Source organism: Planosporangium spinosum (genome assembly GCF_049999945.1).
Classification (GTDB): domain Bacteria; phylum Actinomycetota; class Actinomycetes; order Mycobacteriales; family Micromonosporaceae; genus Planosporangium; species Planosporangium spinosum.
In genome coordinates this window covers 1-113,582 of sequence record NZ_JBLYUB010000003.1, presented here as the reverse complement: position 1 = coordinate 113,582, position 113,582 = coordinate 1, and the positions used below count along the sequence as shown (strand labels likewise).

The window sequence follows — 113,582 nt, the reverse complement described above, 5'->3', positions numbered from 1 at the left end:
GGTCGAGGGCACGTTCGACATCTACGCCGGCGGCATTCCGCGCCGTACCAGCGGCCGCACGCTGGGGATCGTCGGATTCGGCCGGATCGGCCGGGCGGTGGCCCGCAAGCTGGGCGTCCACTACGGACGGACCCTGGTGTACGACCCGTACCTCGGTCGTGATCTCCCGGCGGGGTACGGGGCGCAGGCCGTCGACACCCTCCCCGAGTTGCTCGCCGCCGCGGACCTCGTGACGCTGCACTGCCCGCTCAACCCGGAGACCGACCGGATGTTCGACCGGGCGGCCTTCGCTCAGATGCGCACCGGCTCGTACCTGGTCAACGCGGCGCGCGGCCGGCTGGTCGACCCGGTGGCGCTGGCGGAGGCGCTGGAGAGCGGGCGCATCGCAGGCGCGGGACTCGACGTGTTCGCCCCGGAGAACCCGCACGACGACCCCGCCTGGCATCCGGTCCTCAAGCACCCGGACGTGGTCGTGAGCAGCCACCGTGCGTTCCTGTCCGCCGATGCCGAGGCGAGCAGTCGTCGCCGCGTCGCCGAACTGGCCCGCGACGTGCTCGCCGGCAGGACGCGGCTGGTCGGGCGGGTGCTGCCGTGACCCAGCTGTCACCCACCTCGCGCGTCGGTATCGCCGCCGATGTCTGCGTGCTGTCCACCGGCGACGTCCGGGTGCCGGTCTTCACCGACTCCCCTGCCGTCCGGCCCCGCCCGGTCGACCAGGCGTATCCGGCCGCCGCCGGCGCCACCGACCTGCGGGCGGCCATCGCCGGTCCGCTCCCCGCCGAGCAGGTGCTGGTGGCGCCGGGCGGCCGGCTGGCCATCCTGTCGGTCCTGGCCACCGCGCTCGGTGACCGCCCCGAGGTGCTGCTGCCCGTGCCGTACTGGGCGAGCTACCCCACCCTGATCCGCGCCGCGGGTGGCGTCCCGGTGACGGTGCCGGGCGCGGAGCCGGCCAGGTCGGGGGCGGCCGGGCTGGAGGTGGCCCGGCTGGAGGCCGCCCGGACGCGGCGGACGGGCGCGGTCGTGATCAACTCCCCGCGCAATCCGGACGGCGCGGTACTCCCCCTGGACACTCTGCGCGAGGTCGCCGGCTGGGCGGACCGGCACGGCGTGCTCGTGCTGTTCGACCAGATCTACCGAGGGGTACCGCTCGGCCCGGTCGCCGCACCGACGATCCTGGACCTCGGCGCGGACCTGCCGGAGCGCTACGCCGTCATCGACGGCCTGACCAAGAGCCACGCCCTCGCCGGCATCCGGCTGGGCTGGGCGCTCGCGCCGAAGGACATCATCGGGGCCGCCACCGCCCACGCCTCGCACGTCGTCGGTGGCACCTCGTCAGTAACCCAGGACCTGGCGCTCGCCGCCCTCCGTGACTCGGCCGCGATCCAGGACAGGCTGCGCCCCCTGCTGCGGTCCAACCTGACCTCCGTGCGTGACGCGCTCGGCGACGTCGCCGGCGTCGACTGTCCGATCCCGGACGCGGGCATCTTCTGCTTCCCGGACCTTCGCCGCTGGCGTGACCGGCTGGCGCCGGCCGAGGCCCGCGACAACCCGGTCGCCTGGTTGCGCGACGTGCACCGGGTCGCGGTGGTGGACGGCGCCGCGTTCGGCGCGCCCGGTCACGTCCGCTTCTCGTTCGCGCTGCCCGCCGACGAGTTGCGGGTGGGTGTGGGCCGGCTGCGTGCCGCGCTGACGGTCGGGGCCGGATGACCATGCCGCTGACCATTCGGGTGGTGCACACCGCCGCCGACCTGCCGGCGACGGTCGACCGGCTGGCACCGAGCCTCTACTACACCCGCCAGTTCCTCCGCGCGTACGAGCGGCACCCGGTCCAGCACGTCGTCGACCGCCGTTACCTGCTGGTCGAGGACGCGGGCGTGCCGGTCGGGTTCGCTCCCTGCTACGTGCAGGGCGACCCGCTGGACTGCCTCGACCTCGGTCCGGACGGGCGGGCGCTGGTGTCCCACCTGTGGCACTGTCCGGACGGCCGCCTCGTCGGCACCTCGTCGCGGGTGGCGACGCTACTGGCGGCCACCATGCGCGAGGTCGCCGACGATCTCGGGCTGGCCCGGGCGGCGTTCGTCAACGTCGAGGTCGGCTCGCCGAGCGCGCGGACCCTGGAGGCGGCCGGTCACCCCGGCGTGGCGATCGACACCCGCTACCGGCTCGACCTGACCGGGGTGTCCACCGAGGACGGCTATCTCGCCAGGCTGAAGATCGGGCCCCGGCACGAGTACCGGCGACAGCTGAACCGCGCCGTGGAGGCCGGGGTCAAGATGACGATCCGCCCGGCCGAACCGGACGAGCCCGCCGACAAGCTGCGCCTGCTCGAACGCAGCGCCGCCCGCCTCGGCTCACCCGGCTACTACGACGCCCGGCGGATCGTCGGCCTTCTCGGTGAGCTCGCCGGGCCGGCGCGCATCAACGAGATCTGGCTCGGCGACGACCTGCTGGCGATCGGCATCCTGTTCGTCGACGCCCAGCCTGGCGCCGAGCCGCGGTTGCACGCCTGGGCAGCGGGCTACGAGCGGGAGCGTCGGCTGCCGTTCAGTCCGTACTATCTGCTGCATGCCTGCGCCGTCCGGTACGCCCTCGAACTGGGGCTGCCGACGATCGAGGGCGGCCGCCGCAACGACGAGTTCAAGATGCGCTACGGCATGACGCCGACGCCGCTCGGCGCGCATGTCGTGAACCGCCAGAGAGGTTGACCCCGTGGCCCTGCACCTCACCGTCACCGCCGGCGTTCCCGCGGACTGGCCGGTCATCGCCGCCGACGCCCCGGCACCGGCCGCCCGCCGCTGGATCGAGCTGGGGTTCGACTGGCTGCCGGGCGAGTTCCACTCGTTCGTGCTGCGCGACGACTCGGGCCGGGGGGTAGCCGCGATCGGTGGCGCGGTCGTCGAATCGGCCGGGTCGCGGGCCCGGTTGAACCCGCATCTGGTGCTCTCCGGCGGCACCGCCGACATCGGCCTGGCCGTCGACGGGCCGCATCCCTGGCAGGGCGTCGAGGCCACCGAGGTCTTTCCCACACTGCTGCTCAACTACCCGAACTACGCCAGCTTCCCGGTCGGTCCGGGACGCGACGACCCGGCCGTGCTCAAGGAGCTGGTCGGGCAGATCCTCCACTGGGCGGCCGAGCGGGGGATCAACTCGGTGACCTCGCTGTTCCTGTACGCCTCGGCCGGCGCCTTCATCGACGAGCTGGCCTCGGCCGGCTTCGCGCTGGTGAAGCTGACCGACACCTGCGACCTCGCGGTGACCTGGGCCTCGTTCGACGGGTACCTGCAGAGCCTGGGCAGCAAGCGTCGCATCGAGGTCAACCGGGAGCTGCGAACCCTGCGGGAGCGTGGGGTCGGGTTCACCGCCCGCCGGCTGCTCGCCGACGAACCGGAGATCCTCGACCTGCGCTGCCAGCTCGCCGAGAAGTACGACGGTACCTCGGATCCGCAGCGTGAGCGGCGCATCCTGCAGCGCCTGCGCGACCACGTCGACCCGGCCGACATCACGGTCTTCACCGCCGACAAGGACGGCGAGATGCTGGGCTTCGGGCTCTTCGTCAAGGACGGCAGCGAATGGACCGCGGCCATCGCCGGCACCAACTACCGACGCCCGGATTCGGAGTTCACCTACTTCGCCAACCTCTACTACCAACCCGCGGCTGCCGCTCCCGAAGCTGGGGTCACCACGATCGGGTACGGCCCCGGGTCGTGGGACGCCAAGCGTCGCCGGGGTTGTCACCTGTCGCCGCTCTACGCCGCCGGCGTCCTGGGTCTGCGGTGACCGGCGGCGGACAGTGGTGGCCGGGCCGCGCGGTCGCCTGGTGTGGATCCGCCGGCCCGGTACGCCGCCGCAGTATCGTGTCCACCGGCGGACACTGTCGAGGTCAGGGGGTCGTCACGTCCAGGCAGACCGGTCGCACGCTCATCGCCTCGAACAGGAAGGCGCGGCACGACTACACGATCCTCAAGACGTACGAGGCCGGCATCAAGCTGCTCGGCACGGAGGTCAAGTCGCTGCGTGCGGGCCGGGTGTCGCTGGTCGACGCGTTCGCGCAGGAGCGCGAGGGCGAGATCATGCTGTACGGGCTGCACATCGCCGAGTACAGCTACGGCACCTGGACCAACCACCAGCCGCGCCGCACCCGCAAGCTGCTCCTGCACCGCGTGGAGATCGACCGGATCCTCGAGAGGGTACGGGAGGGCGGGGTGACGCTCGTCCCGCTGTCGATGTACTTCGCGGACGGCTGGGCGAAGGTCGAACTCGCTCTCGCCCGCGGCAAGAGATCGTGGGACAAGCGGCAGACCCTGGCCGAACGGGACGCCAACCGGGAGATCGCCCGCGAGATGAGCCGCCACCTCAAGGGGATCACCGGCCGGAGCCGCCGCGCGGGCTGACCGGTCAGGGAGCGGTACCCACCGTACGCCATGAGCGCGCGTCCTCCGGTGACGCGCGAGGCGACGCAGGACCGCCGCGCGGTGCTGTGCCAGGGTGACAGCGGTCGCGTCACCCCGGTTGCGGTACGCTCCCGGACCGCTCGGCGATGTCGAGTTCCGCGTACCGGGTCGTGCCGTCGGCACACGCCTGGAACACCTCGGCGAGCAGGCGCGACTGCCAGCCGGCCAGCATCGTCCGGCTCTCCGCTTCGGTGACGAAGGCGAACCCGTGCAGCTCACGCCGATCCAGCGTGATCGCGGCCTGCCGCGCGCGGTCCAGGACCCCGCCGTCGAAGACGAAGAACAGCTTGCCGTCCCCGGTCGCGGAGGTCCACGCGACCACGCGCAGCGGGCCGATCACCGGCGACAGGCCCAGTTCCTCGCGTACCTCCCGGGCACAGGCGGCGCGGGGCGTCTCCCCGGCGTCGACTCCCCCACCCGGTAGGTTCCAGTGATCCTTGTACGTGGGGTTGACGAGCAGGACGCGCCCCTCGGCGTCGAAGAAGACCGCGCCCGACGAGACCCAGGGGCGAGCGGCGGGCACACGGTCGCCGCTGAACTGGACCGCCATCACGACCTCGCCCTTCGACAGGTGTCGGTACCGGTCTCGGCATCCTCGCAAACCGCGTGCTGGCCGCGACCGCCCGGGTACCGGTCCTCGCCGCCTCACCGCCTCGCCGGACCCGGACACCCCACCTGCGGGGGCCTGGACGCCCCACCGGCAGCGAGCTTCCCCGGACGGCGTGCGTGCACGCCGTCCGGGGTCAGTCCGGGGACGGCGGAACGGCCTTCGGGTCAGCCCCGGGTCGCCCAGGCGGCCGGCGTGTGCGCGGTGGGGACGGTCTCGTCCGGCCTCGGCGGGGGCGGCGGCGTGCCGTCGCCGAAGGGCCGCCCGCCGAGCGCCTCCCGGCCGTGCGGGGTGAGCCATCCCGACAGGTCCGGGCCGACGGGTACGATGCCGGTCGGGTTGATGTCGCGGTGCACCTCGTAGTAGTGCCGCTTGATGTGGTCGAAGTCGATGGTGTCGCCGAAGCCGGGGGTGGCGAACAGGTCGCGGGCGTACGCCCACAGCACCGGCATCTCGGTCAGCGTGTTCCGGTTGCACTTGAAGTGGCCGTGGTAAACGGCGTCGAAGCGCACCAGGGTGGTGAACAGCCGGACATCGGCTTCGGTGATGGTGTCGCCGACCAGGTATCGCTGGCCCGCCAGGCGCTCCGACAACCAGTCGAGCCGGTCGAACAGGCGGTGGAAGGCCTTCTCGTACGCCTCCTGGGTGCCGGCGAAGCCGCACCGGTACACGCCGTTGTTGACGTCGGCGAACACGACGCGGTTGACCTCGTCGATCTCGTCGCGGAGCGGTTCGGGGTACAGGTCCGGCGCGCCGGGCCGGTGGTACGCCCGCCACTCGGTGGACAGGTCCAGGGTGATCTGCGCGTAGTCGTTGGTGACGACCTGACCGGATCCGACGTCGACGATCGCCGGTACGGTGATGCCCCGGTCGTAGCCGGGGAACCGGGCGAAGTAGGCGTCCTGGATCCGCTCGATCCCCAGTACCGGGTCACGGCCGCCGGGGTCGAGGTCGAACGTCCAGCTCCGCGCGTCGTGGGTCGGCCCGGCCACGGCAAGAGACAGCGCGTCCTCCAGGCCGAGCAGGCGGCGGACGATGATGGTCCGGTTCGCCCACGGGCACGCCCGGCTCACCACCAGGCGGTACCGTCCGGGCTCCACCGGGTAGCCGTCGCGCCCGTCGGCCGTAATGCGGGTGGTGATGTATCGCTGATCGCGGCTGAACTCGCCGGTCGGGTTGACGTAGCTGCCGGTGGTGGTCTCGACCATGTATCTCATTGTGCCCGGTGGTGCCACCGGGTATGCGTGGGCACCCGATCTCGGGGGCGGCGGTTGTCAGGGACGGCGGGCCACCGCGGCCCGGCCGGCGAACGTGGCGGCTCCCGCGCGGGAGACGTCGTCGCCCGGTTCCGGCCGCCACGCCGGGAGTCGGACCACCCCCGGCGGGAGGACCTCCCAGCCGCCGAGCAGGGCGGCCACCTCGTCGCGGGAGCGCATGGTCATCGGCGTGGCGGTCCGCGCGTACAGGGCCTGATGGGTCTCGGCCCGCTCCTCCTGCCCGTCCGGCGTGGCGTGCGACAGCGCCAGGTAGCTGCCGGGCGCGACGGTATCGCGGTAGGCGGCGACGATCCCGGCGGGGTCGTCGCTGTCGGGCACGAAGTGCAGCACCGCGACCATCAGGACCGCCACCGGCTGGTCCAGGTCGAGCAGTGCCCGCAACTGCGGGTCGGCCAGCACCTGGGCCGGGCGGCGCAGGTCGGCGTGGATGGCGGTGGCCCGCTCGTTGCCAGCGAGCATCAGTTGGCTGTCGGTGACGGCGACCGGGTCGATGTCGACGTAGACCACCCGGGCGTCGGGCGCCGCGGCCTGGGCGATCTCGTGCACGTTGCCGACGGTCGGGATGCCGGAGCCGAGGTCGAGGAACTGGCGTACCCCCTGGTCGACCAGGAACCGCACGGCCCGGCGCAGGAACGCCCGGTTGGCCCTGATGGTGGCCGGCAGCTCCGGCCACAGCGCGATGGCCTGCTCGGCCATGGCCCGGTCGACCGCGAAGTTGTGCGCGCCGCCGAGGTAGTAGTCGTACACCCGGGCGGCGCTGGGCCGATCCAGGTCGAGTCCGTCCGGCCCGCCACCCGATCGCTGCACCGCCACGCTCCCCTACCTCGACCCGGACCGGCACCGGCGTCACCGCGGATGCCAGGCATCGACGGTCTATGATCACACGGCCGACGCTCACTCGGCACCCAACCCGTCGTTGTCGCGCCAGTGCCCACCGACCGGCGCGGTGTCGAACCGGACCGCCCCGACCGCGTTGCCCTCCAGGTCGTTGCCTTCGACCCAGCCGGACACGCAGGTACCGCACTCGGTGATCCACAGTCCGTCGGTCTGGGTCTTGCGCGGCTGGCTGTCCCAGATCCGGTTGCCGCGGATCGTGGGGCGCTCGGTGGGGCAGGACAGGGTGACACCGGCGCGGGGTGCCGGGGCGCCCGGCAACCGGTACGGGGTGCCCGCGGCGGGGGTCCCGGCAGCCCAGGCGGTCGTCGCTCCGGGCCGGCGCGGGGCCAGGTACAGCTCGGTGGCGCTGTTGCCGGTCACGACCGCGCGCTGCGCGCCGACCGTCAACCACTTGCCCCGGTGGCCGTCGGGCAGCCAGCCAGCCCGCCTGTCCACGATGGACATGTCGGTGTACGCCACGGCGGTCCCCGCACCGGACGCGGCCGGCGCGGCCCGCCGGCCGTTGTTGCGGATCCGGTTGTCGACCAGCGTGACGTCGACGGTCGGCGCGTCGGTACGCACACCGTCGAGGGCATTGTCGACGATCTCGTTGCCGTCGAGCACGATCAGGTCGGCCGGCCACTGGTCGCCTGCCGGGACGCTGTACTCCCAGTACCCGTAGCAGCCGTTGGCGCTGATCCGGTTGCCGCGGAAGGTGTACTGACCGGGGGTGTTGCCGACGATCACGCCGGTGTGCACGTTGCGGTCGATGACACAGTCGGCCACCAGGCCGTTGCGGCCACCGACGCCCGTCGTGCCGTGCGCGGAGACGTCGTACCCGGCGACGTGGTTGCCGGTCATCGTGCAGCCGGACACGATCAGGCCGTCGGCACCCCAGTCCGAGATGCCGTAGTGGTTGTCCTCGGCGTGGCAGCCGAGGACGCGGATGCCACGGGGCGGAGTCCAGGTCCGCTTCTGCAGTTCGAAGAAGATCCCGTTGGTACCGTTGCCGACGGCGCCGCAGTCGGCGATCGTGAGCCGCTCGACCGGCCCCCAGCCACCGATGCCGATGCCGAACCCCGCCCCGCCGATGCCGGTCCCGCTGTTGAGCCGGCCGCAGCGCGTCGCCACGACGCCGTCGATCATCGTGTCCTGCAGGAAGTCGCAGCCCAGCCCGGTGGCGGCGGTGTCGTGGATATACAGGTCCTGGAAGTGGCCGCGCAGCACGTACTGCAACCCCAGGCCCTTGGCCAGCACGTTGTACCGGTCGAACGAGACTCCCGAGCCGTCGATCTCGAACCGGGCGAAGGTGCAGTCGGCCACGTGGTTGTCGCGGCCGGCCCCGTGTTCCCGGGTGGTGAAGAAGGCCAGCGGCGTCGGGTCGGCCCGGTTGCCGGCGTTCGACAGCACGAACCGGGTCGCGCCCGGTCCGGCGCCGACCAGCGACACCCCGCTGCGCCAGACGGTACCGGCGTCGCGGATCGCGTACACGCCGGGCGGGCAGTAGATGACGCGCCCGACCCCGTCGGCGGCGTACCCCGCGCCGAGCCGGTCGACCAGCGCCTGCAGCGCCGGCTGGTCGTTGGTGACCCCGTCGCCGGCCAGGCCGCAGTCCCGGGCGTCGTACGCCAGCGATCCCGGCACCCGCGCCGGCCCACTGCGGGACCGGCCAGACCGGCCAGACCGGTCAGCGCCGTCGAGCCGGCCGAGCCGGTCAGCACCGTCAATCCGGCCGAACCGGCCGGTGGCGACTGCGGCCACCGCCGCGCCCGCTATGGCCAGCAGACGCCGCCGGGTCAGCGGCTGCCCGGTCAGTGACTGCCGGGTCAGTGACTGCCGGGGGAAGCGTTGCCGGGGCAGAGGTTGCCGGGCCACGGGCCGTCCGCCGACCGGCGGGATGGCGGGCATGGTGCTCTCTCCTGTCGGCGCCGTGGCTGGGATGTGACGGCGGACAGCGACAGCGGATCTGCGGGCCGGAGGCGTCTGTGCCCGCCGTACGCGACCCAGCCGGTAGTCGATACGTCCGGTCTGTCCTTCCCCGGTTCCCACCCACCAAACGGCAACTCCCGTGATCATGAAAACCATACGGGACGACAGGGGACCGTAATGCATCCCCACCACAGCCGGCGGCTAGTGGTCTCGCAGGTTGCCCGCGTTGTCGTAGGCGCTATAGACCTTGGCGTTCAAAAACTAAGGCAGCCGCTCGGCAGTTCACCCCACCCTCCTGAGCAAATGATCGACTCGCAGCACGACGTAGGCGACCCGTTCAGATACGTCGAGGCCGGCTGGCACTTCCAGCAGCGAGACGCCGGCCTCGGCGCACGCGGTACGCACGGCCGCCGCTGTCTGGGCTTACAGGTGGACCACCTTGGCACGCATCGGGTCGGCGGGGTCGGCGTAGGCGTCGGGCAGGAAGAACACCATGTCGTAGGTGGGCGCCCACGCGCGGCAGAACACCGCCATCGCGTCCAGAACGGCCGCCTCGTGGCTGCCTGGCGGTGCGGTGAGGACGAGACGGGCGTAGGCGAGGACGTTCATGACCGTCTCGTCGCAGACCAGCAGGTCGTGGTGGCGGGCGGTGCGCAGCGTGGTCGACAGTTACGCGCCGAACAGGTCAATCTCGGTGGCGAGGTCGAACGTGCCCTTGCCGTGGATCACCGTCTCCTCGATGAACGGGCTCGTGTGGGCCGGTTCCGGGTTGCAGGCGACCAGTACGCCACGCGCCCGGTAGTGCGCGGTCAGCGCGTGAACCAGGGTGGTCTTGCCGCTGGCGTGGGTACCTTCGATGCCGACGACGACGCAAGTCCGCATAGTCATCGCGCCCGCCTCGTCCGCTGGACCAGTGCCTGGAAGGTCGGGTGCTCCAGCCAGCCGACCCGACCGGCGAGCGCGGTGGCGATCATCGCGTTGACGTTGACTGGTTTCGGCCAGGTCAGGTGGCCGGCCGCGCGCAGCCCGACCAGCGCGGTGGACAGGCCGTGCCGCAGGTTGAGCACGGTCACCCGCTCCCTCGCCTCGACGTCGCCTCGGATGAGCCAGTCACTGTGCAGCGCGGTCATGGACTTGCGGGCGAGTTCGGGTTGGGTCACGTCAAGGTCGAGTTCACCGCACACGTCGACCAGCCGCCGCGACGGCTGGGACAGCACATGATCGGCATCGAAGCGAGTATCGAGCACCTGCCGCGCCGGATCGGTGCGCCGTTCGCGCCAGGCACGGCGCGCCGCGACGAGAGCGGCCGGGGGCTGTGGGCCGGCGTTGGCGGCCAGCACCGCAAGGTCGCTGCATAGTTGGTGGCCGACGATCAACGCCGCCGTCTCGGTGGCCGCGCCGATGTCGGCCGCCGCCGCCTCCACCAGTTCCGGGCGTTCGGAGTCGCGGTCAAGGTAGACGCTGGTCACCCAGAGCGGCAGCGCCTCATCGAGGACCACTGCTCGATCGGAGGACGGTATGGCAAGCCAGGTGATCGAGTAGCAGAACGCGCGGTTGCCGTCCCTGATCCGGTAGTTCTTTGACCACTCCACGTCGATCGAGGCGACTAACCGGCGCCCCGGCTCGCAATCGGGGACCCCGCCCGGCCCGCCGAGATCGCTGATCATATGCACAGACCCGATCCCTTCCAACGGTTTCCGTGGTCGCGCTGTGGTCGTCGCCCGCGCCGCAGCGTGGGCGACGACCACGAGGCTAGCGGTGGTCACTTCGCCGCATGGGCAACTTCTCGTCGGGTCAGGCTGTGCCGGTGGTCGGCGCTGCCGGTGTCCGCGTCGGCGGACAAGACGTCCCACGCGGCCCGGTCGACCGCGTCGCCGAGGCGAAAGGTGCCCTCCCAGCGGTAGCGACCGGCGTGCACTGCCGCCGTTAGCCCGGTCGCCAGGCAGCGTGCCAGCACGCGGCGGGCCACCCAGGCGGCGCAGGCTGGGCAGTCCGGAACCAGTTCGGGAACGGGATCGAGTGACATGTCCAGGTCCGTGCCGGTGTCGCGGGCCTCGGCCGCGGTGTCGACCATGAGTGCCACGCCGCGCTCCTTCACCCTGCGGTGCGCCCATGCGGCGAGCACCCCGGCCGTGCCACGCAGTGGCACGGCGGACAGAGACGCCATACGGGTCAGGTCATCGTCGAGGCGGTGGCCGGCCAGGATCGTGGCGTGCCGGCGGGCGCGGGTCAACGCCCGGTCGGTCAGCACGAGCAAGTGCGGCACCTCGGCTGGGTCCTCGATGACCGTGGCGCGGAACCCGATCGACAGGCTCTCCTCGCCCACCGTGTAGACGGTGCCGTGCCGGCGTACCCGGAGGTAGACGGTGGCCGCCGCGACCGGCAGCCGCCCGGCGTCGGACGGGGCGGTCCAGTCCAGCGCGAACGCGGTCAGCATGTCGCGCTGGTGGCCGAACGGGCGCTGGTCGGCGCCGAACGGCGCCTCCGGCCATTGCAGGTTGGTGTAGTCACGCACGGGCGTGCCCTCCCGACCCGGTGACGGTGCCGGCGTTGCCCACGGTGCGGATGCTCGCGCCGAGGTACTTGGCGAAGTGGTTGCGCTTGAACCGGTACCGCTTCCAGATCTCGGTGATCGGCTCCTTCAGGAGATTGCCGAGCGGTTCGAGCAGGTCCGGGGCGTCGTAGACCGGCCACGCGCTGGCCTTGCCGGTCACCTCCACCAGGATCATGTGGCCCTCGGTCTCCGGCGTCCAGGTTGTCATCCGCAGCGCTGGCCGCCAGTCGTGCACCGCCCGCGCTTCGAGGAGCCGGTCGAACGTCTGCCCGGCCTCGTCCAGGTTGATGAACTCGTGCTCCTCCAGGTCCAGGGCGTTGCCCTTGCGCAGCGGCAGAATCAGCTTGAGCTTGCCGGCCCCGATTACGTCAGCAATCTGGTAGGTAAACGGCAGCGCGGGCAGCGTGGAGCGGTACACGACCGCCGACAACGATAGCGGCAACCCGTGCTCCATGAACGCGCGGATACCGGCCATCACCTGGTCGTAGTCCCCGCGTACCCGGTTGGTCGTCGCGCGCGGCCCCTCCAAGCCGACGTTGACGAACGCCACCTTGCCCACCATTGAGCTGGCGTGCTGCAGACCCCGGGTGGCGTTGGTGGGAATGCCGACGATGAACTGGCCGGCATACATGTCCACGATGTCGCCGAAGTCCTTACGCAGCAACGGTTCCCCGCCGGACAGGAACACCCGATTCGTGCCGGACAGGTTCGCGCGGATGGTGTCCAACTCGGCCAGCGTCGGGTCGGGAAGTTGCAGCGTCTCTGAGCAGAACGAGCAGTCGAAGTTGCATCGTTTCGTGATCTGCAAGATGACCGAAAGCGGCACCGTCGCGGCCTCGGCCAGCTCATCAACCGTTGCCGTACCGCTAACGGTGAAGTGATGTCCGGCGGTGAACGTTACCGGCCCGGCGGCCTGTTGGATCGCAGGTTTCGGGGCCGCAGGCATTCCGAGCATGGTCATTGCGTCTTCTCCTTCGGGTTGGTCGGGCGACGCCCGGCAGAACGAGGGGTCGGTACGTGCTGGTGAGCCCGGTCCGTCGCGCCCCGGAGGCCCGCGCGCCCGTCCGGCCCGCGACGCTGACGTGCCCGTCACGGCGTCTCCGGTGGCTCTGCCGTGCCGTAACGGTTCATGACCGCTGCCGCCCAGCGCGCCTGTTCACAGGGGTACGGCGCCAACCGCGCCCACTCTGCGAGGCAGCCCTTGCACATGCCTTCTTGATCGATGTGTGTTCGCAATACCGCGAGCGCTCGGTCGAGCAGCCGACGCATCCCGTCGGCGTCGTCCGGCAGACGCGGCGGCTCCGCACTCATCGTGGCCAGTCCACCCGCCGGCACCGTCAACTTGCCCGCTCGAACCAGCTCAGCTCACCTGATCGGCGAACTCCGATCAGGTGCGGTTGCGTCACACCGGGCACTCGCCGAGGCAACCGAAGCGCCAGCGCGAAGGCCCTCGCCGCTCGCTCGTATGCAGCGCACGGCCCCGGCACGCCGCACGCAAGGCACAGCCCGCTCGCGCTGGATACCGCGTGCTGCTCCAACGTGGCCTGTGCGTCGACGATCTGCTGGCCGCCGTGGTACGTCGTCATGCCACCCCCAAACCTTTGAGGTAGGTGGGCGCACCACCGCCGACACCATGAGGGAGCCGCACGATCCGAACGGTGGTGCGCCCAACCTGTCACCGGTCGCCACGGAGATCGCATCGCGTAGCGATCGGGAGTCATAAATCCCTGGTACACACGGACCGTAGGGAAAAGGACACAATGGAGCTACTACAGCGGTAGCAGTCTGGGCGCTATCGTTGCCGGCATGGATGGACGTGAGCCCACCTTGCTGCGTGGCATCGGCGCGAACATCGCCGCCCATCGACGCGCAGCGGGCGTTACCCAGTCCGATCTCGCCGCGCGGATCGGTAAGTCGGTGCAGTGGGTCTCCGCTGTTGAGCAGGGACGACGGCACGCCGACCGCCTCAGCGATCTCTTGCGGATCGCGGTGGTCGCCGGCTGCACCGTTGAGGATCTGATCGGGCGACCGGTCGACACGCTCGCACCCGGCGGACGCCCGCGAGGCGAGGCAGTCGCAGCCGTCCGCGAGGTGATCATGCGGGTCGCAGGGCCCGCATCGTTGCCCGATCCGGCACCGGATCTCGATGAGGTCAGCACGCGAGTGGCCGAGGCGTGGACAATCTGGCACGGCTCGCCGACGGCGCACGCCATCCTCGGTGGCGTCCTTCCCGGGCTTCTCCACGACGCTAACGCCGCGTACCTGGCCGCTTCCGAGCGCAAGCTGGCCGCACGCAACCTCGCCGGGGCGTACCAGGTCACCCGCCAGTGGCTGCATCACATTCCGGACGGCGAGTTGGCATGGGTGGCCGCTGAGCGCGCGATGAACGCCGCTCGCGAGGCCGACGACCCGCACCTCATCGCGCTCGGCGCGTGGGCACTATCCGCGTCGTACCGACGAGCCGGCCAGCAGGAAGAGGCCACCCGGCTGTGCCTGGCCGCCGCTGACGAGCTGAAGGCACGTATCAACCCCGATAACCCGCAAAAGGATCTCCTGGCCGACTACGGGATGTTGCACCTGGCAGCCGCCGTCAGCGCCGCACAGTCTGACGAGGACGGGAGGGCGTGGGCGCTGCACCGGGTCGCCGACGACGCCGCACGGGCACTCGGAGCCCACTACGACCCGTGGACCGCGTTCGGACGAGGCAACGTCGACATCCACGGGCTGGCTATCAGCGCCGAGCTCGGGCACGCGGACGCCGTGGTGGACTACGCGTCCCGGCTAGACATCGACAACGTCCCCAGCGTCGAACGCCGCGCGGCGGCACTCATCAACACCGCTCGTGGCTTCGTCCGACGCGGGGAGGACGAGGCCGCCGCCCTCGTACTCCTCGACGCGGAGCAGGTCTCCCAGGACGAGGTACACGATTCCACCCTGGTGCGCGAGTTGCTGCGCGAACTTCTCCACCGCGACCGTGCCCGAGCCCGGACCCATGTTCGTGGCCTCGCCCAGCGGTGCGGTCTCATCGCGGCGTAGCGCCCGCTGTAGCCCGAAGCCGGGCACCAGCCCTTGCTCCCGGCGCCCGGCTTCGGAACGAGTCAACGACGGTTGGCGGACAACCGCCGACGCGGCCGACCACCGCTTTGTGCTTCGCTGAGCAGGCGCAACAGGTCCGCGACCGTGGCAGGGGTCGCCTCCGCGATCTGGCCTGCGCTGATCGGGCCGCCACCGGAGGCCCGGGCGCCAGCCAGGCCGTGAACCAGCGCGGACATCGCGCCCGCGTCCATCGCGCCCACACCCGATGCCATGAGCGCACCCGCGATGCCCGCGAGGACATCACCTGAGCCTGCGGTCGCCAGCCAGGACGGGCCGTCGTTCTGGCTGAACAGCCATCCAGACGGGCTCGCGATCAACGTGGTCGGACCCTTCAGCAGCACCGTGGCGTCCACCTCCCGGGCGAGCCAGAGCGCGTGGAACATCGGCCGGGTCTCGACATCGCCGCGCGTCACCTCGTGGCCCAGCAGGTCCAGCATCCTGGCCAGCTCCCCGGCGTGGGGAGTCATCAGCACGCCGTCGGCGCCGATCGACCGGGCGCCCGCTGCGCGGCGCTTGACGCACTCCTCCAGCGCACCCGCGTCGACCACGCACGGTAGGCCCGAGTCGAGTGCCTGCCCGATGGCCTCGTCCTGGTCCGGGTCGGACTCGACCCCGGAGCCGAGCAGCCATGCCTGTACCCTGCCGAAGCCCGGGACAGCTTCCGGCGCCGCCATCAGCACATGGTCGGTGACGCGCGGCGGTCCGATATACCGCACGATGCCCACACCCGCGCGCACTGCACCCAATGCGGCGAGCACGGCCGCGCCGGGATAGGTGTCCGAGCCGGCGATCACCCCGAGCACCCCGCGGGTGTACTTGTGCTCGGTCCGCGCCGGGACCGGCCAGCGAGCCGCCGCGCCGGCCCTCGTCAAACGCCGGACGAGAGGCTGGGCAGGTAACTCGTCCGTCAAGCCAACGTCAACGAACTCCAGCCGACCGGCCGCATGGGACGCGGGCGGAAGGAACAGGCACGGCTTGAACGAGCCGAAGGTGACCGTCACGTCAGCATGAACGTGCGGGCCGGAGATCTCTCCGGTGTCGGGATCAACACCGCTCGGCAGGTCAACCGCGACGACCGGAACGCCCACCGGAATGGCCGCCACCAGCTCATCAGCCGGGCTTCGCAGCCCGCCCGCACCTCGATCACCCACGATGCCGTCCACCACCAGATCGGCCGCGGCGAGCGCCGAGAGCGCCGCCGTCCGCCCCTCGCCGGACCGGGCATCAACCGTGATGCCGTGGCCCGCGTTCAGCGCGGCCAGGCCCGGCCGATAAGCCTCCCCGCCAACAAGCAGGGCCTCAACCCTCGCTCCCCACGAGCGCAGGTGAACCCCGGCAAGCAGCGCGTCCGCGCCGTTGTTGCCGGTGCCCACCAGCAGCACGACGCGGCGGCCGTTGACGCCTCCGCGCCGCTCCCGCAGTACGTCTGCGCATACGACCGCCAGGCCGGCTGCTGCCCTCCGGATCAACGTGTCATCCGAGCGAGAACACGCGAGCAACCGAGCCACCGCGCCCTGCACATCCTCACTTCGATGTGCCGACAGAACCTCCGCAGAATCCACCCGCACAGGCTTCCACATCCCCACCAGCGTGTCTCACCCGTCGAGGCGCGCACGGTTTGACGCCTTACGCCGCTTCATCGCCCGCCACGAACGGTTCAGCGGCAAGCGCCTTCATCGCCACCGAGACGCGCCGACGAGGATGCTCCGCCTCCGCCACCGCTGCCACCAGGAATCCGACGTAGGCGGAGGGCTGGAGTTGACGTGTGACGTGCTGTTGCTGCCGCTCGAGGCGTGCGTGTTCACAACCTGGACGACGTTACGTTCGCCGGTAATTGCGACGTGAAGGGCGTGATCGACTGTCTCCGGGTTGGCTTCGTCTGGCCCGGAAGACTAGCGCGCAATTCGGCTACCAGTTATGTGCATGTCGTCCATACCTGGTGGAGAACCCCTCGCCGGGCAGACCGGCTGATCGCCCAGTCCACGCTGATCGGGAACGCGGTAGGCTTCCATCCCAGTTGACCGTGCTCGGCTGCGAGCGCCGCCATGTGCGCGAACGAAATCGCGCCCGCGGCCCCGGCCAGCCCGGCAACGGTGAGCCTGATTGCCATCTTGAGTCAACCGGACGGCCCATGTCATCGACGCGGCAGCCCGGGACCGGTCCGTAACGGTCCGGGACACCCTGCTAGGCGTCGTCGCGGCGGTCATCGCGCACCCGCGCCAGACGGCTTACCCGCGCCATATCCTGGCTTGGGAAGATCAAGGGTAGCCTCGATGATCAGCGTGGCCGGGGTGAGCGAGTGTGGGGATCCGTTGCTGTCCCCCATAACGACACAAGATCTTCACGATCATGGGTAGGGTTGGTCCGTGTTCGACGAGCCAACGCTGTTTGACCTGCCCACGGCGCCCGCGCCGGCACCCACCCTGACGGCACCGGCACCCGGCCGGCCGGCGGCACCGGCACCCGCGCCGGTGGCGGTCGTCGGTGCGCCGGTCGTGGCGGCCACCGACGGCTCGTGCGAGCCGAACCCCGGCACGGCGGCCGGCGCCTGGTACGTGTCCCCGACCTGTTACGGGGTCGTCCCCATCGACGGGACGGGTACGAACAACATCGGCGAACTGGCGGCGATCAGGGCCCTGCTCCGGGCGGTCCCGGCGGACCGGCCGCTGGAGATCGTCTACGACAGCGAGTACGCCCGGAAGTGCCTGACCGAGTGGATCGGCGGCTGGAGCCGAGGTGGCACGCTGCCGCCGAGCGCGTGGCGACGCGGGCGCACCGGGGAGCCGGTGAAGAACGCCGAGCTCATCGCGGAGACGCACGCACTCCTGGCCGGCCGGACGGTCATCTGGACCAAGGCGAAGGCACACGTCTCCGTCCGCTCCGGCGGCCACGCGCTCAACCACGAGGCGGACCGGCTCGCCGGTGCGGCGGTGGCCACGATGCGGCAGGGGGAGGTCCCTGACCGGGGCCCCGGCTGGGGCGAATAGCCGCCGGGCCACCACACCGACGGCAACGGCGGCCCGGCTACGGCCGGCGGCGGTCCCGCCAGGCCCGGACCGCCTCGTCGGCGTCCACCGTGGACAGGACGACCGGCGGCCCATCGACGAGACCACGCCGGGCCCGCAGGATCCGCTCGTTGAGGTCGGCGACGTAGCGGCGCACCGACGACTCGGTCTTCTTCCTCGCCACGGTCTCCGCCAGATCCTCGACCTCCTTACGCAGCGCCAGTGAGGCGGGCACGACACCGGTGACGTTCTCCCGCCGGACCAGATCCTTGATCCACCAGTCCGGGTCGTACTCGTCGCCGCGGTCCGGCAGCGGCTTGCCGGCACCGGGCAGGTTGTCGAACTCGCCGCGCTCCTGCGCCTCGCGGATCTGGCGGTCGATCAGCGACTCGTACCAACTCGTCATCGGTGCACCACCCGCCCCGCCACGGAAGACAGTAGCGTCCAGAGTACCGGCCACACGATGCCCGGGGGCCGGCCCCGGTGCGGTGCCGGGGCCGGCCCCTGAACGGCCGGTACAGGTCAGCCGGGCCGATGTCGGGTCACGGGTAGCTGACGATGGTGCTCGTGCCGTACGAGCCCACGACCGGGGTACCCGCCTCGTTGATCGTGCGTTCGATGCCGCCACTGCCGTTGAGGAACACCGTGACCAGGTCGTGGAAGCGCACGCCCGGCGCCTTCGGTACCTCGACGGCCCGGTCGGCGCGGATGTCCACCCCCTGGTTGAAGTACGAGTAGACGCCCAGCCCCCACGCCTCGTGGCTGCGCACCCACGGGGCGACCTTGTACGACGCCCAGCCCTTGCCGGTCGGGCTGGTCCATGCCCGCTGGCTCGGCGGGTCATAGGGCAGTTCGCTCTGGTAGAACACCGTCCGGCCGCGCTCGCCGGTCCAGATCGTCTGGTAGCGCTGGTAGTGCTCGACGAACAGGCCGTACGCCGTGACGTCGGCGCCGTTCACCACGACGCCGGTGTCGGCGGTGTTGCTGGTCCAGCCGACCCCGTTGCCGTGGTCGGCCCGCCAGGCCCAGATGTTGTCGATGATCGTGTCGTCGCTGTTGACCACGAGGCTCGTGCGCGCCCGGCCGACCCACGGCCCGCCGATCCGGAAGAACACGTCCTGCAACGAGATCGGGTTCCGGGCGTGGTCGCGGTGGCTGGCGGCCCCGCCGACCTCGACGAGCGCCGCGGACTCGCGCGCTCCGGCGTCGACGAGCACCCCGGCGACCCGTACGCCGTCGACGTCGTCGACCCGCAGGGCGGCGTCGCCGGTGTCGGGGGCGAGGCTCGGCATGCCCAGCCCGAGGACGACGGTGTTCTTGTTCCGGACGCGCAGCGCCTCGCTGAGGTGGTACACGCCGGGGGTGAGTAGCAGGTGACGACCCCGGGCCAGTTCACGGTTGATCGTGCGCGCGCTGTCGGTCGGTTTGGCGATGAAGAAGTCGTCGATCGACAGCGACGAGCCTTCCTGCTGGCGCCCCGCGCCCCAGGTCGTGCCGGAGGTGTCGTGGCGCAGGGCCGGGACGAAGACCCGGTAGCGGCCCGCCTCGTCGAGGTACAGGAAGGGCTTCTCCCTGGTCACCGGGCTGGTGGGCAGCGTCGTGTACGGCGGGTTCGGGAAACCCTGCGTAGGCGCACCGACCACACCGGCGAAGACCTGGTTCCACACGCCGTTGGTCCACGCGTCGCCGAGTTCGCTGTCGCGGGTGAGCCACTGCTGCTGGGAACCGTTGATCGTGATTCCGTCCACCTTGGTGTCGGCGAGGTACCCGCCACTGGAGTAGCCGCCGTTGCCGGGTTCGAGCCAGAGGATGCCGCGGACGTGTACCCGGCGCATCGGCGACGCCTGCGACACCGCCCACTGGTTGGACCAGTCGGTCGGCGTCACCGACAGGTTCTCCGCCGAGCGCCAGAAGTTCGTCAGGGCGGAGATGCCGGCCGGGGAGTTCGGGTCGGGCTGGCCGACGACCCGGACCGCGCCGTGGATGTCGACGTCGTCGGGTGACCGGCCGAGCCCGGCCACGGTCGTGTAGTAGCCGAGCTTCGCGTCGACGTCGTAGCGGCCGGGCTTGAACAGGACGGCGTACCGCTCGGCGCCCATCTCGTTGTGCTCCTGCCGGGCGAAGATCCCGTCGAGCGTGGCCTGGATCTGGGCGGCCGGCGTGGCGGGGTCGTACACGAGGACGTTCGGCCCGAAGTCGGGAGTACCGCCCCGGGCCGCCGATCCGGCCGCGGTGGCCGGGACCGCCGCGGGCAGCAGTCCGGCGGCGGCGAGCGACGCCGCCGAGACGGTGAGCGTGAGGAGCCGGCGTAAGGAGGGGCGGTTGCGGGTGGGCGAATCCGCCCGCGCACCTCGATCGCGGTTGGTTGTCATCGACCTGCCTATCGGAGGAGGACCTGGGGGGTGTGGGTCGGCCGGAACCGGGGGGCCGGCCGGTGCCGCCGGATCACCCGGAAGAGAGCGCTCTCTTCCGGTGAACAGCTTTAGTTGAGCCGTGAAGAAAGGGATCGGACTGTTTCTACCTGTCCCCGACGCCCCGCGCCAGACCCGCGCGCGACTTTCCTCCGCGCGGCTGTACACCACTGCAGGTCCCCGGCGATCGTGGGGCCCCTGTGCCGGTTATCACCGGCAGAGGTGTCCACGATCGCCCGCGCCACGTGCGCGCCACACCAGACACGCCGGGCATGCCGTACCTGCCGGCACGGTCGACACTGGACGACGCGGGTACACCGGGCAGCGGCCCGTGGTCGCGACGGGCGGCGCGGGTGACCGGCCCGTTCACCGGTACGTCGGTACGTGAGGCCGGTCACTGCGGGGCTGCCGATACCATTCAGCGTCCCCAATGGAATTGGTGACCAGGAGGGTATGTCTTGGCGCTGACGAGCTTCCGGGTGGCGTTGCTGTCCTATCGCAGCAAGCCGCACTGTGGAGGCCAGGGCGTGTACGTCCGGCACCTGTCCCGGGAACTGGTCGGCCTGGGCCACCAGGTGGAGGTGTTCTCCGGCCCTCCCCTGCCCGAACTGGACCCCGGCGTGCGCCTGACCACCCTGCCCAGCCTCGACCTGTACCGCGAGCCCGACCCGTTCCGGACCCCGCGGCTCAGCGAGTTCCGGACGCCCGCCGACGTCCTCGAATTCGGGCTCATGCGTACCGGGTCGTTCCCGGAGCCGCTGACGTTCTCGCTGCGGGCCCGGGCGCATCTGCGCCGGCGGCTGGACGAGTTCGACGTCGTCCATGACAACCAGAGCCTCGGGTACGGGCTGCTCGGCCTGCCCCGGTCCGGACCGCCGGTGGTGGCGACGATCCATCATCCGATCACCGTCGACCGGGACCTGGAGCTGGCCGCGGCCGACCGTTGGCAGCGCCGGCTGTCGCTGCGGCGGTGGTACGCGTTCACCCGGATGCAGGGCCGGGTCGCCCGCCGGCTGCCCTGGCTGACCACCGTCTCCGAGTCGTCGCACCGGGACATCGTCGGGGCGTTCGGCGTCGACCCGGACCGGTTGCGGGTGATCGGCGTCGGCGTGGACGAAACGATCTTCCATCCGGCCGAGCCCGCCCCGGCCGGCTCAGCCGACTCGACCGGCGGAGCCGGTTCAGCCGGGCCAGCCGGGTCAGCCGGCGGCGTCGCCCGTATCGTCACGGTCACCAGCGCGGACGTCCCCCTCAAGGGGCTCGACGACCTCATCGAGGCCGTGGCCAAGATCCGCACGGAGCGACCGGTCGAACTGGTCGTGGTCGGCTCGGCCCGGCCGGGTGGCCGCACCGACCAGACCATCAACCGGCTGGGTCTGACCGACGCGGTGCGATTCGTCAGCGGACTGTCCGACACCGAACTGGCCGACCTGTTCCGCTCCGCGACCGTCGCCGTGGTGCCGTCGCGGTACGAGGGCTTCTCGCTGCCGGCGGTCGAGGCGATGGCCTGCGGCGTGCCGCTGGTCACCACGACCGCCGGCGCCATACCCGAGGTGGTCGGCCCGGACGGACTCGCCGCGCTGCACGTACCACCGGCCGACCCGGGCGCCCTCGCGGCGGCCATCGGCCGACTGCTCGACGACCCCGGGCTGCGGCGGCGGCTCGGTACCGCCGGCCGGCGGCGGGTCGTCGAACGCTTCACCTGGCGGCACACCGCGCAGCAGACCGCGGCCTGGTACGCCGAGGCCATCGCCGCGCACGCGGCACGACACGACACCCGACCGGGAGGGCGCCCCGCATGCTGACCGTCGACTATGACCGGTTGGCGGTACGCCCCGGCATGCGCCTGCTCGACCTCGGCTGCGGTGAGGGTCGGCACGCCTTCGAGGCCTACCGGCGCGGCGCGGACGTGGTCGCCGTCGACCTCGACACCGCCGGCCTGCGCACCACCCGCGAGTGGTGCGCCGCGATGGCCGAGGCCGGCGAGGCATCCGCGGACACCATGGCCACCGCGATCCGGGCCGACCTGCGCCGGCTGCCGTTCCCGGATGCCAGCTTCGACCGGATCATCGCGTCCGAGGTCCTCGAGCACATCCCCGACGACGCCGCCGCGATCGCCGAGATCGCCCGGGTGCTGCGCCCCGGCGGGCTCGCGGCGGTCACCGTGCCGCGCTGGCTGCCCGAGCGCATCTGCTGGGCGCTGTCGGACGAGTACCACGCCAACGACGGCGGCCACGTACGCATCTACCGGGCCGACGAGCTGGGCCGGAAACTGGAGGCGGTCGGGCTCACCGTCACCGGGCACGGCTACGTCCACGCCCTGCACAGCCCGTACTGGTGGCTCAAGTGCGCCGCGGGGGTGAACCGCGACGCGGCGGTCGTACGGGCGTACCACCGGTTGCTGGTCTGGGACATCATGGCCCGGCCCCGGCTGACCCGGGTGGCGGAGCGGGCGCTCAACCCGCTGATCGGCAAGAGCGTCGTCATCTACCTGCGGCGGCCGGAGGTGGCCGGTGTCGCCGCCTGAGCGGTCGGTACCCGAGCTGGCCGTGCCTGATCTGGTCGTACCCGACCTGCCCGGGTCCGATCCCGGCGTGCCCGACCTGCCCGGCGTGCTCACCGCCGACGACGTGCTGGCCACCGCCGCGAGCATCGCCGCCGCGCAGGAACCGTCGGGGGCGATCCCGTGGTTTCCCGGCGGCGAGACCGACCCGTGGGACCACGTCGAGGCGGCGATGGCGCTCGACGTCGGCGGCCGGCACCGGGAGGCACGGCTGGCCTACGAGTGGCTGCGCGACACCCAGCACCCCGGTGGCGGCTGGGCGTCCCGCTACCGGCTCGGCGCGGTCACCAGCCCGATCGAGGAGACCCACCACAGCGCGTACGTCGCCGTCGGTGTCCGGCACCACTGGCTGTCCACGGGCGACGACGCGTTCCTGGCCCGGATGTGGCCGACCGTGCGCCGGGCCCTCGACTTCGCCGTGGCCCAGCAGGCGCCGTCGGGACAGGTCTGGTGGGCGGTCGACCCGCACGGCGGCGCCGACGAGCAGGCCCTGGTCACCGGCGGCAGCAGTGTGTACCAGGGCCTGCGGGCCGGGATCGCGCTGGCCGAACAGGTCGGCGCACCGCAGCCGGCGTGGGAGCTGGCGGCCGGGCACCTGGCCCACGCGCTGCGCCGGCACCCGGACGCCTTCGCCGACAAGCGCCGCTTCTCCATGGACTGGTACTACCCCGTGCTCGCCGGCGTGGTCGGCGGCCCGTCCGGCCACCGGCATCTGCGCGAGCGCTGGGACGAGTTCGTCGTCGCGGGCCTCGGCGCCCGCTGCGTGTCCGACCGGCCCTGGGTGACCGGCGCCGAGACGTGCGAGCTGGCCCTCGCCTCGCATGCGGTGGGCGACGACGCGGCCGCGGCCGAACTGGTCGCGGCGATGCAGCACCTGCGCCACGACGACGGCTCGTACTGGACCGGCCTGGTCTTCACCGACGGCAAGCGGTGGCCGGTGGAGTGCAGTACCTGGACCGGTGCCGCGGTCGTCCTCGCCGTCGACGCGTTGCACGGTGCCCACCCCCGGAGCCGGGCGTTGTCCGGGCTGGACCTGCCGGCGACCGCGGAGTTCAGCGCCGGCTGCCCCGAGACCGCCGCCTGCGCGGTGGCCGGTACCTGACGGCCGGTCGGCGGGGTCGGGCCGACCCGGATACGAGGGTCAGGCCGACCCGGGCACGGCCGGCGGTCGGTCACGGCGCAGCAGCCGCAGCGAGCCGCACCCCGGCACCTCCGTGTACTCACCCGACTCGAGCGCCCGCCGGTAGATCCGGTACGGCGCCTGGCCACCGTCGGCGGGGTCGGGGAACACGTCGTGGATCGCCAGCAGGCCACCGACCGCCACGTGGGGTGACCAGCACCGGTAGTCACGGCCGGCGGATTCGTCGGTGTGGCTGCCGTCGAGGAACACGAACGCGGCCTGCCGATCCCAGAGCGCCGCGAGGGTCTCCGAGCGGGCCACCACGGCGACGACGACGTCCTCGACGCCCGCGGAGGCGATCGCACGGCGGAAGCCGGGCAGCGTGTCGAGCCGGCCGGTAGTCGGGTCGACCAGGCCCGGGTCGTGGTACTCCCAGCCGGGCTGGTGCTCCTCCGAACCCCGGTGATGGTCGACGGTCACCACCACGCCGCCGCGCGCCCGGGCCGCCGCAGCCAGGTAGAGCGTCGACCTGCCGAGGTAGCTGCCCACCTCGACGAGCGGACCGGGTACCGGTACCGACAGCGCCGCGTCGTGCAGGGCCATGCCCTCGTCGTCGGGCATGAAGCCCACCGCGGACCGGGCCGCCCGCAACACCGCCTCAGACATCTACCTGCGCCTCCGTGTCAACCCATGCCCGCTGCGTGAACCCATGCTCCCGGCCGACCGCTGTTCCACGTGGACCGCTTTCCCATCGATCGCTGTCCCCACCTCGACCGTCCGCCACCGCGGCCGCCCGTACCTGCGCACACCGCGGGCCGGCCGGGTCCGCCGCGACGCGATGACGATCAGCGTAAAGGTCCGGCGGTTGCGGCCCGACGGCCGGTGGCGACACAGAGAACAGTGGCGACACGGAGAACGGTGGTTACACGTACCGGCCAAGGATGAACCTCGCGGCCCCGCGCGGGTACACGCCGATCCGCCGTGACGACGGACAGGCTCTCCCTGCCCTGCTCCGCAGGAGTTGGCGTTTCCCCTGCCGGCTGAAGGCGGGAGTATCCACGGAAGGGATCTGATGAATCCCAGGCGACCGCCCGGGATAAATGCCGAGGATGTGGGAAAGGCCGCTCCTCGTGAACGATTCGACGGCCAGGTCGGCGGCCGTGCCGCGCGATGTCCGGTCCCCGTACCCGCTCGTGGACGCGCCGCCTGCCGTGGTGAAACCGCGACGCAGATCCCCGTACCGGCTCGCCTTCGACCTGGTCATGCTGGTCGCTCTCCTCGCCGTCAACGTAACCGGAATCGTCATGGCCGGCCGCGTCATCACCTCGGCCCCGGTACCCGTCTCGCACCGCCGCCCGGCCGACGCCACGGGACCGCGCGAAAAGATCGTTCCCACGGTGCGCCCGGTGGACAACCAGGCACCGGGTGCGGCCTCATCCGGCAGGACGGCGGTGCCGCCGGCCGGCGGTGCCGCTCCGTCCGGGTCGGCCACGCCCGATCCCAAGCCACTGCTCGTGTCCCGCCCGGTGAACCTCGACGTCGACGGCTTCCTCTCCTGGGCGTTGCTGGACCGCCGCACCGGTACGGTCACCGGCTCCGCCAACCACACCAGTGCCACCAGTAGCACCGAGTCGATGATCAAGGTTTGGATCTCCGCCGACTACCTGCGGTTACAGGCCGCGAAGGGCGCCACGCCGAGCAAGCAGCGACTCGACGAACTCACCGACATGATCGTCGACAGCGACAACGAGGCCGCCAGCGACATCTATCAACTCGACGGCGGAAATGCCGTGGTCAACCGCATGATCGCCATCTGCGGCCTGACCGGCACCACCGTGGTCAGCGGCTGGTGGAGCAAGACACAGGTCACCGCTCGCGACGCCACCCGCCTCGGCCTGTGCGTCGCCGACGGCCGCGCCGCCGGTCCGGTGTGGACCTCGTGGATCCTCGACCGGATGCGCCAGGTACGCGGCGAGGGGCGGTTCGGCATCGTGGACGCCCTGCCCGCCGACGTGGCCGCCACCACCGCCATCAAGAACGGCTGGACGCCCATCTACGACGAGGGCAACTGGCACATCGCCTGCCTGGCCGTCCGGGACGACTGGATTCTCGCCGTACTGACCCGCTACGAAGAGTCCCGGGGCCTGTCCTACGGCGCGGACGTCTGCGCGGAGGTCACCCGACAGTTGATGGCCGGCACTCGTCCCTGACCGTCGTCGGCGCCGGCCACCGCGCCACCGCGCCACCGCGCCACCGCGCCACCGGCACCATCTGCCACTGCGCGGTCGCCGCGGCCCCTTGTTACGCTGCGTCCATGGTCAACTCGCCCGCGCCGGCGCGCCTGGACTTCGATCCGTCCGGCCTGGCCGTGTTGACGATCGAAGCCGGGCCGCTGAACCTGTACACGCTCGAACTGCACGATCACCTCGACGCCGCGGTGGACCGGCTGACCGGCGACGTCCGGGCGCTGCTGATCCGCGCCGAGGGCAAGGTCGTCAGCGGCGGCGTCGACGTCCGACTGTTCGACGCGCAGGAGACGCCGGAGCAGGCGAAGGTGCTGTTCGATCGGATGCTCGCCCTGCCCGAGCGGATCGCACGGTTGGAGTTCCCGACCGTGTTCGCCGCCCACGCGTTGTGCCTGACCTGGGCGTTCGAGGTTGCGGTAGCCTGCGACATCATCCTGGCCGCCGAGCGGGCGAGCTTCGGACTGGTGGAGAAGGTGGTCGGGCTGACCCCGACCATGGGCGGCACCCAGCGCCTGGCCGCGCGCGCCGGGGTGGGCCGGGCGAAGGAGTTCGTCATGACCGGCGAGCGCTACCCGGCCGCGACGCTGGAGCGGTGGAACGTGGTCAACCGGGTCCTGCCGGACGAGGGCTTCGACGAGGCGGCGCACACGTTCGCGACGGCGCTCGCCACCGGACCGACCCGTGCCCACGCGGCGACCAAGAAGGTGCTCGACCACTTCATGCGCGGCGGCGTACCGGAGGCGAACGCGCACATCACCACGATCGCCGCCGACCTGTACCGCACCGAGGACCTGCGGGCGGCGGTTCGGTCGTTCCTCACCGACGGCCCCGGCCGGGCGACCTTCACCGGCCGCTGACCGTCTCCGAACGCTGACTCTCACCGGCCGCTGACCTTCACCGAACGCTGACCTTCACCGGCCCTCGACCGGACGGCCCGCCGTGCCCGGCCGGTACGCTCGGACACGATGAAACGACTGCTGATCGTCCACCACACGGCCTCGCCGACGTTGCAGGCGATGTACGAGGCGGTACGCGCCGGTGCCGGTACCGACGAGATCGACGGCGTCGAGGTCGTCGCCCGGCCGGCACTGTCGGCCACGGCCGTCGACGTCCTGGAAGCCGACTGCTACCTGCTCGGCACACCGGTCAACATCGGGTACATCAGCGGTGCTCTCAAGCACTTCTTCGACCAGATCTACTACCCCTGCCTGGAGGCCACCGCCGGCCGGCCGTACGCCGCCTACCTGCACGGCAACAGCGACGCGTCCGGGGCGCTCCGCGCCATCGAGGCGATCACCACCGGGCTGCGCTGGAAGGCGGTACGTCCGCCGCTGGTCGTCACCGGCGAGCCGGACAAGGCGGCGCTGGAACAGTGCTGGGAACTCGGGGCCACGGTCGCCGCCGAGTTGGCCGACTGACCCGGCTGACCCGGACTGACCGGCCGACCCGACTGGCCGGTCACCGGTGCGGCCTTGCCGCCGGGGTCGACGCCGCCGGGGTCGACGCCGCCGGGGTCGATCGTGGCGGTCAGTCGGCGAGCGGCGCGGACCTGCGGCGCAGGAGCGCCCAGGTGAACAGCCCGATCGGAATGATCAGCCAGGCGGAGAACAACCGGTACCCGAGCACGGCGGCGGCCGCCGGCCCCTGGGCGGCACCGGCGGCGACCAGCGACGCCAGCAGGCTCGCCTCGATCACGCCCATCCCGCCCGGGGTGACCGGGATCTGGCGTACCAACTGGACCACCACGTAGACGGTGCCCAGCTGGTAGAAGCTCAGCGGCAGGTGGAACGCCTGTGCCACGGCGGCCAGGCAGCACAGGTCGGCCAGCCAGTTGGCCACGGCGAAGGCGAGAGCGCCCCGGCGGTAGGACACCGGCGTGGCCAGTGCCGTCGCACCGGTACGGCGGACGAACCGGATCCAGCGCCGCACCGCCGACGCCGGCCCGGGATCAGCCTCGGCGCCGGGGACCGTGTCGGCGCTCCCGTCCGGGGTGCCCCACTGGCTGTTCCGGGCGCGCCGGGCGTACGCCGTGCTCCACGCCGCGTACGCCGCCAGCGCCGCCGCGGCGACCAGGGCGGCCACCGTACCGACGGGGTGGACCGCAACGGTGTTCTCCGGGTGGGTGACCAGCAGCGCGAAGAAGCCGAACAGGTACAGCAGGCCCAACCCCAGGACGGACAGCAGCCCGGACATGATCATGACTGTGCCGGCCACCTCGCGACTGGCGCCCCAGGCGCGGAAGGTCCGGAACGCGAAGCCGGCCGAGACCGCGGAACCGGCCGGCATACTGATCGCGATCGCCGACCGGCTGTACGTGACGGCCAGCGCCCGCCAGATCGTGGTCGACACCCCGAACCCCCGCAGCAGCGACATCTGCTGCCGGGCGAACATCGACATCGACACCCACTCCGCCGCCGAGCCGACCAGTAACCAGGCCGGTTGCGCCGACCGGATCGCCGACACCACCTCGGCCCGGTGCGGCAGCTTACCGCGCAGTACCGCGACGGCGGCGACCACCGCCAGCACGATCACGACGGTACGTACCCAGCGGCGCGCCGCCAGCCGCCCCGTCGCCGGCCCGGTGCGCTCCGCCTCCACGACACCGGCGCCGCTTCCCACCTCGTCCATCTGGATCAGCATGCCCTGTGGGGCGCGGCTACCGGGCAGAACGTGACGCGCGCCGCGTCGGCTCCCGCTCCGTTCTCGGTCTGGCGGCCGAACTCAACCGCCGTCACACCCGCACCGCCGACACCGCAGTGAGGGCGCCGGAAAGCCGCCACCGGATCACCGGGAAGGCGATTCCGGCGGTGTGCGGACACCGCCGGAACAGGCGACGAGAATCGGCGCCGTCCGACCGCGCCTTTCCGACCGCGCCTTTCCGACCGCGCCTTTCCGACCGCGCCTTTCCGACCGCGCCTTTCCGACCGCGCCTTTCCGACCGCGCCTTTCCGACCGCACGCTCCACCTGGGCGGCCCGAAATGCGTCCGCCCGACGTGGCCACCGGGCGGACGCCCCGGAATCACCGCAATCAGAAGTCGAAAATGGCGCGGGTCTGCCGCAGTAGCAGGCAGGAATTCGCGTACGTGGCCCGGAAAGAGACAACGCTCCCCTGCCACCAGCCATCCACGGTAACCGTCACGGGGTCGTAGATCATGGTGCAGGGACCGGCGCCGTCCGCCAGGGCACCGACGTCGCCGGCGACCTGGGTCAACTCCGCGCAGGCCGGCCCGGCCAGGGGGTGATCGCCGCCCGCGGGATCGCAGATGAGCAGCGCGGTACGACTGGCCACGGCCGCGCCGACGCCGTGGTTGACGGTGAGTACCAGGACGGTCGGCGCGGCGATGGCCGACACGGTACCGGCCGGCGCGGTGCCGGTCGACCCGGTACCGGCGGCCTCGGCCACACCGGCGGCAGCGGCACCGGCCGGTGTGGCCGAGGCCGCGGACGGCGAGCAGAGCAGCACCGCGGCCAACGCCGCGGTCCCCGTCGCCGTCGCCAGTGGGCGCCGTAGAGACGACATACTGAACCTCCTTGTGAAAGGCGCGTGAAAGTAGCGGCGAATTTCTCGTGGATTCCGCCGCCGGCCCGAACACCGGGAACGCGTATCGCCGTCGACGTTATCGAGCGGCCGTCCGGGCAGTCAAGAACGGCACAATGTGCGGCGGGGCGAGATATCCAAAAGCGAACCGCATAAATGGATGACCAATTAGGGGAGACACTGTCTCAGGGCCATAACGAAAACCCTCGGCGAATTGCGGGACGCCGACACGGTCAGCGCCCTGCTCCGTACGCCAACCACCCGGAGATGCCCCCCATAAGGAGCGCCACGGCATCCAGACCTTCCGGCGCCGGCCCCGGACCGCGTATGGTTGTCGATGCGATGACCAACGTCTGGGACCTGACCGAGCGCCTGTACGTCGATCTGCGATGCCAGGCCAGCGGCAGCTGTCGCACCCTGCCGCCCGGCTGACACGCCGCCTCACCGCCCGGCTGACACGCCGCCTCACCGCCCGGCTGACACGCAGCCCCGGCTGACACGCCTCCCCGCCGAGACGCTGAGACGCCGCTCCGCCGAGACGCCGCTCCGCCGAGACGCCGCTCCGCCGACGCGCCGGAACCCGACATCCGCGGGCCGCGTGGGCCCGCCCTCCTCCCTTGGACGTCCCATGGTTGCTGCTCTGCGCAAGATCCCCTTCTCCGCCCAGATCCTGCTGGGCCTGGTACTCGGTGTGGCGCTCGGGTACCTGGCCCGCGCCGGCCATGTCACCTGGCTCGGCGCCACCCTCCACACCGTCGGCAATCTCTTCGTTCAGCTCCTCAAGCTCGCCGTGCCACCGCTGGTGTTCACCGCCCTGGTGGTGAGCGTCGTCGGCCTGCGCGGCGTCACCAACGCCGCCCGGCTGGCACTCAAGACCCTGCTGTGGTTCGCCGGTACCGCGCTGGTCGCGGTCGCCGTCGGTATCGGCCTCGGACTGCTGGTCGACCCCGGTCGGGGCGTCACCGTCGACCTCGGCAAGGCCACCGCGCCGAAGACGACCGGCTCGTGGACGGATTTCCTCACCGGCATCGTCCCGACCAACCCGGTCGGCGCGTTCGTCGAGGGCGACGTCCTTCAGATCGTCTTTCTCGGCATCGTGGCCGGCGCGGCGGCGCTGCTGGTAGGCGAGTCCGCCGAGCCGTTCGTGACCCTCAACCGGTCGGTCCTGGCGATCGTGCAGAAGGCTCTCTGGTGGGTCATCCGCCTCGCCCCGATCGGCACGCTCGGCCTGATCGGGCACGCCGTCAACGCGTACGGCTGGGAACTGCTCGCTCCCCTGGCCAGGTTCACCACCGCCGTGTACGTCGGCTGCGCGATCGTGCTCCTTGTGGTCTACCCGGTCATCCTCGCCGTCGCGGGCCGGCTCAACCCGCTGCGCTTCTTCGCCGGTACCTGGCCCGCGATCGAACTGGCCTTCGTATCGCGCTCGTCAGTGGGCACGATGCCGGTGACCCAGCGCTCGGTCGAGCGGCTCGGCGTCCCCGGTGAGTACGCCGCGTTCGCCGTGCCGTTCGGCGCGACCACGAAGATGGACGGCTGCGCGGCCGTGTACCCGGCGCTGGCTGCGATCTTCGTCGCCCAGGTCTTCGGGGTACCGCTGCGACCGGTCGACTACCTGCTGATCGCATTCGTGTCCGTGGTCGGCTCGGCCGCGACGGCGGGCCTGACCGGCGCGCTGGTGATGCTGACCCTCACGCTCAGCACGCTGGGCCTGCCGCTGGCCGGCGCCGGACTGCTGCTCGCGATCGACCCGATCCTCGACATGATCCGGACCGCCACCAACGTCGCCGGCCAGGCCCTGGTACCGACCGTCGTCGCGGCCCGCGAGGGCATCCTGGACCGGACCGCGTACGACGCGGCCGGCCGGCGCCGGTTCGACGAGCTGGCACCGGCCGCCGAGCCTCCGACGCCGACCGGCGAGCCGGAGCCGACGCCCGCCTGACCGTCAGCCGGCTGAGGCCCCGGCCTCATCTGATGACGCCCGAGCGGTACCGGCTCGATACGTCGCAATTCCGGCTCGTCACAGCGTCCCGGGCGGCGGTCGACCGTCCCGGGCGGTGGTCCGCGGCCGGTATGACCACCACCGCCTGCGGGCTTGGCGGCGTAGCGTCAGCGGCGTGACGTCAGCGGACCGACGGGCGGCGCCGGCCGGGGCCGACGGCGGCTCGGGGACCGACAGCGGTTCGGGGGCCGACGGCGCAGGGGTTGACGGTGCAGGGGTTGACGACTCGGAGATCGACGGCGCGGGGATGACCGGATCGGCGATGAACCGGACGGCCAGGTCGGCCAGTGCGGCCGCGGTCTGGTCGACCGGGGCGAGGGGCAGCACGATGTGGCTGACCACCAGCCGGATGATCGACTCACCGCCGAACGCCACGGCGTCGGCGGGCAGCCCCGGTAGCCGGTCGGCCACCCACTCGCCCAGGACCGCCGTCGCGGCGGCGAGCACCCGCTCCGACCGGGTCGTCAGGTACGGCAGGAGCGGGTCCGCGCCGTCCCGTGCGCTGGTGAGGATCGCCTTGATCAGCGGGTTGCCGGCGGCCTCGGTCAGCACCCGGAAGATCGCGGCGTGCGCGGCGGTCCGCACATCCTCGTGGGCATAGAGGGCGTCGCGCACGCCGGCGACGAACCGGTCGGTCTCGGCCTCCGCGAGCGCCTCGGCCAACCCCGCCTTGCTGCTGAACTCGTTGTAGACGGTCTGTCGACTGACGCCCACCCGGGCGGCGACGTCGGCCATGCGTACGGCGTCCCAGCCGACGGCAACGGTGAGGTCGCGGGCGGCGTCGATGATCGCCTCTCGCATCCGCTGGCGGGCGGTGTCGCGATACCGGGCAGTGGTCTCCATCCTGAGCCGCAGTCTAGTGGCGCCGGCCCGCATGGACCCGAGAGCGCGCTCCGTCCAGCTTCTTTACGTCGATCGGTGTTTTGTCAAAGCAAAGTCTTGTCAAACCAATGTGACGCGTGTGACAGTCATCGACACACTTCGAGTGATCGGAGACTTCGGCATGGCGCGACAAGGCGGGACACGACTCGACAGGGCACGACACGACGGGGCGCAACAAGACAGGGAGCCGCGGTCCGGCCCGGTCCCCCGGCTCGCCTGGCACGACAACAAGAGGTACCTGTGGCCGCTGGCCCTCCTCGTACCCACCCTCCCGTTCGGCGGGCTCGCGCTGTGGCACGCCACCGACTCACCGCTGGCCTGGTGGCTCGCCCCGGTCATCGTCTTCGGCGTGATTCCGCTCTTCGACGTGCTGTTCGGCGACGACCGGGAGAACCCTCCCGACGAGGCGTTCCGCGACCTGCAGCAGATCCGCTACTACCGCTGGATCACCTATCTGTACCTGCCGGTCCAGTACGTCGCCCTGGTCGTCTGCTGCCGGGTGTGGATCGACGGGGGCCTGAGCGTCGTCGGCGCCGCCGGCCTGGTGACCACCCTCGGCATCGTCAACGGCATCGCCATCAACACCGCACACGAACTCGGGCACAAGCGGGAGACGGTGGAGCGCTGGCTGTCGAAGGTCGCGCTGGCGCCGACCGGGTACGGGCACTTCTACGTCGAGCACAACCGCGGTCACCACACCCGCGTGGCCACCCCCGAGGATCCGGCCAGCGCCCGGCTCGGCGAGAGCTTCTGGGCGTTCTGGCCGCGTACCGTCGTCGGCAGTCTCCGCTCGGCCTGGCGGCTGGAGACCAGCCGCTTCCGGATCCGCTCGCGCAGCCCGTGGACGTACCGCAACGACATCCTCAACGCGTGGGTCATGACCGTCCTGCTGTTCGCCGCGTTGACCGCCGTGTTCGGCGTGGGCGTCCTGCCGTTCCTCGCCCTCCAGGCGATCGTCGGGTTCTCGCTGCTCGAAGTGGTCAACTACCTGGAGCACTACGGCTTGTGCCGACAGCGCACCGCCGCCGGCAGGTACGAGAAGGTCGACCCGCGGCACAGCTGGAACTCCGACCGGATCGTGACCAACGTGTTCCTGTTCCAGCTCCAGCGGCACAGCGACCACCACGCCAACCCGCTGCGCCGGTACCAGACGCTGCGCAGCTTCGACGTGTCGCCGCAGCTGCCCGGCGGGTACGCGACGATGATCGTCGCCGCGGTCCTCACCCCGCTGTGGCGGCGGATCATGGATCCGCGGGTGATCGCCCACTACGGCGGCGACCTCACGCTGGCGAACGTGCACCGGCCGGCGCTGGAGCGGTTGCGTGCCCGGTACCCGCGCGGGCCGCAGGCCGAGCACGCCGAGCGCCCGGAGCCGGCAGCCGCGCCGTCGCCGGGAACCGCCTGACCTCCACGATCGCCACGCGACCCGTGATTGCCACGCACCCATGACCGCCCCGCGTGGCAAGATCATCACAACTTCCGGGAACTTGTGGCCTCAGGCACCTCCCGAGACCACAACGTCCCGGAAGTTGTGCCGATCATGGCCCGGCACCGCCCCGCTCAGCGCCGGCCCGGGCACCGGCCCGCTCAGCGCCGGCACAGCAGCGCGCCGGGCTCGCGGCCCGGGGACCAGATCCACGCGCGGTAGGCGACCCCGACGACGTACTCGCCCTCGGCGCACTGACCCTTGTAGTGGCCGACCGCGAAGTCACCGCCCGGACCACCCGCCGGCCGGCCGTCGCCCCGGTCGAACCAGACCGTCCGACCCGCGCCGCCCGGCTCCACCCCCACCTGCCCGCACAGTACCGTCGACAGGTCGCCGCCGCGGACCGCGTACCCGACGGCGACCTGCCCCCGGGGGCACTGGAGCTTGGTGAAACCGTTTGCCCAGTCGACGTCCACGTACGACTCGTCGCGGACCACCGTGTAACCCCCGACCGGGGCCGGAGACGGCCCGTCGACGCACAGACCCCGGTTGCCGGTGTGGCTCAGGCCGGCCAGCCGCTGCCCGTCCGGGCAGGACGCCTTGCGGGCGCCGGGGTCCCAGTCCGGCACCGTCCGCATGCGCAGTGACTGGTTGAGGTCGCCGTGGTCGAGCGTCAGCATCGACCAGGCCCGTACCGGCGCCACCGGCCCGGTCACGCCGTCGCTGGTGACCAGCCGGCGCCAGTCGTCGGCGCGCCAGTCGTCGCCGTCGTACAGGCCCATCCGGTTACCGGCCGCGTCCCAGTGCATCAGCGCCCAGCCGTTGCCGTGCCGGTTGTCGTGCCAGCCCACCAGCGGCCAGTACGCGAAGTCGAGGTCGGTCGCGACCAGGTAGTCCACGAAGTTGTGGAACCACGCGCGCGAACGCTGGTCGGTGTTGTCCCGGCCACCCACCCCGAACTCACTGACCCACACCGGCGCGGTGAAGTGCCGGTCACCGTCGAGCGCGACGTACGCCGCCTGCCGCCGTACCGTGTCGAACAGTTCGTCGCGGGTCAGGTCCTGGTAGCGCGGGTCGTGGGTCTCCCCCACCCCGGTCGCGCCGCTGTGGTTGGGGCCGGTGTACCCGTAGAAGTGCGCCGAGTACACGAGCTTGTGCGACCGGACCAGGGTGTGCGACAGCCGGGCGACCGGCTCGAGCGTCGGTCGTCCGTGCGGCAGGCCGTCCACCGGCAGCCCGGTCCAGTTGATGCCCTCGATGATGATGAGCAGGTCCGGGTTGGCCTCGGCGAGGATACGGTCGCCGGCCCGCTGGGCGGCGGCCTGCCAGTCGTGGTTGTCGCCGAGCCCCCAGTTCGGGTCGTCGAGGACGCTGCGACGTACCTCGTTGTACAGGTCGGCGCCGACCACCCGGGTGTTGCCGGCGTACCGGCGGGCCATGAACAGCCAGTCGCTCTCCCACTGTGCGTCGCTCTGGCTGGCGTTCCACCGCTCGTTGCCGTCGACCCCGCAGCACCACCTCGAGGTGTTGGTGTGGTTGTTGAGGATCACCGCGAACCCGTCGGCGGTCAGGGCCCGGACGGCCTCGTCGTACACCTGGAGCGGAGTCTTTCCGCGGAGTTGCGGGTTGGCCCGCACGGAGGCGTCCGGCACCGGCCGGGGATCGCGGATCATCTCGTTGGAGAACTGGAGCCGAACGCTGTTGAGGCCGAGCTCATGGAAGCTGGCGATGATGTCGGCCATCGGTGCCCGGTCCAGCCCGAGCGGCATCTGGTCGGACTTCTCTCCCGCGTGATGGTTGGCGGGATCATTGACGTCCCCGCTACCGTTCCAGGTGCCGCTGGCACCATGCCAGTTGCCCGACTTCAGCTTGAACCGGTTGCCCCGGGCGTCGACGACGTACCGTCCCCGGGTGCTCAGCGGGCCGGACCAGGAAGCGGCCAGATCCGCGGCCGCGGCGCGCGGGTCCGGCACGGCGGCCCGGGTCTCGGCGCGTGGGTCCGGCACGGCGGCCCGGACCCCGGCGGACGCGGAGACGACCGACCCGCCCACCGCCAGCAGGACAGACACGGCCAGCAGGTACCGCGTCGACGTGCGTGCGAACAACCTGGTCACGAACCACCACCTTCAACCGGTCCCGGAGCACGGGAGACAACCGATCGTAGATGTTCGATGCCTACGCCGGTGCCCCCGCTGCCGTGCCGATTCCCCGCCACCGTACGGCGCGGGGCTGGCGGGACGGGCGGCTCTGACGGGACGGACGACTCTGACGGGACACCGCGCAGCGGTCAACAGGTCAGCAGGTCAGCAGGTCAGCAGGTGACCCGTAACGCCGACACGCCCAGGTGCGCACCGTCGCGCCCGGGGCCGAAGTCGATCCCGCGGGTGACCATGCGCACGGACAACCGGCCGGTACCGCTGGCGTAGCTGCCGGCGGGTACCCAGCGCCCCTGGTTGCGCATCTGGTCCACGTCGAACCGGCCGATCGGAGCACCGGTGGCGTCGTCGGTCGCGTACACGAAGTAGGTGGCGGGAGCGCCGGCGGCGTCCAGTGCCCGGCCCGTGGCGGGTACGTGCGCCTGCACCGCACAGGAAGCCCCGCCAGATACCCGGAACCGCCACACGATCACGTTGTCCGGGTCGTCGACCTTCGGGTCGCCGGACATGGGTACCGCGATCATCCGCCCGGCACAGCCGTCGCCGGTCCAGCCGCCGCTCGCGCGGTCGTACCAGTCCCGGGCCCTTCCCTTGGCGAAGAACCCGCTGGCGTCCGACTGTGGACAACTCTCGCCGGCCACGGCCGTGAAGCGGGCCGGCCGGGCAGACGCGGAGGCTCCGCCGCCGGGGCCGGGCGAGGCGGGCGAGGCGGGCGGCGGCGTCACCGTGCCGTCGGATACCGGTGGTGCGGCGGTCCCGGCGGCCAGTGGCGGTTCCTGTCCCGCCGGCGGGAGCGGCACGAACAGGCCTCCGCTGGCGGCGACCGCGGTCGGCCGGGGCGGGTCGAGCACCGACCGGTCGTCGGTGTCGGGCCAGGTGGCGGCCAGGACCGCGGCCAGGACCAGGAGAGCCGCCACCGCCGCCAGCACCGCGCGGGTGCGGTCCGCCGCGACAAGCCACGCCGCATGGCGCGGCCCCGATCGCCGCGGCCTCGATCGCCGTGCCGCCGACCACCACAACGCCGACCACCACGACACCAGCGGCCCCGGTCGCGGACGTGCGCCCGGGGGACGCCCGGGCGGATCCGCCTGCGGTCCTGCCACGACCCTCCCGACGTCGGACGACGATGTCCAGCGGCCGCCGGGGATCGATGGAACCGTCCGGCCGGACCATCCCTTACTTCTATCTATCAATGCACGGTAGGTCAATCGCCCAGATCGTGTCCGGCCGGCGCCATACGGTGACCACCGTCCTCGACCCGCGCCCTCCCGGCCGCCGCGGACCGGGTGTCGCGGTCCACCGCCGCGACTCGGATGTCACCGGCCACTCCCTCTCGTACCACTGTGGACGACCTCCGTCCCGGCGTCTGGCGCGGGCAACGGTCACAGGGACCGGATCACCCGCGCCGGGTTGCCGGCCACGACGACGTTCGCCGGCAGGTCCCGGGTGACCACGGCACCCGCGCCGACGACGCTGTTCTCCCCGATCGTCACGCCCGGCAGCACGATCGCTCCGCCGCCCAGCCACACGTTGTCGCCGATGGTGATCGGTTTCGCCGCTTCCAGCTTCGCGCGCCGGGGCCCCGGCTCCACCGGATGGGTCGGGGTCAGCAACTGCACGTTGGGGCCGATCTGCACGTCGTCGCCGATCGTGATGGTGGCGACGTCGAGCGCGACGAGCCCGAAGTTGGCGAACGTCCGCGCTCCGATGTGGATCTGGTAACCGTAGTCGCAGCGGAACGGCGGCCGGATCTCCGTACCCTCACCGATCGAGCCGAGCAGTTCCAGCAGGATCCGCCGACGCTCGTCGGCTGCCTCCGCCGGGCTGGCGTTGAACGCCGCACTCAGGCGCATCGCGCGCAGGCTGTCGGCGGCCAGTTCCGGATCGTCGGCGATGTACAGGTCACCGGCGAGCATCCGCTCGCGTTGGGTACGGCCCTCGGTGTCGGGGAAGGTTTCCATGTGTGCAACGTATGCACCGGAGGCCACCGTCGCACGGACAGCCCGTATGCAGGGACAACCCTGCACACGGGGTGACCGTACGCACGGGCCGTCGCCCTCCCCTGGCGTGCGGACGGTGCCCGCCCCCGGCCGCGGTGGTGGGCGAGGTCGGCTGAACCGGGCCGTGGCCAGGCGCCTACGTTGGAACCTAGGACACGCCGGAGGACAGGAGGACCGGCAATGGACTACCAGGGTTTCGTCACGACCGTCGAGCAACTGGGCGGCATCCCGCGCGACAAGGCCATGGCCGCTGCCTGCTCGACCCTCAACACGCTGGGCCAGCGCGTATCAAAGGGTGAGCTGGACGATCTCGCCGCGGGGCTGCCGCAGGAGCTGCGGCCCTGCCTTCGACGCGAAGGTCCCACCGCCACCTTCGGTGTCGACGGTTTTCTCGATCGCATCGCCGCGCACCTGGGCGCCGACCGGGAGGCCGCCGACCGGATCGCACGAGCCGTCCTCGCCGCGACGTGGACCGCGGTCGGCCCCAGAGAGTTCAACGACATGGGCTCGGAGCTACCCAAGGACTTCTGGCCCCTGCTGGAGGCGGCCATGCTCGAGGCACCGCCCCGGCCGGGGCCTGACGACCCCCGGTACTCCGGACAGCGGTTGTCCCTCGACGAGTTCCTCGACCGCGTGGCTCAACACACCGGGCTCGACCGTGCCCAGGCACGCAAGGCCACCGAAGCGGTACTCGAAGCCCTCGCCATGCGCGTCACCGCCGGCCAGATCAACGACCTCAGGCCGTTCCTGCCCGGCGAACTGCACGCCGCGCTCGACCGGGGGATGGTCCTCAGCCGGGGACAGGCGATGCCACTGTCACTCGAGGCGTTCCTCAACCACGTGCAAGCGGCTGAGGGCATCCGCAGTCCGAAGGAGGCCTCCCGGCACGTCCGGGCCGTGCTGGCCGTACTGCGGGAGGCGGCCGGCGAGAAGGAGTTCCAGGACACCGCCGCGCAACTCCCCGAGGAGTACCTCGCCCTGGCCAGGTGATCGCGTCCGGCGGCCAGCGCGACCGACCATCGGCACGGCGCCGCCGCGACCCTTCCCCGGCGGGAGGCGCTGCGGCGGCCGGGCGACGCCAGAACCGGCCGACGTCAGAACCGGAAGCCGCTCACCAGCGACCGCGGCTGTCCGGAGACCTCCGGGACCTCGTCGGCGGCCCACTGCGCCTCCATAACCGACTCCGTCGTGGCCTTCGCGACGGCCGCCACCCCGACGATGTTCTCGGCGATCTGCGGCGACCCGGCGGCCGCCTCGGCGATGTTCTCGGCGATCTGCGGCGACCCGGCTTCGCCTCGGCACTGCAGTACGTGACAGACAGGGGCCCGCTCCGCCACGGCGGCGTACGAGCGGTCAGACTGCCGGCGGTGAGCCGGTGGACACCGCGAGCGGGGTTATCGTGACAAACCTCGGGAAGACGACCCCGGGAAGGGCGTGTCCGACAGCTGGGGCGTCGAAGATGCTACCGCTCTCTCCGCCGAGGTGGTCGTCATGGCCAGACGTACAGTGGCCGACCAGTTCGTCGAGATCCTGATCTCCGCCGGTGTACGGCACATGTACGGGGTGATCGGCGACAGCCTCAACCCGGTCACCGACTCCATCCGCCGGCACGACGGCATCGACTGGGTACACGTGCGCCACGAGGAGAGCGGCGCCTTCGCCGCCGGCGCCGAGGCGCAGATCACCGGCCAGCTGTCGAGCTGCGCCGGCAGCGCCGGGCCCGGCCACGTCCACCTGGTCAACGGCCTCTACGACGCGCACCGGAGCATGGCGCCGGTGGTGGCGCTGGCCGCGCACATCCCGAGCACCGAACTGGGCACCGGGTACTTCCAGGAGACCAACCCCGCCCAGTTGTTCGCCGACTGCAGCTACTACCAGGGGGTCGTCACGAAGCCGGAGCAGATGCCCCGGGTGGCCCAGACGGCGGTCCAGGAGTCCCTGGGCCGGGGCGGGGTGTCGGTCGTGGCGCTGCCCGGTGACGTCGCCGGCGAACCGGCGAGCGGCGCGTACCTCGAGCACACCTACCGGCTCGGCCAGCGGCCGGCGGCGCGCCCCGCGGAGGCGGTGATCGAGGAGTTCGCCGGCCTGGTCGACCGGGCCCGGCGGGTGACCCTGTTCTGCGGTCGCGGTGTCGCCGGCGCCCACGACGACGTGATCGCCCTCGCCGCGAAGCTGAAGGCCCCGATCGGGCACGCGCTGCGCGGCAAGGACTGGATCCAGTACGACAACCCGTACGACGTGGGGATGAACGGGTTGCTCGGGTACGGCGCCTGCTACGAGGCGATGCAGGAGTGCGACCTGCTGATCATGCTCGGCACCGACTTCCCGTACGTGCAGTTCATGCCGACGAAGCCGACGGTGGTGCAGGTCGACGTGGCCCGGGAGCGGCTGGGCCGCCGCTCCCGGCTCGACCTCGGCGTGTGGGGCGACGCCGGGGAGACGGTCCGGGCGCTGCTACCCCGGGTCGCCGAGAAGACCGACCGGGCGTTCCTGGACCGGATGCTGCGCCGGCACCGGGAGCTGATGGAACGGGTCCACGCGTACGCGCACGGGGTGGAGGGGCGCCGCCCGATCCATCCGGAGCAGGTCGCCTCCACCCTCGACGCGGTCGCCGACGACGACGCGATCTTCACCGTCGACACCGGGATGTGCAACGTGTGGGCGGCCCGCATGATCCGCGCGACGGCGGGCCGGCGCATGCTGGGGTCGTTCAACCACGGCTCGATGGCCAACGCCCTGCCACAGTCGATCGGCGCCCAGCTGCCCGACCGTGACCGCCAGGTCGTGGCGATGTGCGGGGACGGCGGGTTCGCCATGCTGATGGGCGAGTTCCTGACCCTGCTCCAGTACGACCTGCCGGTCAAGATCGTGGTGTTCGACAACGGATCCCTGGCCATGGTGGAGCTGGAGATGCTCGTCGCCGGCCTGCAGCCGTACCAGACGCAGCTGAAGAACCCCGACTTCGCCGCCGTGGCACGGGCCGCCGGCGCGAACGGTATCCGGGTCGAGGACCCCGGCGACGTGCGGGACGGGCTGCGGGAGGCGCTGGTACGTCCCGGCCCGGCGCTGGTGGACGTGGTCACCGATCCGAACGCCCTGTCCATACCCCCGAAAATCACTGCGGATCAGGTCAAGGGGTTCGGCATCGCCTTCAGCAAGATCGTACTGTCCGGCGACCTCGACGCGGCCCTGGAGATGGCCCGCAGCAACATCAGGAACCTGCCCCGGCCGTGAGCCGCGGTCAGGACGGGTCGAGGGCCCGCCGGACGGTGGCCAGCAGCACCACCTCCGGGATCGGCTTGCTGAGCAGGCTGACCTCGGCCGGCAGGGTCTTCTGCGTGGTCAGCAGCGGTTCGGCGTAGCCGGACATGTACACCACGCGCAGGTCGGGATGGTCGACCTGAAGTTGCCGGGCCAGGTCGTGGCCGGCCATCTGGGGCATGACCACGTCGGTGAGCAGCAGGTCGATACGGCCGACGTGGTGCCGGGCGGCCTCGATCGCCTCGGGCCCGTTGGCGGCGGCGACGACCCGGTAGTTGTGGCGCCTCAGGATCCGTTCGGTCAGGGTACGGAGGTTGTCCTCGTCCTCGACCAGGAGCACGGTCTCACCGCGCCCGGTCTGCGCCACGGCCGCGGCGGCCGGTTCGGCGGTGGTGCGGTCGCCGGTACCTGGCAGCAGGACGGTGACCGTGGTGCCCACGCCGGGCTCGGAGTAGATCTGGACGTGGCCGCCGGCCTGGGTGACGATGCCGTAGATGGTGGCCAGTCCGAGTCCGGTGCCCTGGCCTTTGGGCTTGGTGGTGAAGAACGGCTCGAAGGCGCGTTCGACCGTGTCGGGGCTCATGCCGGTACCGGTGTCGCTGATTCGCAGCCGGGCGTAGCCGCCGAGGCGGGTGCCGGGGTGGTGGGCGGCATAGTGCTCGTCGATGGTGACGTTGTCGGTGTCGATGACCAGGGTGCCGCCGGTGGGCATCGCGTCGCGGGCGTTGACGGCGAGGTTGACGAGTACCTGTTCGACCTGGCCCGGATCGGCTTTGACCGGTAGCAGGCCCGGGGCCAGCCGGGTGCGCAGTTCGATGTCCTCGCCGAGGGTACGGCGCAGCATCTTCTCGATGTCGACGACGATCGTGTTGAGGTCGAGGATCTCGGGGTTCACCACCTCACGGCGGGCGAACGACAGCAGCTGGCGGGTCAGTCCGGTGGCCCGGTCGGCGGCGCGCAGCACCTGGGTCAGGTCCTCGTGGACCGGCTGCCAGCGGGCGTCGTCGCGGGCCGCCTCGGCGAGCTCGTCGGCGGCGAAGGTGGCGTAGCCGACGATGATGCCGAGCAGGTTGTTGAAGTCGTGGGCGACGCCGCCGGCGAGCTGACCGAGGCTCTCCAGGCGCTCGGACTGGCGCAGCCGCCGCTGCAACTGCTCCTTGTCGGTGACATCCTCGATGACCGCGCAGCGGGCGGGTGCGCCGTTGAACGACAGGGCATGGGAGGTGCCGACGACAATAATGACCGAGCCGTCCTTCTTGACGTGCCGCACCGGCCCCACCCGGTGGACGACCGGTAGGTCCGCGACCTCCTCCACCAGCGCCGGACGGTCCTCGGCCAGCCGCAGGTCGGGCAGCGTCAGCGTGAGGAACTCCTCCCGCGGGTACCCGTAGTGGGCCACGGCCGCGTCGTTGACCTCCAGGAACGCCAGGGTCCGCTGATCGACCACCCACATCGGGTACGGGTTGCTGTCGAACAGTTGGCGGTAGCTGTGCTGCGACGCCTGGGCGGCCTCCTCGGCGCGGCGGCGTTCGGCCAGTTCGTGGCGTACCGCTCCGGCGAGCGCGGCGAAGTCCTCGGCCAGCGCGCCCACCTCGGCCGGGCCGCCGGTTTCGGTGCTGACCCGTCCCGCGCCGGCGTCGGCGGTCGCGGCGCGCACCGCGGCGCTCAACCGGCCGATCGGGCGGGTGATGCGCCGGTACAGGACGAACGCCGCGGCCAGCGCGACGACCAGTTCGGCCAGTACGACCAGGAACTGGCGCTGCCCGATCTGTCGGGCCGAGGCGAGCGCGTCGGACCGGTCGGCACCGGCGTAGACCCGCCATCCGGCCCCGTCGACGTCGGCGTGACCGTACAGCCGGACGTCACCGGTGACATCCGGGTGTTCGCCGTTCGCTCCCCCGGTACCGAAGGGCGTGCCGCGCAGTGTGGCACCGGTCCACCGTGCCGGGTCGAGGGACCGGGTCAGCACGGTGGCGCCGTCGGCGGTGGTCACCACGAACTCCAGGTGGCGGGGGCCGCCGTAGTACTCCGCCAGTACCGGCCCGAGCCCGCGCAGGTCGACGAACCCGGCCATCACCCCCAGCCCGGTGACCGGCACCGTGATCAGCACGGCGGGGTGACCGGTTGCCGGGTCCGGCACGGGCGCGGCGAGCACCGGTTCCTGTCGGGCGCGGGCGAGCCAGTCCGCGCCGGCGTACCCCTGCCAGCCTCCGGCGTTTCGGGGCCGCGAGGAGCACGCCACGGAACCGTCGGCGCGCAGCAGGTCGACGTGCCCTGCCTCGGCGGAGTCGCCGGGCAGGTCGAACGACAGCGCGCAGGTGCGGGGGTCGGCGTAGACCTGGCCGACGTTTGGGTTGGCCGCGACCTGGGCCACGCTCCGGCGTACCGACGCGACGGTCGTGCCCAGTTCGTCGGCTGCCATCCGGGCACCGAAGGACGCGTCGGCCCGGGCCGCGCGCAGCGCCTCGGCGCGCGCCTGCGCCAACCCGTACCAGGTGCTGGCGCCGGCGCCGACGACCAGCAGGACGACCATCACGATCAGGTACCGGTGCAGCGGCCAGCCGTGCTCCCGGCCCGTCCCGGAACGGCGCGCTGACGGCGCGCTCGTACCTCCCTCGGGGCTGACATCCATCCACCGACTCCTCGACCGTGCGACCGTGCGCACGAGTCCGACACCGGTACGTACCACCCGGTGTCGGACTCGCCCGTTCATGCGTGTGTACATGGTAGGTGCGTGATGTGCCCCGAATGCCGGGGCTCCGCCACGCCGCGCGGACGAGGTCGCCCGCGCGGGCAGCCGCCGGTGCGCGGGTAGGCGGAGCCGCCGGTGCGCGGGTAGGCGGAGCCGCCGGTGCGCGGGTAGGCAATGGCGGGCCGCCGATGCACTCCGACCTACCGTGCGCACCCGGTGACGATTACGGTGACGTTCCGTACCTGGCCACATACTTTCCGTGCCAGAACGAGGGGAGCCGTCGTGCCCATCTCCGCCACGCCGTCGGACACGCCCGCGTCACTCGACGCGTCCGCGCCACTGGATGCACCCACGTCACCGCCCCTGCCCACATCACTGGACACGCCCTTTCTGGACGTCACCGATCCCGAATTCCGGTTCGACTCGCCCGCGGTGACCGAGGCCCGCGAACTGAGCTGGTACGCCCTGACCCCACTGGGCCTGATCGTCCTGCGGTACGCCGAGGCACAGGAGGTGCTGCATGACCGCCGTTTCGCCCAGAACGGCGAGCGCTATCTGGCACTGCAGGGCATCACGGACGGTCCGCTGTACGACTGGTTCGTCCCGATCATCCTGCACCGCCAGGGCGAGGACCACGCCCGGCTGCGGCGCCTGGTCAACCGGGCGTTCGCCCCACGCGTGATCGAAGGGTTGCGCCCGTTCATGCACGAACGCGCGACGCGGCTGGCCGACCGGATCGCAGAAGCGGACGACTGCGAGTTCATGGACGCCTTCGCCGACCCGCTGCCGGTGGCGGTCATGTGCGAGCTGCTCGGGGTACCGGCCGAGGACTACGAACTGTTCCGCCACTGGTCGACCGACATGGGACTGGTCTTCAGCTTCAACCTGGCCGAGTGCCGCGACCGGGTCGAGGACGCGGTGGTCGGGCTGCACGGGTACCTCGACGAGCTCATCGCGCAGCGCCGGGCGCACCCGCACGACGACCTGCTGTCGGCGCTCGTCACCGCGGAGGAGGCCGGCGATCGGCTCAGCACCGAGGAACTCCGCAACCTCGCCGTGACGCTGGTGTTCGCCGCCCACGACACCACCCGCAACCAGCTCGGGCAGGCCATGGTGGCGTTCGCCGCGCACCCGGAACAGTGGCGGCTGCTCGGCGACCGGCCCGACCTGGCACCGCAGGCGGTGGAGGAGGTCATGCGCTGGGCACCATCGGTGCCGGCGGGCTTCCGGTTCGCGTACGAGGACGTGCAACTGCACGGGATACCGGTCCCGACGGGCACGTTCGTGCTGGTGTGCGGCCAGTCGGCCAACCGGGATCCGCGGGTGTTCCCCGGCGGCCACCGGTTCGACATCACGCGCCGGCGGGAGGTCGGGCACCTCACGATGGGCGGCGGGCCGCACTACTGCCTGGGCGCGGCCACCGCCCGTGCCGAGATCGCCACGTCGCTGCGGGTGCTCGCCGAACGGTTCGAGGCGCCGACCGTCACCGGCCCCGTGGCGTGGCGCCCACCGACCGGGCTCTACGGACCGGAGCGTCTACCCCTGCGATTCCCGCCCCGGTAGCCGCCCGGCCCCCGCGACACCCGGCCTTGGCAGGCGCCCGGCCCCCGCGACACCCGGCCTTGGCAGGCGCCCGACCCCCGCGACACCCGGCCTTGGCAGGCGCCCGGCCCGGCAGGCGCCCGGACATCGTCTGGCCCCGTCCACATCCCCCGCACACCGGACAGAACCACCCATTGCCCAAAATCGATGAGTACCGAAGGTGGGGAGTCGTCCGCTTTAGCCGATCTACGGAACATGTATTTACTCTTTTCGATTGATTGTCGAGGGTGGCAGCATCTGGCCTACCGGCAAGCGTTCAATCCCGAACGCCCCGCGTGGACTCCCCCCGGAGGTTCGCGTGAGACTCACAAGGTCCTCACTCCGCCACGCCGCACTCACCCTCGCGGCCGCTGGACTGGTCACCGGCGTGCTGGCCGTCCCGTCCCTGGCCCAGGCCGCCCCGGCCGCCACCATGACCGCGGCCAACGCCGACGCCGCCCAGCGACTGGCAGACCGGCTCGGCGCCCGCTCGGCCGGCTCCTACCTGGACTCGACCACCGGCAAGATGGTCGTCACCGTCACCGACGACGCCGCCGCGCAGACCGTCAGCACCGCCGGCGCCGTGCCGAAGCTGGTCAGGTACGGCTCCGCGCAACTGAACAGCGCAACCGCCGAACTCGACCGCACCGCCAAGATCCCCGGTACCGCCTGGGCGGTGGACCCGCAGTCCAACCAGGTCGTCGTCGAGGCCGACAGCACCGTCACCGGCGCCCGGCTCGACCAGCTCAACGCCACGGTGGCCCGGCTCGGCGGTACCGTCCGCGTCGTCCACATGCCGGGCACCCTGAGCACGCGGATCTCCGGTGGGGACGCCATCTACACCGGCGGGGCCCGCTGCTCGCTCGGCTTCAACGTGCGCAGCGGCAGCACGTACTACTTCCTGACCGCCGGCCACTGCACCAATATCGGCTCGACCTGGACCAACGGCAGCACGACCCTGGGCACCCGGGCCGGCACCAGCTTCCCGGGCAACGACTACGGCATCGTCCGGTACACCAACACCTCCGTCACCGTTTCCGGCACCGTCGGCTCGCAGGACATCACCAGCGCCGGCACCCCGGCCGTCAACCAGACCGTGTACCGCCGAGGCAGCACCACCGGCACTCACAGCGGTCGGGTCACCGCGCTCAACGCGACCGTCAACTACGCCGAGGGCAGCGTCTCCGGCCTGATCCGCACCACCGTCTGCGCCGAGCCCGGCGACAGCGGCGGCTCGCTCTACGCCGGCACGACCGCGTACGGTCTGACCTCCGGCGGCAGCGGCAACTGCTCCTCCGGCGGCACGACCTACTTCCAGCCCGTCACCGAGCCGCTCAGCGTCTACGGCGTGAGCGTCTTCTAGACCGGGTTCCGCGTCACGCGCGGGGAGGTGCCGTCGGGTTCGCGACGGCATCTCCCTCGTGCGGGGCGCCACAGACTGTCGCGATCGGTTCCCGTACCGGTGGACGTGCCCAGGCTGGTGGGCACGTGTGGACGTGCCCAGGCTGGTGGACACGTCGAGCCCGCCGGACGGGCCGCCGGCCGACGCGTCAGCGCGGAGGCACCGGCAGGCAACGTGCGAGCATCACCGGCATGGAACTGTGGAACAACCCGTCGTGCTCGAAGTGCGCCGGCGCCCGCGACACGCTGGACGCCGCGCGGGTGCCGTATCGGCTGCGCGCGTACCTGGCGCAGCCGCCGACCGCCGAGGAGCTGGTCGACGTGCTGCGCCGCCTGCGCGCCGAGCCGTGGGACATCTGCCGGACCGGCGAGCCGGCCGCGGCCGTACGGGGCATGGCGGACTGGCCGCGCGACGAGGCGAACGCCCGGCGATGGGTCGAGGCGATGGTCGAGGCACCCGAACTGATCCAGCGTCCGATCCTGCTGCTCGACGACGGTTCGGCCATCGTCGGCCGCACCCCGGAGGCGCTGGGCGAGGCGGTTCGGCGCAGCCGGCGGTAGGAGAGGCACAGCCAGCAGCGGGCGACGCGCACCCGACGGAGGACGCCCGGACGGCAGCAGCCGGTTACGCTCCTGCTCGCGGCCGGGTACGGACTAATCCAGGGCCGGTACGGACGTGGCGACCACGACGCGGGTACCGGCCTGCTCCAGGGCCGCGACCACCTCGGGGTCGGCGTCCGCGTCCGTGATGACCGCGGTGACGCCGGACAGCGCACAGACCCGGCCGACGGCGATCCTGCCGATCGCGGACGAGTCCGCGAGGAGGTAGGTCTCGCGGGCCTGCCGCAGGATCGCCTGCCGGACCGGGATCTCGTCGAGGCGGGCGGCGGTGACGCCCGCCCGGGGGTGGACGCCGTCGGCGGCCAGGAACGCCCGGTCGGCGAAGTAGTCGGCGAAGAACCGCTCGGCGGCGCCGCCGGTACAGGCCAGGTCGCCCGGGCGCAGCCGGCCGCCGGCCAGGTGGACCTCGATTCCGTCCCGACCGGCCAACTCGGCGGCCGCGGGCAGGCCGGCACAGAGGACCCGCCCCGCGAAGGTAGCGGGCAGCGACCGGGCGACCTCCCCCACCGTGGCACCGACGTCCAGGATGAGCGTGTCGCCGGGCTCGACCAGTGCACCGGCAGCGGCGGCGATGACCCGCGTCGGATCCGGGTGCGCGACGTCATGCCCGTCGGCGGCCGCGCCCCAGCCACGGTCGTCGTGGATGACGGCGCCGCCGTAGACGCGGCGCAGCAGTCCGCGCTCCTCCAGGACCTGAAGGTCGCGGCGGATGGTCTCGCCGGACACGGCGTACCGCCGGGCCAGGTCGTCCACCCGGACGCGGTGCTCGCGCCGCACCTGCGCGGCGATCTGCAGGCGCCGCTGCTCCGGGAGCACCGCGGGAAGCAGTTGTTCCTCCATGGGTCGAGACTCCGCCACTCCATCCGGGACCGTCGCCCCCGAGCACCGCGCTCGGAGGTCAGCACATCCGGACCACCGCGCCCCGGGACCGTCATTGTCCGGCACCGTCACTGTCCGGGATCGCCATTGTCCGGGACCGCTGCGCCCGGGTCCCCGCCCGGGACCACCGTGCCCGGATCACCGAGTCCGGAATTGATCGGGCGCGGGCGCGTTGTCGGCATCGATCGCAGCCGGGCCCGTACGAGCGGCCGCTCACACCACGAGCCGGCCTCGCGTCCACACGGCGGCCGCTCGGCCACCCGACCCGCAAAGACATCGTACCGAATCGATGTGGATTTTTGCCTACATCAATGTGGACTGTTGACGGTTACCGTACCCGGTGCCAGACTCACCGCCACGCATCGGTGCCGGCACGCACGATCCCCCTCCGCGCCACACCAATCGTGAGGACGCCATGTTCCCCACCCGCTTCCACCGGCCAACCCGCCCCGGGCGGCTGGCCACCGCGAACAATGTCGCCAGGACGAAAGCCGTGGCCGCGGCGGCCGCCCTGACCGCGATGTGCGCCGCGCTCGCCGCACCCGCCGGTGCCGCTGCCGCACCGGCGGACCCGACACCGGGCGGGTCGCGCACCCTGACGGTCGCGACCAACGGCAGCGTCGACTCGCTCAACCCGTTCCTGGCCCAGCGCCTCCTGCCGACCCAGATCCACCGGCTGGTCTACGACTTCCTGACCAACTACGACCCCAGGGACGACCATGCCGTCCCGGCCATGGCGACCTCGTGGTCCACCTCCACCGACAAGCTGGTGTGGACGTTCACGATCCGCGACGGGATGACGTGGTCCGACGGGCAGCCGGTGACCGCCGAGGACATCGCCTGGACCTACAACCTGATGATGACCAACCCGGACGCGGCGACGGCAAACGGCAACTTCGTGGCCAACGTCAAGACCGTGGCCGCACCGGATCCCCGGACGCTCGTCGTCACGCTGAGCCGCCCGCAGTCGACGATGCTCGCCCTCGACATCCCGGTCGTACCCAAGCACGTGTGGGAGTCGCACGTGGCCGACATCGGGAAGTTCAACAACGACACTCAGTTCCCGATCGTCAGCAACGGGCCGTTCATCCTGTCCGGCTACGCCAAGGGGCAGTACATCGAACTGACGGCCAACCAGAACTACTGGCGGGGCAGGCCGAAGTTCGACAAGGTGGTCTTCAGGTACTACAAGGACAGCGACGCGATGGTCGAGGCCCTCAAGAAGGGTGAGGCGCACTTCGTCAGCCCGCTGACCCCGGCGCAGTTCAACGCCCTGGGCAACGATCCGCACATCGCCCGCAACAAGTCCCAGGGCAAGCGCTTCTACGCTCTCGCGATCAACCCGGGCGCCACGACCAGGTCCGGACAGCCGTTCGGCGACGGCAATCCGGCGCTGCACGATCCGCAGTTCCGCCGGGCGCTCATGTACGCGATCGACTCGAAGACGCTCGTCGCCAAGACGCTCGGCGGTTACGGCGAACCGGGCGCGGGTTACCTGCCGCCGATCTGGGCGGACAACCACTGGAAGCCCGACGCGCCCCAGGCCTACACGTACAACCCGGACAGGGCCAACCAGATACTCGACAGCCTCGGGTACGCCAGCGGCGCCGACGGGATGCGTACCACACCCGACGGCAAGCCGTTGACCCTGCGGCTGATGGGCCAGACCCAGCGCGCCGACGACACCCAGAACGCCGCCTACGTCAGCGAGTGGTTCAAGGCCGTCGGCATCGGCGTCACGACCAGCATCATGGACCAGGGCACGCTCGCCGACACCGAGACGGCCGGCAACTACGACCTGGCATTCGACACCTGGAGCACCAACCCCGACCCGGACTACGCCCTGTGGATCCAGACCTGCGCCGCCCGCCCGGACACCCCCGGCGGCTCCGTACCCGGTGACACGTACGTCTGCGACCCGGCCTACGACGCGCTCTACGCGCAGCAGCTCGCCGAGTACGACCCGGTCAAGCGATCGGCCCTGTTCAAGCAGATGCAGCAGACGCTCTACGCCGGGGCGTACGTCAACGTCCTGTACTACGCCAACGTGCTGGAGGCCTACCGGTCCGACGTGATCGGCTCGATGCAGAAGCAGCCTCAACCCAACGGGATGTACTACCCCCAGGACGGCTACTGGGCCTGGTGGTCGGCCGCCCCCGCCAGCAAGACCACCGGGTCGTCGAGGCGCAACGCCGCGCCCGTCGTCGGGGTCGTCATCGCCGCGATGGTCGGCGCGGCCGCGGTCCTCTTCACCACCCGCCGCCGGCGGGCCACCGCGGACGACCGCGAGTAGGCGCCACCATGACAGCGACCACGACCGGACGGCCGCCGGAGCCCCCGCCACCCGGTCCCGTGGCAGCGCCGCCACGGGCCGGGGGCTGGCGGCCGCGACCCGGCCCGCTGCCGCTGCGCTACGTCGCCGCCAAGGTTGCCGGTGCGGCGGTGAGCCTGGTCGCCGTGCTACTCACCGGGTTCTTCCTGTTCAAGGTCCTCCCCGGCGACCCGGTGCGGGCCCTCACCCAGGGTCGCCCGGTCAGCCCCGAGCAGCTCGCGCGCCTGCGTCACCAGTTCGGCCTCGACAAGCCGATGGCGGCCCAGTTCGGCGACTACGTCCTCCGGATCCTGCACGGCGACCTGGGCGCGTCCTACCAGTACAAGACGTCGGTCGCCGGGTTGATCGGCGAGCACCTCCTGCCCACGGTGTACCTGGTCGGCACCGCCACCGTGCTCGCGGCCCTGCTCGGCCTGCGGGTCGGTATCCGCAGCGCGTGGCGCCACGGCAGCCTCGGCGACCGGCTCCACACCGGCGTCGCCCTCGTCCTGTGGTCGGTGCCGACCTTCTGGCTGGGACTGCTGCTCATCGTCGTGCTCGCCGTCGGCGTCGGCCCGATCCCCGGCGTCTTCCCCACCGGCGGCATGAGCACCCCGGACACCCACGGCTTCGTACCCGTCCTGGTCGACCGGCTACGCCACCTGGCGCTACCCTGCCTGACCCTGGTGGCCGTCATCTACGCCCAGTACGCCCTCACCATGCGGGCGTCGCTGCTCGACGAGATGGGTGCCGACTACCTGACCACGGCGCGGGCCAAGGGGCTGCGCGACGACGAGGTCCGGCGCCGCCACGCGGTACCGAACGCGCTCCTGCCCACCATGACGCTGATCTTCGTCAACATCGGCTTTGTCGTGTCGGGCTCGGTCCTGGTCGAGACGATCTTCTCCTGGCCCGGCCTGGGCAGCCTGTTCTACGAGGCGCTGACCGTACCCGATCTGCCCCTGCTGGAAGGGCTGTTCATCGTGTTCTCCGCCGCGGTGATCGTCATGAACCTCCTGGCCGACCTGCTGTACCCGGTCCTGGACCCACGGGTGCGCACCACGTGAGCGCCCCGACCACCCCGGTGAGCGGCCGCCGGATCACCCGGGCCCGCCGGCGCCGGGCGCTGGCCCGGTTCGCCCACGCGTACGGGCACGACCGGGCCGGGATGTTCGGGCTGTGCGTCCTGCTGGTCGCCGGGCTCGCCGCCGTCGCCGCGCCGCTGTTCATCGACGCGCACGAGCTCAGCGCGGTCTACGCCCCGGGCACGCCGCTGCAGTCGCCGTCGGCGCGCTTCCCGCTCGGCACCGACGGGTACGGCCGGTCGATGGTCGCCGTCACCGTCTGGGGCGCGCGGATCTCACTGACCGTCGGGTTCCTCGCCACGTTCATGTCGGTCGGGATCGGCACGCTGGTCGGCGTCAGCGCCGCGCACTTCCGGGGCTGGACGGAGACGGTACTGATGCGCGTCACCGACTGGTTCCTGGTGCTACCGACCCTCGTCCTGGCCGCCGCGCTGGCCAGCGTGCTGCCGCGCGGCGTCACGACGGTGATCGTGGCCATCGGCGTCACCTCCTGGGCCACGACGGCCCGCCTGGTCCGGTCGCAGACGCTGACCGTCGAGGCCCGCCCGTACATCGAGCGCGCGAAGGCGCTCGGCGGCGGCCACCGGCACATCATGACCCGGCACGTGCTGCCCAACGTCATGCCGCTGGTCCTGGCGCAGACCACGCTCACCGTGTCCGGGGCGATCCTCACCGAGGCGACCCTGGCGTTTCTGGGCCTCAGCGACCCGACGAAGGTCTCGTGGGGTACGACCCTGCAACTGGCCCGCCAGGTCGGCGCGGTGAGCGCCGGCGACTGGTGGGTGCTGTTACCGCCGGGCCTGGCCATCGCCGTGATAGCCCTGGCCTTCACCCTGTGCGGGCGGGCCATGGAGTCGGTGCTCAACCCTCGTCTGCGGGGCCGGGGATGACCGGGCCAGGCATGACCGGGCCAGGCATGACCGGACCGGGCACCGTTCCGCCGGTGCTCGACGTCCGGGGGCTGAGCGTCACCTACCGCACCGCGGCCGGCCCGGTACCGGCGGTCCGCGGCGTGGACCTGGCGCTCCCCGCCGGGCAGCGGCTCGGCCTGGCCGGCGAGTCGGGCTGCGGCAAGTCCACGCTGGCCGGGGCGGTCCTGCGACTACTTCCCCGCGGTACGACCACGAGCGGTGAGATCCTGCTCGGCGGCGAGGACGTCCGGACCATGAGCTGGGGCCGACTGCGCGCGGTCCGCTGGGCCGGAGCGTCGATCATCTTCCAGGGCGCGATGCACTCGCTCAACCCGGTCCACCGGGTCGGCCGGCAGATCGCCGAGCCGATCGTGCTGCACGACCCGATGTCCGGGGCCAGGGCTTCCGGGGCCGGGGCCTCCGGGGTCACGGTTTCTGACGCCGCCGTCCGCGAGCGCGTCGCCATCCTGATGGAACAGGTCGGACTCAACCCCGCCCGCGCCTCGGCGTACCCGCACGAACTGTCCGGCGGCCAGCGGCAACGGGTGATGATCGCGATGGCGCTGGCCTGCTCCCCCGGTCTGGTCATCGCCGATGAGCCGACCACCGCGCTGGACGTGATGGTGCAGGCCCAGGTCCTGCGGCTGATCGGCGACCTCGTCACCGACCGGGGCATCAGCCTGCTGCTGATCAGCCATGACCTGGCCGTTTTGGCCGACACCTGCGACCGGCTCGCGGTCATGTACGCCGGCCGCGTCGTCGAGGAGGGGCCGGCACGCCGGGTGTTCGCCGACGGCCGGCACCCGTACAGTCGGGCCCTGGCCGCCGCGTTCCCCCGCGTCGGCGACCCGGCCGCCCGGCGCAGCCCCCGCGGCCTGCCCGGTGACCCGCCCGACCCCGCCGCGCTGCCCACCGGCTGCCCCTTCCACCCTCGCTGTCCACTCGCGACCGACGCGTGCACGGCCGCCGAACCGCCGCTCACGGCCGTCGGCCCCGGCCGAGCGGCGGCGTGCGTCCATGCCGAGGAGTGGCGATGACCGCACCGGGACCGACCGCACCGGGACCGATCCTGAGCGCCCGCGACCTGCACGTGACGTTTCCCGCTCGGCACGCGACGTCCCGGACCCGCCGTGTGACGTCCCCGGCCCGGCACGACGTCGCCCGCGCGGTCGACGGGGTGAACCTCGACGTGGCCTCCGGCGAGATCGTCGCACTGGTGGGCGAGTCGGGGTGCGGCAAGACCACGCTGGCCCGTACGCTGCTCGGCCTGGAGAAGCCGGCCCGCGGCCGGGTTCTCCACCGCGGCGAACCGATCCGCTACGCCGCGCGCGATCTGAAGGCGTACCGCCGCCACGTCCAACTCGTCCTCCAGGACCCCAGCGGGTCGCTCAACCCGCGGCACACCGTGTACGAGGCCGTCGCCGAAGGGCTACGCATCCACGGCCACACCGCGCTCGGCACGTTCCCCGACGAGCGCGCGAAGGTCGCCGACGCGCTGTCCCGCGCGGGGCTGCGGCCGGCCGAGCGGTTCTTCCTGCGGTACCCCCACGAGCTGTCCGGTGGTCAGCGCCAGCGCGTCGTCATCGCCGGAGCGCTGGTACTCGACCCGGCCGTCCTCGTCGCCGACGAACCGGTCGCCTCGCTGGACGCGTCGGTACGCGGTGAGATCCTGTCGCTGCTGCTGCGACTGCGCGACGAGACCGGCCTGTCGGCCCTCGTCGTCACCCACGACCTCGGCCTGGCGTGGAACATCGCCGACCGGGTCGCCGTCATGTACCTGGGCCGGATCGTCGAGACCGGACCGGTCGAGAAGGTGCTGGTCGCCCCGGAGCACCCGTACACGAGGGCGCTGCTGTCCGTCGTCGGCGCCGCCGAGCCCACCATCCTCGCCGGTGAGACACCCGATCCCACCGACATTCCGGCCGGCTGCCGCTTCCACCCCCGCTGTCCGGTGGTGGCCTCCGGTCGCGCCGAAGCGACCGGGATCATCACCGCGTGCACCGGCCGCGAGCTGCCGGTACTGGCGGGTGGGGCCGGTGCACAGGTGGCCTGTCACGCGGTGACCTCATCGGAGGCCACCCCGACGGGTGTCACCTCGACGGATGCCACCACGTCGGGTGACACCTCGGCGTGCGGTGCCGTTGATCCGCAACACTGATGCGACGACAGACCCCGGGGCATGCCGGGTCGACATCGGTTACTTCGTCAGGCCGGCCGAAGAGGCCGGCGGCGGGGACCGAGCGGTCGCAGGTCAGCGGCGGGGTGGCATGCCGGGTCGCTGGGGATACGGCGGAACCGGAGGCCGCCCCACGGCGCCGCGCACGGCCGCCTGCTGCGCCGCTCGCCGTTTGTGGACCAGCCGGGTCAGGTAGAGGAGCGCGCCCGCCAGGACGCCCATGTCGTCGAGGTAGATCGGGTCGGGCAGCAGGTCGACCGGCAGGATCGTGTAGAGCAGCGCGCCGTAGAAGGCGACCTTCCCGCCCGCGCCCAGTTCGCCCAGCAGCCTGCGGGTCCGGAACACCTTGATGGCCAGTACGACGGTGCCGGCGAGCGTCGCGACGGCCACGATGCCGACGAGCACGATGACCGCGATCCATGCCTCTCGTGACATGCCGCAACGGTAGCCGAGTCGCGCCGGCCCGGCTCCGTACCGACCGAGGCCGGAACGACGGACGCGGTGGGTCAATGAGCGCGGCGAATCAACGATCTCAGTGGAGCAACGAGCGCGACAGCTCGACGAGCGCGGTGACCAGCGGTCACGAAAGGGAGCGCACCGGTAGAGAAATGAATGATATTCATCTATGCTTTTGGCACCCACTCGCGGTCGGAGTCCCGCAGATCGCGTTCTGCCCGCCGGGAAGCGGCCGCACGATCTCGGAAGGCACCAATGCCATGGGACGTCGGAGAGTGAGAGCCACCCACCCCTGGATCCTGGCCGTCGGCGCGCTGCCCCTGGTGCTCGGGCCGGTCCCCGGCCCCGCGACAGCACCGGCACCCGCCCCGGCCGCCAGCGCCGAAACGATGCGCGATGTCCTCCTGGTCGGCAACAACTGGGACGGTACCGCCGACATCGTCGACGCCCGTACCTATCAGCGCCTGTGCCGGGTCGACGTGATTCCCGACCGCGACCAGCGGCTGGCCGAGATCACGTTCGACCCGGTACGGCTGGCGGCGTTCCTGTTCGTCCGCACCCAGATCGGCGAGGGACACGACCAGTTCGTCGACGACCTGTACGCCTCCAACGACGGTCACCTCCTGTACGCGTCGCGCCCCAGCTTCGGCGACGTGGTCGCGATCGACCTGGGTACCGGCCAGATCCGGTGGCGCACGAGGGTCGACGGGCAGCGCGCCGACCACATGGCGATCTCGCCGGACGGCACCCGGCTGGCGGTCTCCGCGTCCACCGCCAAGGTCGTCGACGTGCTCGACACCGCGACCGGACGGATCACCGGGACCTTCCCGTCCGGCGACTCACCGCACGAGAACACGTACTCCCGGGACGGCAGCAAGATCTTCCATGCCAGCATCGGCGCCGTGTACACCGCCCTGGACGAACCGTGGCTGGACTGGACCAAGGGTGAGCGCGTCTTCGAGATCGTCGACGCGCACACGCTCCAGGTCCTGCGCACCGTCAACATGGGCGACAAGCTCCGCGAGTTCGGGATGCCCGGGATGAGCGCGGCGGTCCGGCCGATGGCCCTGACCGCCGACGGGCGCTTCGCCTACCTGCAGGTGTCGTTCCTGCACGGCTTCGTCGAGTACGACCTCCAGGCCGACCGGGTCACGCGGGTGGCGCAACTGCCGGTACCCGAGGAGACCGCGAAGCTGCGCCGCGACGAGTACATTCTCGACTCCGCCCACCACGGGATCGCGCTCAGCGGCGACGGCACGAAGCTCTGCGTCGCCGGCACGATGTCGAACTACGCGGCGATCGTCTCGCGCCCGTCGTTCAGCCACCGGATCCTTCCCCTCGGCGCCCGGACGTACTGGGCGACGAGCAGCGCCGACGGCCGCTACTGCTACGTGTCGGTCGCCGGTGACGACACCCTGTCGGTCATCTCCTACGCCACCGAACAGGAGGTGGCCCGGATCCCGGTCGGTGACCACCCGCAGCGGGTACGGACAGCCCGGGTCGCGGAGCCGGTGCTGGGCTGACGGCAGGTCGGGTCCGCATCGACGGAGGGCCGGCAGCCGCAAGGCGGCAGGCTCAGCCACGGCGCCCCGGCCAGTACGGCTCAGCCGGTGAGCCGGGTGTGCGCGTCGACCCGGAGGTCGGGGTTGAGCCGCTTCGCGGCCAGCCACGCCGCTCCCCCGGCCGGCTTCTCGGCGTGCACCGGCTGGCCGCCGTGGTGGTCGGCCAGGCGCCGCGCGACCTCCCGGCCGATCAGACTGCCGCGCCCCAGCAGCGAGCCGGCCAGGACGAGCGGTTCGGCCGGGTCGTCGCCGGCCAGCGCGGTAGCGGTGTCCACCAGCAGCGTGACGGCCCGGTCGACGATGCGCTGGGCGACCCGGTCGCCCGCCTCCGCCGCGGCCGGCACCAGGGGCGCCAGGCCGGCCAGGGTGATCGGCGGTCCGTCGTAGACGGCGTGGCGCAGCACCTCGACCTGTTCGACCGGGTCGGCCGGTACGTCGTCGTGGCCGGTCAGCGCCGCCAGCACGGCGTGGCGCAGCAGGGTCGGTTCACCGCGCCGGTCGAGAGCGGCGAAGACCGCCCGCACCGCCTGCCGGCCGATCCAGAAGCCGGAGCCGTCGTCGCCGACGAGCCAACCGTTGCCGTCGATGCGATCGGTGACCTCCTCGCCGTCGATGTGGGCGGCGATCGCCCCGGCACCGGCGATCAGGACCGAGCCGGCCGGCTCCGGCGTACCGGCGGCGAAGGCGGTCACCGCGTCGGCCACGATCCGCACCGGGCAGGTCAGACCGGCCGATGCCCACACCTGCGCCAGCGCGTCGGCGGAGGCGCCGCGGGAGAAGCGCAGCACCCCGGCGGCGCCGACGACCACGCCGCGCACGGCGGCCGGGTCGACACCGGACAGGGCCTGCCTGACCGCGGCCCCGAGGTGATCGGCGACCTCGGCGACGGGAAGGGCGGTGGGGTTGGCCGACCCGGACCGGCCGGTGCCCACCGGTGCACCGTCCACGGTCGCCAGCACCGCCTCGACGAGCGCGCTGTCGGCGTCGACGCCGAGCACCAGGGCGCGGTCGAGAGCGGCCCCGCCGACCGTAGGTCCGGCGGCGTCCGCCCCGACCACCGTTGGGCCGTCAGCGTCGATGCCGAGGCCCCGCGGTCCGTCCGGCCGGGCCGACGGGCCATGGGTCGTGCCGGGCATTGCGCATCCCTTCGACTCGCGAACGTCGGGCCGTCGGGCCAGCCAACGAGAGTGTGCGCCGATACTAGAGGAGCGTGGCCGGGCGCGGAATCCACGCGCCCGGCGACACCTGCCCGGCACCGCGGTCGCCACCCCAGCCAACAAAATCCACAAGAATCAAAGCCCGGTCTTGACCGGTTCCCCGTACACATCGATAGTCATGACACCGGCGTATCGATGAGGGAGATCCCATGCAGGGCAAGCCGTACCGGGCCGCCGCCGTCGCGGCCACCGCGGCGGGCCTCCTCGCGGGCAGCGCGAGCGCGGCAGCCGCCACCACCACACCGACCGCCCCGCGTACCGAGTTCCACGCCTGGACCACCACCACCGACTTCGTCGCCGGCACCGCCGACGGCGTGCTCGCCGTACCCGGACCACGGCTGGGCATCGTGATGACCCGGCCGGCCGGCACCACCACCTACCACGACCCGCACCTGGGCACCGACGCCGTGTACGAGTACAGCACCTGGACCTCGCCGCTGCACCGGTTGGGTTTCGGCGCGACCGAGCTGGTGTCGTCGTGGAGCGCGAAGACCCCGGCCGGTACGTGGCTGGCAGTGGAGCTCAACGCCACGATGGAGGATGGTGCCACCACCGGCTGGCTGGACATGGGCCGCTGGGCCTCCGGGGACGCCGACATCCGCCGCATCTCGGTCAGCCCGGACGCCCCGCCCTACGGCACGGTCGACACCGACACCTTCAGCACCTCCGCCAGCCACAGCGTGCACGCCTACCGGCTTCGCGTGACGCTGTACCGGACGGCGGGCACGCCGACCTCGCCCCGACTGTGGCAGCTCGGCGCGTTCGCCTCCGCCCTACCGGCCCGGGCCGGGGTCGCGGCCAGCGAGCCGGGACCGGCGTCGAAGGCCGGAATCGAGCTGGCGGTCCCCCGCTACTCCCAGAACATCCACGCCGGGGAGTACCCGCAGTGGGACGGCGGCGGCGAGGCGTGGTGCAGTCCGACCTCGACGGAGATGGTCGTGGAGTACTGGGGCGCGCACCCGAGCCGGGAGCAGTTGTCCGAAGTGGACCCGGCGTACGCCGACCCGAGCGTCGACGTCGCGGCGCGCGGCACCTACGACTACGCCTACCAGGGCACCGGCAACTGGCCGTTCAACACCGCCTACGCCTCCAGCTACGGCCTCGACGGCCAGGTCGTCCAGCTGCGCTCCCTCGACGAGCTGGAACGCCTCATCGCCGCCGGCATCCCGGTGATCACGTCGCAGTCGTTCCAGCGCGGCGAGATCGACGGCGCGGACTACCGCACCAACGGCCACCTGTGGGTCGTCGTCGGGTTCACCCGGTCCGGCGACGTCGTGGTCAACGACCCCGCCTCGCCGTCGGACCCGGCGGTCCGCCACGTGTACCCGCGTCGGCAGTTCGAGAACGTGTGGCTGCGCACCACGTACACCCGTCCCGACGGATCGACCGGGCACGGCTCGGGCGGCATCGCGTACCTGATCAAACCGCACCTCAAGCCGCTGCCGCCGGTCGTCGACCGGGCCAACCCGTCCTGGTGAGCGCCCCGGTCATGCGGATCCTGATCTCGGCGGACATGGAGGGCGCGACCGGCGTGACCTGGCCGGCCGACGTCGAGCCCGGTACCGAACAGTGGCAGCGGTGCCGGGTGATGTTCACCTCCGACGTCAACGCGGCGGTCGCCGGGTTCTTCGACGGTGGCGCCGACGAGGTCGTCGTCAACGAGGCCCACGCGACGATGCGCAACCTGCTGCTGGAGGACCTGGACGAGCGGGCGGTCCTGCTCACCGGCCGGCACAAGGACCTGACCATGGTCGAGGGGATCCAGGACCCGGCCGTGTCGGGGGTGGCGTTCGTCGGGTACCACACGGGCGCGGGCAGCGAGGGCGTCCTGGCGCACACGTACCTGGCGAACTCGATCACCGGCGTGTGGGTGGACGGCGAACCGGCCAGCGAGGGCCGCCTCAACGCGCTGGTCGCCGCCGAGTACGGGGTACCCGTCGTCCTGGTCACCGGCGACGACCGCACCTGCCTCGACGCCGGCGGGTACGCCCCGGCGGCCCGTACCGTCGCGGTCAAGGACTGCGTCAGCCGGTACGCCGCGGTGTGCCGGCCGCCCGGCGTCACCCGGACCGCGATCCGGGCCGCCGCGACGGAGGCGGTGTCCCTGGCGACCCGCCACGAGCCCGTGGACGGGCACGGCTACGAGGTGGAGGTCGAGTTCGACGCCGCGCACCTGGCGGCCGCGACGGCGCTGGTACCGGGTGTGCGGCGGGTTGGTGTGCGCCGGGTCGCCTACCGCAGCGCGAGCGCGTACGACCTGATCCGCTGCTTCAAGACGGTGACCACGATGGCGTACGCGGCGATCGAGGACCACTATGGCTGACCAGGACCACCGTGGCTGAACTCCGAGACGGCGGCCCGGCCGGACCGCCGGACGACGCCGTACGCACGGATCCGCTGCTCGCCGACGAGGTGGTCCGGTTCTGTTCGGACCTGATCCGGATCGACACCACCAACCGTGGCGGCGGTGACGGCCGCGAACGCCCCGCCGCCGAGTACGTGGCCGGGCTGCTGGCCGAGGCCGGGCTCGACCCGGTCGTCCTGGAGTCCGCGCCCGGCCGGGCCAACGTCGTCGCCCGGATCAGTGGTACCGAACCGGACCGGCCCGCCCTGCTCGTGCACGGCCACCTCGACGTCGTACCGGCCGACCCGGCCGAGTGGCGGGTGCCGCCCACCTCCGGGGAGGTCGCCGACGGGGTGATCTGGGGGCGCGGCGCGGTCGACATGAAGAACACCGACGCGATGGTCGTGGCGCTGATGCGCGCCTGGGCCCGCCATGGCCGCCGGCCTCGCCGTGACCTGGTTCTGGCCTTCACCGCCGACGAGGAGGACACCGCCGCGTACGGCGCGGACTTCCTCGTGTCCCGCCACGCCGACCTGTTCGCCGGCTGTACCGAGGCGATCGGCGAGTCCGGCGGCTACGCCTTGCACACCGGCACCCTACGCACCGGCGGTATCCGGCTGTACCCGGTCGCGGCCGGCGAGCGCGGCACCGCCTGGCTGAGGCTGACCGCGCGCGGCACGGCCGGCCACGGCTCACGCGCCAACCCCGACAACGCCGTGGCCACGCTCGCCGCCGCCGTCGTGCGCATCGCGGAGTACGAGTGGCCGGTGCGGCTCATCCCCACCGTGCGCGCCTGCCTGGCCGGCGTCGCGGCGGCACTGGGTCGGGCCGGCGGGGATCTCACCGCAGCCAGCGGAGATGTCGACGCGGCCGGCGGGGTTCTCGACATCGCCGGGCTCGACGAGGCCGGCGTGGTGGCGCTCGTCGAGGCGCTCGGCAACGCCGGCGACCTGGTCGCCGCGAGCCTGCGCAACAGCGCCAACCCGACCGGCCTGCGGGCCGGGTACAAGGTGAACGTCATCCCGGGCGAGGCTGTCGGTTACGTGGACGGCCGGGTCCTGCCCGGTCACCTGGCCGAGTTCGAGGCCACCCTCGACGCGCTGACCGGACCGGCGGTGGACTGGGAGTACACGCACTCACAGGTCCCCCTCGAGGCGCCGTGGGCGACCCCGACCGTGGCCGCGATGACCGACGCGCTGCGCGCCGAGGACCCGGACGGGCACGTCGTGCCGTACTGCATGGCCGGCGGGACCGACGCCAAGCAGTTCGCGCGGCTCGGCATCGCCGGCTACGGCTTCGCGCCGCTGGGCCTGCCGGCCGGCTACGACTACCGGGCGATGTTCCACGGCGTCGACGAACGGGTCCCGGTCGAGGCGCTGATGTTCGGGGTACGCGTCCTCGACCGGTTCCTGTCCGGGGTGGGGTGACCGCGCCCGGCGGATCGGCCCAGCGATCAGGCCGCGGGCGCCCGGCGCGGTCGCCACCGGCCGGTGGCGCGGACCACCGCGAGGGCGATCAGCGGTGAGCCGACGACCGTGGGGAGCACCCACGCCACCGGCGAGTCGAGGCCGAGGTTGACCACGAGGAACGCGGTGACGAACGAGATGTAGGAGCCGCACATCAACGAGATGTGCATCGGCAGCCATCCCGCCGGCCGGCGCCGGCGCATCCACCAGCCGGCCAGGGCGACGGCCCAGGTGGCGACGCCGATCACCGCCAACCACCACAGCCAGGGCTTGAACGCGACCAGGCCGATCGAGGTGAGGCAGAGCAGCGCCACGAGCGCCTGGTATACCAGGCCGAGCCGCGGGTGCCAGCCGGGGCGTTTGGGCGCCAGCATGATGGCCGGCCCGAGCAGGAGGCCGGTTGCTCCGGCGGCGATGTGGACGGCGAGCAGGACGGTTCTCATGGCACCCCCGCAGGACACGACGATATGACAAAGTCACATGACCTAGTGACATGACACAGTGGAACCTTCGTCGATGTTCTATCCTCCACAGTGCTATGTCAAGAGGGGGTACCGTGTCCGACCTCAACCCGACGTCGGCGTCACTGCTCGGCTTCCTGCACGAGGGCGACTTCACCGGGTACGACCTGGTCAAGGTCGCCCGGATGCTGATCGGCGACTTCTGGAGCCTGACCCAGAGCCAGGTGTACCGGGAGTTGGCCGGCCTCGCCGACCGGGGGTTGGTCACCGTCGGCGAGACCGGCCCGCGCTCGCGCCGGCCGTACCGGATCACCGAGGCCGGGCGGGCGGCGTTCCGGGACTGGATCCGCAGGCCGCCGGGCGGCGAGCAGATCCGGTACCCGCTGCTGCTGACCCTGGCGTTCGGCGCCCACCTCGACCCGGACGAGCTGCTGGAGTTCGTCGCCGAGCAGCGCCGGACGCACGAGCGGCGGCTGCGCGAGTACCGCGACACCGGGGCGACCCTGCCGCTGGACCGGTACCAGCGCGCCACCCTCGCCTTCGGCCTGCGCTACGAGCAAGCGGTCATCGACTGGATGAATGAGCTACCGGGCATTCTGGGCGAGGAGCCGCCCGCCTGACGCCACCCCGGTGCCGCGGGGCGGCCCGACCCCCCGGTCAGCCCGCGTACCAGTACGTGTTGAGCTGGCCGACGGCGGCCATCGCCGATCCCAGGTCGTAGCGGTCCACGGCGAGGAAGGTGGGCTTCTTGCGGGCGGCCGGCGCACAGAAGCGCTCCGCCCGGTCGAGCGCCTTGCCGTTGTCGGCCGTGATGGTCGCCGCGACCGGCGTGTCCCGGAAGTGGTTCATCACGAACAGCGGCCGGAACCCCGGCTCGGTACGGGTCAGCGGGGTGTCCCACCGGCTGTAGCAGGACCAGTCGGAGGTGCCGACGCCGCCACCCATCGACCAGTAGTTCTCGACGGTCCAGTCACGCTGGTACATGACGCCGAAGCTGTCACGGGTCAGCCCGGCCGCCTCGTCCTGCGCGCGGCTGTGGTCGGTGAAGATGAGCAGCCGCTTGTCACGCCGCTTGAGCTCGGCCAGGGTGGGCCAGCCGCGCTCGCGCACCCCGTCGAGGTCCGGCCGCAGGAGCAGGTCGGCGAGGCCGGGCACCCGGGCCAACTCGGCACGCAGCACGTCGGGCGCCACGTAGTCCTCCAGGAACACGGTGACGATCTCGTCGCGGTGCCCGGCCAGGAAATCGACGATGCGCCGGAGATCGACCGACAACGCCACCGGCCGGCTGACCAGGGTGCAACTGTTGTGACACAGGATCGCCCCGTCGGGGGTCTGCTGGATGTCGAGCATGAAGCCGCGTACCCCGTCGGCCAGTTGCTGCTCGATGCCCCGGTTCTGGTTGGGGAACATGTTCACGAACGGCGGAGCGAACCCGCCGTCGACGCCGTTGGCGTACGCGTTGTGCGCGGTCAGGAACGTGAGCTGGTCGAGGGTACGGGAGTCACCGGGCGGCAGCGGGTTCCTCGGCACCGACAGCGGGGTGAGGTACCACCGGGCCGGGTCGCCGTCGGCGCCGAGTACCAGCCGGTCGCCGGCCGAGCCGGTCGGCACCGCAAGGTACCGCTCGGCGCCCGGGTCTCCCAGCGCGTACCGGTCGGCTCCGGTCGCCGTGACCCGCCACCGCGCGTCGGCGCCGCCGCACCCGGTGAGGACGACCGCGTCGCCGGCCCGGCCCAGGCACCGCCCGGCGAGGTCGAGGTTGTCCAGCACGTACCCGTCGCCGTCGCGGCGTAGCCGCCACTGTTGGTGGTCCTCGTTGCCCCGGGGTCGGTGCGCCGCCACGGCGTCGCCGCTGGCGGCCGCGTTCCACCCGGTCAGCGCGCTCTGCAGGTAGTACTGCCCGTCGGCGGGCCCGCTCGGCGCACCCGGCTCGGCGGACGTCGCCGCGGCGTGGCCGGTGGCGAACGTGCCGGCCGCCACGGTGGCGGCGAGCACGGGTACGGCGAGCACGGCGGCACGGGACGCGCGCATCCAGGGACCCTCCCGGTCGACGGGTGACGGCCACGTCTGGTGACGCGACGCGTCGGCAGCGCGAATTGTAGCGACATACATCGATCAGTACACGCCCGTGCCGGGACCGGTGATTACGCGGATACGCCGGCACCGGCGCGACGCCGAGACTTCACGCACCCGTAATCATTGAGGAGGTTCAATGAATCCGATCCTCAGCGTGCGTCGAATTCTCGGCCTGATGGTCGCCGCGCTGGTGCTCGCCGGCATCACCCCGGCCGGCGTCGCCCACGCGGCAGCGCGGACACCGGTCGTGTTCGTCCACGGCTTCACCGGCAGCGCGTCAAACTGGACCACCGCGATGTCGGTCTTCCGTGCGGCAGGCTACAGCAGCAGCGAGCTGTTCGCCTACGAGTACAACTCCTACGGCGACAACGTCGCCAACGCCCGCGGCCTGGCCACCTTCGTCAACCAGGTGCGCAGCCGCACCGGCGCGTCCAAGGTGGACATCGTCAACCACTCCATGGGCGGCCTGGTCAGTCTCTGGTACGTCAAGCAGCTCGGCGGCACCGCGTACGTCAACCACCTCGCCTCGCTGGCCGGTGCCAACCACGGCACCACCTCGGCGGGCGCCTGCCTGGCCTTCGTCACGTGCCAGCAGATGTACCCGGGATCGCCGTTCATCAACACCCTGTCCGCGGGCGACGAGACACCGGGCAGCGTCACCTACGCCACCTGGTATTCGCCGTGTGACGGCGTCATCATCCCGTACACCAGCACCATGCTGTCCGGCGCGACGAACAACTACGTCGTCTGCGAGAACCACCTCACGTACCTGACCGACACCACGATCCTGAACCAGGTGCGCGCCTTCATGTCGAGCTAGCCGGCCTCGACCCGCAGGGCCGCGAACGGAACGGCCACGGCCCGAACGGTCCCGCGTACCCGGTGCGGTGCGCGGGACCCGCCGCTGCCCGGCTCCGACCCCTACCCCATGAGCCGGGTCAGTTCCACCCGCGAGCGCACGCCGAGCCGGGTGAAGATGTTGCGCAGGTGGTACTCGACGGTCCGCCGGCTCAGGAACAGCCGCTCGGCCACCTCCCGGTTGGTGGCGCCGTCGGCCACCAGCCGCGCGATCTGCGCCTGCTGCGGGGTGAGGGAGTCGGCGACCCGTACCCGGTGCGGCTGCACCCGGTCGCCGGCCGCCCGCAGCTCGGCGGTCGCCTGGCCGACCCACGGCCGGGCGTCGAAGCGCTCGAACGTCTCCAGGGCACTGCGCAGGTACTCGCGGGCGGCGCCCGGCTGCCGGCGCCGGCGCAGCCGCTGGCCGTACAGCAGTTCGGTACGGGCCCGTTCGAACTCCGACGCGCCGACCTGGTGGTGGCGCAGCGCCTCCCGGAAGTACTCGTCGGCCTCGCCGTCGCTGTCGGTCACCAACGCGTGGCACCGGGCCGACAGGGCGAGCCAGCCGGCCTTGCCGGTCCGTACCATCCACGGGTCGAACGCCTTCAGCGCGCCGGCGGCGGTCTCCCGGTCGCCGCAGAGCGCGGCGGCCTCGACCAGGTGGGGCGTCGCGGCGACCTTGACGACGAGGTGACCGTGCGCCGGCTGGACGCCCATCAGCCGCCGCAACCGGGTGACCGCGTCGGCCGGGCGCCCGTCGACGAGGTCCAGGACCGCGAGAGCCCAGTCGCCCAGCGAACGGGACCGGCCCGCGTCGTCCCCGGCGGTACGCGCGTGTACTTCGCGGACCCGCAGCGCACAGGTCTGGCGGTCACCGCCGAGGGCCGCCAGGACCGCGAGCGCCCCGAGCTCGTTGGTGGCCAGGCTCTCCTGCCCGGACAGTCGCGCCAGTCGCACGGCCTCCTGGTAGGTGGACGCGGCGGTGTCGTAGTGACCGAGCGCGAAGTCCGCCGCCGCCATCAGGTCCAGCGCGTGCGGCACCGTCGCGAGATCGCCGCCGGTACGGGCGACCTCGGCCAGCCGGGTCGCCAGGCGGTGCGCCCGTACGTCGTCGCCGAGCAGGAAGGCGGCCGCGCCGGCCTGGCTCAGCGCGGCCGGCTCGTCGAGCGCCCGGGCCAGCGCGACGACCCGGCGCAGCGGGGCGGCCGCCGCGGCATAGTCGCCCTGGAACAGTGCCGCCAGACCGGCCATCTGCTCCAGCATCAGCTCGACGGCCGGCGGCTCATCGGCGCGGCGCAGCGCCAGCGCCCGCCGGGCGACGGCCGGGTACCGGTCGTAGTCACCGGACTGGCACAGCGCCTCGCCGGCCCGTACCAGCGCCGCGATCGCCAGGTGACGGTCCCGCTCGGCCAAGTGCACCGCCGCGGTCAGCAGCGACCGCCGGGCGGCGGCGGTGTCCCCGCCCGCCAGCTCGATCTCGCCGCCCAGCAGCTCCGCGTGCGCGCGTACGCGTCCGGTGGCGGTACCGGCGCGGGCCCGGCGCAGCAGCATCCGGGCCCGGTGCGACTCACCGCCCAGCCAGGCGTGGCGCGCCGCGGCGAGCAGGCGCAGCGCCGCGCACTCGGGTCGGGTGCTCAGCTCGGCCGCCCGTTCGAGCGCCCGGGAGGCGGTTGCGCGACGCGTTCCGGGCCGGGTCGCCGCGCGCTCGAGGGCGGCGGCGAGGACGTCGTCGGGGCCGGGCCGGGCCGCCGCCCGGTGCAGATGGTGGCGCAGCGCCTGGGTGGCCGGGTTCAGCGTCCGGGCCAGCACCCGGTGGGCGGCGTGACGGTCGGCGGCGGGCGCCTCGTGGTACACCACCGACCGCATCAGCGGCTGCCGGAACGTCACGACGGCGTCGGCCACGTCTGCCCGCTCGGCGCCGCCGAGGTCGGCCCAGCCGGCCCCTTCGGGGAGGTCGGCCCGGCCGGCGGCGCCGCCGACGTCGATCAGGCCGGCCGACTCGGCCGGTCGCAGCGCGTCGAGGTCCGTGCCGGACGCGGCGGCGGCGCGGGACAGCTCGCCGACGCCGAGACCGCGGGCGCCGAACTCGCCGTCGGCGGCCGCGAGCAGCAGCAACCACCTGGTGGCGGCCGGCTGGCCGGCCAGCCGCGCCCGGTACGCGTGCCGCAGCCGGCTCTCCGGCGGTAGGCGCGCCGGTGGTGGCGCGTCGCCGCGCCGCTGCTCCGGTGACAGGGAGCGGGCCAGGTCCAGCAGCGCGCGTGGGTTGCCGTGGGCCGTGGCGACCAGCGCGCCGGCCACGTCCTCGGCGGGTACGAGGTCCGCGACGAGCGCGTGGGCACCGCGGTGGTCGAGCGGGGCCAGCCGATAGGCGGGTACGCCGGACGGCGGTCCGGCGGCGAGCCGGTCGTCGCCCGCGTCGTCACCGGCGAGGACGACCGCGACCGGTTCGCCGTCCACCCGCCGCGCCAGGAACTCCAGCACCTGCCGGGTCTGCCGGTCCAGCCAGTGGGTGTCGTCCGCCAGGCACAGGACCGGCCGTTGGCGGGCGGCCGCCCGGACCGCCCGGAGCACACCGACCGACACCGCGAACCGTTCGTCGTCGCGGTAGCCCGCCTCGACCGCCCGCAGCAGCCGTCGCGCCTCGTCGCACACCTGGCCGTCGGGATCGTGCACCGGGTGGTCGGATTCGCGGGCCGGGTCGTCGAGGTGGTGCAGGACGAGTTCGAGCAGGCGGTGCAGCCCGGCGAACGGTAGCGCGGTCTCCCCTTCGCTGCCGGCCACCGAGAGGACGGTGAAGCCCTCGGCCTGCGCGGCGGCGTACCGCAGCAGCGTGGTCTTGCCGATCCCCGGTTCGCCGTGGAGGACGAGCGCGCCGCCCCGGCCGGCGGCCGCGTCCGCGAGCAGGGTACCGATGGCGTGGCGCTCCGCCGCGCGGTCGACCACGATGACCCGTTCCATTGAAGAACCGGCATTCATATTTCTGAGTGTTACCTGTCGGTAACGACTTCGGAAGACCGCCCACGGGTGACGCCCTCCGAACCGGGTGCCTGACGCGGGCGAAACCGCTGATACCAGGGGGACAGGGCGGGCAGCTCGGGCACCGGAGACAGCGATTTCGCGGCATCCGACCGGGCCTAGACTTATCGACCGACGGCCGGCACCCACCGGAACCGATCGGGGCGCGCCGACGCAGCGGAAAGGTCGTGATCGATGCCAAAGCCTCGTTCCGCGCTGAGACTGGTCGACGTCGCGGCACGCGCCGGAGTCTCACTGGCGACCGCGTCCCGCGCCCTCTCCGGTCGCGACGGTGTCAGCGCCCACCTGGCCGAACGCGTCCGCCAGGTCGCCAGCGAACTGGGCTACGTCGCGAACATGCACGCCCGCACGCTCGCCGGCGGATCGACGTCGACGGTCGGCCTGATCGTCCACGATATCGGGGACCCGTACTTCTCCGAGATCGCCAGCGGCGTCCTCCGGGTCGCCGGCGAGCAGAACCGCATCGTCCAGATCTGCCACTCCGGCCGCGACCCCGAGGTCGAACTGCGCCAGATCCGTACCCTGATCGCCCACGGCGTGGACGTCATCATCGTGGCCGGTTCCGGACACACCGAGCCGGAACTACAGGCCGGGTCGCGCGCCGAGTTGGCCGCCTTCCAGCGCTCCGGCGGACGGGTGGCCGTGATCGGACGGCACCACCTCAGTGCCGACGCGGTACTCCCGGACAACGAGGCGGGCGGCCGGGCCGTCGCCGCGCACCTGCTGTCGCTCGGGCACCGCCGGATCGCGGTCGTGACCGGGCCACGCGGGCTGACCACCGTCGCCGACCGGCTGGCGGGAGTGGCGTCCGCGCTGGACGGACACGGCCTGTCCCTGACCGACCTGCCCCTGGTGGAGACCGACTTCACCGGTGGCGGCGGACGGCTGGCCGCCGACCGGATCCTGCGTGGACACCCGCGGACCACGGCCATCGTCGCGCTCAATGACGTGATGGCCATCGGCGTCCTGTCGACGCTGCGTGCGTGCGGGGTGGCGGTACCCGGACGGATCTCGGTCACCGGGTTCGACGACGTGTCGGTCGCCGCCGACCTCGGGCCGAGTCTGACCACCGTCCGGCTGCCGATGGCACAGATGGGCGAGCTGGCACTGGAGCTGGCGCTCAGGCCGCCGGTGGTCCGCCCACGACGCAAGTCGATGGCGTACCGGCTGGTGGTCCGCGACTCGACCGGCCCCGCCCCGGAAGCGTGACCTGAGCAGGGCGCCCCCGCGACGGCCGGTACCGACACAGGGACGCCCTCCGCAGCACACTCGGGACCGGAGCCCCGGGCGACTACCCGCGCAGGACGTCGACGGCGAGTTCCTTCACCACGGACTCGTCGACCTCCACGCCGAGACCGGGTCCGGCCGGCACGTGGGCGATGCCGTCGCTGACCTCGACCGTCGCGCCGGTGGCGTACGACGACTTCAGGAACTGGCGGCCGTTGAGGTCGACCGGCGTGTCGATGCCGAACGCGGCGAACAGGTGCAGCGACGCGGCGAGGCCGAGGTCGGAGTCGGTGAGACCGGAGCCCATGAGGCGGACCCCGCTGTCCTCGGCGAGCGCGCACAGCCGGCGCGACAGCGTCAGCCCGCCGCTGCGCTGCACCTTGGCGATGGCGACGTCAACGGCTTCGAGCTTGACGAAGGTGGCGAGGTCGCTGGGGTGGCGCAGGCTCTCGTCGAGCGCGACCGGCAGGGGCGACGCCTGCCGCAGACGGCGCTGGCCCGCGATGTCGTTGGCCGGCAGCGGCTGCTCGAACGCGGTGACGCCCAGGTCCGCCATGGCGCGGGCCATCCGCAGCGCCGCGTCGACGGTGTACCCCTGGTTGGCGTCCACCCACAGCGGCGCGTCCGGGGCCGCCTCCCGGACGGCGCGGACGACGGCGATGTCCTCGGCCTCGGTGTGCAGGCCGACCTTCACCTTGAAGGCGCGGTACCCGAGCTCGTACCCCTCCGCCACGCAGTCGGCGACCTCGGCCGCGGTCTGGCCGGACACGATCCAGCCGAGGTCGATGGTCTCCCGGCGGCGCTGGCCCCACAGCATCCCGACCGGTACGCCCAGCGCCCGGCCGAGCAGGTCGTGCAGCGCGACGTCGACCGCGCACTTGGCCAGCGGCGAGCCGATGGTGAACCCGCGGTTGACGGCCCGGTCGAACGCGCTTGTGATGCCATCGAGATCCCAGCAGGGGCGGCCGAGGATGGCCGGAGCCAGGTACCGGTCGATGGTGGTGACGATGGACTCGGCCGTCTCGTAGGTCCAGGCGGGGATGGGGGTCGCCTCGCCCCAGCCGGCGACGCCATCGGCGCTCACCTTCACCAGGACGCGGATGCTGGGCTTGCCGGCGACGGCGACCGACCCGCCGGACACGCCGAAGGAGCGCAGGGTGGGTAGCGCGACGGCGTACGTCTCGACACGGTCGATCGTCAGCCCGGTCAGGGCCGAGGCGGGATGGGTCACGAAAATTGCCTCTCGTTAGTGCGGTGCGAGCTTCGCCGTGCTGGCCCGGAGGACGACGTCGCCGGCCATCCGGTGGATCCGGCGGCGGCGACCCGGGTTCTCGGTGAGCACCAGTTCCATGGCGCGCTCACCGAGCTGCTGCAACGGCAGGGCGACGGTGGTCAGGGGTGGCATGAGGTCGCGGACGATCGGGATGTCGTCGAACCCGGCGACCGACACGTCGCCGGGCACGGACAGCCCGTGGTCGCGCAGGGCCGCGACCGCGCCGATGGCCATCACGTCGGTCACGGCGAACACGCAGGTGGCCTCCAGTCCGCGGCTGATCAGCTCGGACATGGCGGCGTACCCGCCGTCGCGGGTGAACGGGCCCTCCAGGATGTCAGCCGGGGACAGCCGCACGCCGTCCTTCCTCAACTCGTCGCGGAAGCCGCCGACCCGGTCGGCCACGGTGGTCAACGCCCGGGGTCCGGCGAGGACGACGAACCGCCGGTGGCCCAGGTCGAGCAGTGCCCGGGCCAGGGCGGCGGCGCCGGCGCGGTTCTCCGGCAGGACGCTGTCGACCTTCAGGCTGCGGTGCCGGCTGACCACCGCGACCCGACCGCCGCCCTTGAGGTACGGCTCGAGTTCGGCGTCGAGGGCCTGTTCCCAGTCGGGATCTTCGAAGCCCGAGCCGATGAGCAGGATCGCCGGGGCGCGCTCGGCGCGCAGCATCGACACGTACGCGATCTCGCGCTCGGGTTCGCGGAAGGTGCTGGCGAGCATGACCAGCAGGTCGTTTTCTCCGGCCACCCGCATGATGCCGCCGGCCACCGCGGCGAAGTAGGGATCGCTGACGTCGTGGCAGATGACGCCGACGGTCCGGTTCGTGGCCCCGGCCAATGCCCGGGCGTGCGCGTTCGGCGTGTACGCCAGCCGTTCGGCGGCCTCGAGCACCCGTTCGCGCAAGCCGGGTGTCACCCGCGCGGTTCCATTAAGTGCCCGGGAGGCCGTCGCGAGCGAGACGTCGGCGGCGCGGGCCACGTCTTCCAACGTCACATGGGTCCGTGCCTGCATCGACTCTCCCCACGGATGTGCTTGACCACACATTTCGGTGTGGTTACCGTAACAGCCTGAAAGCGCTTACTGAAAGCGCATTCAGACGCAGGGATTGTTACGCCGAGGTAACGCTCGGCCAGTCCGATGGCACGCGCCTACCCAGCGGCTGCGCACCCGGAAACCGCCGGCCAGCCCAGGGAGAACGGAGGGTCATGGCCGCGCACAGTTCGACCGACCAACTGAAGCGGACGGGTTCCACCCCCGGCGGAGCGGTGACCGCACGCCGCCCGGCGCGGGCGGGCAGCGGTCTCGTCCGTTTCGTCCAGGGGACCTGGCGCCCGTTCGCCGTCCTCGTAGCGATCTTGATCGCCTGGTGGGCGGTGACCGCCGCCGAGCTCGTCAAGCCGTACCTGGTGCCCTCCCCCGGCAAGACGCTCGACGTCATCGTCGCCCAGACGAGCTACTTCACGCACAACACCTGGATCACCACGTACGAGACGATCCTCGGCTTCGCGATCGCGATCGCGGTCGGCGTGGTGTCCGCCGTCGTCATGGTGTACTCGCCGACGGTCGAGAAGAGCCTGTACCCGCTCCTGCTGTTCGCGCAGGTCATCCCGAAGATCGCGATCGCGCCGCTGTTCGTCGTCTGGCTCGGCTTCGGGCTCACCCCGAAGATCGTCGTAGCGGTGCTGATGGCCTTCTTCCCCATCGTCATCGCGATGGTCACCGGCCTGAAGTCGGTCGACCCCGAGATGCTGCAACTGTCGGCGACGATGGGCGCGGGCTCCGGACAGACGTTCTGGAAGATCCGGTTCCCCGCCTCACTGCCGCACCTGTTCTCCGGACTGAAGGTCGCCGCGACGATGGCCGTCACCGGCGCCGTGGTCGGCGAGTTCGTCGGGGCCAACGAGGGCCTCGGCTACGTGATCCTGCAGGCCAACGGCAACCTCGACACCCCCATGCTCTTCGCCGGGCTGCTCATCATGTCCCTGCTCGGCGTGATCCTGTTCGTCATCGTCGAACTGCTCGAGTACTTCGTCCTTCCCTGGCACGCCAGCCGCCGTACCGACGCCGCTACGACGTCGCTGTAAAAGGAGACACCACATGAAGTTGCGCACCCTCGTCGCCGGACTCGGGCTCGTTCCGGCGCTGTTACTCGCCGCCACCGGCTGCGGCGGCTCGGACTCGGGTAAGCAGAGCCAGGACGCTTCGGGCAACAAGACCGACAAGGTGACCCTGACCCTCAACTGGTACCCGTACGGCGAGCACGCGCCGTTCTACTACGGCAAGAAGCAGGGCATCTTCGCCAAGCACGGCATCGACCTGACCATCCAGGCCGGCCAGGGCTCGCAGAAGACGATCCAGGCGACCGCGGCCGGGCAGACCGACTTCGGCTGGGCCGACACGCCGGCCCTGCTGGGCGCCGTGGGCCAGGGCATGAACGTCAAGAGCCTCGGTGTGTTCCTGCAGACCACGCCCTCGTCGGTGCAGTTCTTCAGCGAGAAGAACATCACGTCCCCGGCCGACCTCAAGGGCAAGACCATCGCCTCCACCGCCGGCGACGCGCTCAGCAAGACCTTCCCGGCGTTCCTGAAGGCCAACGGCATGAACCCCGGCGACGTCACGCTCCAGAACACCGACGCCGCGGGCAAGATGGCCGCCGTCATGTCGGGCAAGACCGACGCGCTGCTCGGCTTCGCCACCGACCAGGGGCCGACGATGCAGGAGAAGGCCGGCAAGCAGGTCTCCTACCTGAAGTTCGCCGAGCACGGTCTCAGCTTCTACAGCAACGGCCTGCTCGCCTCCACCGACACCATCAAGAACAAGAAGGACCTCGTCAAGCGCATGGTCGAGGCCAGCAGCGAGGCGTGGGCCGCCGCCGAGTCCGACCAGGCCGCCGCGGTGGACGCGATGGACGGCGCCTCCCAGCAGCTGCCCTCCAAGAAGGTCCTCACCGAGCAGTTCAGCGAGACCGTCAAGCTGCTGCACACCGACGCCACCAAGGGCAAGGCCCCCGGCGTGAACACCGAGGCCGACTGGAACAAGACCATCGCGGTCTTCGCCGAGGCGGGCGTGATCGCGAAGGCCGAGTCGCCGGCGACGTACTGGGACGCGAGCTTCGCGCCGAAGGGATGACCTCGATGATGGCCGGTAACACCACCACGCAGCGGTCCGCGGGCGCCACGACGACCGGCGCCGCGGTCGAGATCGACGACGTCGCGGTCCGGTTCCGCACCAAGAAGAAGGACGTCACCGCACTCACCGACGTCTCCCTGCGGATCGAGCCGGGCGAGTTCGTGTCGATCGTCGGCGCCTCCGGCTGCGGCAAGTCGACCCTGCTCAAGCTGGTGTCCGGCCTGCTGCGGCCGACGTCGGGCCAGGTCCGGCTGCACGGCGAGGACGTGCGCGGGCCGCGGCGCGACATCGGGTACGTGTTCCAGCGGGCCGCTCTGCTGGAGTGGCGGACGGCGCGGAAGAACATCCTGCTCCAGGCCGAGATCCGCAAGATGCCCAGGGCCGAGGCGCGCCAGCGCGTCGACGAGCTGATCGCGATGACCGGCCTGGCCGGCTTCGAGGACGCGTACCCGAACGAGCTGTCCGGCGGGATGCAGCAGCGGGTGGCCCTGTGCCGCGCGCTGCTGCACCGCCCCCCGGTCCTGCTCATGGACGAGCCGTTCGGCGCGCTCGACGCGCTCACCCGTGAGCAGATGAACGTCGAGCTGCGCCGGATCTGGCGGGAGACCGGGACCACCGTCATGCTCGTCACGCACTCCATCGCCGAAGCCGTCTACCTCGCCAACCGCGTGGTCGTCATGACCCCCCGGCCGGGCACCATCGCCGAGCTGATCGACGTCGACCTGCCGGTCGAGCGCGACTACGGCGCGACGATGTCCGAGCCGGAGTTCGCCCGGGCCACGGGACGCATCCGCGACCTGCTCGGCGCGACGACGACCGCCGAATAACCACCAGATCTGGAAGGACACACTGTGGAGCGCACGTCAATCGGCATCGTCGTCAACGGCGTGACCGGGCGGATGGGGTACCGGCAGCACCTCGTCCGTTCCCTGCTGGCCATCCGGGAGCAGGGCGGCCTGCCCGCCCGCGACGGCAGCCGTATCTGGCCCGAACTGACTCTCGTCGGCCGCAACTCCGCCAAGCTCGCCGAGATCGCTGCCCGGCACGGGCTGACGTCGTACACGACCGACCTGGACGCCGCGCTCGCGGACCCGTCCCACCAGATCTACTTCGACGCACAGGTCACCGCCCAGCGGGAGAAGGCGATCCGGGCGGCGATCGAGGCGGGTAAGCACATCTACACCGAGAAGCCCCTCGCCGAAGGCGTGGCCGGGTCGCTGGAGCTGGCCCGGCTCGCCGCGGCGAAGGGCGTCAAGAACGGCGTCGTACAGGACAAGCTGTTCCTGCCCGGCCTGCGCAAGCTCAAGCGGCTGGTCGACAGCGGGTTCTTCGGCCGGATCCTGTCGGTACGCGGCGAGTTCGGCTACTGGGTGTTCGAGGGCGACTGGCAGACCGCCCAGCGGCCGAGCTGGAACTACCGCGCCGAGGACGGCGGCGGCATCGTGGTCGACATGTTCCCGCACTGGCACTACGTGCTGGAACAGATCTTCGCGCCGGTGAAGTCGGTGACCGCGCACATCGCCACCCACATCCCCGAGCGCGTCGACGAGAACGGCCAGGTCTACAAGGCCACCGCCGACGACGCCGCGTACGGCATCTTCGAGCTGTCCGGCGGCATCGTCGCCCAGATCAACTCGTCCTGGACGGTCCGCGTCAACCGCGACGAGCTGGTGGAGTTCCAGGTCGACGGCACCCACGGCAGCGCCGTCGCCGGCCTGCGCAACTGCCGCATCCAGCACCGTGGGACCACGCCGATGCCGGTGTGGAACCCGGACCTGCCGGTCACCGAGCCCTTCCGGTCACAGTGGCAGGCCGTCCCGGACAACGAGGAGTTCGACAACGGCTTCAAGGTGCAGTGGGAGGCGTTCCTGCGGCACGTCGTCGACAACGAGCCGTTCCCGTGGGACTTCCTGGCCGGCGTGCGCGGCGTGCAGCTCGCCGAGGCGGGCCTGCAGTCGGCGCGCGAGGGCCGGCGGATCGAGCTCGAGGAGATCACACTGTGAGTGCCAGCATCGTGCTGCCGGGCGTCGACGGCACGTCCGAGCGGCTGACGCTGCGGGAGCCGGGGCGCTGGCAGCGCCCGGCCGCCCCGGCGACCAGCCGGATCGCGTACGCCGCCGCCCACGTCGTCGCCGACCCGTACGCCGACAACGCCCCCGGCCAACCGGCCCGGCTGGACTGGGAGGCCACCCTCGCGGTGCGGCACAACCTGTGGTCGTGGGGGCTCGGCGTCGCCGAGGCCATGGACACCGCCCAGCGCGGGATGGGCCTGGACTGGGACGCCACCCGGGAGCTGATCCGGCGCAGCGCCGCCGAGGCGGCCGCCTGCGGCGGGCGGATCGTGGCCGGTGCCGCCACCGACCAACTGCCCGCGGCGGTCGGCAGCCTCGACGAGATCGTCGCCGCGTACACCGAGCAGGTCGCGTTCGTGCAGGACGCCGGCGCGACGGCGGTCGTCATGTGCAGCCGCCAGCTGGCCGCCCTGGCCAAGGGGCCGCAAGACTACCTGTACGTCTACGACCGGGTCCTGGCGCAGACCGGTGCCCCGGTCGTGCTGCACTGGCTGGGCGACATGTTCGACCCGGCGCTCGCCGGCTACTGGGGGGCGGGCGACCTCGACGCGGCGACGAAGACGTTCGTGTCGATGGTGCACGCCCACGCCGACGTCATCGACGGCGTGAAGGTGTCGCTGCTCGACGCCGCCCGCGAGGTCGGCCTGCGCGAACTGCTGCCGGCGTCGGTGCGCGTCTACACCGGCGACGACTACAACTACCCGGAGCTGATCGCCGGCGACGGGCAGCGGTACAGCCACGCGCTGCTCGGCGCGTTCGCGGCCATCGCCCCGGCCGCGTCGACGGCGCTGCAGCGCCTCGACGCCGGCGACGCGGCGGGCTTCCGGGAGATCCTCGACCCGACGGTGCCGCTGTCGCGGCACGTGTTCGCGGCGCCGACGCAGTACTACAAGACCGGCATCGCATTCCTGTCCTGGCTCAACGGGTTCCAGCCCGGCTTCACCATGGTCGGCGGCCTGCACAGCGGCCGTAGCGTGCCGCACCTGGTACGGACGTTCCGGCTGGCCGACGCGAGCGGCCTGCTGCTCGACCCCGAACTGGCCGCCGAACGGATGCGGCAGTACCTCACCGTCGCGGGGGTGACCGCGTGACCACGATTCCGGCCGGCGACCCGCGCCTGGCGAAGCTGTCACTCAACCAGCAGACCACGAAGTCCTGGTCGGTACGGGAGGCCGTCGAGGGCTGCGTACGGGCGGGCATCCCCGCCATCGGCCTGTGGCGCGAGCCGGTGGCCGAGATCGGCGTCGAGGCGGCCGCGAAGGTCGTCTCCGACGCCGGGCTGCGGGTGTCGTCGCTGTGCCGCGGTGGCTTCCTCACCGCCTCCGGCGACACCGACCGCGCGGCGGCCCTCGACGACAACCGGCGCGCCATCGACGAGGCGGCCACCCTGGGTACCGACACCCTGGTGATGGTCGTCGGCGGCCTGCCCGCCGGGTCGAAGGATCTGCCGGGCGCGCGGCAGCGGGTGGCCGACGCGATCGCCGAGCTGGCCCCGTACGCGGGCGAACGCGGCGTGCGGCTCGCCCTCGAACCGCTGCACCCCATGTACTGCGCCGACCGGGCGGTCCTGTCCACCCTCGGCCAGGCGATCGACCTCGCCGAACCGCACCCGGCTGCGCAGGTCGGCGTCGTCGTCGACACGTTCCACATCTGGTGGGACCCGGACGTGTGGCACCAGATCGCACGGGCGGGCGCCCGCATCGCGAGCTTCCAGGTGTGCGACTTCCTCACCCCGCTGCCGGCCGACGTGCTGCTCGGCCGCGGCATGATGGGCGACGGTCACATCGAGTTCGGGCCGTTCCAGCGGGCGGTCGACGCCGCCGGGTACACCGGCGACACCGAGGTCGAGATCTTCAACGCCGAGGTGTGGGCGACCGACCCCGACGAGGTCCTGGCCACCATGAAGCAGCGCTATGTCGACCTGGTCCTCGAGGCCTGACCCGGGTCGCCTGGTGATGAGGGTCGTGTGCTGATGAAGGTCGTGTGCTGATGAAGGTCGTCCGCTGATGAAGGTCGTCATAGCGCCCGACTCGTTCAAGGGCAGCCTGGCCGCCGGTGACGCCGCCCGCGCGCTCGCGCGGGGATGGCAGCGCCGGCGGCCTGCCGACGAGGTACGGCTGCTTCCGCTGGCCGACGGCGGCGAGGGTACCGTCGACGCCTTCGCCTCCGCCCTGCCGCAGGCGGAGCGGAGGGCCGAGACCGTACCCGGGCCCGACGGCCGGCCGGTGGCCGCCGACTGGCTGCTGCTTCCCGACGGGACGGCCGTACTCGAACTGGCCCAGTCCAGCGGATTGCCGCTGATGCGCACGCCGGACCCGCTGCGGGCGCACACGTACGGGCTCGGCGCGGTCATGCGCGCCGCCGTGGACGCCGGCGCCACCCGCCTGGTCGTCGGGCTCGGCGGGTCGGCGTCGACCGACGGGGGTACCGGCGCGCTGCGGGCGCTCGGCCTGCGGCTGCTCGACGCGCACGGGCGGGACCTGCCGCTCGGCGGCGGCCCGCTGGTCGAGCTGGCCCACCTCGACGGCGTCGACCTGATCGACCCGCCGCCCGGCGGCACGGACCTGCTGGTCGACGTGACGGCACCGCTGCTCGGTCCGACCGGCGCGGCCGCCACGTACGGCCCGCAGAAGGGCGCACAGCCGGCCGACGTGGCGCTGCTGGACCGGGCGCTGCGGCGGCTCGCCGAACTGGCCGGCGGCCGGCCGGACCAGCCCGGCGCCGGTGCCGCCGGCGGCACCCCGTACGGCCTGGTCGCCCTGTGGGGCGCACGCATCATGCCGGGCGCGCAGACGATCTCCGCGCTCGTCGGGATGCCCGACGCCCTCGCCAGCGCCGACGTGGTGCTCACCGGCGAGGGGCGCTTCGACGAGACCTCGCTGACCGGCAAGGTCGTCGGGTCGCTGCTGGAGGCGGCCGCCGGGTCGGGCGTGTCGATCGGGATCGTCGCCGGCCAGGTGGCCGGGCCGGTACCCGCGTCGGTGGCCGCGGCGGTGTCGCTGGTCGAGCTGGCCGGATCGGTCACGGCCGCCCTCGGCGACCCGGCGACGTGGCTGGAGGAGGCCGGCGCCGCGATGGCGCAGCGGCTGGCCGGCTGATCGGCGGCCGGCCCGACGCCCGCACGCTGATCGGCGGCTGGCCGGTCCGCTGACCGGCAGGTCACCGGGTTACAGGTACGGGCCGGCCGTCTCCCGGTCGGCCTTCGAGATCCGCACCGACACCACGTTGGCGAGGTTGATGACCATGCCGTGCTCCTCGGCCTCGTAGCTCTCCCGCGCATGGTTGAGGACCAGGCTGCGTCGCTGGTCGACGGCCCGGGTCACCGCCTCCAGCGCCTCCTCAGGGCCGCGGAAGTCCTTGCTCAGCAGGGAGACGTCGTCACCGCCCATCGGGTGGAACCGGACGACCAGTTCCATGTTGTCAGCCACGACCGTCCCCCTCCCGGCCCGGTATCCACCTGTGTCGCCGTCACTTCCGGGCCATCGCACGCCTGCCCCGTTTGCGGTCGATCACACCTGTACCGGTGAGCTGCGCCGCTGCACCGGCCGGGGCGCGCACCTACGATCGAGAACCGATGAGCGAGCCAGCGCGCCTTTCGGATACCGGTCCGGGCCATGCCGACCTCGCGACGGCACGGCTCATCGCGGCGGTCCTCGACCCCGGCACCTGGCGGTCCTGGGACGAGCCGCTGCCCGACCCGGCGGGGCTCGACGCCGGGTACGCCGCCGACCTGGCGGACGCCCGTGCCCGGACCGGGCTCGACGAGTCGGTGCTGACCGGCGAGGGCCGCATCGGCGGGCACCGGGTCGCGATCGTCGGCTGCGAGTTCGCGTTCCTCGGCGGTTCGATCGGTGTACGCGCCGGCGAGCGCCTGACCCGGGCGGTCGAGCGCGCCACCCGGGAGCGGCTGCCGCTGCTGGCGTCGCCGGCCAGCGCCGGTACCCGCATGCAGGAGGGCACCCTCGCGTTCCTGCAGATGGCCAAGGTGACCGCCGCCATCGCCGACCACCGCGCCGCCGGCCTGCCCTACCTGGTGTACCTGCGGCACCCCACCACCGGCGGCGTCCTGGCGTCGTGGGGGTCGCTGGGGCACCTCACCGTCGCGGAGCCGGAGGCGCTCGTCGGCTTCCTCGGCCCGCGCGTCTACCGGGCCCTGTACGGCGAGCCGTTCCCGCCCGGCGTCCAGATCGCCGAGAACCTGCACGCCCACGGCCTGCTCGACGGGGTGCTGAGCGCCGACCAGCTCCCCGGCGCCGTCACCCGGGTCCTCGACGTAATCGCCGACGGCCGGGCCGAGCCGACCAGCCGGGCCGAGCCGAAGCCGGTGCCGGCCGCCGAGCCCGCGCCGCGGCCGGTGCCGGCCGCCGAGCCCGCGCCGCGGCCGGTGCCGGCCGCCGAAACGATCCGCCGGTCCCGCCGGCCCGAGCGGCCGGCCCTGCGGGATCTGCTGCGCGCGGTGGCCCGCGACGTGACCCCGCTCAGCGGTACCGGCGAGGGCGAGGCGGACCCGGGACTGCTGCTGGCCCTCGCCCGGATCAGAACGACCCCGTGCGTGGTCATGGGCCACGACCACGACCCCGACCGGCGCCCCCGGCCGATCCGCCCGGCCGGCCTGCGGGTCGCCCGCCGGGGGATGCGGCTGGCCGCCGAGCTGGGCCTGCCACTGCTGACCGTCGTCGACACCGCCGGGGCCGAACTGTCCGCTCAGGCCGAGGAGCAGGGGCTCGCCGGCGAGATCGCGCGCTGTCTGGCCGACCTCATCACACTGCCGACCGCCACGCTGTCGGTCCTGCTGGGTGAGGGCGCGGGCGGCGCGGCGCTGGCCTTCTTCCCCACCGACCGGGTGGTGGCCGCCGCGCACGGCTGGCTGTCGCCCCTGCCGCCGGAGGGCGCCTCGGAGATCCTGTACCGCACCGCCGACCGGACCGGCGAGCTGGCCGACCGGCAGCGCATCCAGGCCACCGCCCTGTACGCGCACGGCGCCGTCGACCGGCTCGTCGCCGAGCACCCGGACGCCGCCGACGAGCCGGCCGCGTTCCTCGATCGGCTCGGGCGGGTCGTCGAGGACGAACTGCTCGACCTGCGCGGGCAGGATCCGGCGCAGCGGTTGGCCCGGCGCCGCGCCCGGTACCGCGACCTCGGCCGGTTCTGACGGGTGACGGGCCGCCGCGGCCGCGCCGGATGACCTGCGACCCGCGGGGGCGGACGACCACCGACGTCCGGGGTGCCGCGCCGCGCACGTCGCCCGGCGGTCCTTGACCGCGGTCGCCGGGCCTGACGAGACTGGCGGGGCCGAGGTCGAGAGGCGCTGCGACGGACGTGTCCGCCACGCTCGACCCGGCGCTCCAGCGGACAAGGGCGCCTCCACGAGAGGAGCCTCGCCAATGTCCGATCTGGTCGCGTCCGGGATCACCGGCGGTGTCATCCGGGAACTGCTCTCCTACCCGGTCAAGGGATGTGCCGGCGTCTCCCTCCCGCACGCGGTGGTGACCCGCGCCGGCCTCGCCCACGACCGCAGCTTCATGGTCGTCAACCCCGACGGCGTCTTCCGCAGCCAGCGCCGTGATCCGCGGCTCGCGGTCATCCGGCCGCGGATCAGCGCGGACGGTACGCGGCTGACCCTGGACGCGCCGGACACCGACCCCGTGCGCGTGGCGGTGGACCTCGACGCGGCGCGACGCCACGTGCTGCTGTTCGGCACCCGCTTCCGGGGCATCGACCAGGGCGACGCCGTCGCCGGCTGGCTGTCGCGGGTACTGGGCGCACCGAGCAGGTTGGTGCGCGTCCCACCGGAGCACGACCGGGTCACCGACGGGCAGGTCCCGGGGACGTCCGGCTACGCCGACAGTTGCGCGGTACACCTGCTGTCCCGATCTTCCCTGGACCTGCTCAACGAGCGGCTCACCGGCGCCGGCGCCGCGCCGGCGCCGATGAGCCGGTTCCGCCCCAACGTGGTGGTGGACGGATGGGCCGCACCGCACACTGAGGACCGGGCCGGGCGCTTCCGCGTCGGTACCGTCGAGTTGGCCTATGCCAAGCCCGCCATCCGCTGCGTGGTCACCACCGTCGACCAGCGTACCGGCGCGAGGACCGGCCCGGAGCCGCTGCGTACGCTGGCCACCTACCGCCGGGTCCGGGACGGGCTCGCGTTCGGCGTCAAGTTCGCCGTGACGCGACCGGGTGAGGTGAGCGTCGGCGACGAGGTGCTCGTCACCCCGGGACGCCGACAGGCCCCGCCCGCCCGACCGGTGTCGTGACGGGCCACGGTCACAGCCCGCCGGCCAGCCGGTGCTCGCGGATCATCTCGGCGTACCGGTGGCCGCTGGCCTTGACCGTGCGCCGCTGGGTGTCGTAGTCGACGTGGATCAGCCCGAACCGCTTGTCGTACCCGTAGGCCCACTCGAAGTTGTCCAGCAGTGACCAGGCGAAGTACCCGGCGACCGGCACGCCGGCCCGGGCCGCCCGGCGGGTGGCCGCCACGTGGTCCTCCAGGTAGGACAGCCGCTCCTTGTCCTCGACGGTGCCGTCGGCGGTGACCGAGTCGGCGAAGGCGGCCCCGTTCTCGGTGACGTAGATGGTCGGCGCGGCGTACTCGCGGTGCAGCCGGAGCAGCAGTTCCTCCAGGCCGTCGGGGTGGACCTCCCAGTCCATCGCGGTCTGGTGGGCGCCCGACACCGGTACCTGCCGGGCCCGGGGCGCCGGCCCGTCCGGATCATCGACGACGACCTGCCGGAAGTAGTAGTTGAGCCCGACGTGCTCGGTGGGGGTGGCGATGACGTCCAGGTCACCGTCGCGCACCGGCGGCGCGAAGCCGTACTCGGCGACCATGTCCGCCGGGTAGCCACGGCCGTACAGCGGGTCGAGCCACCAGCGGTTGGTGTGCCCGTCGGACCGGCGGGCGGCGGCGACGTCGCGCGGGTCGTCGCTGGCCGGCTCGACCGGGCTGAGGTTGACCACGGCGCCGACCCGCACCGGGCCGGGCGAGGACGCCCGCAGCGCCGCGACGGCGAGCCCGTGGCCGAGCAGCAGGTGGTGCGCGGCCGGTACGGCGCGCCGCAGGTCGCGCTCCCCCGGCGCCATGGTGCCCTCGAGGTGACCGATCCAGGCCGAGCAGAGCGGTTCGTTGATGGTGAACCAGTCGGCGACCCGGTCCCCGAGCCGCGCGCCGACCACGGCCGCGTAGTCGGCCAGCGCGTACGCCGTGTCCCGGGCCGGCCAGCCACCCCGGTCCTGGAGGGCCTGCGGCAGGTCCCAGTGGTACAGCGTGACGAACGGCCGGATGCCGGCCGCGCACAGGGCGTCGACGAGCCGGTCGTAGAAGTCCAGGCCGCTCGCGTTGACCGCACCGGTACCGCCGGGGATCACGCGCGGCCAGGCGACCGAGAACCGGTAGCTGTCCACGCCGAGGCGCCGCATCAGCTCGACGTCCTCCGGCCAGCGGTGGTAGTGGTCGCAGGCCACGTCGCCGGTGTCCCCGCCCGCGATCGCCCCCGGTACGCGGCAGAAGGTGTCCCAGATGGACGGCGACCGGCCGTCCTCGGCCACCGCCCCCTCGATCTGGTACGCCGAGGTGGCGACCCCCCAGACGAACTCGGCTTCCATGCGTTCTCCTCGCTGGTGTTCCGGTGTGACGACGTGGCCGCGCCGGTCGGCGCGGCCACGTCCGGGTGACGTGACCACGGCTACTTGACCGCGCCGGCCGTGAGGCCGGAGACGAAGTGCCGTTGCAGGGCCAGGAAGCCGGCGACGACCGGCACGCTGACCACGAGAGAGGCGGCCATGACCTGGTTCCAGTACACCTCGTGCTCGGTCGAGTAGCCCTGCAGGCCGATCGGCAGGGTGCGACTGGTGTCGTCGGTGAGCACCGAGGCGAACAGCACCTCGCCCCAGGCGGTCATGAAGGCGTACACCGCGACCGCGACGATCCCGGGCAGCGCCGCCGGCAGGATGACCCGGATCAGGGTGCGTACCGGGCCGGCCCCGTCGACCTGGGCCGACTCGTCAAGGCCGCGCGGAATGCCGTCGAAGTACCCGACCAGCATCCAGATCGAGAACGGCAGCGAGAACGTCAGGTACGTGACGACCAGGCCGGTGCGGGTGCCGTACAGGTCGATCCCGGTCAGGTTGCCGATGTTGACGAAGATGACGAACAGCGGCAGCAGGAACAGGATGCCGGGAAACATCTGCGTCGACAGCACGACGATGCTGAACAGCCGCCGGCCGCGGAAGCGGTACCGGCTCACCGCGTACGCCGCGAAGATCGCCACGGTGACGGAGCAGACGGTGGCGGCGAGCGCCACGATGACGCTGTTGAGGAAGTACCGCCCCAGCGGCACGGTGTGCCAGATGTCGACGAACGGGCGCACCGTGACGGTGGACGGCCACCACCGGAACGGTCCCTGCACGTCGCGCAGCGGCTTGAGCGCGGAGGTCACCATCACGTAGATCGGGGCGAGGGTGAACACCGCCAGCAGGGTCAGCACGATCCGGCGGACCCAGGGCAGCCAGGCCGGTTCACGCATCGCTCCTCCTGCGGGACGTGACGGTCAGGTAGACCGCGGTGGCGACGAGCAGGAACAGCAGCAGCAGGACGCTCATCGCCGAGCCGAGGCCGAAGTTCCAGGTGAGGAACGAACTCTGGTAGATGTGGATGGCGATGAGGTCGGCGGCGTGCGGCGCGGATCGTCCGAACAGGACGAAAGGGGTGTTGAAGTCGTTGAACGTCCACAGGAACAGCACCAGCACGAGGACCTGGTTGACCGGTCGCAGCATGGGCAGCGTGATGCTGCGCAGTTGCCGGCCGAACCCGGCGCCGTCCATCGCGGCCGCTTCGTACAGTTCCTGCGGTATGTTCTGCAGGCCGGCGGTGAGGCAGAGGAACGCGAACGGCCAGGTCCGCCAGACCGACACGACCAGCAGCGCGACGAAGCTGTTGTTACCGATCAGCCAGAACGGCCGGTCGGACGCGAGGCCGAGCTGGTCGACCAGAACGTGGTTGACCATGCCGGTGTCGCGCTGGAGCAGGAAGCTCCAGGTGATGACCGCGGCGTAGGTGGGCAGCGCGTACGGGGTGAGGAACAGGGTACGCAGCAGCCCCCGCCCCCGGAACGCGCGCTGGGTGAGCACCGCCCCGGTGGTCCCGAGCAGCCAGGCCAGCCCCACCGACGCCACGGTGAACGCCAGCGTGACGCCGAACGAGTGCAGCAGGTCGGCGCCGGCCGCGCTGTTCACGTCGACCGCCACGCGGTAGTTGGCCAGTCCCGCGAACGGCGCGGCCGACCAGTTCCGGATGAAGAACTGGGTCAGCCGCAGCAGGCTCATCCAGATGCCGCCGAGCATCGGGATCAGGTGGATCAGCAGCTCCAGCAGCAGCGCCGGCAGCAGCATCAGGTACGGGGTGAGCGTGCGTCGGGTCAGCCGACGTCGCGCGGGCCGCCGGCCGGTGGCCGGTGCGGGTGACCGGCCGACCGCGGTCGCCACCGGCGTGGTGGTGAGGGGTGCCATCGGTAGCTCCGTCTCAGGGGAGGTCCACCGCCTGCCCGCCGGCCGCGTCGGTTCGTGGCCGCCGCGGCCGGCGAGGGCTCGTACCGGCTAGCTGCCGGCGTGGACCTGCTGGTTGGCGGCGGTCAGCTTGCTCTTGATGGCGTCGTCGGTCAGCGGCTTGCCGCTCGCCGCGTCGGCGAACAGGCCCTTGACCACGGCGCCGACCAGAGTCTCGAACTGGCTCTCCTCGGGTACCGCCGGCAGCGGCGCGGCGGTGGTGGCGAGGGTGTCCTGGAAGACCTTGGCCTTCTCGGTCTGGAACGCCGGATCGCTGTAGGCGCTCTGCACCGTCGGCATCGACCCGTACGTCTTGTTGAGGATGCGCTGCTCGTCGTCGCTGGTCATGAACGTGACGAACTTCAGAGCAGCGTCCTTGTGCCTGGTGTTGGCGAACACGGCCAGGTTGATCCCGGCGACCATGCTGTTGACCTTCTTGCCGCCGGCCGGGGCCGGCTGCTCGAACGGCACCGGCGCGACCCCGTAGTCGTCGGGGTTCACGTTGTGCGCCTTCAGCGTGGTGTCCGCGGCCTGCCAGAGCAGCATCGCGGCCTTGCCGGTGGCGAAGTCGGCGACCGCCTGGTTGTTGGCGTACTCCGCGCCACTCGGGTTGACGATCTTGTCGTTGGCCATGAATCCGACGTACCGCTTGATGCCGGCCACCATTCCCGGCGAGTCGAACGTCGGCTTGCCGGACGAGTCGAACGCGTCGGCGCCGTACTGCTGGCCGAAGGTGAACGCGTGGTGGGCGTTCTCCGTCGGGTTGCCGCCCTCGATCGCCAGGCCCCACTGCCCCGGCTTGGTGAGCTTCTTGCCGTCCTCCACCAGCTCGGCCCAGGTCTTCGGCGGCGCGGCGATACCGGCCTCGGCGAAGAGCTTCTTGTTGTAGTGCAGGACGTAGGACATCGAGTACAGCGGTACGGCCGTCGGCGGCTTGCCGGGCGCGCCGGTGGCCGACATGCTGCCGGCGAGGAACCGGCTCTTGCCGCCGACGGTGGTGAGGGTGGCGTCGTCGAACGGCAGCAGCGCCCCGGTGGCCTGCAGCGACGGCGACCAGGTGTTGCCGATGTTCAGCACGTCCGGGCCCTTGCCGGAGGTGGCCGCGGCGAGGATCCGGTTGAGCAGGTCGGGCCAGCCGATCACCTCCAGCTTGACCTTGATGCCGGTCGCTTTCGTGAACTTGTCCAGCTCGGGCTGCAGGATCTGCTTGTCGTTGTCGAGGCTGGTGCCCTGGTTACTGGCCCAGTACGTGAGCGTCGGGTCGGACGATGAGGCGTCACCGCCGCCGCAGGCCGTGAGCGCTGGAGCGAGCAGCGCCATGGCCGCGGCCGCGAGGCCGATTCTGCGAAGGGTCACGGTGTCCCTTTCTCATCATCGTGCGGAGCGTGGGGGTGTAGGGATCTGCGGTGCGGAGCGCGTGGTGCCGTGCGCTCCCGGGTAGGGCGTTTCGGATATCGGGTGGTGCGGGTGCCCGGCGTCGGGTGGACGCCGTTGCGGTGTAGGCATGTGCCGCGTCGGCCGGACGCACGGTTGTGGGACTTTTTTTAAGTGCTGAAGTATTGAGGGCATTCAACCCGTCGATGCCCTGGCCGTCAAGCCTCCGGACGACACCCGCCGGTCCACGCGCGTCCGCGCGGTGTCGTGAGACGGCGCACCGGCCGGCAGGCATCCACTAATCGGCATATTCGTCTGCCGCAACCCCGACGGAAGGAGCAGCGGTGCCCCCAGGGCGACCGCGAGGGCTGACGGCCGGGTGACGGCCGGCTGACGGCCACGCCGGCGGGTCGTACCGGACGGTGGCGCGGGTCTGTGAGACTGACCGGATGCGCCATATCGGGATCATTGCCGCGGGCGCCAGCCTGGTGGCCGGCGCCGCCGTCCCGGCGTGGGCCCAGCCGGCGCCGGTCGCGCCCGGCGGGGCCACCCCGGTCGCACACCCCGCTCCGGCCGCACTCACCGCCCCCACGGCGTCGGCCGCGCCGGCCGGCGAGCCGGTGTGCACGATCGACGACTCCCGCGCCGTGGAACTGTCCGGCCTGGTGACGACCGCCTCGGGGTACGTGGCGATCAACGACAGCAACGACGTGCCCGGCGCGATGGGGATCTTCTTCGTCGACCAGGCCTGCGCGCTGACCCGCGTCGTCCACTACCCCACCACCGCGCGCGACCCGGAGGACCTGGCCGTCGCCCCGGACGGGACGCTGTGGGTGGCGGACATCGGCGACAACTTCACCCTCCCGGCCGACAGCCGACGGCGCACGGTCGCCCTGTGGAAGCTGGCGCCCGGCGCCTCCTCCCCCGTGATCCATCGGCTGGCGTACCCGGACGGCCCGCACGACGCCGAGGCCCTCGTCCTCGCCGGCGACGGCACACCGGTGATCGTCACGAAGGAACCGGCCGGGGCGGCCGGGATCTACACGCCGGCCGGGCCGCTGCGCCCCGACTCCACCACCGGCGTGCCGCTGACCAGGGTCGGCACCTTCACGCCGACCCTCACCGGTACCTCCAACCCGTTCGGCCTCCTCGGCCAGATGATGGTCACCGGCGGCGCGAACGCCCCGGACGGCCGCCGGGTGGCGCTGCGCACCTACGCCGACGCGTACGAGTGGGACGTGCCCGACGGCGACGTGGTCAAGGCGATCACCACCGGGAAACCCCGGATCACCCCGCTGCCCGGGGAGCCTCAGGGCGAGGCGCTCGCGTACAGCCGGGACGGCGCCGGCCTGCTCACCGTCTCCGACCAGAGCGGACCCACCCGGCTACTGCGGTACCGGGCAACCCGCCCCGCCCCGACGGGCGCGGCGAGCGCCGCGGCCAGCGCCGGCGCGACCCGGGCCGCGGCCAGCGCCGGCGCGACCCGGGCGGCGGCCGGCACGTCCGCCCTGGACGGTGCGGCGGGCCGGTTGCCGTTCCTCGCCGGCGCCGGGCTGATCGGGCTCGGTCTGGTCACCCTCACCCTGCTCGCGGCACGCCGCGCCCGGCGGGTCGACCGGTAGCCGTCGGCCGCCCCGGGGACCCGCCTGGCCGGCCGACCGTTCCACGCGCGCCCTCGCCGGCACCCGGAGCCCGGTCGATGAGGGCGGCCAGTCCGTCGAGGACGCGGCGCAGGCCGAAGTCGTACGCGTGGTCGGGGTCGAGCGTGCTGCCGTGCGCGGTGCCCGCCGCGGTGCCGACGCGGCTGGCCAGCGGGTAGGCCCGCGGGTCGAGCACCCGCGCCAGGAGCGGCCCGGCGGCGGCCCACCACTGCTCGTCGTCCATGGCGGTGACCCGCCGCGCGGTACGGGCGTCGATCATGGCACGGGCGTTGGCCTGGACGAACGTCAACAGGTACGTCAGGCAGTCGTCCATCTCGACGTCGGTGAGGCCCAGGCCGTCGAGGGCGGACAGCTCATGCTCGTACTTGGCGATCGCGCCGGGGCCCAGCGGAGGCCGCAGGGTGGAGACGGTGACCGTCCACGGATGGGCGGCGAACAGTGCGCGGTTGGCGTCCGCGACCACGGCCAGCCGCTGCCGCCACGGCTGGCCGGCGGTGTCGGCCCGCGGCATCCGGCCGTACGCGGCGTCGAGCATCAGGTCGAGCAGCTCCGCCTTGCCGGGGACGTACGTATAGACGGTCATCGGCGAGACCCCCAGCGCCTGGGCGACCCGGCGCATGGTGAGCGCGTCCAGGCCCTCGTCGTCGGCGACGGCGGTCGCGGCGTCCACCACCGCGTCCAGGCTCAGGCCCCGCCGTGGTCCGCGACGTGGCACGGCTGACGGATCCCGCCAGAGCAGGGCCAGGGTACGGGCCGGATCACCGGCTCCGGTCATGTCGGTAGGCACGCCCACATCCTCGTCGACAACTACTCTGTACAACGCACAGAGTACAATGTACGACGTTGCGTTTCACCACAAGGGAGCACGCCGTGAACATCACCGCCTCCGCCGTATCGCTGAACGTCGACGACGTCGCCGCCTCCAGCGCCTTCCTGACCACCCACTTCGGATTCCGGGAGGAGATGGCCGCCGACGGCTTCGCCTCGCTGACCCGCGACGACACCGGCATGAACGTCGTCTTCCTGCGCCGCGGACTGCCGACGCTGCCCGCCGACCAGCGCGACGACCACGCCCGCGGACTGATCCTGGCCTTCGTCGTCGACGACCTGGAGGGAGAACTGGCCCGGCTCCGGTCCGAGGGCGTCACCATCACCATGCCGCTCACCGTCGAGGAGTGGGGCGAGCGGGCCTTCCAGGTCCGCGACCCCAACGGCGTCATCGTCCAGCTCGTCGACTGGAACGCGCCCCGCTGACGACCCGCACGCCCAAGATCCGCGCGCCCAAGATCCGCGCGCCCAAGATCCGCGCGCCCAAGATCCGCGCAATGTCGCAAACATTGCGGCTATTCCGGGGCCGGTAGCAGCAATGTTCGCGACATTGCACGGATCTTGGGGCGCAGGAGCGCGGCGCAGCCCCGGCGCAGCCCCGGCGCAGCCCCGGCGCAGCCCCGGCGCAGCCCCGGCGCAGCCCCGGCGTGGCCCCGGCGTGGCCCCCGCGTGGCCCCGGCGTGGCCCCGTCCGGGTTCGACCGGTCGGGTGAAGGGCCACCCCGATCGGCGCGGCAAGCCGCCAATCGTACAAAAAACGAAAACGGAGCCGATAGCCTGATTTATGTCCAAACCAGTGCATGATTGGCTGTCTTGCCGAGGGCGGGAGGGTCATGCGCAGCGGCGTGTTCGAACGGTTCACCGAAGACAACGGCGACCTGCGGGCGGAGTTGCTGATACAGCCGGCGATCAATTACGCGCTGGTGCACAACCGGGTTCCCGTGGTCCGGCACGTATCGGTCACCAACGACACCGGCGCGCCGGTCGCCGACCTGCGGATCACCCTCGAGCTGCTCGGGCCGGACGGTCCGCTCACGGCGCCGTGGTCACGGACGGCACCCGGACCGGTCGCCCCCGGCGCGGTGGTGGAGTGGACCGACTTCGCCGACTTCGTACCTGACCAGAGCCGCCTGCGCGCCAACGACGAGGCGTTCCCGGTCGACTACCGGCTCACCATCGCCCGGCCCGGCCAGCCGGACACCCGGCTGGTCGCGCCGTCGTCGGCCCTGGCGCACAACGAGTGGTTCAACAGCCCCACCCTCTACGACACGCTCGCCGCGTTCGTGCAGCCCAACGCCCCGGCCGTGGAAGCGACGCTTCGGGCGGCCGCCCGGATCCTGCTGGAGCGCACCGGCTCCGGTTCGCTCCAGGGATACCAGGGCGGGCCGCAGCGGGCCGCGCGGATCGCGGGCGCCGTCTACGAGGCGCTGCGCCAGCTCGACATCCACTACCAGAGCCCGCCCGCGTCGTTCGAGCACACCGGACAGAAGGTGCGCAGCACGGCCGCCGTCCTCGATGGGCGGATGGGCAACTGCCTCGACCTGTCCGTCACGTACGCCGCCTGCCTGGAGGCGGCCGGCCTGCGCCCGCTGATCTGGCTGACCACCGACCACGCGTTCGCCGGCTTGCTGATGGCCGACGAGCGCCTCGGCGACACGGCCGTCACCGACACCGCCGCGCTGGTCTCCCTCGTGGAGTCCGGCCGGGCGGTACCGGTCGAGCTGACCGGTATCGGCCCGGGCGCCGCCAGCGCCGACTTCACCGCCGCGGTGGAGGCCGGCCTCGCCCACTTCCGGGCCCGCCAACAGGACCTGCAGGGCGTCGTGGACGTCCACCTGGCCCACCAGTGCGGCATCCGGCCGCTGCCGTCGGCGGAGCCCGCCGCGCCGACGTCGACGACGGTACGCCCGGAGCGGGTCGGCTCGATCGAGCTTCCTCCCGGGGTGGCGCGCACCGCGCTGAACAGCCGGGGCGATGCCGGTGACGACACGCCGGAGCGGGTCGACGACGCACCCCGGGCGATCCGGCAGTGGAGGCGGGCGCTGCTCGACCTCAACCTGCGCAACCCGCTGCTCAACCTGCCCGGCAACGGCAACGGCTCCAGTAACGGCAGCGGCACCGGTAACGGCAACGGCCTCGACCTGCACGTGCCGTCGCGGGTGCTGGCGCTGCTGCACGACCTCGTCCACGAAGGCGCGCAGCTGCACGTCGTGGCGCAGGACGCGGTCGGCCCCGACGGCCGGCACGATCCCGACCTCGACCCGGATCTGCTGGCCCGGCAGCTACGCACGGACCGCCGCGTCTATGGCGCGGTGTCCGGGCAGGCGTACCTGTCGACCATGCGCGGCCTCCAGCGCGCGGCCCGCACGATGGAGCAGGAGACCGGCGGCAACTGCCTGTACCTGACCATCGGCACCCTCGCGCACAGCCTGGGTAACGGCGCCCCGGCGTACGCCCCGCTCTTCCTCGTCCCGGTGCGCCTCGAGGGCGGTGCCGGGCGCCGGCCGTACACCGTGGTGGCCGACGGCTCGCAGCCGCCGACGGTCAACCACTGCCTGGTGGAGTGGCTGCGCGTCAAGTACGGCCTGGAGCTGCCCGAGCTGGACGAGCTGGCCGATCCGGCCGGGGCGGACTTCGGCTTCGACATCGCCACGGCGTTGACCGCGATCAGCGGGCGGCTGGTGGAGAACCGGGTCAACTGCCGCGTCGACGAGGGTGCCAGCCTGCGGTTGCTGCGCCTGTCGCCGGTACAGATGTGGCGCGACCTCGCTGACCACTGGCCGGCGTTCACCGACAATCCGGTCGTGCGGCACCTGGTCGCCGCCACCGGGTCCCCGTTCGACGACCCGGCCGCCGCCGGTGCCGACCCACACGTCGACGAGGCCGCCGCCGGTACCGACCCGCGCGTCGGCGAGGCCACCGCCGGTACCGACCCACACGTCGACGAGGCCGACCTGCCGCTGCCACTGCCGGCCGACGGGTCCCAGCTGCGCGCGGTCGCCCTGGCCGAGCAGGGCCGGTCGTTCATCCTGGAGGGCCCGCCCGGCACCGGTAAGTCACAGACCATCACCAACCTGATCGCCCGCGCGGTGGCGTCCGGGCGGTCAGTGCTGTTCGTCGCGGAGAAGGGGGCCGCGCTCGACGTCGTCACCCGCCGGCTCGGGCAGGTCGGGCTCGGTGCGTCCACCCTGGACCTGTACGGGCGTGGCCGGTCCGCCGATGCCCTGCGGCAACGGCTACGGCAGGCGCTCGACCAGCGGGTACGCGACGAGGACGCGGACTGGAACGCGGTCGAGACCGGCTACCGGGCCCGGCTCGGCCCGCTCGCCGGGTACCCGACCCTCGTCCACACCCCCAACGCCGCGGGCCTGTCGACCTGGTCGGCGTACGAGCGCGCGCTCGCCTACGGCGACGGGCCGAGCGCCCCCGTACCGGTGGACCACCTGACCGTCACCGACGACCAGCGCCGGCGTGTGGTCGCGGCGCTGCGCGCGCTGCCCGCCGCCGCCCGCGCGGCCCGGCTGCGCCCGGCGCACCCCTGGTCGCTCAGCGGCCGGCGCACCCTCGACGGCCTGCACGCCGACGCGGTGACCCACCTCGCTGCCGACCTGGAGGAGGTCCGCGCCCACGTCGCGCAGCGACCGCCGGTCGTACGGCTGCTGCGCCGGCTGTCCGGTCCGGCCGCCATCAGCGGTCTGCTGCCGGTCGCCCGGCTGGCCGCCGCCGGTTCGCTGCCCGACCACCGGGCCGTGACGGCCGCCGAGGACGCCGGCTGGGACGCCGCCGTCACCGAGCTTCAGACGCAGCTGACCCGGTTCCGGCAGGCGTACGCGGCCGAGATCACCGCCTACCGGCCGGAGGTGTTCACCCTCGCCGAGCTGCCGGCGTGGCATGCCGAGGCGCAGGCGGCCGGGCGCCGGTTCTTCGGCAAGGGCAAGCGCCTGCGGGCGGTGGCCGGCCGCCTCGCGCCGTACCTGCGGCCCACCGCGGTCATCGACGCCTACCACGTCGAGCAGCTCCTGGCCCGACTGGTCGCCGCCGGGCACATCGTGACCGCGCTCAACCAGCGGCTCGCCGAACTCGGCGGGCTGCCCGTACCGGACGGCTGGTCGCCGGCCGGTACGGCGGCGTCGACCGAACTGGCCCAGGCCAAACAGGCGACCGAGGCCAGCCGTCACCTCATCGCCCGCCAGCCGGCGGCCTGGCCGCTGCTGCAGGCCGGCATGACCGACGACGACGTGCGACTGCTGGAGCGGCTCGCCGCCGGCTGGCGGGCCTGGCGGGGCATCCTGCAGAGCACCCATCCGCAGCTGCGCCTGTGGGCCGACGGGATGCACTGGTTCGACGCGTGGCGGCGCGACGGAGCTACCTGGCTGGCCGACCTGCGCGCCGAGAAGCTGCTCGCGGTGCAGCGCTGGGCCGACCTGCTCAACCACACCGACGTACTGGCCGCGGCCGGCCTGGTCGACTACGCCGACCAGCTGCTGCGCGGCGAGGTCGACCCGGACCTCGCCGAGCAGGCATACCAGCGGGCCGTCGCCGCGACCTCGGTGTCGGAGCGGTTGCAGGCCGGCGGGTTGGACCGGTTCGACGCCGACGTCCACGACAACCACGTCGCCCAGTACGAGGCGGCGGCCGCGCGACTGCGGACCGCCCTGGTCGACCACCTGCCCTCGGCACTGGTACGGGCCCGTCCGTTCGACACCGGTGACCGCCGGGTCGCCGAGTTCACCGCCGAGCTGCGGCGCGGCCGGGGCGGCCGGACGTTCCGGGAGCTGTTCGCGGCGTACCCCGATCTCGTCCTGGCGCTGACCCCCTGCGTGGTGGCCAGCCCGGGCTCGGTGGCGGCGCTGCTGGCTCCCGACGCGGCGCGGTTCGACCTGGTCGTGTTCGACGAGGCGTCGCAGATCCCGACGGCCGAGGCGATCGGCGCGATGGGCCGCGGCCGGGCGGTGGTCGTCGTCGGCGACCCGCACCAGCTGCCGCCCCACCCGCTGCTGCCGGGCGGCGGCGAGACCGGCCGGGAGGCCGGCGGGCGGGCGGCCGAGGTACCGAGCATCCTCGGCGCGGCGGTCGACGCCGGGCTGCCCCGGCACCGGCTGTCGTGGCACTACCGAAGCCGCGACGAGTCGCTCATCGCCTTCTCCAACCGGCACTTCTACGACGGCGCGCTGGCCAGCCTGCCGGCGCCCGGCACGACCGGCGCGACCGGGATCGGCTGGCGCCGTGTCGACGGGTACTTCGACCGGGGCGCCTCGCGCACGAACGAGGTGGAGGCCCGCGCCGTCGTGGCCGAGATCGCGGCGCGGCTGCGGGACCCGGCCACCGCCGCCCACTCGATCGGCGTGGTCACGTTCACCACCGCGCAGCGCGACCTCATCCTGAACCTGCTGGAGGACAGCACCGACCGGCTCGTCCGCCGGGCGATGTCGCCGGCGGCGACCGAGCCGGTGTTCGTCAAGGAGGTCACCGACGTCCAGGGCGACGAGCGCGACCTGATCCTGCTCTCGCTCGGCTTCGCCACCAACCCGGACACCGGCCAGCTACTGCTGGACTTCGGGCCGCTGGGACAGCCGGGCGGTGAACGGCGCCTCAACGTCGCGATCACCCGGGCCCGCCGGCAGGTCCTGGTGTTCGCCTCGTTCGACCCGGGCGACATCCGGCTGTCGCGGACCTCGGCGCCCGGAGTGGCGCACCTGCGCGCGTATTGCGAGCTGGCCGCCGCGGCGCCGGCCGACCGGGCCGCCGAGGCGACACCGGGCCGGCGGGCCGGCCGCGACCGGATCCGCGACGAGGTCGCCGAGGCGCTCCGGGCCCGCGGCCACGAGGTGGTCTGCGGGTACGGGCAGTCGGACTTCACCGTCGACGTCGCGGTACGCGTTCCCGGAGCGCGGCAGTGGCAGGTGGCGGTGCTGCTCGACGGGCCGCAGTGGAGCACCCGGCCGACGGTCGCCGACCGGGAGGGCGCGCCGGCGCTGCTGCGTACCCGGATGGGCTGGCCGGAGGTGGTCCGGTGCTGGCTGCCGTCGTGGATCCGGGACCGGTCGGTACTGCTGGACAACGTCGACGCCGCGCTCGCCCGCGCGGTGGAGGCCGAGGAGGCCGCAGCGACCGACGCGGTCACCGCCGCCGCGGAGGCGGTCCTGGCCGGCGCCGACGCCGCGACCGACGCCGACGACGCGGTCGCCGCGACCGACGCCGGCGGCGGTACCGGCCCGGCCGGCACGCCCGCCGGGCCGCCGAAGGGTACCGACCCCGTGGTGACACGCCCGCTCACCGCGGCCGGCACGACGGGCGGCCGGCCCGCACCGGTACGGTTGACGCCGGCCCAGCGGTCCGCACCCGAACGGGTCCTCGTCGCCGGGCTCAGCGCCCCGCCCGCTCCCCCGGTCGAGACCGCCCCCGACGCCCTGCCGGTACCCGGGGACGCCGACGACGCCGCACCCGCCCGGGTCGCCGCCGATCTGATCCCGTTCGTGCCGTACCAGCCGACGGTCATCGGCAGCCAGACCGACATCGACCTGCTGCACAGCGACTCGCGGGTGCGCAAGCTGATGCAGAGCACGCTGCGCGAGATCGTCGCCGCCGAGGGGCCGGTCGAGCAGCACCGGCTCGCGAAGCTGGCGCTGGCCCGCTTCGGTTTCGTCCGTCCCCGCGAGGACCGCCGCAATGCCGTCCTGGACCTGCTCGACCCGGGGGTACTGCGGGTGCACGAGGGGGTGGGCGCCTTCGCCTGGCCGAGCACGCTCGACCCGAAGCGGTGGAACGGGTTCCGCACCACCCAGGCGAAGACCGACCGGGCCTTCGAGGAGATCGCCCCGGAGGAGGTCGCGAACGCCGTCCGCCACGCGCTGGCGGTGACCCCCGACCTGACCGAGCAGGAGCTGTTCCGGGCGGCGCTGGAGCTGCTCGGGTACCAGCGCCTGACCCAGAAGATCACCAAGCTGCTGCGGTACGGCCTGCTGGTCGCCCTGACCAGTGGCCGGGTGGTGCACGCCGGCCGGGGTCGCTACCGCCTCAGCTGACCCGGCACCGTTCCGGACAGCGCCGCGGAGCCGGCCCGGAACGGTGCCGGCGGGCCAGGTCAGGTACTGGCCCGCCGGCCCCCGCCCGGCGCCGGCAGCACGCCCCGACCGGCGAGCACCTCGAAGACCAGATGGGTCTCGGTGTGCCGCACGGCGGGGTGGACGGTGATGTGCTCCAGAATCAGGTCGCGCAGCGCCTCCGGCGACTCGACAGCGGCGTGCAGCAGGTAGTCGTCGTCGCCGGCGACGTGGAACGCGGTGAGCACCCCCGGGATGTCGCGCAGGGTTGCGTGGAAGCTGCGGACGTGCTCGCGGTTGTGGCTGCCGAGCCGGACCTTCACCACCGCCTGCAACGGGTAGCCGAGCGCGGCCAGGTCGACCTGCGCATGGATCCCGGCGATGACCCCTGCCTCGCGCAGCGCGCGGACCCGGTGGATGCACGTCGACTCGGCCACCCCGACGCGCGCGGCCAGCGCCGCGTTGGTGATCCGCCCGTCCGCGGCGAGCGCGGCGAGGATGGCCAGGTCGGTGGCGTCCAGCCCGGGCGCCGATCCCGGTTGCGGATTCCTCGGCCGAGGCCCTCTGGATGCGGGCTGTACCGCCATAACCTTCACCGTCCCGGGCCTGTTGCCGAATAGTCTTCGGCGGCTATTGAGTCAGACGTCAGTTCCTTGCAGCATCTTCGCATGGACAGCAAGGTTCTTTCGTTCGACTCGTTGGCCGTGCACGCCGGCCGGGACGACCTGGCCGCCCTGGGCGTCCACGCGCCGCCGCTGGACCTGTCGTCGACGAACCCGCTGCCCGACATCGAGTGCGGTGGCTCGTCGTACGAGTCGATGGCCACCGGCGGACACCCGGTCACCGACGGCGGTTTCGTCTACCAGCGGCTGTGGAACCCGACGGTGGCCCGGTTCGAGAGCGCGCTCGCCCAGCTCGAAGGCACCGAGGAAGCCGTCGCGTTCGCCTCCGGCATGGCCGCGGTGACCGCGACCGTCCTGGCCGCCAAGGCCGAGACCGGCGGCGCCCACGTGGTCGCGGTCCGCCCACTCTACGGCGGCACCGACCACCTGCTCGGCTCCGGACTGCTCGACGTCGAGGTCAGCTACTGCACCGCGGCCGAGGTCGCCGCCGCGGTCCGCCCCGACACCTGCCTGGTCGTCCTGGAGACCCCCGCGAACCCGACCCTCGACCTGGTCGACATCACGGCCGTCGTCGACGCCGCCGGCGGGCGCCCGGTCCTGGTGGACAACACGTTCGCCACCCCGGTTCTGCAGAACCCCGCCCGGCACGGCGCGGCGCTCGTCCTGCACAGCGCCACCAAGTACCTCGGTGGCCACGGCGACGTCGTCGGCGGTGTGGTCGCCACCGGTGCCACCTGGGCCGCGGCGCTGCGCCGGATCCGGGCGGTGACCGGGGCGTTGATGCACCCGCTGGCCGGCTACCTGCTGCACCGCGGACTGACGACACTGCCGGTACGGCTACGGGCCCAGCAGGCCAGCGCGGAGAAGACCGCGGTCTGGCTCGCCGGTCACCCCGCCGTGCGGCGGGTGTACTACCCGACGCTGGCCGACCCGACCGGGCTGCTCGGCCAGCAGATGCGCGGCCCGGGCGCGATGCTCGCCGTCCAGCTCGCCGGCGGGTACGAGCACGCCGTCCGGGTCACCAACCGGGTGCGCCTGTTCACCCACGCCGTCTCCCTCGGCGGTGTGGACTCCCTCATCCAGCACCCGGCGTCGCTGACCCACCGCCCGGTACCCGCGGCCGCCCGCCCGGGCGCCGACGTCGTACGACTGTCCATCGGACTGGAGGACGTCGAGGACCTGAAGGCCGACCTGGCGCAGGCGCTCGACGGCTGATCCGACGGCGGGGGTGCGTGGCCGTCAGTCGCGCTTGCCGGGTGCCAGCACCCGGGCCACGGCGTGCGCGGCGATGGCGGCGGCCGGCAGCAACGCGGCGGCGGTGACCGCCGCCGCGCCGGCGCGCCGGGGCACGCCGGCCTTGCCCAGACGCCGCCAGGCCCATAGCGAGTACGGAGCGACCAGCAGCGGCGCGGTCACCACGCCCGGCGTGTACCCGCCGGTGACGACCGCCTGCGCGACGTGGGTACCCGCGTGCAGGCCGAAGCCGGCCAGCGTCGCCTGGTAGAACCGGCTGCGGCCGCCGGTGCGGGCACCGCGCGCCGCCGCGACCGCCACCAGCGCGCCGACCGCGCCGATCGCGATCCCGGCATGCGCGGGCGTGACGCGCATCCGGTCCCAGACCCGGTCGGGCACCCGCGGGAACCGCGCCCGCAGTCGCGGCCGGGCCCGGTCGACCCAGCCGCTCATCGTGGCCAACTCCTCGGCGTCGTGGATCGCCCAGGCGACCCACAGTCCCCACGTGGCGGCGGCCGGCAGGGCGCGGTCGCGGTTCGGCTCCATGGTCATCCGGTCGACGATACGGTCCGAGACTGAAGGAAAACCGGCGGCACGCGGGGCTCGGTGGCGCCCCACGGCTCCCGCCGCCGACCGGGCCAGGCGGAGAAGGCGCTGCCCGTCTCGACGAGGGTCTTGAGGTCGCTGAGCACCCAGGCCCACCCGCCACCGGCGCCGGTGTCCTCCAGCGCTCCGCCGGTCAGCGCGGCGGTGGCCGGCGCGCCGGTCAGGTCGTGGGTGACGGTGAGCCGGCAGGCCCCTGGCTGGTCCGCCAGCTCGATGACCGTCATGCGGCCGACAAGTACCGGGAGATCGCGCACGATGTCGGCAGCGAAGCGACCGTCATCGTCGAGATCCTGCGGCGAGCCGGTCTCGGCTGACAGCGCGCCACTTCTGCGACACTACCTAGTCCAGCCAGCCCAGTCTGGGCACACCGCCGCCGACCGAGATGACCTCGGCCCGGTGCAGGACCCCCTGAGATTCCAGGATGACGTGCTCCTTACGCGACGGGCACCGGGCCGCCCCGGTCACGACACCGCCCAGTGGAGTGGACCGGATGGTGACGGGCTGGCTGCCGAGGGTCGACCAGAGAACCGCTTCCCCGCTGGCGACCACGCGTTTGCGGACCGGGCGCGACAGGGTGATCGCGGTAAGGATCTCGACATCCAGTGCGCCGATGTCGTGGAACGCGAAGCGGGCCTGGTCGCCGTTTGCTGACAGGCACGTGGCGACGGCGACGATCGGCCGGGGCAATCCGTCCAGGCGTGCCGCGATCGCGCTCCCCTCCGGCGGGAGGTGATCGAAGACGGCCGAGAACCCGCCGATCGACACGTCGGTGGTCAGGCCGTTGCTGTCGGCCCCGGCGCCGGGCCACCACACGGACACCGGCGCGGACAGCGCGCGGCGGGGAAAGCGACGGCGCTCCACGTCGTCGTGCACGGGAGGCCCCAGCCGCAGGGACCTGTCGGTGACCTCGCGAACCGCCGCCCACCAGCGGCTCATCGGCCTCGTACGAATGAGGCTGATGACGTCGAAGGGGCGCAGTGGCAACCAGTCCCCGGTCGAGGAGTCCAGGGTGACGCCGTCGGCGTCGACCTCCACGACGGTCGCCCGGACCCGGTCGTCCACGTAGACCGCGGCGCCAACCCAGTCTTGCCATGTGTGCACTCGGCAATGATCACCATGCTCGGTTGCCGGACCCTGCCTTTTGGGTTTCCGTCCGGTCGCCGAGCGCGGTCAGGCCGTCCATCCGGCCGACCGGTCATCGGGGAGGCCGGCCGCCCGGCCGTCGAACGTGGTCAGGTCATTCGGCGGACCACCGACAGTGGCAGTGTCCGCATGGCGACCGACAGCGGCACCCACGGCCAGCGCGGCACGTACGCCTTGGCGGGCTCCCGCTCGATCGCCGCGGCGAGCAACCGGCAACCCGTCTCGGTATCGATCATGAACGGGGCCTTCTTGACCTTCTCGTTCATCTCCGAGCGGATGTAGCCGGGGTAGATCGTGGTGATGGTGATGCCGGAGCCGAGGACGTCGGCACGGATGCCCTCGGCAAGGGTGGCGACGGCGGCCTTGCTCGCCGCGTACATGGTCATGTTGCGCGGCATCCCGCGCAGCGCGCTCATGGACGAGACGACGACCAGGTGCCCCGCCTGCTGATCGCGGAACGCCTCCATCGCGGCCTCGCACTGGGCCAGGGCACCGAGCACGTTGGTCCGCGCGGTCTGCACGTTGGCGTAGAAGTAGCCGGTGCCGATCGGCTGCCCCTTGCCCAGGCCGGCGTTGACGACGACCCGGTCCAGCGAGCCGAGGTCGGCGCGGAAGGCCCGGAAGACCTCGAAGACCTGGTCGTGGTCGTCGACGTCGAGGCTGCGCACGCTGACCGTGATTCCCGGGTGGGCGGCGAGCAGCTCGGCGCGCAGCTCCTCCAGGCGGTCGGCGCGGCGGGCACACAGCGCCAGGTTGCGACCACGGGCGGCGAACTCGCGGGCCATCCCGCGACCGAGTCCGGAGCTGGCTCCGGTGATGAGGATGTTGCGGCGCACGTACGGACCCTCTCAGCGGTAGGTGAGCAACCGGCGGCCGTCGCCGGCGACGTGGGCATGGTCGTTGTAGGTCAGCAGCGAGACACCCTGGCCGCCCAGCAGGACGGTCGTGATGCTCGCGTTCACCATGACCCGGTTGAGCGCGAGCCAGCCCTCGGCCGGTACGCCCAGCAGGGCGGCGCAGACGGCGCTGATCGGGCCGCCCGAGGTCACCACCACGGTGGTCGCCGCCCGGCCGGCCGCGACGACGTCATCGAGAGCGGCCCGGACCCGGCCAGCGAAGGCGGACCAGGTCTCGGCGTGCCCGCCGGTCCGCGACGCGGTCCAGTCCCGCAGGGCGGCGTCGAGCAGCTCCTGGAGGGCCCGGCCGGGCCGGTCGGCGGCGCCGAGGTCAGTGGCGAGCGCGATCGGGTCGCGGTGGCGGGGTTCCCGGACGGCGAGCAGGTCGACGTGGTCGTACTCGTCCCAGCGGCCGTCCACGACGGGCTCCGGCACCGGCGCGCCGAGCCCGGCCAGCAGCTCGTCGGCGGTCTCGCGCTGGCGGCGTAGCTCGCCGGTGACGATCCGGTCGGGCCGCACGCCCCGGCGCGCCAGCTCGGCGCCGGCCGCCCGGGCCTGCTCGCGCCCCAGCTCCGACAGGGCGTCGTAGCTGCCGTCGTTGCCGGTGGCCTGCCCGTGCCGGACCAGGTACAGCACTCCCATCAGCGGCTCCCGCGTTCGGTCGCGCGGATCAGTCGCCGACACCGGAGGTCGAGGTAGCCCACCATGATCCAGTAGTGCCGGAACGCGCGGTTGCGGGTCCGCCGGTGGTGATAGCGGCAGGAGATCCGCTGGGCGATGACGGCGAGCCGGAACAGGCCGAACACCTCGTAGCAGGCCCAGGTGCCGACGTCGCCCGCACCGCCCGTGTCGACGGTCATCGGCCGGCTCCGGCGCGGACGGTCCCGGTGCCGACGGTCATCGCCCGGCTCCGGCGCGGACGTCACCGTCGGTGCGGTCGCTGTCCGGGTGGCGGCCGTCGACGTGGCCGCTCTCGATGCGGGCGCGCAGCCGCCGCGCCGCCGCTACCGTCTGGCGGTGCACCAGCGCCGGGACGTACCGCTTGGCCAGCCACGCCACCCGCCCGACGAGCTCGGTCAGCACGAGGAAGCGGCCCCGGTCGACAGCGACCACGACCCGGTCGGCGACCTGCTCAGGCGTGAGCTTCGACCCGTTGACCAGCTTATGGGTCAGATCCACCATCGCCGGGTCCGGGCTCCGGACGGACGAGGCCAGATTGGTCCGCACGAAGCCCGGGCAGACCACCGTGGTACGGATGCCGTACGGCTCCAGTTCGGAGCGCAACGTCTCCGACAGCGCGACCACCGCCGCCTTGGTGACGTTGTAGGAACTCATCGCGGGTGGGGTCAGCAGCCCGGCCAGCGACGCCACGTTGACCACATGCCCGTGCCCCTGCGCCTTGAGGAGCGGCACGAAGGTACGGCAGCCGCGGACGGCGCTCATCAGGTTGGTCTCGAGGATCCAGCGCCAGTCCTCGATCGGTATCGCGTCGACGCGCCCGGCCGCGGCCACGCCGGCGTTGTTGACCAGGATGTCCAGGCCGCCCCAGTTCTCCTCGCACCACACCCGGGCCCGCGCCCACGCGTCGTCGTCGGTGACGTCCAGGGACAGCGCAGCGATGCGGGACGGGTCGCCGAGGGCGGCGGCCGCCTCGGCGACGGCATCGGCGTTGACGTCGGTGAGCAGTACCCGGCACCCGTCGGCGGCGAACCGGGCGGCGATCGCCCGGCCCAGGCCGGATCCGGCGCCGGTGACCAGAACCCGCCGGCCGCAGTCTGCACCGGTGGCCGGCGCGTGCCGGCCGGATCCGGCGCCGGTGGCCGGCGCCTGCCGGCCGGTGTTCGCCTCGCTCATCGGGCCTCCTCCAGGTAGGGCGCCAACTCCAGGCGCGCGACGACGCCACGGTGCACCTCGTCGGGGCCATCCGCCAGCCGGATGGCCCGCGCGGTCGTCCACGCTCCGGCGAGGGGAAGGTCGTTGGACAGGCCGGCCCCACCGTGCAGCTGGATGGCCATGTCGACGACCTGCTGGGCCATCGTCGGCACCGCCACCTTGATCTGGGAGACCGCCGACAGCGCCGCCCCGATCCCGTCGGTGTCCAGCAGCCAGGCGGTGTGCAGCACCAGCAGGCGGGCCTGCTGGATGGCGATCCGCGCGTCGGCGATGCGCTCCCGGTTGCCGCCGAGGTTGACCAGCGGCTTGCCGAACGCGGTGCGACTGACGCCCCGCCGGCAGGCGAGTTCGAGCGCGCGCTCGGCGAGGCCGATCAGGCGCATGCAGTGGTGCACCCGGCCCGGCCCCAGACGCCCCTGGGCGATCTCGAAGCCCCGGCCGGGACCGGCGATGATCGCGCTGGCGGGCAGCCGGACGTCGGTGAAGGACACCTCCCCGTGCCCGCCCGGCTCGTCGTAGAAGCCCATCGTCGGGAGCATCCGCTCGACCCGCACCCCCGGCGTGTCACGGGGCACCGCGACCATTGAATGGCGCAGGTAGCGGTGGGCGGTCGGGTCGGTGACGCCCATGAAGACGAGTACGTCGCAGTCGGGGTGGCCCACGCCGGTGCTCCACCACTTGCGCCCGTTGAGCACGACCTCGTCGCCGTCGAGCACGGCGGTCGCGGCCATGTTGGTGGCGTCCGAGGACGCGACGTCCGGCTCGGTCATGCAGAATGCCGACCGGATGCGCCCCTCCAGCAGCGGCACCATCCAGCGGTTGCGCTGCTCCTCGCTGCCGTAGTGGTAGAACACCTCGATGTTGCCGGTGTCCGGCGCGGCGCAGTTGAACACCACCGGCGCGATCGCCGACCGTCCCATCGCCTCGGCGAGCGGGGCGTACTCCACGTTGGACAGGCCGACGCCGTACGTCTCGTCCGGCATGAACAGGTTCCACAGGCCGGCCGCCCGGGCCTTGCGCTGAAGATCGCGGATCCGCGGCGGGACTGTCCACGGGTCGGCCCCGCCACCGCCGTCGCGGCCGGCGATACCACCGTCGCCCTCGCGGCCGGCGATACCACCGTCGCCCTCGCGGCCCGCGGTGCGGCCGTCGCGGTCACCCAGCGCGGCGAGGAGCGCGGCCTCGACCGGCTCGATCTCGGTGCGCATGAACTCCTGCACCCGCTCCAGGTACTCCCTGGACCGGGCGGACGGCGTGAAGTCCACCGGATCGCCTCCCGCGACGCTTCGTACCGGGAACGGCCCGGCGACACCTCCGGGCCGGGCACCGCCCACCCCGGTCGGGCACCGCTCAACCCGGCCGGACACCTTCGCCAGCCCGGTCACGTCCCACCAGCCCGGACAGGTCGAACCAGCTTCTTGAGCAATGCTCAACGCCAACTTAGCGGTATGTTGAGCATTGCTCAAGAGACCACGTCAGCGGGGAGTCAGCCATGACCGACCAGCCCGCCCGCCGAGCGACCCCGCACACCGCCGGGGAGACCCGCAGCCGGCGGCTCAGCCAGGACGACCGGCGCCGGCAGCTCATCGGGATCGGGCTGCAGATGCTGGCCAGCCGCCCGATCCACGCACTGTCGGTCGACGCGGTGGCCGCGGAGGCCGGCATCTCGCGCGGCCTGCTGTTCCACTACTTCCCGACCAAGCAGCACTACTACACGGCCGTCGTCCGGGCCGCCGCCCGCCGGCTGCTCAACGCGGCGCAGGCCGACCCGGAGGTGGCGGCGGCCGAGCAGCTGCGGTCCATCGTCGCGGCGTTCGTCGGGTTCATCGACCGCCACCTCGAGCCCTACACCGCGTTCTTCCGGGGCGGCGCGGGCGCCGACCCCGACATCCGGGAGATCTTCGAGGACATCCGCGACACCCTCACCGAGCGCGCGCTGGCCGCCCTGCGGGTACCGGCGACTCCGACCTCCCGGATGACCGTACGGGCCTGGTGGTCGCTGGTGGAGAGCCTTGCCGTGGACCGGGCCGAGCAGCGGGTGACCACACCCGACGCCCTGGTCCGGTACGCGGCGGCGACCCTGACGGACCTGCTGACCCGCGCCCGCGACCTGCCGGTCGGCGACGGCGCGGCGACTACCAGGTGAACGTCTCCGGCCAGGTCAGCCGGGCGATCTCGTCCTGCCCGGCGGAGCTCGGGTGGAAGAAGTCCAGCACGGACAGCCGGTCGAGATCGAAGGCGGCCCGGTACACGGCGCCACCGTCCCACCGGCAGTGCGGCCCGTACCGGTCGCAGGCGCGCGCGAGGGCGTTGTTGTAGGCGTCGACGCGGTCGCGGAAGGCCTGCCGCCGGGCCGCGTCCACCGGCGCGGTGGACGTCGGACTGGCCAGCAGCGATGGGCACACGCCCCGCGACCACACCGACCGGACCACCGCGGTGACGAAGTCCGCGACCGGGGTCAGCAGATTCCTTCCGTGGATACTCCGACCTTCAGGCCGGGCAGGAAACGCCAACACCTGCGGAGCAGAGCAGGGAAAGCCGATCCGCCGCCACGGCGGATCGGCGGGTCGGCGACCCGGGCACTGGGCCGGGCGTCGTTGGCGGCCCGGCCCCTGATCGCCGGGTTCCCGACGAGGCTGCGCTGGTAGCGGCCCTCCACCACCCCGTACCCGTCCTCGGCGGACCACGAGTTGCGCGGGCAGCCGAGGACGGGTGAGGCAGCTGGCGTACCCGGCGGTAACGAGTCACCCAGGGCATGTCCGGCGCGCCCGCAACACGAACTGAACTGAGCCGGATGCCCGGCCGCCGACAGTCAGGGCGCCGCCGGGACGATGACCGACCCGCGGGTGACGACGAGTGGAGCGTCGGCGTTGAGCCCCAGTTCCCGAAGAATCGCCTCGCGTGCCGTAGCCGGATCGTTCGGCGTGGTGACCGACGTCAACCCGGTACGAGCGTCGACACCCGCGGTGGCGAGCTGGATCCCGGCGCGACGCAGCGCGGTACCGGCGGCCATGACCCGGTCCGCGAGCCGCTTGCCGTCCGCGGAGGACTGTGCGACCGCGAACACCTCGACACCGGCGTCGGTACCGGCGAGCCGCCTGAGGGCGTCCCGATGATCGCACCACCGGGACACGAACCCCGCGTACACCCGACCGCCGGCAACCCCGTCGTCGACGATCAACTGACCCGAGTCGTCGGGATGCGCATCCAGGTACTGGCGAACCCTGCTCACCACCGCCTCGTCGACCCGATGGCCTTGGGACGCGCCCCGCGCGGACATGTCGGGCGGCGCGGTCGTACACGGCTGCGCCGCGCGCGCCGATGCTGGCGGTCCGGCAGCAGCGGGAGAACTGTCGGCCGGGCTCGCAGCCGGACCTCCCGGCCGCGAGCCACCGGCGCCGGCGCATCCGCCGACGAAGAACGCGACGGCCAGGACCGGCCCCGCGAGGATGCCCGCCAGGATCCTGGTGAGCCTCTGCGCGTGGCCCCCGGAAGCACCCGCGGCCGATGGTTGACGGGTACGCCTGTCCGACGGTTGCCTGCGGGCCGGTCCAAAGCCTGTCATCACGATGGGACGTCCTCAGTCATCCGCACGGGTGCCGTCAAGAATAGCGTGGGGAGAAACCGATGGCAGCCGTAGCGTTTCCAATCTTGCTGAAGTACGAGCGGGTATTGACAGTACAGTTTCCACTGTCGTCAAGCCCGCCGACCGCAGACGTGATCCCGAGCAGTGTAGATCCCGAGAACAATGGACCGCCGCTGTCGCCCGGCCTCACACATGCGCTTGTCTCCAACTGGTCGGCGAGTGACACAATGAATCCGTTGTCGTCGATGTTGACGTTGACGCTACTACGAGTCACACTGCCAGAAGTCAGGTGCGTGGTGATGCCACTCTTTTGGACGCTACGGCCAACGGCGAAATCATCGCCGCTGCCACTTCTCGTCACCCGGCGGCAATCCTGCGAGTAGTCGATCAGGCAGTTGTTCAGCTTGTCGAAACCGCCATTGTTGCCAAACCACTCGACCTCCTCGACGTCCGCAGTGCCCGCGAAATTCCGGTCACCTCGATACCCCAGTCGATAGCCGCTTATCTCCGGGGATGTCCGACCGGCGTAGACCGGGGCGTTGGGGTCGTCGAAGCAGTGCCCGGCAGTGAGGGTCGCGTTTCGACCAGCCCGGTCAACCCCCAACACCGTGGAGGTGCAACTCCAGACATAGCCGCCGGACGCCTGTTGCAGGAGCACGCCACCCCGGGTCGGGGTGCAGTAGACGTTGGTGGGACAGGACCCCAGTGAGTCTTGCGCGGTGACACCGCCTTCGCTACCGGGCTGCGTGAGATTGATCTGCGCCTGCGCTTCTGGAACGCGCAGCACGGCTGGCCGGGCAAGGACTCCCAGCCGCACGACCACCCGGTCGGAGTCGAAACGAAGGCGGATTTTCCTCGCCAACGCGGGGGGTGTAGTTCACCACGTCCTACCGCCCCGTCGCCGCTTGACAGATCCCATAGGGACACCCCCGGACGGGACGGGCCCGCAGCCTGCGCACCGGCGGCGGCGAAAGTCCTCAACCCCGCCCCGCGCGTGCCGACACTCCGGAGTGCGGTACGGAAGGTGGCCGGATGTCCGCATCCGCCTGCGCCTTCCGCCATCGGACGGGAAGGGCGGTGCGCGGTGAGCGAGATCCCCGGCATCAACAGCTTGATCGAACTGGTCGTGGACGGCGAGCGGGTGTACCGCTCACGCGTCGAGGCCCGGGCCGACGACGTCCTGACCGTGGCGGCGCCCATCGGTGCCGGCGACCTGGAACCGCCCGAGGTGGGCTCGATCCTGACCGTCGGCTGGCCGGTCGCCCGGTCCCGCCACGTCGTGCCGGTGCGGCTGACCGAACTGATCCGGCAGCAGCAGCCGCCGCGGTGGGTGGTGGAGGTGGCCGGCGACGTCCGCGCGGAGAACCGCCGCAAGTTCGTCCGCGGCGCGGCCGGCGGCAGCGTCCACCTGTACCGGACGACCGGCGCCGACCGCGCACGGCCGACCGTCGGCGGGGTGATCGACCTCAGCGAGGGTGGTCTGCGCTGCCACCTCGCGGCCTGCGACTTCCAGCCCGGCGAGCCGGTCCGCGTGCACCTCCCGCTCGGCGGCGACCCGGTCGACACCGCCGGCGCGGTGGCCTCGCTGCGCCCACCGCCCCAGGGTCCCGGTTCCGACGTGGTGGTCACCTTCGATCTCGGCGAGCGCGACGCGCAGAAGGTCCGCCGCTACCTGTACCAACTGGAGCTGGAGGAGCGCCGCAAACAGCGCTACGCCGACTGACCCGCGCCCGCGCCACGCCCGTGCCCACGCCACACCCACGCCGCGAACCCATGATCCTGAAGGATTCTCCGTGTCCCGGCACGGAGAATCCTTCAGGATCATGGGGGTTAACCAACCCAGACGGTGCTCGCGCCCTGGATGGTCGAGGTCGGGGCCGGAGCGGGGTCGTTGCAGGTCTGCACCTGGTCGCCGACCCGGGCGGCCGGCTTGTTGTTGATCATTACCGTTGCGCTGCCCACGACGACCGTGCCCTGGTTCGTCGGCGGGCTCTGGAAAGTACCCCCGGGTGGCACGTGCGGCGGACTGTTGGTCGCCGTCGCGCCGACGACGGCGGCGGGCCGCCCCTCGATGCGGACATCCGGGCTGCATCCCCCGGTCAGCGTGCCGCTGAACGGCAGCGGCATCGGGGTGGGTACCGGCCCACCGGGCGAGGGCACCAGCACGATGTGCGTGTCGGTACCGACAACCGGGTCACCCTGCTTGGCCGCCGGTGGCATCCGGCTCCCCCTCCCGCGCGCCGTGGACCGGCGTCTCCCGCGCGCCGTGGACCGGCGTCTCCCGCGCGCCGTGGACCGGCGTCTCCGCCACCCGTGCGGACCGCCAGCCGCCCGGGTGGCGGCGCCGACCCGGCTCGGGACGGCCGGCGGCACCCCGGCGGGTATCGAGCGTCAACCGCTCCGCCGGCGCGGCGAGGTCGGTGTCCAGCGCGCGTACCAGCGGCGCGTTGACCACCAGGCCCAACACCGTACGGGTCGGCGGGCCGAACGCGCGGTACAGGTCGGTGCCGGCGTCGGCGAAACGTACCAGCACCGGGGTGGGCGACTCGGCCAGCGCCCCGGTGAGCAGCTTCTGGTCCAGTCGCCGCTCCGGGACCACACCGGCCAGCACCACGTCGAGCAGCCTCTGCTCCCGGTACGGATCGGCGGCCCAGGACGTGACCAGGTAGAGCAGGTTGAACCGCCGGGTCGGCGGGCGCCGGCCGAGCAGTATCCCGTGCTCGTCGCGGACGTCGTCCCAGTCGGCGGCCACGCCGCGGCTGTCCTCGCGCACCTCGGCCAGGAAGAGGTTGAGCACGTCGTGCCCGTCCTCGGGGGGCGGCGCACCGAGCCGTACCGTCGCGTCCGGCGGCAGCAGCGGGTCGAACAACGCGCGCAGGGCCGCGCCGACCTCTCCGATCACCCGCTCAGGATCACCGGTGCCGCGCGGGTGGTGGCAGGACTGCGGGGGCGGCGCGGTGCGCGCTGCTGGCCGCCCGAAAGGGCAGCCGACGGTACCCGGCGCGCCGCCCCGTGGCCGGTGCCGGACGGATGGGCGGATTGGCGACGCTGACTCAACGTCAGTGGCGGTCCCTTGGAGGCCCTATGCCCAGCAGTTACCTGTCGCCCGGCGTGTACGTCGAGGAGGTCTCCTCCGGCTCGAAACCGATCGAGGCGGCGGGTACCGCGGTCGCCGCGTTCGTCGGCTTCGCCGAGCGCGGCCCGGTCAACCAGCCCGTCCTGGTCACCAACTGGACCCAGTTCACGCAGACGTTCGGTGGCTTCATGCCCGGGTCGTACCTGGCCCACGCCGTCTACGGGTACTTCGCCAACGGCGGCGGCACCGGGTACGTGGTCCGCATCGGCGGGCAGGCGCCGTCGGTGGTGCGCGGCGAGCTGCCCGCCGCCGGCGACGAGCCGGACCGGCCGGCGTTCACGGTACGGGCACTGGCCACAAACGACGGCGACGGCGCCCCACCGGCCGACCTGACCGTCGAGGTGACCCCGACCGCCGGCGGGCCCGACGACGCGTTCACGCTGGTCGTCAAGCAGGGCGGCCGGACCGTCGAGACGCTCGAGGGGCTGACCACGAAGCGCGGCCCCACCAACGTCGTCACCGCGGTGAAGCAGCAGTCCACGCTGATCGCCGTCGAGGAGGTCAAGGGCCGGCCGGTGCTCGCGCCGCGCAAGGGAGCCGCGGTCACGCTGGCGGCCGAGCCGGCCGCGGAGCTGGCCGTCTCCGCCCGCGACTACGTCGGTGACGTCGCCGACCGGACCGGGTTCGCCGGCCTGGAGGCCATCGACGAGATCACCATGCTGTGCGTACCGGACCTGATGGCCGCCCGTCAGCAGGACCTGCTCGACGACGAGGGCGTCCTGGCGGTACAGGCGGCGATGATCACGCACTGCGAGCTGATGGCCGACCGGGTCGCCATCCTGGACACCCCGCCCGGCCTCACCGCCCAGCAGGTCAAGCGGTGGCGGGCCGAGGCCAACGTCGACTCCAAGTACGCGGCCGTCTACTACCCCTGGATCAAGGTGATGGACCCGGTGGCGGGGCGGCCGGCGTTCCTGCCGCCCAGCGGTCACGTCGCCGGCATCTGGGCCCGTAACGACGCCACCCGCGGAGTACACAAGGCCCCCGCGAACGAGATCGTGCGCGGGGCGATCGCGCTGGAGTTGAACCTCACCAAGGGCGAGCATGACCAGCTCAACCCGGACGGGATCAACTGCATCCGGACGTTCCCGGGCCAGGGCATCCGGGTGTGGGGGGCGCGCACGCTGTCCAGCGACCCGGAGTGGCGCTACCTCAACGTCCGCCGGCTGTTCAACTACGTCGAGAAGTCCATCCTCCAGGGCACCAACTGGGTGGTCTTCGAACCCAACGACCCGAAGCTGTGGGACTCGGTCAACCGGACCGTCACGATGTTCCTGCGCCGGGTGTGGCGCGACGGCGCGCTGTTCGGGCGTACCCCGGCGGAGGCGTTCTACGTCAAGTGCGACGAGGAGAACAACCCGCCGGAGAACCGCGACGCCGGCATGCTGACCGTCGAGATCGGTATCGCGCCGGTGAAGCCGGCCGAGTTCGTCATCTTCCGGATCTCCCAGTTCGCCGAGGGCGCTGGGCTCGAGGAGTAAGGAGGTCCACGGATGCCCGGCGGACTGGGGCCGCAGCAGCCGAACGACGCGCTGACCGCGGCCCGTTTCTCGATCACTATCGACGGCTATGAGATCGCGTCGTTCTCGGAGCTGTCCGGGATCACCACCGAGGTCGAGGCCGTCGACTTCCTGGAGTCCTCCGACAAGGAGGTCATCTTCAAGAAGCTGCCCGGCAAGCGCAAGCCGCCGACCATCGTGCTCAAGCGGGGCAAGAACAACTCGATGGAGCTGTGGGCCTGGCACGAAGCGGTCCTGCTCGGCGACATCGTCGCGGCCCGCAAGAGCTGCTCCCTGGTGATGTACAACTACGACGGCAAGCCGGTCGCGCGCTACCACATGGAACACGCCTGGCCCGCAAAGCTCGAGATCGGCGCGTTGAAGGCCGGGGCCAGCGAGGTCCTGATGGAGACCGTCACCATCGTGTGCGAGAACATCCAGCGGGTGGCGCCATGAGCACAACCGCGACCGCCCCGCCGGCGCTGCGCACCGAGTACCCGTTCACGCTGCCCCGGGGCTACGTCGACGAGAACGGCCAGGTGCACCGCGAGGGTGTCATGCGGCTGGCCACCGCGCGCGACGAGATCATGCCGCAGACCGATCCGAGGGTACGCCAGAACCCCTCGTACCTGACCGTCATTCTGCTGGAGCGCACGGTCACCCGGCTGGGCTCACTGGCGGGCGTGGACACGTTCGTGGTCGAGAACCTGTTCGCCTCCGATCTGGCGTTCCTGCAGGACCTGTACCGGCGGATCAACCAGGAGGGCCGTACCGAGGCGGCGGTCACCTGCCCGTCCTGCGGGCACGACTTCGCCGTCGACCTGGCGGGTGATGCGCCGGGGGGATCCTGACGTACGCGTCCGACCGGCTCTGGGCGGAGGTCGCGTACGTCGCCTACTACCTGCACTGGTCGTTCGACCAGATTCTCGACCTCGAACACGCCGTCCGGGAACGGGTGGTGGACGAGATCGGAAAGATCCACACACGACGGGAGTACGGGGAAGGCGGGTGAAACGACGATGAGATGGTCACTGCCGTGGCGTAGCCGCCCCGCCGCCGCGCCCGCCACCGACCCCGGCACCACGCCCGCCACCGGGACCGGCGCCACGGCCGCCACCGGGACCGCGTCCGCCGGGTCCGCGCCGGCCCGGCCGCAGCGGCCGGCGTGGCGGTCCCTCGCCCCGATCCCCACCACCGTGGCGCTGCGCGCGCCGATCCTCGCCCCGGCGACGCTGCCCGACGTGGCGGGTACCCGGCCATTGACCGGCGCCAACCCGAGGGCCGCGGCCGGCCGGGTACCCGACGATCAGGTCCCGCACGGCCGGGTGCGGGGACTGGCCACGCCCGTACCCCCGGACCCGCCCGCGCCCCCGGCCACCGCCCTGGCCGCCGACGTGGTCGTGCCCACGGCCGGCGCGGGTACCGGGCCGGCCGCCGAGCCGCCACGGCGCAACCCTCGGGTGGTGGCCGGGCCGCCGCAGCCGGCACCGGAGCTGGTACGGGCCGTCGACGCGTACGTCGGACCGGCACGTGAGCCGGCCGTGCCGTACCGGGCACCGGGCTGGCTGCGGGCCGCACCGCCGCCGCTGCCCGTAGCCGGTATACCGCCCGAGCTGGCCGCGATGCCGGTCCGGCCGGCGCCCGGCAGCGCCCCACGACCGGGTGGCCCCGCCGACCCTGTCCGTCCGGGCTATCCGGCCGGTCCCGCCCGGACGGACGGCCACCCGCGCCCGGACGCCCGCGACGGCCACCCGCGCCCGGACGCCCGCGACGGTCTTCCGCGCCCGGACGGGCGGCGCAGCGTCGGGCAGAGCCGGCGGCTGGGCCTCGGGGCACCCATCTCCCGGCCCGCCGCCGCCGAGGCAGCCGGTGCCCCGCCCGACGGCCCGCCGCCGGGCGGCCCGACCGGACGCGGGGACCCGACGGCGGCCGACCGCACCGAGCCGGTCCCGCCCGACCTCGCCGCGCAGGTACGGGCGGCGTACGGCACCGATGTCGGCGCCGTACCGGTACACCGGGGTCCGACGGCCGACTCCGGCGCCGAGCGCCTGGCCGCCCGGGCCTACACCGCAGACGCGGAGGTGTACCTGCCACTGGCCGCCGGTGAGGCGACCGGCCCTCAGGGGCGCGCGCTGCTGGCCCACGAACTCGTCCACGCCGTACAGCAACGCGACCTCGGCGGGTCCCTGCCGGCCGAGTCGTCACCGGAGGGCGCACGGTTGGAGGCCGACGCCCTGGCCGCCGAGGACGCCGGACTGGAAATCCTGTCTCGGCCCGCGCTGCACCACCGGGTACCGCCCGACGACCC

102 protein-coding genes (1 of these 102 running past the window's edge) are annotated in these 113,582 nt (G+C 72.4%); 52 read left to right on the top strand and 50 right to left on the bottom strand.

Annotated features, from left to right (window positions below):
- From ACNTMW_RS05425 to smpB, 5 genes are all read left to right on the top strand, one after another.
- Positions 1-595, top strand: partial view of a C-terminal binding protein gene (locus ACNTMW_RS05425; protein WP_426632252.1) — the 3' portion only. It extends 410 nt beyond the left edge of the window; only the last 595 of its 1,005 coding nucleotides appear in the window; its start codon lies beyond the left edge, outside the window; it ends in the stop codon at positions 593-595.
- Positions 592-1,707, top strand: a complete 1,116-nt coding sequence (locus tag ACNTMW_RS05420; protein ID WP_426632251.1) for an aminotransferase class I/II-fold pyridoxal phosphate-dependent enzyme — start codon at positions 592-594, stop codon at positions 1,705-1,707. The genes ACNTMW_RS05425 and ACNTMW_RS05420 overlap by 4 nt, the downstream gene beginning before the upstream one ends.
- Positions 1,704-2,705 (top strand): GNAT family N-acetyltransferase, encoded by a 1,002-nt coding sequence (locus ACNTMW_RS05415; RefSeq protein WP_426632250.1) that lies wholly within the window; start codon positions 1,704-1,706, stop codon positions 2,703-2,705. The genes ACNTMW_RS05420 and ACNTMW_RS05415 overlap by 4 nt, the downstream gene beginning before the upstream one ends.
- 4 nt (positions 2,706-2,709) lie before the next feature.
- Positions 2,710-3,777 carry a GNAT family N-acetyltransferase gene (locus ACNTMW_RS05410; RefSeq protein WP_426632249.1) on the top strand — a complete coding sequence of 356 codons (1,068 nt, stop codon included), beginning with the start codon at positions 2,710-2,712 and terminating at the stop codon, positions 3,775-3,777.
- 77 nt (positions 3,778-3,854) lie between these two features.
- The gene (gene smpB / locus ACNTMW_RS05405) at positions 3,855-4,391 is read left to right on the top strand and encodes an SsrA-binding protein SmpB (protein ID WP_426632248.1); all 537 of its coding nucleotides are present in this window, start codon (positions 3,855-3,857) and stop codon (positions 4,389-4,391) included.
- Between the two features lie 109 nt (positions 4,392-4,500).
- Here smpB and ACNTMW_RS05400 read toward each other — a convergent pair whose 3' ends face one another.
- The 9 genes from ACNTMW_RS05400 to ACNTMW_RS05360 form a co-directional block, all read right to left on the bottom strand.
- Positions 4,501-5,001: an NUDIX domain-containing protein gene (locus tag ACNTMW_RS05400; protein WP_426632247.1), complete on the bottom strand. Its 501-nt coding sequence runs from the start codon at positions 4,999-5,001 to the stop codon at positions 4,501-4,503.
- Between the two features lie 224 nt (positions 5,002-5,225).
- Complete coding sequence (locus ACNTMW_RS05395) at positions 5,226-6,266, bottom strand: glutathione S-transferase family protein (protein ID WP_426632246.1); 1,041 nt, start codon at positions 6,264-6,266, stop codon at positions 5,226-5,228.
- A 66-nt stretch (positions 6,267-6,332) separates the two neighbouring features.
- On the bottom strand, positions 6,333-7,142 hold the full coding sequence (locus ACNTMW_RS05390) for an SAM-dependent methyltransferase (RefSeq protein WP_426632509.1): 810 nt from the start codon (positions 7,140-7,142) through the stop codon (positions 6,333-6,335).
- An 87-nt stretch (positions 7,143-7,229) separates the two neighbouring features.
- Entirely contained in the window at positions 7,230-9,119 is a 1,890-nt protein-coding gene (locus tag ACNTMW_RS05385; RefSeq protein ID WP_426632245.1) for a right-handed parallel beta-helix repeat-containing protein, read from the bottom strand.
- Between the two features lie 444 nt (positions 9,120-9,563).
- The gene (locus tag ACNTMW_RS05380; RefSeq protein WP_426632244.1) at positions 9,564-9,749 is read right to left on the bottom strand and encodes a hypothetical protein; all 186 of its coding nucleotides are present in this window, start codon (positions 9,747-9,749) and stop codon (positions 9,564-9,566) included.
- Positions 9,750-9,809: 60 nt separating this feature from the next.
- The gene (locus ACNTMW_RS05375) at positions 9,810-10,028 is read right to left on the bottom strand and encodes a nucleoside/nucleotide kinase family protein (protein ID WP_426632243.1); all 219 of its coding nucleotides are present in this window, start codon (positions 10,026-10,028) and stop codon (positions 9,810-9,812) included.
- A complete protein-coding gene (locus ACNTMW_RS05370; RefSeq protein WP_426632242.1) occupies positions 10,025-10,639 on the bottom strand; it encodes a hypothetical protein in 615 nt (204 codons plus the stop codon). Before ACNTMW_RS05370 ends, ACNTMW_RS05375 begins: the two co-directional genes overlap by 4 nt.
- Positions 10,640-10,902: 263 nt before the next feature.
- Positions 10,903-11,655, bottom strand: coding sequence for a hypothetical protein (locus tag ACNTMW_RS05365; RefSeq protein ID WP_426632241.1), 753 nt, complete (start codon positions 11,653-11,655; stop codon positions 10,903-10,905).
- The gene (locus tag ACNTMW_RS05360; RefSeq protein WP_426632240.1) at positions 11,648-12,655 is read right to left on the bottom strand and encodes a radical SAM protein; all 1,008 of its coding nucleotides are present in this window, start codon (positions 12,653-12,655) and stop codon (positions 11,648-11,650) included. The genes ACNTMW_RS05365 and ACNTMW_RS05360 overlap by 8 nt, the downstream gene beginning before the upstream one ends.
- A gap of 845 nt (positions 12,656-13,500) precedes the next feature.
- Here ACNTMW_RS05360 and ACNTMW_RS05355 point away from each other — a divergent pair.
- Positions 13,501-14,730: a helix-turn-helix domain-containing protein gene (locus tag ACNTMW_RS05355; protein WP_426632239.1), complete on the top strand. Its 1,230-nt coding sequence runs from the start codon at positions 13,501-13,503 to the stop codon at positions 14,728-14,730.
- Positions 14,731-14,792: 62 nt separating this feature from the next.
- On the opposite strand, the gene ACNTMW_RS05350 is transcribed toward ACNTMW_RS05355, so the two are convergent.
- Together ACNTMW_RS05350 and ACNTMW_RS05345 are read right to left on the bottom strand one after the other, a co-directional pair.
- Positions 14,793-16,370 (bottom strand): bifunctional ADP-dependent NAD(P)H-hydrate dehydratase/NAD(P)H-hydrate epimerase, encoded by a 1,578-nt coding sequence (locus ACNTMW_RS05350; RefSeq protein WP_426632238.1) that lies wholly within the window; start codon positions 16,368-16,370, stop codon positions 14,793-14,795.
- 335 nt (positions 16,371-16,705) lie between these two features.
- Entirely contained in the window at positions 16,706-16,900 is a 195-nt protein-coding gene (locus ACNTMW_RS05345) for a DUF2637 domain-containing protein (RefSeq protein ID WP_426632237.1), read from the bottom strand.
- Between the two features lie 256 nt (positions 16,901-17,156).
- Here ACNTMW_RS05345 and ACNTMW_RS05340 point away from each other — a divergent pair, with 256 nt between their 5' ends.
- Positions 17,157-17,777, top strand: coding sequence for an RNase H family protein (locus ACNTMW_RS05340; protein WP_426632236.1), 621 nt, complete (start codon positions 17,157-17,159; stop codon positions 17,775-17,777).
- 37 nt (positions 17,778-17,814) lie between these two features.
- Here the strand turns inward: ACNTMW_RS05340 and ACNTMW_RS05335 are convergent, their stop codons facing one another.
- Positions 17,815-18,201 (bottom strand): DnaJ family domain-containing protein, encoded by a 387-nt coding sequence (locus ACNTMW_RS05335; protein ID WP_426632235.1) that lies wholly within the window; start codon positions 18,199-18,201, stop codon positions 17,815-17,817.
- A gap of 136 nt (positions 18,202-18,337) precedes the next feature.
- Positions 18,338-20,167 (bottom strand): adenylyl cyclase, encoded by a 1,830-nt coding sequence (locus ACNTMW_RS05330; protein ID WP_426632234.1) that lies wholly within the window; start codon positions 20,165-20,167, stop codon positions 18,338-18,340.
- Positions 20,168-20,664: 497 nt separating this feature from the next.
- On the opposite strand from ACNTMW_RS05330, the gene ACNTMW_RS05325 reads away from it, so the two are divergent.
- From ACNTMW_RS05325 to ACNTMW_RS05315, 3 genes are read left to right on the top strand one after another with little or no spacing between them, the layout of a single operon-like run.
- A complete protein-coding gene (locus ACNTMW_RS05325) occupies positions 20,665-22,011 on the top strand; it encodes a glycosyltransferase family 4 protein (protein WP_426632233.1) in 1,347 nt (448 codons plus the stop codon).
- Positions 22,005-22,733, top strand: coding sequence for a class I SAM-dependent methyltransferase (locus ACNTMW_RS05320; RefSeq protein ID WP_426632232.1), 729 nt, complete (start codon positions 22,005-22,007; stop codon positions 22,731-22,733). Before ACNTMW_RS05325 ends, ACNTMW_RS05320 begins: the two co-directional genes overlap by 7 nt.
- A complete protein-coding gene (locus ACNTMW_RS05315; protein ID WP_426632231.1) occupies positions 22,720-23,871 on the top strand; it encodes a prenyltransferase/squalene oxidase repeat-containing protein in 1,152 nt (383 codons plus the stop codon). Before ACNTMW_RS05320 ends, ACNTMW_RS05315 begins: the two co-directional genes overlap by 14 nt.
- Before the next feature lie 39 nt (positions 23,872-23,910).
- On the opposite strand, the gene ACNTMW_RS05310 is transcribed toward ACNTMW_RS05315, so the two are convergent.
- A complete protein-coding gene (locus ACNTMW_RS05310; protein WP_426632230.1) occupies positions 23,911-24,555 on the bottom strand; it encodes a class I SAM-dependent methyltransferase in 645 nt (214 codons plus the stop codon).
- 464 nt (positions 24,556-25,019) lie between these two features.
- On the opposite strand from ACNTMW_RS05310, the gene ACNTMW_RS05305 reads away from it, so the two are divergent.
- The 3 genes from ACNTMW_RS05305 (at position 25,020) to ACNTMW_RS05295 (ending at position 27,553) form a co-directional block, all read left to right on the top strand.
- Entirely contained in the window at positions 25,020-26,099 is a 1,080-nt protein-coding gene (locus ACNTMW_RS05305) for a serine hydrolase (RefSeq protein WP_426632229.1), read from the top strand.
- Between the two features lie 104 nt (positions 26,100-26,203).
- Positions 26,204-26,992 (top strand): enoyl-CoA hydratase/isomerase family protein, encoded by a 789-nt coding sequence (locus ACNTMW_RS05300; protein WP_426632228.1) that lies wholly within the window; start codon positions 26,204-26,206, stop codon positions 26,990-26,992.
- A 108-nt stretch (positions 26,993-27,100) separates the two neighbouring features.
- Complete coding sequence (locus ACNTMW_RS05295; RefSeq protein WP_426632227.1) at positions 27,101-27,553, top strand: flavodoxin family protein; 453 nt, start codon at positions 27,101-27,103, stop codon at positions 27,551-27,553.
- Between the two features lie 109 nt (positions 27,554-27,662).
- Here ACNTMW_RS05295 and ACNTMW_RS05290 read toward each other — a convergent pair whose 3' ends face one another.
- Positions 27,663-28,763: a lysylphosphatidylglycerol synthase transmembrane domain-containing protein gene (locus tag ACNTMW_RS05290; RefSeq protein WP_426632226.1), complete on the bottom strand. Its 1,101-nt coding sequence runs from the start codon at positions 28,761-28,763 to the stop codon at positions 27,663-27,665.
- Positions 28,764-29,164: 401 nt separating this feature from the next.
- Positions 29,165-29,656, bottom strand: a complete 492-nt coding sequence (locus ACNTMW_RS05285) for a subtilase-type protease inhibitor (protein WP_426632225.1) — start codon at positions 29,654-29,656, stop codon at positions 29,165-29,167.
- Between the two features lie 658 nt (positions 29,657-30,314).
- On the opposite strand from ACNTMW_RS05285, the gene ACNTMW_RS05280 reads away from it, so the two are divergent.
- The gene (locus ACNTMW_RS05280) at positions 30,315-31,616 is read left to right on the top strand and encodes a dicarboxylate/amino acid:cation symporter (protein ID WP_426632507.1); all 1,302 of its coding nucleotides are present in this window, start codon (positions 30,315-30,317) and stop codon (positions 31,614-31,616) included.
- A gap of 78 nt (positions 31,617-31,694) precedes the next feature.
- Here ACNTMW_RS05280 and ACNTMW_RS05275 read toward each other — a convergent pair whose 3' ends face one another.
- Complete coding sequence (locus ACNTMW_RS05275) at positions 31,695-32,519, bottom strand: TetR/AcrR family transcriptional regulator (RefSeq protein ID WP_426632224.1); 825 nt, start codon at positions 32,517-32,519, stop codon at positions 31,695-31,697.
- A 118-nt stretch (positions 32,520-32,637) separates the two neighbouring features.
- Between ACNTMW_RS05275 and ACNTMW_RS05270 the strand changes: the two genes are divergently transcribed.
- Positions 32,638-33,963, top strand: coding sequence for an alkane 1-monooxygenase (locus tag ACNTMW_RS05270; RefSeq protein ID WP_426632223.1), 1,326 nt, complete (start codon positions 32,638-32,640; stop codon positions 33,961-33,963).
- Positions 33,964-34,145: 182 nt separating this feature from the next.
- Here the strand turns inward: ACNTMW_RS05270 and ACNTMW_RS05265 are convergent, their stop codons facing one another.
- From ACNTMW_RS05265 to ACNTMW_RS05255, 3 genes are all read right to left on the bottom strand, one after another.
- A complete protein-coding gene (locus tag ACNTMW_RS05265) occupies positions 34,146-36,098 on the bottom strand; it encodes a glycoside hydrolase family 5 protein (RefSeq protein WP_426632222.1) in 1,953 nt (650 codons plus the stop codon).
- 197 nt (positions 36,099-36,295) lie between these two features.
- Positions 36,296-37,057, bottom strand: coding sequence for a hypothetical protein (locus ACNTMW_RS05260; protein WP_426632221.1), 762 nt, complete (start codon positions 37,055-37,057; stop codon positions 36,296-36,298).
- A 465-nt stretch (positions 37,058-37,522) separates the two neighbouring features.
- A complete protein-coding gene (locus ACNTMW_RS05255) occupies positions 37,523-38,101 on the bottom strand; it encodes a sugar O-acetyltransferase (RefSeq protein WP_426632220.1) in 579 nt (192 codons plus the stop codon).
- A 219-nt stretch (positions 38,102-38,320) separates the two neighbouring features.
- On the opposite strand from ACNTMW_RS05255, the gene ACNTMW_RS05250 reads away from it, so the two are divergent.
- Positions 38,321-39,130 (top strand): DUF2267 domain-containing protein, encoded by an 810-nt coding sequence (locus ACNTMW_RS05250; RefSeq protein ID WP_426632219.1) that lies wholly within the window; start codon positions 38,321-38,323, stop codon positions 39,128-39,130.
- Between the two features lie 104 nt (positions 39,131-39,234).
- Here ACNTMW_RS05250 and ACNTMW_RS05245 read toward each other — a convergent pair whose 3' ends face one another.
- Complete coding sequence (locus ACNTMW_RS05245) at positions 39,235-39,477, bottom strand: hypothetical protein (RefSeq protein ID WP_426632218.1); 243 nt, start codon at positions 39,475-39,477, stop codon at positions 39,235-39,237.
- Between the two features lie 154 nt (positions 39,478-39,631).
- Here ACNTMW_RS05245 and ACNTMW_RS05240 point away from each other — a divergent pair, with 154 nt between their 5' ends.
- A complete protein-coding gene (locus ACNTMW_RS05240) occupies positions 39,632-41,374 on the top strand; it encodes a pyruvate dehydrogenase (RefSeq protein ID WP_426632217.1) in 1,743 nt (580 codons plus the stop codon).
- Positions 41,375-41,381: 7 nt separating this feature from the next.
- On the opposite strand, the gene ACNTMW_RS05235 is transcribed toward ACNTMW_RS05240, so the two are convergent.
- Complete coding sequence (locus ACNTMW_RS05235; protein WP_426632216.1) at positions 41,382-44,033, bottom strand: ATP-binding protein; 2,652 nt, start codon at positions 44,031-44,033, stop codon at positions 41,382-41,384.
- A 342-nt stretch (positions 44,034-44,375) separates the two neighbouring features.
- Here ACNTMW_RS05235 and ACNTMW_RS05230 point away from each other — a divergent pair, with 342 nt between their 5' ends.
- The 3 genes from ACNTMW_RS05230 (at position 44,376) to ACNTMW_RS05220 (ending at position 47,636) form a co-directional block, all read left to right on the top strand.
- The gene (locus tag ACNTMW_RS05230; protein ID WP_426632215.1) at positions 44,376-45,656 is read left to right on the top strand and encodes a cytochrome P450; all 1,281 of its coding nucleotides are present in this window, start codon (positions 44,376-44,378) and stop codon (positions 45,654-45,656) included.
- A 337-nt stretch (positions 45,657-45,993) separates the two neighbouring features.
- Complete coding sequence (locus ACNTMW_RS05225; RefSeq protein WP_426632214.1) at positions 45,994-47,037, top strand: S1 family peptidase; 1,044 nt, start codon at positions 45,994-45,996, stop codon at positions 47,035-47,037.
- Positions 47,038-47,267: 230 nt separating this feature from the next.
- Positions 47,268-47,636, top strand: a complete 369-nt coding sequence (locus ACNTMW_RS05220) for an ArsC/Spx/MgsR family protein (RefSeq protein ID WP_426632213.1) — start codon at positions 47,268-47,270, stop codon at positions 47,634-47,636.
- Positions 47,637-47,729: 93 nt separating this feature from the next.
- Here the strand turns inward: ACNTMW_RS05220 and ACNTMW_RS05215 are convergent, their stop codons facing one another.
- Positions 47,730-48,536: a DeoR/GlpR family DNA-binding transcription regulator gene (locus ACNTMW_RS05215; RefSeq protein WP_426632212.1), complete on the bottom strand. Its 807-nt coding sequence runs from the start codon at positions 48,534-48,536 to the stop codon at positions 47,730-47,732.
- A gap of 454 nt (positions 48,537-48,990) precedes the next feature.
- On the opposite strand from ACNTMW_RS05215, the gene ACNTMW_RS05210 reads away from it, so the two are divergent.
- From ACNTMW_RS05210 to ACNTMW_RS05190, 5 genes are read left to right on the top strand one after another with little or no spacing between them, the layout of a single operon-like run.
- The gene (locus ACNTMW_RS05210) at positions 48,991-50,868 is read left to right on the top strand and encodes an ABC transporter substrate-binding protein (RefSeq protein ID WP_426632211.1); all 1,878 of its coding nucleotides are present in this window, start codon (positions 48,991-48,993) and stop codon (positions 50,866-50,868) included.
- A gap of 8 nt (positions 50,869-50,876) precedes the next feature.
- Positions 50,877-51,953 (top strand): ABC transporter permease, encoded by a 1,077-nt coding sequence (locus ACNTMW_RS05205; RefSeq protein WP_426632210.1) that lies wholly within the window; start codon positions 50,877-50,879, stop codon positions 51,951-51,953.
- Positions 51,950-52,861, top strand: coding sequence for an ABC transporter permease (locus tag ACNTMW_RS05200; protein ID WP_426632209.1), 912 nt, complete (start codon positions 51,950-51,952; stop codon positions 52,859-52,861). The genes ACNTMW_RS05205 and ACNTMW_RS05200 overlap by 4 nt, the downstream gene beginning before the upstream one ends.
- Before the next feature lie 53 nt (positions 52,862-52,914).
- Positions 52,915-53,919 carry an ABC transporter ATP-binding protein gene (locus tag ACNTMW_RS05195; RefSeq protein WP_426632207.1) on the top strand — a complete coding sequence of 335 codons (1,005 nt, stop codon included), beginning with the start codon at positions 52,915-52,917 and terminating at the stop codon, positions 53,917-53,919.
- On the top strand, positions 53,916-55,040 hold the full coding sequence (locus ACNTMW_RS05190; RefSeq protein ID WP_426632206.1) for an oligopeptide/dipeptide ABC transporter ATP-binding protein: 1,125 nt from the start codon (positions 53,916-53,918) through the stop codon (positions 55,038-55,040). Before ACNTMW_RS05195 ends, ACNTMW_RS05190 begins: the two co-directional genes overlap by 4 nt.
- A 93-nt stretch (positions 55,041-55,133) precedes the next feature.
- Here the strand turns inward: ACNTMW_RS05190 and ACNTMW_RS05185 are convergent, their stop codons facing one another.
- A complete protein-coding gene (locus tag ACNTMW_RS05185) occupies positions 55,134-55,493 on the bottom strand; it encodes a YkvA family protein (protein WP_426632205.1) in 360 nt (119 codons plus the stop codon).
- Between the two features lie 296 nt (positions 55,494-55,789).
- Here ACNTMW_RS05185 and ACNTMW_RS05180 point away from each other — a divergent pair, with 296 nt between their 5' ends.
- Positions 55,790-57,037 carry a YncE family protein gene (locus ACNTMW_RS05180; RefSeq protein ID WP_426632204.1) on the top strand — a complete coding sequence of 416 codons (1,248 nt, stop codon included), beginning with the start codon at positions 55,790-55,792 and terminating at the stop codon, positions 57,035-57,037.
- Between the two features lie 80 nt (positions 57,038-57,117).
- Here ACNTMW_RS05180 and ACNTMW_RS05175 read toward each other — a convergent pair whose 3' ends face one another.
- Positions 57,118-58,212 carry an N-acetylglucosamine kinase gene (locus ACNTMW_RS05175; protein WP_426632202.1) on the bottom strand — a complete coding sequence of 365 codons (1,095 nt, stop codon included), beginning with the start codon at positions 58,210-58,212 and terminating at the stop codon, positions 57,118-57,120.
- A gap of 230 nt (positions 58,213-58,442) precedes the next feature.
- Between ACNTMW_RS05175 and ACNTMW_RS05170 the strand changes: the two genes are divergently transcribed.
- From ACNTMW_RS05170 to ACNTMW_RS05160, 3 genes are read left to right on the top strand one after another with little or no spacing between them, the layout of a single operon-like run.
- Complete coding sequence (locus ACNTMW_RS05170; RefSeq protein WP_426632201.1) at positions 58,443-59,771, top strand: C39 family peptidase; 1,329 nt, start codon at positions 58,443-58,445, stop codon at positions 59,769-59,771.
- A complete protein-coding gene (locus ACNTMW_RS05165) occupies positions 59,768-60,616 on the top strand; it encodes a M55 family metallopeptidase (RefSeq protein WP_426632199.1) in 849 nt (282 codons plus the stop codon). Before ACNTMW_RS05170 ends, ACNTMW_RS05165 begins: the two co-directional genes overlap by 4 nt.
- Positions 60,617-60,627: 11 nt before the next feature.
- Positions 60,628-62,064: a M20/M25/M40 family metallo-hydrolase gene (locus ACNTMW_RS05160; RefSeq protein ID WP_426632198.1), complete on the top strand. Its 1,437-nt coding sequence runs from the start codon at positions 60,628-60,630 to the stop codon at positions 62,062-62,064.
- A 26-nt stretch (positions 62,065-62,090) separates the two neighbouring features.
- Here the strand turns inward: ACNTMW_RS05160 and ACNTMW_RS05155 are convergent, their stop codons facing one another.
- Complete coding sequence (locus tag ACNTMW_RS05155; RefSeq protein ID WP_426632197.1) at positions 62,091-62,546, bottom strand: DUF2306 domain-containing protein; 456 nt, start codon at positions 62,544-62,546, stop codon at positions 62,091-62,093.
- Positions 62,547-62,641: 95 nt separating this feature from the next.
- Here ACNTMW_RS05155 and ACNTMW_RS05150 point away from each other — a divergent pair, with 95 nt between their 5' ends.
- Positions 62,642-63,184, top strand: coding sequence for a PadR family transcriptional regulator (locus tag ACNTMW_RS05150; RefSeq protein WP_426632196.1), 543 nt, complete (start codon positions 62,642-62,644; stop codon positions 63,182-63,184).
- A gap of 37 nt (positions 63,185-63,221) precedes the next feature.
- Here ACNTMW_RS05150 and ACNTMW_RS05145 read toward each other — a convergent pair whose 3' ends face one another.
- Entirely contained in the window at positions 63,222-64,595 is a 1,374-nt protein-coding gene (locus ACNTMW_RS05145) for a phosphoinositide-specific phospholipase C-related protein (protein ID WP_426632195.1), read from the bottom strand.
- 181 nt (positions 64,596-64,776) lie between these two features.
- Between ACNTMW_RS05145 and ACNTMW_RS05140 the strand changes: the two genes are divergently transcribed.
- On the top strand, positions 64,777-65,460 hold the full coding sequence (locus ACNTMW_RS05140; protein ID WP_426632194.1) for an esterase/lipase family protein: 684 nt from the start codon (positions 64,777-64,779) through the stop codon (positions 65,458-65,460).
- A 101-nt stretch (positions 65,461-65,561) separates the two neighbouring features.
- On the opposite strand, the gene ACNTMW_RS05135 is transcribed toward ACNTMW_RS05140, so the two are convergent.
- A complete protein-coding gene (locus tag ACNTMW_RS05135) occupies positions 65,562-68,435 on the bottom strand; it encodes an AAA family ATPase (protein ID WP_426632193.1) in 2,874 nt (957 codons plus the stop codon).
- 252 nt (positions 68,436-68,687) lie between these two features.
- Here ACNTMW_RS05135 and ACNTMW_RS05130 point away from each other — a divergent pair, with 252 nt between their 5' ends.
- On the top strand, positions 68,688-69,722 hold the full coding sequence (locus tag ACNTMW_RS05130; protein ID WP_426632192.1) for a LacI family DNA-binding transcriptional regulator: 1,035 nt from the start codon (positions 68,688-68,690) through the stop codon (positions 69,720-69,722).
- A gap of 82 nt (positions 69,723-69,804) precedes the next feature.
- Here the strand turns inward: ACNTMW_RS05130 and ACNTMW_RS05125 are convergent, their stop codons facing one another.
- Complete coding sequence (locus tag ACNTMW_RS05125; protein WP_426632191.1) at positions 69,805-70,971, bottom strand: mandelate racemase/muconate lactonizing enzyme family protein; 1,167 nt, start codon at positions 70,969-70,971, stop codon at positions 69,805-69,807.
- Positions 70,972-70,986: 15 nt separating this feature from the next.
- A complete protein-coding gene (locus ACNTMW_RS05120; protein WP_426632190.1) occupies positions 70,987-72,024 on the bottom strand; it encodes a LacI family DNA-binding transcriptional regulator in 1,038 nt (345 codons plus the stop codon).
- 194 nt (positions 72,025-72,218) lie between these two features.
- Here ACNTMW_RS05120 and ACNTMW_RS05115 point away from each other — a divergent pair, with 194 nt between their 5' ends.
- From ACNTMW_RS05115 to ACNTMW_RS05085, 7 genes are all read left to right on the top strand, one after another.
- The gene (locus ACNTMW_RS05115) at positions 72,219-73,097 is read left to right on the top strand and encodes an ABC transporter permease (protein ID WP_426632189.1); all 879 of its coding nucleotides are present in this window, start codon (positions 72,219-72,221) and stop codon (positions 73,095-73,097) included.
- Between the two features lie 13 nt (positions 73,098-73,110).
- Positions 73,111-74,142 carry an ABC transporter substrate-binding protein gene (locus tag ACNTMW_RS05110; RefSeq protein ID WP_426632188.1) on the top strand — a complete coding sequence of 344 codons (1,032 nt, stop codon included), beginning with the start codon at positions 73,111-73,113 and terminating at the stop codon, positions 74,140-74,142.
- A 5-nt stretch (positions 74,143-74,147) separates the two neighbouring features.
- Positions 74,148-74,969: an ABC transporter ATP-binding protein gene (locus ACNTMW_RS05105; protein WP_426632187.1), complete on the top strand. Its 822-nt coding sequence runs from the start codon at positions 74,148-74,150 to the stop codon at positions 74,967-74,969.
- Positions 74,970-74,993: 24 nt separating this feature from the next.
- Complete coding sequence (locus tag ACNTMW_RS05100) at positions 74,994-76,145, top strand: Gfo/Idh/MocA family protein (RefSeq protein WP_426632186.1); 1,152 nt, start codon at positions 74,994-74,996, stop codon at positions 76,143-76,145.
- A complete protein-coding gene (locus ACNTMW_RS05095; protein ID WP_426632185.1) occupies positions 76,142-77,305 on the top strand; it encodes a dihydrodipicolinate synthase family protein in 1,164 nt (387 codons plus the stop codon). Before ACNTMW_RS05100 ends, ACNTMW_RS05095 begins: the two co-directional genes overlap by 4 nt.
- Positions 77,302-78,153: a sugar phosphate isomerase/epimerase family protein gene (locus ACNTMW_RS05090; protein ID WP_426632184.1), complete on the top strand. Its 852-nt coding sequence runs from the start codon at positions 77,302-77,304 to the stop codon at positions 78,151-78,153. The genes ACNTMW_RS05095 and ACNTMW_RS05090 overlap by 4 nt, the downstream gene beginning before the upstream one ends.
- A 67-nt stretch (positions 78,154-78,220) precedes the next feature.
- Positions 78,221-79,312, top strand: coding sequence for a glycerate kinase (locus ACNTMW_RS05085; protein ID WP_426632183.1), 1,092 nt, complete (start codon positions 78,221-78,223; stop codon positions 79,310-79,312).
- Positions 79,313-79,381: 69 nt separating this feature from the next.
- On the opposite strand, the gene ACNTMW_RS05080 is transcribed toward ACNTMW_RS05085, so the two are convergent.
- A complete protein-coding gene (locus ACNTMW_RS05080; RefSeq protein WP_426632182.1) occupies positions 79,382-79,642 on the bottom strand; it encodes a hypothetical protein in 261 nt (86 codons plus the stop codon).
- Between the two features lie 146 nt (positions 79,643-79,788).
- Here ACNTMW_RS05080 and ACNTMW_RS05075 point away from each other — a divergent pair, with 146 nt between their 5' ends.
- On the top strand, positions 79,789-81,366 hold the full coding sequence (locus tag ACNTMW_RS05075; protein WP_426632181.1) for a carboxyl transferase domain-containing protein: 1,578 nt from the start codon (positions 79,789-79,791) through the stop codon (positions 81,364-81,366).
- Positions 81,367-81,598: 232 nt separating this feature from the next.
- Positions 81,599-82,471, top strand: coding sequence for an MOSC domain-containing protein (locus ACNTMW_RS05070; RefSeq protein ID WP_426632180.1), 873 nt, complete (start codon positions 81,599-81,601; stop codon positions 82,469-82,471).
- Positions 82,472-82,481: 10 nt separating this feature from the next.
- Here ACNTMW_RS05070 and ACNTMW_RS05065 read toward each other — a convergent pair whose 3' ends face one another.
- The 4 genes from ACNTMW_RS05065 to ACNTMW_RS05050 all read right to left on the bottom strand — a co-directional run bounded on the left by ACNTMW_RS05065 (position 82,482) and on the right by ACNTMW_RS05050 (position 87,110).
- Positions 82,482-83,816, bottom strand: coding sequence for a GH1 family beta-glucosidase (locus tag ACNTMW_RS05065; RefSeq protein ID WP_426632179.1), 1,335 nt, complete (start codon positions 83,814-83,816; stop codon positions 82,482-82,484).
- A gap of 80 nt (positions 83,817-83,896) precedes the next feature.
- Complete coding sequence (locus ACNTMW_RS05060) at positions 83,897-84,736, bottom strand: carbohydrate ABC transporter permease (RefSeq protein WP_426632178.1); 840 nt, start codon at positions 84,734-84,736, stop codon at positions 83,897-83,899.
- The gene (locus ACNTMW_RS05055) at positions 84,729-85,718 is read right to left on the bottom strand and encodes a carbohydrate ABC transporter permease (RefSeq protein ID WP_426632177.1); all 990 of its coding nucleotides are present in this window, start codon (positions 85,716-85,718) and stop codon (positions 84,729-84,731) included. The genes ACNTMW_RS05060 and ACNTMW_RS05055 overlap by 8 nt, the downstream gene beginning before the upstream one ends.
- An 87-nt stretch (positions 85,719-85,805) precedes the next feature.
- Positions 85,806-87,110, bottom strand: a complete 1,305-nt coding sequence (locus ACNTMW_RS05050) for an ABC transporter substrate-binding protein (RefSeq protein WP_426632176.1) — start codon at positions 87,108-87,110, stop codon at positions 85,806-85,808.
- A 467-nt stretch (positions 87,111-87,577) separates the two neighbouring features.
- On the opposite strand from ACNTMW_RS05050, the gene ACNTMW_RS05045 reads away from it, so the two are divergent.
- Complete coding sequence (locus tag ACNTMW_RS05045) at positions 87,578-88,750, top strand: SdiA-regulated/phytase-like domain-containing protein (RefSeq protein WP_426632175.1); 1,173 nt, start codon at positions 87,578-87,580, stop codon at positions 88,748-88,750.
- Here ACNTMW_RS05045 and ACNTMW_RS05040 read toward each other — a convergent pair.
- Positions 88,707-89,564, bottom strand: a complete 858-nt coding sequence (locus tag ACNTMW_RS05040) for a TetR/AcrR family transcriptional regulator (protein WP_426632506.1) — start codon at positions 89,562-89,564, stop codon at positions 88,707-88,709. The two genes, ACNTMW_RS05045 and ACNTMW_RS05040, sit on opposite strands and share 44 nt — an antisense overlap.
- Before the next feature lie 95 nt (positions 89,565-89,659).
- Between ACNTMW_RS05040 and ACNTMW_RS05035 the strand changes: the two genes are divergently transcribed.
- Both ACNTMW_RS05035 and ACNTMW_RS05030 read left to right on the top strand, forming a co-directional pair.
- The gene (locus ACNTMW_RS05035; protein ID WP_426632174.1) at positions 89,660-90,043 is read left to right on the top strand and encodes a VOC family protein; all 384 of its coding nucleotides are present in this window, start codon (positions 89,660-89,662) and stop codon (positions 90,041-90,043) included.
- A 406-nt stretch (positions 90,044-90,449) separates the two neighbouring features.
- Positions 90,450-96,641 carry a DUF4011 domain-containing protein gene (locus tag ACNTMW_RS05030; protein WP_426632173.1) on the top strand — a complete coding sequence of 2,064 codons (6,192 nt, stop codon included), beginning with the start codon at positions 90,450-90,452 and terminating at the stop codon, positions 96,639-96,641.
- Between the two features lie 59 nt (positions 96,642-96,700).
- On the opposite strand, the gene ACNTMW_RS05025 is transcribed toward ACNTMW_RS05030, so the two are convergent.
- Positions 96,701-97,246, bottom strand: a complete 546-nt coding sequence (locus ACNTMW_RS05025) for an Lrp/AsnC family transcriptional regulator (RefSeq protein ID WP_426632172.1) — start codon at positions 97,244-97,246, stop codon at positions 96,701-96,703.
- A gap of 81 nt (positions 97,247-97,327) precedes the next feature.
- Here ACNTMW_RS05025 and ACNTMW_RS05020 point away from each other — a divergent pair, with 81 nt between their 5' ends.
- The gene (locus ACNTMW_RS05020) at positions 97,328-98,497 is read left to right on the top strand and encodes a trans-sulfuration enzyme family protein (RefSeq protein WP_426632171.1); all 1,170 of its coding nucleotides are present in this window, start codon (positions 97,328-97,330) and stop codon (positions 98,495-98,497) included.
- A gap of 24 nt (positions 98,498-98,521) precedes the next feature.
- Here ACNTMW_RS05020 and ACNTMW_RS05015 read toward each other — a convergent pair whose 3' ends face one another.
- The 8 genes from ACNTMW_RS05015 to ACNTMW_RS04980 all read right to left on the bottom strand — a co-directional run bounded on the left by ACNTMW_RS05015 (position 98,522) and on the right by ACNTMW_RS04980 (position 104,318).
- Complete coding sequence (locus tag ACNTMW_RS05015; protein ID WP_426632170.1) at positions 98,522-99,067, bottom strand: HXXEE domain-containing protein; 546 nt, start codon at positions 99,065-99,067, stop codon at positions 98,522-98,524.
- The gene (locus ACNTMW_RS05010; protein ID WP_426632169.1) at positions 99,064-99,345 is read right to left on the bottom strand and encodes an SRPBCC family protein; all 282 of its coding nucleotides are present in this window, start codon (positions 99,343-99,345) and stop codon (positions 99,064-99,066) included. Before ACNTMW_RS05010 ends, ACNTMW_RS05015 begins: the two co-directional genes overlap by 4 nt.
- A 115-nt stretch (positions 99,346-99,460) precedes the next feature.
- Positions 99,461-100,222 carry a hypothetical protein gene (locus ACNTMW_RS05005; RefSeq protein ID WP_426632168.1) on the bottom strand — a complete coding sequence of 254 codons (762 nt, stop codon included), beginning with the start codon at positions 100,220-100,222 and terminating at the stop codon, positions 99,461-99,463.
- Between the two features lie 131 nt (positions 100,223-100,353).
- Entirely contained in the window at positions 100,354-101,100 is a 747-nt protein-coding gene (locus ACNTMW_RS05000) for an SDR family oxidoreductase (protein ID WP_426632167.1), read from the bottom strand.
- A 12-nt stretch (positions 101,101-101,112) separates the two neighbouring features.
- Positions 101,113-101,802, bottom strand: coding sequence for a histidine phosphatase family protein (locus tag ACNTMW_RS04995; RefSeq protein WP_426632166.1), 690 nt, complete (start codon positions 101,800-101,802; stop codon positions 101,113-101,115).
- Entirely contained in the window at positions 101,802-102,020 is a 219-nt protein-coding gene (locus tag ACNTMW_RS04990; RefSeq protein WP_426632165.1) for a hypothetical protein, read from the bottom strand. The genes ACNTMW_RS04995 and ACNTMW_RS04990 overlap by 1 nt, the downstream gene beginning before the upstream one ends.
- A gap of 37 nt (positions 102,021-102,057) precedes the next feature.
- Positions 102,058-103,014 carry an SDR family oxidoreductase gene (locus tag ACNTMW_RS04985; RefSeq protein WP_426632164.1) on the bottom strand — a complete coding sequence of 319 codons (957 nt, stop codon included), beginning with the start codon at positions 103,012-103,014 and terminating at the stop codon, positions 102,058-102,060.
- Positions 103,011-104,318, bottom strand: coding sequence for an acyl-CoA dehydrogenase family protein (locus ACNTMW_RS04980; protein WP_426632504.1), 1,308 nt, complete (start codon positions 104,316-104,318; stop codon positions 103,011-103,013). The genes ACNTMW_RS04985 and ACNTMW_RS04980 overlap by 4 nt, the downstream gene beginning before the upstream one ends.
- Before the next feature lie 227 nt (positions 104,319-104,545).
- Here ACNTMW_RS04980 and ACNTMW_RS04975 point away from each other — a divergent pair, with 227 nt between their 5' ends.
- Positions 104,546-105,199 (top strand): TetR/AcrR family transcriptional regulator, encoded by a 654-nt coding sequence (locus tag ACNTMW_RS04975; protein WP_426632163.1) that lies wholly within the window; start codon positions 104,546-104,548, stop codon positions 105,197-105,199.
- Here ACNTMW_RS04975 and ACNTMW_RS04970 read toward each other — a convergent pair.
- From ACNTMW_RS04970 to ACNTMW_RS04960, 3 genes are all read right to left on the bottom strand, one after another.
- Positions 105,189-105,569 (bottom strand): SGNH/GDSL hydrolase family protein, encoded by a 381-nt coding sequence (locus tag ACNTMW_RS04970; protein WP_426632162.1) that lies wholly within the window; start codon positions 105,567-105,569, stop codon positions 105,189-105,191. The genes ACNTMW_RS04975 and ACNTMW_RS04970 overlap by 11 nt on opposite strands.
- A gap of 296 nt (positions 105,570-105,865) precedes the next feature.
- Positions 105,866-106,285, bottom strand: a complete 420-nt coding sequence (locus tag ACNTMW_RS04965; RefSeq protein ID WP_426632161.1) for a hypothetical protein — start codon at positions 106,283-106,285, stop codon at positions 105,866-105,868.
- 370 nt (positions 106,286-106,655) lie between these two features.
- Positions 106,656-107,501, bottom strand: coding sequence for a S1 family peptidase (locus ACNTMW_RS04960; RefSeq protein WP_426632160.1), 846 nt, complete (start codon positions 107,499-107,501; stop codon positions 106,656-106,658).
- A 222-nt stretch (positions 107,502-107,723) separates the two neighbouring features.
- Here ACNTMW_RS04960 and ACNTMW_RS04955 point away from each other — a divergent pair, with 222 nt between their 5' ends.
- The gene (locus tag ACNTMW_RS04955) at positions 107,724-108,362 is read left to right on the top strand and encodes a PilZ domain-containing protein (RefSeq protein WP_426632159.1); all 639 of its coding nucleotides are present in this window, start codon (positions 107,724-107,726) and stop codon (positions 108,360-108,362) included.
- A gap of 107 nt (positions 108,363-108,469) precedes the next feature.
- On the opposite strand, the gene ACNTMW_RS04950 is transcribed toward ACNTMW_RS04955, so the two are convergent.
- Together ACNTMW_RS04950 and ACNTMW_RS04945 are read right to left on the bottom strand one after the other, a co-directional pair.
- On the bottom strand, positions 108,470-108,859 hold the full coding sequence (locus ACNTMW_RS04950; protein WP_426632158.1) for a PAAR domain-containing protein: 390 nt from the start codon (positions 108,857-108,859) through the stop codon (positions 108,470-108,472).
- Positions 108,834-109,541 carry a Pvc16 family protein gene (locus tag ACNTMW_RS04945; protein WP_426632157.1) on the bottom strand — a complete coding sequence of 236 codons (708 nt, stop codon included), beginning with the start codon at positions 109,539-109,541 and terminating at the stop codon, positions 108,834-108,836. Before ACNTMW_RS04945 ends, ACNTMW_RS04950 begins: the two co-directional genes overlap by 26 nt.
- A gap of 182 nt (positions 109,542-109,723) precedes the next feature.
- Here ACNTMW_RS04945 and ACNTMW_RS04940 point away from each other — a divergent pair, with 182 nt between their 5' ends.
- The 5 genes from ACNTMW_RS04940 to ACNTMW_RS04920 all read left to right on the top strand — a co-directional run.
- The gene (locus tag ACNTMW_RS04940) at positions 109,724-111,256 is read left to right on the top strand and encodes a phage tail sheath family protein (protein WP_426632156.1); all 1,533 of its coding nucleotides are present in this window, start codon (positions 109,724-109,726) and stop codon (positions 111,254-111,256) included.
- Between the two features lie 12 nt (positions 111,257-111,268).
- Entirely contained in the window at positions 111,269-111,730 is a 462-nt protein-coding gene (locus tag ACNTMW_RS04935) for a phage tail protein (protein ID WP_426632155.1), read from the top strand.
- Positions 111,727-112,125: a hypothetical protein gene (locus tag ACNTMW_RS04930; RefSeq protein ID WP_426632154.1), complete on the top strand. Its 399-nt coding sequence runs from the start codon at positions 111,727-111,729 to the stop codon at positions 112,123-112,125. Before ACNTMW_RS04935 ends, ACNTMW_RS04930 begins: the two co-directional genes overlap by 4 nt.
- A complete protein-coding gene (locus tag ACNTMW_RS04925) occupies positions 112,119-112,286 on the top strand; it encodes a DUF6760 family protein (protein ID WP_426632503.1) in 168 nt (55 codons plus the stop codon). The genes ACNTMW_RS04930 and ACNTMW_RS04925 overlap by 7 nt, the downstream gene beginning before the upstream one ends.
- A 7-nt stretch (positions 112,287-112,293) precedes the next feature.
- A partial coding sequence (locus ACNTMW_RS04920; protein ID WP_426632153.1) for an eCIS core domain-containing protein occupies positions 112,294-113,582 on the top strand: 1,289 nt, incomplete at its 3' end.

Bases quoted from the DNA above. Each gene is read 5' to 3' on its own strand.
- ACNTMW_RS05415 (WP_426632250.1), top strand. From the start codon at position 1,704: ATGACCATGCCGCTGACCATTCGGGTGGTGCACACCGCCGCCGACCTG.
- ACNTMW_RS05400 (WP_426632247.1), bottom strand. From the start codon at position 5,001: ATGGCGGTCCAGTTCAGCGGCGACCGTGTGCCCGCCGCTCGCCCCTGG.
- ACNTMW_RS05395 (WP_426632246.1), bottom strand. From the start codon at position 6,266: ATGGTCGAGACCACCACCGGCAGCTACGTCAACCCGACCGGCGAGTTC.
- ACNTMW_RS05385 (WP_426632245.1), bottom strand. From the start codon at position 9,119: ATGCCCGCCATCCCGCCGGTCGGCGGACGGCCCGTGGCCCGGCAACCT.
- ACNTMW_RS05380 (WP_426632244.1), bottom strand. From the start codon at position 9,749: ATGAACGTCCTCGCCTACGCCCGTCTCGTCCTCACCGCACCGCCAGGC.
- ACNTMW_RS05375 (WP_426632243.1), bottom strand. From the start codon at position 10,028: ATGACTATGCGGACTTGCGTCGTCGTCGGCATCGAAGGTACCCACGCC.
- ACNTMW_RS05360 (WP_426632240.1), bottom strand. From the start codon at position 12,655: ATGACCATGCTCGGAATGCCTGCGGCCCCGAAACCTGCGATCCAACAG.
- ACNTMW_RS05355 (WP_426632239.1), top strand. From the start codon at position 13,501: ATGGATGGACGTGAGCCCACCTTGCTGCGTGGCATCGGCGCGAACATC.
- ACNTMW_RS05350 (WP_426632238.1), bottom strand. From the start codon at position 16,370: ATGTGGAAGCCTGTGCGGGTGGATTCTGCGGAGGTTCTGTCGGCACAT.
- ACNTMW_RS05345 (WP_426632237.1), bottom strand. From the start codon at position 16,900: ATGGCAATCAGGCTCACCGTTGCCGGGCTGGCCGGGGCCGCGGGCGCG.
- ACNTMW_RS05335 (WP_426632235.1), bottom strand. From the start codon at position 18,201: ATGACGAGTTGGTACGAGTCGCTGATCGACCGCCAGATCCGCGAGGCG.
- ACNTMW_RS05330 (WP_426632234.1), bottom strand. From the start codon at position 20,167: ATGACAACCAACCGCGATCGAGGTGCGCGGGCGGATTCGCCCACCCGC.
- ACNTMW_RS05320 (WP_426632232.1), top strand. From the start codon at position 22,005: ATGCTGACCGTCGACTATGACCGGTTGGCGGTACGCCCCGGCATGCGC.
- ACNTMW_RS05310 (WP_426632230.1), bottom strand. From the start codon at position 24,555: ATGTCTGAGGCGGTGTTGCGGGCGGCCCGGTCCGCGGTGGGCTTCATG.
- ACNTMW_RS05300 (WP_426632228.1), top strand. From the start codon at position 26,204: ATGGTCAACTCGCCCGCGCCGGCGCGCCTGGACTTCGATCCGTCCGGC.
- ACNTMW_RS05295 (WP_426632227.1), top strand. From the start codon at position 27,101: ATGAAACGACTGCTGATCGTCCACCACACGGCCTCGCCGACGTTGCAG.
- ACNTMW_RS05290 (WP_426632226.1), bottom strand. From the start codon at position 28,763: ATGGACGAGGTGGGAAGCGGCGCCGGTGTCGTGGAGGCGGAGCGCACC.
- ACNTMW_RS05285 (WP_426632225.1), bottom strand. From the start codon at position 29,656: ATGTCGTCTCTACGGCGCCCACTGGCGACGGCGACGGGGACCGCGGCG.
- ACNTMW_RS05275 (WP_426632224.1), bottom strand. From the start codon at position 32,519: ATGGAGACCACTGCCCGGTATCGCGACACCGCCCGCCAGCGGATGCGA.
- ACNTMW_RS05255 (WP_426632220.1), bottom strand. From the start codon at position 38,101: ATGGAAACCTTCCCCGACACCGAGGGCCGTACCCAACGCGAGCGGATG.
- ACNTMW_RS05250 (WP_426632219.1), top strand. From the start codon at position 38,321: ATGGACTACCAGGGTTTCGTCACGACCGTCGAGCAACTGGGCGGCATC.
- ACNTMW_RS05240 (WP_426632217.1), top strand. From the start codon at position 39,632: ATGGCCAGACGTACAGTGGCCGACCAGTTCGTCGAGATCCTGATCTCC.
- ACNTMW_RS05235 (WP_426632216.1), bottom strand. From the start codon at position 44,033: ATGGATGTCAGCCCCGAGGGAGGTACGAGCGCGCCGTCAGCGCGCCGT.
- ACNTMW_RS05220 (WP_426632213.1), top strand. From the start codon at position 47,268: ATGGAACTGTGGAACAACCCGTCGTGCTCGAAGTGCGCCGGCGCCCGC.
- ACNTMW_RS05215 (WP_426632212.1), bottom strand. From the start codon at position 48,536: ATGGAGGAACAACTGCTTCCCGCGGTGCTCCCGGAGCAGCGGCGCCTG.
- ACNTMW_RS05210 (WP_426632211.1), top strand. From the start codon at position 48,991: ATGTTCCCCACCCGCTTCCACCGGCCAACCCGCCCCGGGCGGCTGGCC.
- ACNTMW_RS05205 (WP_426632210.1), top strand. From the start codon at position 50,877: ATGACAGCGACCACGACCGGACGGCCGCCGGAGCCCCCGCCACCCGGT.
- ACNTMW_RS05190 (WP_426632206.1), top strand. From the start codon at position 53,916: ATGACCGCACCGGGACCGACCGCACCGGGACCGATCCTGAGCGCCCGC.
- ACNTMW_RS05185 (WP_426632205.1), bottom strand. From the start codon at position 55,493: ATGTCACGAGAGGCATGGATCGCGGTCATCGTGCTCGTCGGCATCGTG.
- ACNTMW_RS05175 (WP_426632202.1), bottom strand. From the start codon at position 58,212: ATGCCCGGCACGACCCATGGCCCGTCGGCCCGGCCGGACGGACCGCGG.
- ACNTMW_RS05170 (WP_426632201.1), top strand. From the start codon at position 58,443: ATGCAGGGCAAGCCGTACCGGGCCGCCGCCGTCGCGGCCACCGCGGCG.
- ACNTMW_RS05155 (WP_426632197.1), bottom strand. From the start codon at position 62,546: ATGAGAACCGTCCTGCTCGCCGTCCACATCGCCGCCGGAGCAACCGGC.
- ACNTMW_RS05150 (WP_426632196.1), top strand. From the start codon at position 62,642: ATGTCAAGAGGGGGTACCGTGTCCGACCTCAACCCGACGTCGGCGTCA.
- ACNTMW_RS05145 (WP_426632195.1), bottom strand. From the start codon at position 64,595: ATGCGCGCGTCCCGTGCCGCCGTGCTCGCCGTACCCGTGCTCGCCGCC.
- ACNTMW_RS05140 (WP_426632194.1), top strand. From the start codon at position 64,777: ATGAATCCGATCCTCAGCGTGCGTCGAATTCTCGGCCTGATGGTCGCC.
- ACNTMW_RS05135 (WP_426632193.1), bottom strand. From the start codon at position 68,435: ATGGAACGGGTCATCGTGGTCGACCGCGCGGCGGAGCGCCACGCCATC.
- ACNTMW_RS05130 (WP_426632192.1), top strand. From the start codon at position 68,688: ATGCCAAAGCCTCGTTCCGCGCTGAGACTGGTCGACGTCGCGGCACGC.
- ACNTMW_RS05120 (WP_426632190.1), bottom strand. From the start codon at position 72,024: ATGCAGGCACGGACCCATGTGACGTTGGAAGACGTGGCCCGCGCCGCC.
- ACNTMW_RS05115 (WP_426632189.1), top strand. From the start codon at position 72,219: ATGGCCGCGCACAGTTCGACCGACCAACTGAAGCGGACGGGTTCCACC.
- ACNTMW_RS05110 (WP_426632188.1), top strand. From the start codon at position 73,111: ATGAAGTTGCGCACCCTCGTCGCCGGACTCGGGCTCGTTCCGGCGCTG.
- ACNTMW_RS05105 (WP_426632187.1), top strand. From the start codon at position 74,148: ATGATGGCCGGTAACACCACCACGCAGCGGTCCGCGGGCGCCACGACG.
- ACNTMW_RS05085 (WP_426632183.1), top strand. From the start codon at position 78,221: ATGAAGGTCGTCATAGCGCCCGACTCGTTCAAGGGCAGCCTGGCCGCC.
- ACNTMW_RS05075 (WP_426632181.1), top strand. From the start codon at position 79,789: ATGAGCGAGCCAGCGCGCCTTTCGGATACCGGTCCGGGCCATGCCGAC.
- ACNTMW_RS05070 (WP_426632180.1), top strand. From the start codon at position 81,599: ATGTCCGATCTGGTCGCGTCCGGGATCACCGGCGGTGTCATCCGGGAA.
- ACNTMW_RS05065 (WP_426632179.1), bottom strand. From the start codon at position 83,816: ATGGAAGCCGAGTTCGTCTGGGGGGTCGCCACCTCGGCGTACCAGATC.
- ACNTMW_RS05060 (WP_426632178.1), bottom strand. From the start codon at position 84,736: ATGCGTGAACCGGCCTGGCTGCCCTGGGTCCGCCGGATCGTGCTGACC.
- ACNTMW_RS05055 (WP_426632177.1), bottom strand. From the start codon at position 85,718: ATGGCACCCCTCACCACCACGCCGGTGGCGACCGCGGTCGGCCGGTCA.
- ACNTMW_RS05045 (WP_426632175.1), top strand. From the start codon at position 87,578: ATGCGCCATATCGGGATCATTGCCGCGGGCGCCAGCCTGGTGGCCGGC.
- ACNTMW_RS05040 (WP_426632506.1), bottom strand. From the start codon at position 89,564: ATGACCGGAGCCGGTGATCCGGCCCGTACCCTGGCCCTGCTCTGGCGG.
- ACNTMW_RS05030 (WP_426632173.1), top strand. From the start codon at position 90,450: ATGCGCAGCGGCGTGTTCGAACGGTTCACCGAAGACAACGGCGACCTG.
- ACNTMW_RS05025 (WP_426632172.1), bottom strand. From the start codon at position 97,246: ATGGCGGTACAGCCCGCATCCAGAGGGCCTCGGCCGAGGAATCCGCAA.
- ACNTMW_RS05020 (WP_426632171.1), top strand. From the start codon at position 97,328: ATGGACAGCAAGGTTCTTTCGTTCGACTCGTTGGCCGTGCACGCCGGC.
- ACNTMW_RS05015 (WP_426632170.1), bottom strand. From the start codon at position 99,067: ATGACCATGGAGCCGAACCGCGACCGCGCCCTGCCGGCCGCCGCCACG.
- ACNTMW_RS05010 (WP_426632169.1), bottom strand. From the start codon at position 99,345: ATGACGGTCATCGAGCTGGCGGACCAGCCAGGGGCCTGCCGGCTCACC.
- ACNTMW_RS04995 (WP_426632166.1), bottom strand. From the start codon at position 101,802: ATGGGAGTGCTGTACCTGGTCCGGCACGGGCAGGCCACCGGCAACGAC.
- ACNTMW_RS04990 (WP_426632165.1), bottom strand. From the start codon at position 102,020: ATGACCGTCGACACGGGCGGTGCGGGCGACGTCGGCACCTGGGCCTGC.
- ACNTMW_RS04985 (WP_426632164.1), bottom strand. From the start codon at position 103,014: ATGAGCGAGGCGAACACCGGCCGGCAGGCGCCGGCCACCGGCGCCGGA.
- ACNTMW_RS04975 (WP_426632163.1), top strand. From the start codon at position 104,546: ATGACCGACCAGCCCGCCCGCCGAGCGACCCCGCACACCGCCGGGGAG.
- ACNTMW_RS04950 (WP_426632158.1), bottom strand. From the start codon at position 108,859: ATGCCACCGGCGGCCAAGCAGGGTGACCCGGTTGTCGGTACCGACACG.
- ACNTMW_RS04940 (WP_426632156.1), top strand. From the start codon at position 109,724: ATGCCCAGCAGTTACCTGTCGCCCGGCGTGTACGTCGAGGAGGTCTCC.
- ACNTMW_RS04935 (WP_426632155.1), top strand. From the start codon at position 111,269: ATGCCCGGCGGACTGGGGCCGCAGCAGCCGAACGACGCGCTGACCGCG.
- ACNTMW_RS04930 (WP_426632154.1), top strand. From the start codon at position 111,727: ATGAGCACAACCGCGACCGCCCCGCCGGCGCTGCGCACCGAGTACCCG.